Source organism: Streptomyces sp. NBC_00075, assembly GCF_045041225.1.
Lineage (GTDB): Bacteria > Actinomycetota > Actinomycetes > Streptomycetales > Streptomycetaceae > Streptomyces > Streptomyces adonidis.
Genome location: NZ_CP108243.1, coordinates 7,632,771 through 7,747,163 on the forward strand (window position 1 = coordinate 7,632,771; position 114,393 = coordinate 7,747,163).

At 69.4% G+C, this 114,393-nt stretch carries 108 protein-coding genes, 1 pseudogene and 1 riboswitch (1 of these 110 cut by a window edge); of the genes and pseudogenes, 65 read left to right on the top strand and 44 right to left on the bottom strand.

Annotated features, from left to right (window positions below):
* Both OG787_RS33420 and holA read left to right on the top strand, forming a co-directional pair.
* Positions 1-57, top strand: partial view of a hypothetical protein gene (locus tag OG787_RS33420; RefSeq protein ID WP_405537694.1) — the 3' end only. It extends 189 nt beyond the left edge of the window; only the last 57 of its 246 coding nucleotides appear in the window; its start codon lies off the left edge, out of view; it ends in the stop codon at positions 55-57.
* 59 nt (positions 58-116) lie between these two features.
* The gene (holA, locus tag OG787_RS33425) at positions 117-1,106 is read left to right on the top strand and encodes a DNA polymerase III subunit delta (protein ID WP_369035946.1); all 990 of its coding nucleotides are present in this window, start codon (positions 117-119) and stop codon (positions 1,104-1,106) included.
* Between the two features lie 441 nt (positions 1,107-1,547).
* Here the strand turns inward: holA and rpsT are convergent, their stop codons facing one another.
* Entirely contained in the window at positions 1,548-1,814 is a 267-nt protein-coding gene (gene rpsT / locus OG787_RS33430; RefSeq protein ID WP_105975817.1) for a 30S ribosomal protein S20, read from the bottom strand.
* 231 nt (positions 1,815-2,045) lie between these two features.
* On the opposite strand from rpsT, the gene lepA reads away from it, so the two are divergent.
* Complete coding sequence (gene lepA / locus OG787_RS33435) at positions 2,046-3,914, top strand: translation elongation factor 4 (protein ID WP_369037768.1); 1,869 nt, start codon at positions 2,046-2,048, stop codon at positions 3,912-3,914.
* A 249-nt stretch (positions 3,915-4,163) separates the two neighbouring features.
* Positions 4,164-6,038, top strand: coding sequence for an AMP-dependent synthetase/ligase (locus OG787_RS33440; protein WP_405537695.1), 1,875 nt, complete (start codon positions 4,164-4,166; stop codon positions 6,036-6,038).
* An 81-nt stretch (positions 6,039-6,119) separates the two neighbouring features.
* Here the strand turns inward: OG787_RS33440 and OG787_RS33445 are convergent, their stop codons facing one another.
* Positions 6,120-6,695, bottom strand: coding sequence for a two-component system response regulator (locus OG787_RS33445; RefSeq protein WP_369037770.1), 576 nt, complete (start codon positions 6,693-6,695; stop codon positions 6,120-6,122).
* A gap of 12 nt (positions 6,696-6,707) precedes the next feature.
* The gene (locus OG787_RS33450; RefSeq protein WP_369037771.1) at positions 6,708-10,823 is read right to left on the bottom strand and encodes a HAMP domain-containing protein; all 4,116 of its coding nucleotides are present in this window, start codon (positions 10,821-10,823) and stop codon (positions 6,708-6,710) included.
* Positions 10,824-10,924: 101 nt separating this feature from the next.
* On the opposite strand from OG787_RS33450, the gene OG787_RS33455 reads away from it, so the two are divergent.
* Together OG787_RS33455 and hemW are read left to right on the top strand one after the other, a co-directional pair.
* A complete protein-coding gene (locus OG787_RS33455) occupies positions 10,925-12,964 on the top strand; it encodes a SpoIIE family protein phosphatase (RefSeq protein ID WP_405537696.1) in 2,040 nt (679 codons plus the stop codon).
* A gap of 65 nt (positions 12,965-13,029) precedes the next feature.
* Positions 13,030-14,262, top strand: coding sequence for a radical SAM family heme chaperone HemW (gene hemW, locus OG787_RS33460; RefSeq protein ID WP_405537697.1), 1,233 nt, complete (start codon positions 13,030-13,032; stop codon positions 14,260-14,262).
* 300 nt (positions 14,263-14,562) lie between these two features.
* Here hemW and OG787_RS33465 read toward each other — a convergent pair whose 3' ends face one another.
* The gene (locus OG787_RS33465; RefSeq protein ID WP_405537698.1) at positions 14,563-15,366 is read right to left on the bottom strand and encodes a DUF3097 domain-containing protein; all 804 of its coding nucleotides are present in this window, start codon (positions 15,364-15,366) and stop codon (positions 14,563-14,565) included.
* Positions 15,367-15,397: 31 nt separating this feature from the next.
* Entirely contained in the window at positions 15,398-16,153 is a 756-nt protein-coding gene (locus tag OG787_RS33470) for an MBL fold metallo-hydrolase (protein ID WP_405537699.1), read from the bottom strand.
* A 227-nt stretch (positions 16,154-16,380) separates the two neighbouring features.
* Between OG787_RS33470 and hrcA the strand changes: the two genes are divergently transcribed.
* From hrcA to OG787_RS33515, 9 genes and pseudogenes are all read left to right on the top strand, one after another.
* Positions 16,381-17,397 (top strand): heat-inducible transcriptional repressor HrcA, encoded by a 1,017-nt coding sequence (gene hrcA, locus OG787_RS33475; protein WP_369037951.1) that lies wholly within the window; start codon positions 16,381-16,383, stop codon positions 17,395-17,397.
* Complete coding sequence (gene dnaJ, locus OG787_RS33480) at positions 17,398-18,534, top strand: molecular chaperone DnaJ (protein ID WP_369037952.1); 1,137 nt, start codon at positions 17,398-17,400, stop codon at positions 18,532-18,534.
* Positions 18,535-18,825: 291 nt separating this feature from the next.
* On the top strand, positions 18,826-19,902 hold the full coding sequence (locus OG787_RS33485; protein ID WP_405537700.1) for a nitronate monooxygenase: 1,077 nt from the start codon (positions 18,826-18,828) through the stop codon (positions 19,900-19,902).
* Entirely contained in the window at positions 19,899-20,642 is a 744-nt protein-coding gene (locus tag OG787_RS33490; protein WP_405537701.1) for a 16S rRNA (uracil(1498)-N(3))-methyltransferase, read from the top strand. The genes OG787_RS33485 and OG787_RS33490 overlap by 4 nt, the downstream gene beginning before the upstream one ends.
* A 66-nt stretch (positions 20,643-20,708) precedes the next feature.
* Complete coding sequence (locus OG787_RS33495) at positions 20,709-21,287, top strand: hypothetical protein (RefSeq protein WP_369037929.1); 579 nt, start codon at positions 20,709-20,711, stop codon at positions 21,285-21,287.
* A gap of 70 nt (positions 21,288-21,357) precedes the next feature.
* Entirely contained in the window at positions 21,358-24,576 is a 3,219-nt protein-coding gene (locus OG787_RS33500) for a S41 family peptidase (RefSeq protein WP_369037930.1), read from the top strand.
* Positions 24,577-24,881: 305 nt separating this feature from the next.
* Positions 24,882-25,226, top strand: a complete 345-nt coding sequence (locus OG787_RS33505; RefSeq protein ID WP_369037578.1) for a histidine triad nucleotide-binding protein — start codon at positions 24,882-24,884, stop codon at positions 25,224-25,226.
* Positions 25,227-25,240: 14 nt separating this feature from the next.
* Complete coding sequence (locus OG787_RS33510) at positions 25,241-26,149, top strand: ribonuclease Z (RefSeq protein ID WP_405537702.1); 909 nt, start codon at positions 25,241-25,243, stop codon at positions 26,147-26,149.
* Between the two features lie 20 nt (positions 26,150-26,169).
* A pseudogene (locus OG787_RS33515) lies at positions 26,170-27,164 on the top strand (adenosine deaminase).
* 110 nt (positions 27,165-27,274) lie between these two features.
* Here OG787_RS33515 and OG787_RS33520 read toward each other — a convergent pair.
* Positions 27,275-28,474: a sugar MFS transporter gene (locus OG787_RS33520; protein WP_369037575.1), complete on the bottom strand. Its 1,200-nt coding sequence runs from the start codon at positions 28,472-28,474 to the stop codon at positions 27,275-27,277.
* 282 nt (positions 28,475-28,756) lie between these two features.
* Between OG787_RS33520 and OG787_RS33525 the strand changes: the two genes are divergently transcribed.
* The 10 genes from OG787_RS33525 (at position 28,757) to OG787_RS33570 (ending at position 38,130) form a co-directional block, all read left to right on the top strand.
* Positions 28,757-29,884, top strand: coding sequence for a carbohydrate kinase family protein (locus tag OG787_RS33525; protein WP_369037582.1), 1,128 nt, complete (start codon positions 28,757-28,759; stop codon positions 29,882-29,884).
* 180 nt (positions 29,885-30,064) lie between these two features.
* Positions 30,065-31,123 (top strand): PhoH family protein, encoded by a 1,059-nt coding sequence (locus tag OG787_RS33530; protein ID WP_369037574.1) that lies wholly within the window; start codon positions 30,065-30,067, stop codon positions 31,121-31,123.
* 13 nt (positions 31,124-31,136) lie between these two features.
* Entirely contained in the window at positions 31,137-31,634 is a 498-nt protein-coding gene (gene ybeY / locus OG787_RS33535; protein ID WP_235479189.1) for an rRNA maturation RNase YbeY, read from the top strand.
* Positions 31,631-32,971: a hemolysin family protein gene (locus OG787_RS33540; RefSeq protein ID WP_369037573.1), complete on the top strand. Its 1,341-nt coding sequence runs from the start codon at positions 31,631-31,633 to the stop codon at positions 32,969-32,971. Before ybeY ends, OG787_RS33540 begins: the two co-directional genes overlap by 4 nt.
* A complete protein-coding gene (locus OG787_RS33545; protein ID WP_235479191.1) occupies positions 32,968-33,327 on the top strand; it encodes an MmcQ/YjbR family DNA-binding protein in 360 nt (119 codons plus the stop codon). The genes OG787_RS33540 and OG787_RS33545 overlap by 4 nt, the downstream gene beginning before the upstream one ends.
* Before the next feature lie 195 nt (positions 33,328-33,522).
* The gene (locus OG787_RS33550; protein WP_369037571.1) at positions 33,523-33,891 is read left to right on the top strand and encodes a hypothetical protein; all 369 of its coding nucleotides are present in this window, start codon (positions 33,523-33,525) and stop codon (positions 33,889-33,891) included.
* Positions 33,892-34,243: 352 nt separating this feature from the next.
* Positions 34,244-34,603 carry a cytidine deaminase gene (locus OG787_RS33555; RefSeq protein ID WP_405537703.1) on the top strand — a complete coding sequence of 120 codons (360 nt, stop codon included), beginning with the start codon at positions 34,244-34,246 and terminating at the stop codon, positions 34,601-34,603.
* Positions 34,604-34,883: 280 nt separating this feature from the next.
* The gene (locus tag OG787_RS33560; protein ID WP_369037569.1) at positions 34,884-35,381 is read left to right on the top strand and encodes a hypothetical protein; all 498 of its coding nucleotides are present in this window, start codon (positions 34,884-34,886) and stop codon (positions 35,379-35,381) included.
* Between the two features lie 259 nt (positions 35,382-35,640).
* On the top strand, positions 35,641-36,969 hold the full coding sequence (locus OG787_RS33565; RefSeq protein WP_405540662.1) for a beta-xylosidase: 1,329 nt from the start codon (positions 35,641-35,643) through the stop codon (positions 36,967-36,969).
* 93 nt (positions 36,970-37,062) lie between these two features.
* On the top strand, positions 37,063-38,130 hold the full coding sequence (locus OG787_RS33570; RefSeq protein WP_405537705.1) for a WxL protein peptidoglycan domain-containing protein: 1,068 nt from the start codon (positions 37,063-37,065) through the stop codon (positions 38,128-38,130).
* 9 nt (positions 38,131-38,139) lie between these two features.
* On the opposite strand, the gene OG787_RS33575 is transcribed toward OG787_RS33570, so the two are convergent.
* Positions 38,140-38,478: a P-II family nitrogen regulator gene (locus tag OG787_RS33575; RefSeq protein WP_369037568.1), complete on the bottom strand. Its 339-nt coding sequence runs from the start codon at positions 38,476-38,478 to the stop codon at positions 38,140-38,142.
* Between the two features lie 173 nt (positions 38,479-38,651).
* Here OG787_RS33575 and era point away from each other — a divergent pair, with 173 nt between their 5' ends.
* Entirely contained in the window at positions 38,652-39,635 is a 984-nt protein-coding gene (gene era, locus OG787_RS33580) for a GTPase Era (RefSeq protein WP_369037567.1), read from the top strand.
* 73 nt (positions 39,636-39,708) lie between these two features.
* Positions 39,709-40,128, top strand: a complete 420-nt coding sequence (locus OG787_RS33585; RefSeq protein ID WP_369037566.1) for a cupin domain-containing protein — start codon at positions 39,709-39,711, stop codon at positions 40,126-40,128.
* A gap of 109 nt (positions 40,129-40,237) precedes the next feature.
* Here the strand turns inward: OG787_RS33585 and OG787_RS33590 are convergent, their stop codons facing one another.
* A complete protein-coding gene (locus OG787_RS33590) occupies positions 40,238-41,086 on the bottom strand; it encodes a helix-turn-helix transcriptional regulator (protein WP_369037579.1) in 849 nt (282 codons plus the stop codon).
* A 173-nt stretch (positions 41,087-41,259) separates the two neighbouring features.
* Here OG787_RS33590 and OG787_RS33595 point away from each other — a divergent pair, with 173 nt between their 5' ends.
* Positions 41,260-42,120: an NAD-dependent epimerase/dehydratase family protein gene (locus OG787_RS33595; RefSeq protein ID WP_369037565.1), complete on the top strand. Its 861-nt coding sequence runs from the start codon at positions 41,260-41,262 to the stop codon at positions 42,118-42,120.
* A 64-nt stretch (positions 42,121-42,184) separates the two neighbouring features.
* On the opposite strand, the gene OG787_RS33600 is transcribed toward OG787_RS33595, so the two are convergent.
* The 4 genes from OG787_RS33600 to OG787_RS33615 all read right to left on the bottom strand — a co-directional run bounded on the left by OG787_RS33600 (position 42,185) and on the right by OG787_RS33615 (position 46,235).
* On the bottom strand, positions 42,185-43,417 hold the full coding sequence (locus OG787_RS33600) for an MFS transporter (protein ID WP_369037564.1): 1,233 nt from the start codon (positions 43,415-43,417) through the stop codon (positions 42,185-42,187).
* A gap of 84 nt (positions 43,418-43,501) precedes the next feature.
* The gene (locus tag OG787_RS33605) at positions 43,502-44,821 is read right to left on the bottom strand and encodes a GH1 family beta-glucosidase (RefSeq protein WP_405537707.1); all 1,320 of its coding nucleotides are present in this window, start codon (positions 44,819-44,821) and stop codon (positions 43,502-43,504) included.
* Positions 44,822-44,867: 46 nt separating this feature from the next.
* Positions 44,868-45,134: a protealysin inhibitor emfourin gene (locus tag OG787_RS33610; protein ID WP_369037562.1), complete on the bottom strand. Its 267-nt coding sequence runs from the start codon at positions 45,132-45,134 to the stop codon at positions 44,868-44,870.
* A gap of 33 nt (positions 45,135-45,167) precedes the next feature.
* Entirely contained in the window at positions 45,168-46,235 is a 1,068-nt protein-coding gene (locus OG787_RS33615; RefSeq protein ID WP_405537708.1) for a M4 family metallopeptidase, read from the bottom strand.
* A gap of 336 nt (positions 46,236-46,571) precedes the next feature.
* Here OG787_RS33615 and leuA point away from each other — a divergent pair, with 336 nt between their 5' ends.
* Positions 46,572-48,302, top strand: coding sequence for a 2-isopropylmalate synthase (gene leuA / locus OG787_RS33620; protein ID WP_369036618.1), 1,731 nt, complete (start codon positions 46,572-46,574; stop codon positions 48,300-48,302).
* A 223-nt stretch (positions 48,303-48,525) separates the two neighbouring features.
* Complete coding sequence (locus OG787_RS33625; protein WP_405537709.1) at positions 48,526-49,248, top strand: TerB family tellurite resistance protein; 723 nt, start codon at positions 48,526-48,528, stop codon at positions 49,246-49,248.
* A gap of 1 nt (position 49,249) precedes the next feature.
* Here the strand turns inward: OG787_RS33625 and OG787_RS33630 are convergent, their stop codons facing one another.
* Complete coding sequence (locus OG787_RS33630) at positions 49,250-49,420, bottom strand: hypothetical protein (protein WP_369036620.1); 171 nt, start codon at positions 49,418-49,420, stop codon at positions 49,250-49,252.
* A 192-nt stretch (positions 49,421-49,612) separates the two neighbouring features.
* Between OG787_RS33630 and OG787_RS33635 the strand changes: the two genes are divergently transcribed.
* From OG787_RS33635 to OG787_RS33650, 4 genes are all read left to right on the top strand, one after another.
* Positions 49,613-51,700 (top strand): MMPL family transporter, encoded by a 2,088-nt coding sequence (locus OG787_RS33635; protein ID WP_405540664.1) that lies wholly within the window; start codon positions 49,613-49,615, stop codon positions 51,698-51,700.
* A 68-nt stretch (positions 51,701-51,768) separates the two neighbouring features.
* Entirely contained in the window at positions 51,769-53,007 is a 1,239-nt protein-coding gene (locus OG787_RS33640; protein ID WP_405537710.1) for a sensor histidine kinase, read from the top strand.
* Entirely contained in the window at positions 53,004-53,675 is a 672-nt protein-coding gene (locus OG787_RS33645; protein ID WP_235479205.1) for a response regulator transcription factor, read from the top strand. Before OG787_RS33640 ends, OG787_RS33645 begins: the two co-directional genes overlap by 4 nt.
* Before the next feature lie 196 nt (positions 53,676-53,871).
* Positions 53,872-55,116: an exo-alpha-sialidase gene (locus OG787_RS33650; RefSeq protein WP_369036621.1), complete on the top strand. Its 1,245-nt coding sequence runs from the start codon at positions 53,872-53,874 to the stop codon at positions 55,114-55,116.
* On the opposite strand, the gene OG787_RS33655 is transcribed toward OG787_RS33650, so the two are convergent.
* Entirely contained in the window at positions 55,096-56,502 is a 1,407-nt protein-coding gene (locus OG787_RS33655; RefSeq protein WP_405537711.1) for a PQQ-binding-like beta-propeller repeat protein, read from the bottom strand. The genes OG787_RS33650 and OG787_RS33655 overlap by 21 nt on opposite strands.
* A 392-nt stretch (positions 56,503-56,894) precedes the next feature.
* On the opposite strand from OG787_RS33655, the gene OG787_RS33660 reads away from it, so the two are divergent.
* The 6 genes from OG787_RS33660 to OG787_RS33685 all read left to right on the top strand — a co-directional run bounded on the left by OG787_RS33660 (position 56,895) and on the right by OG787_RS33685 (position 61,541).
* Positions 56,895-58,361, top strand: a complete 1,467-nt coding sequence (locus tag OG787_RS33660) for a polymorphic toxin-type HINT domain-containing protein (RefSeq protein ID WP_405537712.1) — start codon at positions 56,895-56,897, stop codon at positions 58,359-58,361.
* 68 nt (positions 58,362-58,429) lie between these two features.
* Complete coding sequence (locus tag OG787_RS33665; protein WP_405537713.1) at positions 58,430-58,783, top strand: hypothetical protein; 354 nt, start codon at positions 58,430-58,432, stop codon at positions 58,781-58,783.
* 254 nt (positions 58,784-59,037) lie between these two features.
* The gene (locus tag OG787_RS33670) at positions 59,038-59,232 is read left to right on the top strand and encodes a hypothetical protein (protein WP_405537714.1); all 195 of its coding nucleotides are present in this window, start codon (positions 59,038-59,040) and stop codon (positions 59,230-59,232) included.
* A gap of 943 nt (positions 59,233-60,175) precedes the next feature.
* Positions 60,176-60,583 carry a DUF6896 domain-containing protein gene (locus OG787_RS33675; RefSeq protein ID WP_405537715.1) on the top strand — a complete coding sequence of 136 codons (408 nt, stop codon included), beginning with the start codon at positions 60,176-60,178 and terminating at the stop codon, positions 60,581-60,583.
* 320 nt (positions 60,584-60,903) lie between these two features.
* On the top strand, positions 60,904-61,320 hold the full coding sequence (locus OG787_RS33680; RefSeq protein WP_405537716.1) for a hypothetical protein: 417 nt from the start codon (positions 60,904-60,906) through the stop codon (positions 61,318-61,320).
* A gap of 50 nt (positions 61,321-61,370) precedes the next feature.
* Positions 61,371-61,541: a hypothetical protein gene (locus OG787_RS33685; protein ID WP_405537717.1), complete on the top strand. Its 171-nt coding sequence runs from the start codon at positions 61,371-61,373 to the stop codon at positions 61,539-61,541.
* Positions 61,542-61,645: 104 nt separating this feature from the next.
* On the opposite strand, the gene OG787_RS33690 is transcribed toward OG787_RS33685, so the two are convergent.
* The gene (locus OG787_RS33690) at positions 61,646-62,200 is read right to left on the bottom strand and encodes an ATP-binding protein (protein ID WP_405540665.1); all 555 of its coding nucleotides are present in this window, start codon (positions 62,198-62,200) and stop codon (positions 61,646-61,648) included.
* Between OG787_RS33690 and OG787_RS33695 the strand changes: the two genes are divergently transcribed.
* Positions 62,087-62,344, top strand: a complete 258-nt coding sequence (locus OG787_RS33695) for a hypothetical protein (RefSeq protein WP_405540831.1) — start codon at positions 62,087-62,089, stop codon at positions 62,342-62,344. The genes OG787_RS33690 and OG787_RS33695 overlap by 114 nt on opposite strands.
* A gap of 74 nt (positions 62,345-62,418) precedes the next feature.
* Here the strand turns inward: OG787_RS33695 and OG787_RS33700 are convergent, their stop codons facing one another.
* The gene (locus tag OG787_RS33700; protein WP_405537719.1) at positions 62,419-62,754 is read right to left on the bottom strand and encodes a hypothetical protein; all 336 of its coding nucleotides are present in this window, start codon (positions 62,752-62,754) and stop codon (positions 62,419-62,421) included.
* A 194-nt stretch (positions 62,755-62,948) separates the two neighbouring features.
* On the opposite strand from OG787_RS33700, the gene OG787_RS33705 reads away from it, so the two are divergent.
* From OG787_RS33705 to OG787_RS33725, 5 genes are all read left to right on the top strand, one after another.
* Entirely contained in the window at positions 62,949-64,325 is a 1,377-nt protein-coding gene (locus tag OG787_RS33705) for an IS1380 family transposase (RefSeq protein WP_405534056.1), read from the top strand.
* Positions 64,326-64,628: 303 nt separating this feature from the next.
* Positions 64,629-65,501: a helix-turn-helix domain-containing protein gene (locus tag OG787_RS33710; RefSeq protein WP_405537720.1), complete on the top strand. Its 873-nt coding sequence runs from the start codon at positions 64,629-64,631 to the stop codon at positions 65,499-65,501.
* A gap of 38 nt (positions 65,502-65,539) precedes the next feature.
* Positions 65,540-65,728, top strand: a complete 189-nt coding sequence (locus OG787_RS33715) for a DUF397 domain-containing protein (protein WP_405540666.1) — start codon at positions 65,540-65,542, stop codon at positions 65,726-65,728.
* An 80-nt stretch (positions 65,729-65,808) separates the two neighbouring features.
* On the top strand, positions 65,809-66,099 hold the full coding sequence (locus OG787_RS33720; RefSeq protein ID WP_405537721.1) for a hypothetical protein: 291 nt from the start codon (positions 65,809-65,811) through the stop codon (positions 66,097-66,099).
* Positions 66,096-66,410, top strand: coding sequence for a hypothetical protein (locus OG787_RS33725; protein WP_405537722.1), 315 nt, complete (start codon positions 66,096-66,098; stop codon positions 66,408-66,410). The genes OG787_RS33720 and OG787_RS33725 overlap by 4 nt, the downstream gene beginning before the upstream one ends.
* 48 nt (positions 66,411-66,458) lie before the next feature.
* On the opposite strand, the gene OG787_RS33730 is transcribed toward OG787_RS33725, so the two are convergent.
* Genes OG787_RS33730 through OG787_RS33750 form a run of 5 tightly spaced genes read right to left on the bottom strand, consistent with a single transcriptional unit; the run spans position 66,459 to position 73,215 of the window.
* The gene (locus tag OG787_RS33730; RefSeq protein WP_369036635.1) at positions 66,459-67,394 is read right to left on the bottom strand and encodes a dihydrodipicolinate synthase family protein; all 936 of its coding nucleotides are present in this window, start codon (positions 67,392-67,394) and stop codon (positions 66,459-66,461) included.
* Positions 67,394-68,494: an oligopeptide/dipeptide ABC transporter ATP-binding protein gene (locus OG787_RS33735; RefSeq protein ID WP_405537723.1), complete on the bottom strand. Its 1,101-nt coding sequence runs from the start codon at positions 68,492-68,494 to the stop codon at positions 67,394-67,396. The genes OG787_RS33730 and OG787_RS33735 overlap by 1 nt, the downstream gene beginning before the upstream one ends.
* A 29-nt stretch (positions 68,495-68,523) precedes the next feature.
* Positions 68,524-70,506: a dipeptide/oligopeptide/nickel ABC transporter permease/ATP-binding protein gene (locus tag OG787_RS33740; protein ID WP_405540667.1), complete on the bottom strand. Its 1,983-nt coding sequence runs from the start codon at positions 70,504-70,506 to the stop codon at positions 68,524-68,526.
* Positions 70,507-70,558: 52 nt separating this feature from the next.
* Positions 70,559-71,518 (bottom strand): ABC transporter permease, encoded by a 960-nt coding sequence (locus tag OG787_RS33745; protein WP_369036638.1) that lies wholly within the window; start codon positions 71,516-71,518, stop codon positions 70,559-70,561.
* Between the two features lie 50 nt (positions 71,519-71,568).
* Positions 71,569-73,215 carry an ABC transporter substrate-binding protein gene (locus OG787_RS33750; RefSeq protein WP_405537724.1) on the bottom strand — a complete coding sequence of 549 codons (1,647 nt, stop codon included), beginning with the start codon at positions 73,213-73,215 and terminating at the stop codon, positions 71,569-71,571.
* Between the two features lie 277 nt (positions 73,216-73,492).
* Between OG787_RS33750 and OG787_RS33755 the strand changes: the two genes are divergently transcribed.
* Positions 73,493-74,224, top strand: a complete 732-nt coding sequence (locus tag OG787_RS33755; RefSeq protein WP_369036640.1) for a FadR/GntR family transcriptional regulator — start codon at positions 73,493-73,495, stop codon at positions 74,222-74,224.
* 95 nt (positions 74,225-74,319) lie between these two features.
* Here OG787_RS33755 and OG787_RS33760 read toward each other — a convergent pair whose 3' ends face one another.
* Positions 74,320-75,273, bottom strand: a complete 954-nt coding sequence (locus OG787_RS33760; protein WP_369036641.1) for a hypothetical protein — start codon at positions 75,271-75,273, stop codon at positions 74,320-74,322.
* Entirely contained in the window at positions 75,270-75,818 is a 549-nt protein-coding gene (locus OG787_RS33765; protein ID WP_369036642.1) for a SigE family RNA polymerase sigma factor, read from the bottom strand. Before OG787_RS33765 ends, OG787_RS33760 begins: the two co-directional genes overlap by 4 nt.
* Positions 75,819-75,897: 79 nt before the next feature.
* Here OG787_RS33765 and OG787_RS33770 point away from each other — a divergent pair, with 79 nt between their 5' ends.
* Positions 75,898-76,365: a protein-tyrosine phosphatase family protein gene (locus OG787_RS33770; protein WP_405537725.1), complete on the top strand. Its 468-nt coding sequence runs from the start codon at positions 75,898-75,900 to the stop codon at positions 76,363-76,365.
* A 93-nt stretch (positions 76,366-76,458) separates the two neighbouring features.
* On the opposite strand, the gene bla is transcribed toward OG787_RS33770, so the two are convergent.
* Positions 76,459-77,379 (bottom strand): class A beta-lactamase, encoded by a 921-nt coding sequence (bla, locus tag OG787_RS33775; RefSeq protein ID WP_405537726.1) that lies wholly within the window; start codon positions 77,377-77,379, stop codon positions 76,459-76,461.
* A 180-nt stretch (positions 77,380-77,559) separates the two neighbouring features.
* Between bla and OG787_RS33780 the strand changes: the two genes are divergently transcribed.
* Both OG787_RS33780 and OG787_RS33785 read left to right on the top strand, forming a co-directional pair.
* Complete coding sequence (locus tag OG787_RS33780) at positions 77,560-77,787, top strand: hypothetical protein (protein ID WP_369036649.1); 228 nt, start codon at positions 77,560-77,562, stop codon at positions 77,785-77,787.
* Entirely contained in the window at positions 77,775-77,951 is a 177-nt protein-coding gene (locus OG787_RS33785) for a hypothetical protein (protein WP_405537727.1), read from the top strand. The genes OG787_RS33780 and OG787_RS33785 overlap by 13 nt, the downstream gene beginning before the upstream one ends.
* Positions 77,952-78,014: 63 nt before the next feature.
* On the opposite strand, the gene OG787_RS33790 is transcribed toward OG787_RS33785, so the two are convergent.
* On the bottom strand, positions 78,015-78,593 hold the full coding sequence (locus OG787_RS33790) for a class I SAM-dependent methyltransferase (RefSeq protein WP_369036644.1): 579 nt from the start codon (positions 78,591-78,593) through the stop codon (positions 78,015-78,017).
* Positions 78,594-78,647: 54 nt separating this feature from the next.
* Here OG787_RS33790 and OG787_RS33795 point away from each other — a divergent pair, with 54 nt between their 5' ends.
* Entirely contained in the window at positions 78,648-79,430 is a 783-nt protein-coding gene (locus OG787_RS33795; RefSeq protein WP_405537728.1) for an AraC family transcriptional regulator, read from the top strand.
* Positions 79,431-79,610: 180 nt separating this feature from the next.
* Here OG787_RS33795 and OG787_RS33800 read toward each other — a convergent pair whose 3' ends face one another.
* Entirely contained in the window at positions 79,611-80,438 is an 828-nt protein-coding gene (locus tag OG787_RS33800) for an ABC transporter permease (protein ID WP_405537729.1), read from the bottom strand.
* Positions 80,435-81,355, bottom strand: coding sequence for an ATP-binding cassette domain-containing protein (locus OG787_RS33805; protein WP_405537730.1), 921 nt, complete (start codon positions 81,353-81,355; stop codon positions 80,435-80,437). Before OG787_RS33805 ends, OG787_RS33800 begins: the two co-directional genes overlap by 4 nt.
* Positions 81,356-81,487: 132 nt before the next feature.
* Here OG787_RS33805 and OG787_RS33810 point away from each other — a divergent pair, with 132 nt between their 5' ends.
* Positions 81,488-82,696, top strand: a complete 1,209-nt coding sequence (locus OG787_RS33810; RefSeq protein WP_369037835.1) for a sensor histidine kinase — start codon at positions 81,488-81,490, stop codon at positions 82,694-82,696.
* Positions 82,693-83,391: a response regulator gene (locus OG787_RS33815; protein WP_369037834.1), complete on the top strand. Its 699-nt coding sequence runs from the start codon at positions 82,693-82,695 to the stop codon at positions 83,389-83,391. The genes OG787_RS33810 and OG787_RS33815 overlap by 4 nt, the downstream gene beginning before the upstream one ends.
* On the opposite strand, the gene OG787_RS33820 is transcribed toward OG787_RS33815, so the two are convergent.
* The 3 genes from OG787_RS33820 to OG787_RS33830 are packed head-to-tail and all read right to left on the bottom strand — an operon-like array spanning position 83,346 to position 86,202.
* Complete coding sequence (locus tag OG787_RS33820) at positions 83,346-84,362, bottom strand: ABC transporter substrate-binding protein (protein ID WP_369037833.1); 1,017 nt, start codon at positions 84,360-84,362, stop codon at positions 83,346-83,348. The two genes, OG787_RS33815 and OG787_RS33820, sit on opposite strands and share 46 nt — an antisense overlap.
* Before the next feature lie 27 nt (positions 84,363-84,389).
* Positions 84,390-85,157, bottom strand: coding sequence for an ABC transporter ATP-binding protein (locus OG787_RS33825; RefSeq protein ID WP_405537731.1), 768 nt, complete (start codon positions 85,155-85,157; stop codon positions 84,390-84,392).
* A 4-nt stretch (positions 85,158-85,161) separates the two neighbouring features.
* Positions 85,162-86,202 carry a FecCD family ABC transporter permease gene (locus OG787_RS33830; RefSeq protein WP_369037831.1) on the bottom strand — a complete coding sequence of 347 codons (1,041 nt, stop codon included), beginning with the start codon at positions 86,200-86,202 and terminating at the stop codon, positions 85,162-85,164.
* 63 nt (positions 86,203-86,265) lie between these two features.
* A riboswitch (cobalamin riboswitch) is annotated at positions 86,266-86,354 on the bottom strand.
* Between the two features lie 160 nt (positions 86,355-86,514).
* On the opposite strand from OG787_RS33830, the gene OG787_RS33835 reads away from it, so the two are divergent.
* A complete protein-coding gene (locus tag OG787_RS33835; protein ID WP_405537732.1) occupies positions 86,515-88,623 on the top strand; it encodes an acyltransferase family protein in 2,109 nt (702 codons plus the stop codon).
* A 173-nt stretch (positions 88,624-88,796) separates the two neighbouring features.
* On the opposite strand, the gene OG787_RS33840 is transcribed toward OG787_RS33835, so the two are convergent.
* Positions 88,797-89,717: an SDR family oxidoreductase gene (locus tag OG787_RS33840; protein ID WP_405537733.1), complete on the bottom strand. Its 921-nt coding sequence runs from the start codon at positions 89,715-89,717 to the stop codon at positions 88,797-88,799.
* A 178-nt stretch (positions 89,718-89,895) separates the two neighbouring features.
* Between OG787_RS33840 and OG787_RS33845 the strand changes: the two genes are divergently transcribed.
* The gene (locus OG787_RS33845) at positions 89,896-90,789 is read left to right on the top strand and encodes a LysR family transcriptional regulator (RefSeq protein ID WP_369034180.1); all 894 of its coding nucleotides are present in this window, start codon (positions 89,896-89,898) and stop codon (positions 90,787-90,789) included.
* 2 nt (positions 90,790-90,791) lie between these two features.
* Here the strand turns inward: OG787_RS33845 and OG787_RS33850 are convergent, their stop codons facing one another.
* Complete coding sequence (locus OG787_RS33850; RefSeq protein ID WP_405537734.1) at positions 90,792-91,517, bottom strand: DUF6215 domain-containing protein; 726 nt, start codon at positions 91,515-91,517, stop codon at positions 90,792-90,794.
* 346 nt (positions 91,518-91,863) lie between these two features.
* Between OG787_RS33850 and OG787_RS33855 the strand changes: the two genes are divergently transcribed.
* Entirely contained in the window at positions 91,864-94,140 is a 2,277-nt protein-coding gene (locus tag OG787_RS33855; protein ID WP_405537736.1) for a M4 family metallopeptidase, read from the top strand.
* Here the strand turns inward: OG787_RS33855 and OG787_RS33860 are convergent.
* Entirely contained in the window at positions 94,130-94,402 is a 273-nt protein-coding gene (locus OG787_RS33860; protein WP_405537738.1) for a DUF397 domain-containing protein, read from the bottom strand. The genes OG787_RS33855 and OG787_RS33860 overlap by 11 nt on opposite strands.
* The gene (locus OG787_RS33865; RefSeq protein ID WP_405537740.1) at positions 94,384-95,220 is read right to left on the bottom strand and encodes a helix-turn-helix domain-containing protein; all 837 of its coding nucleotides are present in this window, start codon (positions 95,218-95,220) and stop codon (positions 94,384-94,386) included. Before OG787_RS33865 ends, OG787_RS33860 begins: the two co-directional genes overlap by 19 nt.
* Before the next feature lie 120 nt (positions 95,221-95,340).
* Between OG787_RS33865 and OG787_RS33870 the strand changes: the two genes are divergently transcribed.
* The 4 genes from OG787_RS33870 to OG787_RS33885 are packed head-to-tail and all read left to right on the top strand — an operon-like array spanning position 95,341 to position 97,500.
* A complete protein-coding gene (locus tag OG787_RS33870; protein WP_405537741.1) occupies positions 95,341-95,556 on the top strand; it encodes a hypothetical protein in 216 nt (71 codons plus the stop codon).
* Entirely contained in the window at positions 95,553-95,804 is a 252-nt protein-coding gene (locus OG787_RS33875; RefSeq protein WP_405537742.1) for a hypothetical protein, read from the top strand. The genes OG787_RS33870 and OG787_RS33875 overlap by 4 nt, the downstream gene beginning before the upstream one ends.
* A gap of 54 nt (positions 95,805-95,858) precedes the next feature.
* The gene (recO, locus tag OG787_RS33880) at positions 95,859-96,608 is read left to right on the top strand and encodes a DNA repair protein RecO (protein WP_405537744.1); all 750 of its coding nucleotides are present in this window, start codon (positions 95,859-95,861) and stop codon (positions 96,606-96,608) included.
* A gap of 43 nt (positions 96,609-96,651) precedes the next feature.
* A complete protein-coding gene (locus OG787_RS33885; protein WP_405537746.1) occupies positions 96,652-97,500 on the top strand; it encodes an isoprenyl transferase in 849 nt (282 codons plus the stop codon).
* Positions 97,501-97,582: 82 nt separating this feature from the next.
* Here OG787_RS33885 and OG787_RS33890 read toward each other — a convergent pair whose 3' ends face one another.
* The 6 genes from OG787_RS33890 to OG787_RS33915 all read right to left on the bottom strand — a co-directional run bounded on the left by OG787_RS33890 (position 97,583) and on the right by OG787_RS33915 (position 104,685).
* A complete protein-coding gene (locus OG787_RS33890; RefSeq protein WP_405537748.1) occupies positions 97,583-100,012 on the bottom strand; it encodes a M4 family metallopeptidase in 2,430 nt (809 codons plus the stop codon).
* A gap of 214 nt (positions 100,013-100,226) precedes the next feature.
* Complete coding sequence (locus tag OG787_RS33895; protein ID WP_369034170.1) at positions 100,227-101,447, bottom strand: MFS transporter; 1,221 nt, start codon at positions 101,445-101,447, stop codon at positions 100,227-100,229.
* Between the two features lie 99 nt (positions 101,448-101,546).
* Positions 101,547-101,966: a Fur family transcriptional regulator gene (locus OG787_RS33900; RefSeq protein ID WP_369034169.1), complete on the bottom strand. Its 420-nt coding sequence runs from the start codon at positions 101,964-101,966 to the stop codon at positions 101,547-101,549.
* A gap of 58 nt (positions 101,967-102,024) precedes the next feature.
* On the bottom strand, positions 102,025-102,927 hold the full coding sequence (locus OG787_RS33905; RefSeq protein WP_405537750.1) for a metal ABC transporter permease: 903 nt from the start codon (positions 102,925-102,927) through the stop codon (positions 102,025-102,027).
* Entirely contained in the window at positions 102,927-103,697 is a 771-nt protein-coding gene (locus tag OG787_RS33910) for a metal ABC transporter ATP-binding protein (RefSeq protein WP_369034167.1), read from the bottom strand. The genes OG787_RS33905 and OG787_RS33910 overlap by 1 nt, the downstream gene beginning before the upstream one ends.
* A 28-nt stretch (positions 103,698-103,725) precedes the next feature.
* Positions 103,726-104,685, bottom strand: a complete 960-nt coding sequence (locus OG787_RS33915) for a metal ABC transporter solute-binding protein, Zn/Mn family (RefSeq protein ID WP_369034166.1) — start codon at positions 104,683-104,685, stop codon at positions 103,726-103,728.
* Positions 104,686-104,848: 163 nt separating this feature from the next.
* Between OG787_RS33915 and OG787_RS33920 the strand changes: the two genes are divergently transcribed.
* Together OG787_RS33920 and OG787_RS33925 are read left to right on the top strand one after the other, a co-directional pair.
* Positions 104,849-106,231, top strand: a complete 1,383-nt coding sequence (locus tag OG787_RS33920; RefSeq protein ID WP_369034165.1) for a glycine--tRNA ligase — start codon at positions 104,849-104,851, stop codon at positions 106,229-106,231.
* A 226-nt stretch (positions 106,232-106,457) separates the two neighbouring features.
* The gene (locus tag OG787_RS33925; RefSeq protein WP_369034164.1) at positions 106,458-107,375 is read left to right on the top strand and encodes a DUF4394 domain-containing protein; all 918 of its coding nucleotides are present in this window, start codon (positions 106,458-106,460) and stop codon (positions 107,373-107,375) included.
* A 22-nt stretch (positions 107,376-107,397) separates the two neighbouring features.
* Here the strand turns inward: OG787_RS33925 and OG787_RS33930 are convergent, their stop codons facing one another.
* Positions 107,398-107,814, bottom strand: coding sequence for an ester cyclase (locus tag OG787_RS33930; RefSeq protein WP_369034163.1), 417 nt, complete (start codon positions 107,812-107,814; stop codon positions 107,398-107,400).
* A gap of 87 nt (positions 107,815-107,901) precedes the next feature.
* Here OG787_RS33930 and OG787_RS33935 point away from each other — a divergent pair, with 87 nt between their 5' ends.
* Complete coding sequence (locus OG787_RS33935; protein WP_405537753.1) at positions 107,902-108,513, top strand: LysE family translocator; 612 nt, start codon at positions 107,902-107,904, stop codon at positions 108,511-108,513.
* Positions 108,514-108,532: 19 nt separating this feature from the next.
* Here the strand turns inward: OG787_RS33935 and OG787_RS33940 are convergent, their stop codons facing one another.
* The 3 genes from OG787_RS33940 to OG787_RS33950 all read right to left on the bottom strand — a co-directional run bounded on the left by OG787_RS33940 (position 108,533) and on the right by OG787_RS33950 (position 110,952).
* Complete coding sequence (locus OG787_RS33940; RefSeq protein ID WP_235479257.1) at positions 108,533-108,739, bottom strand: hypothetical protein; 207 nt, start codon at positions 108,737-108,739, stop codon at positions 108,533-108,535.
* 99 nt (positions 108,740-108,838) lie between these two features.
* Positions 108,839-109,543: a response regulator gene (locus OG787_RS33945; RefSeq protein ID WP_369034161.1), complete on the bottom strand. Its 705-nt coding sequence runs from the start codon at positions 109,541-109,543 to the stop codon at positions 108,839-108,841.
* Entirely contained in the window at positions 109,540-110,952 is a 1,413-nt protein-coding gene (locus OG787_RS33950) for a sensor histidine kinase (protein WP_405537754.1), read from the bottom strand. The genes OG787_RS33945 and OG787_RS33950 overlap by 4 nt, the downstream gene beginning before the upstream one ends.
* Positions 110,953-111,186: 234 nt before the next feature.
* Here OG787_RS33950 and OG787_RS33955 point away from each other — a divergent pair, with 234 nt between their 5' ends.
* Entirely contained in the window at positions 111,187-111,879 is a 693-nt protein-coding gene (locus OG787_RS33955; RefSeq protein WP_405537756.1) for an ABC transporter ATP-binding protein, read from the top strand.
* Positions 111,876-114,269 (top strand): ABC transporter permease, encoded by a 2,394-nt coding sequence (locus OG787_RS33960; RefSeq protein WP_369034158.1) that lies wholly within the window; start codon positions 111,876-111,878, stop codon positions 114,267-114,269. Before OG787_RS33955 ends, OG787_RS33960 begins: the two co-directional genes overlap by 4 nt.
* Positions 114,270-114,393 lie beyond the last annotated feature (124 nt).

Below are 114,393 nucleotides of genomic sequence, written 5' to 3' on the forward strand. Positions count from 1 at the left end.
CCGGCGGAGCTGGACGAGTTCGTGGGGGAGTGGGAGGGGTGGCGTGAGGAGCCGTAGCCGGTAGTCGTGGCTGAGGGCGGGCCGCGTTGTCAGTGGCTCGTGGGATGCTTTCGGGGATGGCCAAGAAGACCGCACATGACGACCCTCTCGCCCCCGTCACGCTTGCCGTGGGCCAGGAGGACCTCCTGCTCGACCGTGCCGTGCAGGAGGTGGTGGCCGCCGCTCGGGCCGCCGACGCCGACACGGACGTACGAGACCTGACCTCGGACCAGTTGCAGCCGGGCACGTTGGCCGAGCTGACCAGTCCGTCGCTGTTCGCCGAGCGCAAGGTCGTGGTCGTACGCAACGCGCAGGATCTTTCGGCCGACACGGTCAAGGACGTGAAGGCGTACTTCGGGGCGCCCGCGGAGGAGATCACCCTCGTGCTGCTGCATGCCGGGGGAGTCAAGGGCAAGGCGCTGCTCGACGCGGCCCGTAAGGCGGGGGCGCGGGAGGTGGCGTGCCCCAAGATGACGAAGCCGGCGGATCGGCTGGCGTTCGTGCGGTCGGAGTTCCGGGCGACCGGGAGATCGGCCACGCCCGAGGCGTGTCAGGCGCTTGTCGACTCGATCGGGAGTGATCTGCGGGAGCTGGCGTCCGCGGTGAGTCAGCTTGTCGCGGATGTCGAGGGGACGATCGACGGGGCGGTGGTCGGGCGGTACTACACGGGGCGGGCGGAGGCGTCGAGCTTCGAGGTCGCCGACCGGGCGGTCGAGGGGCGGGCGGCGGAGGCGCTGGAGGCGTTGCGGTGGTCGTTGTCCACGGGGGTGGCGCCGGTGATGATCACCAGTGCGTTGGCGCAGGGGGTGAGGGCGATCGGGAAGCTGTCGTCCGCTCGGGGTGGGCGGCCGGCGGATCTTGCTCGGGAGTTGGGGATGCCGCCGTGGAAGATCGATCGGGTGCGGCAGCAGATGCGGGGGTGGACTCCGGATGGGGTTGCTGTGGCTTTGCGGGCGGTGGCGGCGGCCGATGCGGGGGTGAAGGGTGGCGGGGATGACCCTGAGTACGCGTTGGAGAAGGCGGTTGTGGTGATTGCTCGGGCTGCTCGGGCTCGGGGTGGCAGGTAGGGGATTTTCGCCCCCGCCGCCCCTACCCGTCCCATCCCTGGGGGCTGCGCCCCCAGACCCCCCTTTCGGCCTGGACGGCCTCGTCCTCAAACGCCGGACGGGCTGGGTGGGGGTGCGGTGGGTGGGAAGCCGCGCTGGACGGCCTCGTCCTCAAACGCCGGACGGGCTGGGTGGGGGTGCGGTGGGTGGGAAGCCACGCTGGACGCGCTCGTCCTCAAACGCCGGACGGGCTGAAATGACCCGCACGAGCTTTGGGTGTGCCGAAGGCCCCGACGTCTGTCGGGGCCTTCGGGTGGAGCGTTCTGCTGGTGTTGCTGGTGGCTTCCACGCCCGCGTGGCGAACGCAGGTCGTGCGTGGAGGCCGGGGTGCCGGGTGGGAGCGGATGAGAGGGCCCGCTCTGGTCCCTCCGGCGGTTTGGATCAGATCAAAGAACTGGAGGTTCAGCCCTTGAGGGTGGCGACCTTGGAAGCAAGCGCCGACTTCTTGTTGGCGGCCTGGTTCTTGTGGATGACGCCCTTCGAGACGGCCTTGTCGAGCGCACGCGCGGCAGCGCGCTGAGTCTCGGTGGCCTTCTCGACGTCACCCGCGGCAGCGGCCTCGCGGGCCTTGCGGATCGCGGTCTTCAGGGAGGACTTGACGGCCTTGTTGCGCAGCCGGGCCTTCTCGTTGGTCTTGATCCGCTTGATCTGGGACTTGATGTTCGCCACGAATGAGCCTCTACAGATTCAGGCACGGGGCCGCTCGGGTCCCGTACCGATGATTTTCCAGAAGATGTGCCTCGCGCTGAGAGGGCATGAGACACAGCCACCCAGACTACCAGTGGGCCTCCGAGTGGCCCAAACCGGTCCCCGCTCCCCGCCCGTGGGACCATGGAGCCTACGTATCGATCCGACCCGAGACCGCAGACACTGCGGACGCCTCAAGAATCAGGACCCTGCGTGCCCGCGATCCCTAGCCACGTCCCCGCGCCGAGCCGTACCGCCCCGGCTCAGATCCGCAATTTCTGCATCATCGCGCACATCGACCACGGCAAGTCCACGCTCGCCGACCGGATGCTCCAGCTGACCGGTGTCGTCGACCAGCGGCAGATGCGTGCTCAGTACCTCGACCGGATGGACATCGAGCGCGAGCGTGGCATCACGATCAAGTCCCAGGCCGTACGGCTGCCCTGGGCGCCCTCGGACGACCCGGGCAACACGCACATCCTCAACATGATCGACACCCCGGGGCACGTCGACTTCACCTACGAGGTCTCCCGGTCCCTCGCGGCCTGTGAGGGGACCGTTCTTCTCGTCGACGCCGCTCAGGGCATCGAGGCCCAGACCCTCGCCAATCTGTATCTGGCGATGGAGAACGATCTGAAGATCATTCCGGTGCTCAACAAGATCGACCTGCCGGCCGCCCAGCCCGAGAAGTTCTCCGAGGAGCTTGCCAATCTCATTGGCTGCGACCCGTCGGACGTTCTCAAGGTCTCCGCCAAGACCGGGCTGGGTGTCGAGGCGCTGCTCGACAAGGTCGTCGCCGAGGTGCCCGCCCCGATCGGTGTCCAGGACGCTCCCGCGCGCGCCATGATCTTCGACTCGGTGTACGACTCGTACCGCGGTGTCGTGACGTACGTACGTGTCATCGACGGGCAGCTCAACAAGCGTGAGCGCATCCGGATGATGTCCACCAACGCGACCCACGAGCTGCTGGAGATCGGTGTCTCGTCCCCCGAGATGACGCCGGCCGACGGGCTGGGCGTCGGCGAGGTGGGCTACATCATCACCGGCGTGAAGGACGTGCGGCAGTCCAAGGTCGGTGACACCATCACCACCCTCAACAAGGGGGCGACCGAGGCGCTCGGGGGGTACAAGGACCCCAAGCCCATGGTCTTCTCGGGCCTGTATCCGCTGGACGGGTCCGACTACCCCGAGCTGCGCGACGCCCTCGACAAGCTCCAGCTCAACGACGCCGCCCTCGTCTACGAGCCGGAGACGTCGGCGGCGCTGGGCTTCGGGTTCCGGGTCGGGTTCCTGGGGCTTCTTCACCTCGACGTCATTCGTGAGCGGCTTGAGCGTGAGTTCGGGCTCGATCTCATCGCCACCGCGCCCAACGTGGTCTACCGCGTGGTGATGGAGGACCGTACCGAGCACACGGTCACCAACCCGAGCGAGTTCCCCGAGGGGAAGATCGACGACGTGTACGAGCCGGTCGTGCGCGCCACGATCCTCGCGCCGTCCGAGTTCATCGGGTCGATCATGGAGTTGTGCCAGACCCGGCGCGGCACCCTGCTCGGCATGGACTATCTGTCCGAGGACCGGGTCGAGATCCGGTACACCCTGCCGCTCGCGGAGATCGTTTTCGACTTCTTCGACCAGTTGAAGTCGAAGACCCGGGGGTATGCCTCCCTCGACTACGAGCCCACCGGGGAGCAGGCCTCCAGCCTCGTCAAGGTCGACATCCTGCTCCACGGTGACAAGGTCGACGCCTTCTCGGCGGTCACGCACAAGGACGCGGCGTACGCGTACGGGGTGCGGCTCGTCGCCAAGCTGCGCGAGCTGATTCCGCGGCAGGCCTTCGAGGTGCCCATCCAGGCGGCCATCGGGTCGCGGGTCATCGCCCGCGAGACCATCCGCGCCATCCGCAAGGACGTTCTCGCCAAGTGCTACGGCGGTGACATCTCGCGTAAGCGGAAGCTGCTGGAGAAGCAGAAGGAGGGCAAGAAGCGGATGAAGATGGTGGGCTCTGTGGAGGTTCCCCAGGAAGCTTTCATCGCCGTCTTGTCGAGCGACGACAACGCGGGGTCGGGCAAGGGCAAGAAGTAGCCAACGCCGACCCGTGGGAATCGGGAGAATGGGGGCTCGTCGCGTACGAACGCGGCGGGCCCCCTTCGTGTACGTGCCATCGGTCCTGTAGGAAGCGGACAGCCGCTCGCTGGAGAAAGTGACAGGCCGTCGCCCCTTACGCGCTGGCCGGTCGCGCTTTACTCTGATCTCTGCTCGGTAGTTACTCGCGAGTTAAACAAGACCGCAAATGAGCCAGCCGCCGCACTGCCGCGGGCCCCGGAGGATGTCGTGAGCGACACACAGACCTTGATCGAGAACCGTCCGCCGTCCGTGGCGGGTCTTTTCCTGGATCGCGTGGCCGCCACGCCGGAAGCCGAGGCCTACCGTTACCCGGTGCCCCCGGCCTCCGGTGAGGGCCCCGACGACTGGAAGTCGCTGACCTGGGCGCAGTCCGCCGAACGCGTGTACGCCATCGCCGCCGGGCTCATCGAACTGGGCGTACAGCCGGAGCAGCGCGTCGCGCTCGCCTCCGCCACCCGCGTCGAGTGGATCCTCGGCGACCTCGGCATCATGTGCGCCGGCGCCGCCACGACCACGGTGTATCCGCAGACCAACACCGACGAGTCGGCCTTCATCCTCGCCGACTCCGCCAGCAAGGTGCTGATCGCCGAGGACGCGACCCAGCTCGCCAAGGCGCAGGAGAAGCGCGCCGAGCTGCCCGAACTCACCCATGTCGTGGTCATCGACCCGGCCGGTGTCGAGACCGGCGACGGGGTGCTCACCCTCGCCGAGCTGGAACAGCGCGGTGCCGCGTATCTGGAGAAGAACCCGGACCTGATCAAGGAGCGGGTCGGGGCCATCGCGAAGGACCAGCTCGCCACCCTCATCTACACCTCCGGCACCACCGGCCGCCCCAAGGGGGTCCGGCTGCCGCACGACAACTGGTCGTACATGGCGAAGGCGATCGCCGCGACCGGGCTGATCAGCGCCGAGGACGTGCAGTACCTGTGGCTGCCGCTCGCGCACGTGTTCGGCAAGGTGCTGACCTCCGGCCAGATCGAGGTCGGACACGTCACCGCCGTCGACGGCCGCGTCGACAAGATCATCGAGAATCTGCCGGTCGTGCAGCCGACGTACATGGCCGCTGTGCCGCGCATTTTCGAGAAGGTCTACAACGGGGTCGCGGCCAAGGCGCGGGCCGGCGGCGGCGCCAAGTTCAAGATCTTCCAGTGGGCCTCCGGGGTCGCCCGTGAGTACGCCAAGGTCAGCCAGGACAACTTCCGGCGCACCGGCGCCTCCTCCGTACCCTTCGGTCTCGCCGCGAAGCACAAGGTCGCCGACGCGCTGGTCTTCGCGAAGATCCGCGAGGCTTTTGGTGGCAACCTGCGCGCCTGTGTCTCCGGGTCGGCCGCCCTCGCCCCCGACATCGGCTTCTTCTTCTCCGGCGCCGGCATCCACATCCTGGAGGGGTACGGCCTCACCGAGTCCTCCGCGGCCTCCTTCGTCAACCCCGGCGAGGCGTACCGGACCGGGACGGTCGGCAAGCCGCTGCCCGGTACGGAGGTGCGGATCGCGGACGACGGGGAGATCCTGCTGCGCGGTCCCGGCATCATGGAGGGCTACCACGGGCTGCCCGAGAAGACCGCCGAGGTGCTGGAGTCCGACGGGTGGTTCCACACCGGTGACATCGGGGAGCTGTCTCCGGACGGGTATCTGCGGATCACCGACCGGAAGAAGGACCTGATCAAAACGTCGGGCGGGAAGTACATCGCGCCTGCGGAGGTCGAGGGGCAGTTCAAGGCGGTCTGCCCGTACGTCTCCAACATCCTCGTCCACGGGGCCGACCGGAACTTCTGCACCGCCCTGATCGCGCTCGACGAGCCGTCCATTCTGGGCTGGGCGAAGGACAACGGGCTTGACGGGAAGTCGTACGCCGAGGTTGTGGGTTCGGCGGGGACGGTGGCGCTGATCGAGGGGTACGTCACGGAGCTGAATGCGGGGCTTCAGCGGTGGCAGACCATCAAGAAGTTCCGGTTGCTGCCTCGGGATCTTGATGTTGAGCATGGGGAGATCACGCCGAGTCTGAAGTTGAAGCGGCCGGTTGTTGAGCGGGAGTACAAGTATTTGATTGATGAGATGTATGCGGGCTCTCGCGAGGCGTAGCGCGGAAGGGGTGGGGTGGCGGGGACTGACGGCGGGTGCGGGTTCGTTGTGGCTTGTCGCGCAGTTCCCCGCGCCCCTGGGTCAGAATCCGCGCCCCCTGTTCATCAGTTGGCGTAGGTCTTGGATCCGGCTCAGCAACTCCTCGGTGGTCGGTGGGTTCTCGCTGGACAACTGGGCCTCCAGGTCCGCCAGTTGCGTGCCGATCTCGGCGTCGCCCGCCTGCTCCCTGCTGAGCATGCGTTCCAGTTGCTGGTTTTTTCTGTGGAGGTCCAGGAAGACCGTGACCTTTGCCCGTAGTACCCAGGGGTCGAACGGCTTCGTCAAGTAGTCGGCTGCTCCTGTGGCGTAGCCGCGGAAGGCGTAGCCCGCGTCGGAGTCCGTGCCGGTCAGGAAGATGATCGGGACGTCTTTCGTCTGGTCCAGGCGTTTGATGTTGGCGGCTGTTTCGAAGCCGTCCATGCCTGGCATGCGGATGTCCAGGAGGACCACCGCGAAGCGGCGGCGGAGGAGGGCCTTCATCGCCTCCTCGCCCGAACGGGCGCGCACCAGCGGCTCGTTGAGGGAGGCCAGGACCGCCTCCAGGGCGATCAGGTTGTCCTCCATGTCGTCGACCAGGAGGATGCCGGCACGGTCGTCCGTCGTCTTCTCAGGGCTCATCGTGACCGTGCCTCACTCGGTCGCCGTCTTGTCCAGCGCTTCCCCGTTCGGGCGCTCGGGGTCCAGGAGCGCGCAGACCACGGTCAGCAGCTGGTCGACATCGACGGGCTTGGGTACGTAGTCGTTGGCGCCGCGGGCGATCGACTTCTCGCGGTCGCCGGGCATCGCCTTGGCGGTGAGGGCGACGATGGGCAGGTCCGCCCAGCGTGGCGTGCGGCGGACGGCGGAGATCGTCTCGTAGCCGTCCATCTCCGGCATCATGATGTCCATCAGGACGAGTTCGACGTCCGGGTTGCGCTCCAGCGTCTCGATGCCTTCGCGGCCGTTCTCCGCGTACAGCACCGGCATCCCGATCCGCCCCAGCACATGGGTGAGCGCGAAGACGTTGCGGATGTCGTCGTCGACGATCAACACCCGGCGTCCGGGCAGGACTTGGCCCGCCCGGCCGTTCTTCCACGCCTCCAGCTTGGTCGGCGCGGGCCAGGAGTCGTCCGTGTCGTGGGCCGTGTAGGGCTCGGTGGACAGCTGCTCGGGCAGCGCCAGTTGGTGGTCCTTCGGGGTGGTGCCGGTCGGAGTGTGGCCCGGGCTGACGACAGGCACGTACAGGGTGAAGGTCGAGCCCTTGGTCGGCACGCTCTCGGCGATGATCCTGCCGCCCAGCAGGCCCGCGATCTCCCGGCTGATGGACAGACCGAGGCCCGTGCCGCCGTACTTGCGGTTGGTCGTGCCGTCGGCCTGCTGGAACGCCTCGAAGATCACCGGGAGTTTCTCGGGGGCGATGCCGATGCCCGTGTCGGAGACGGCGAAGGAGATCACGTCGTCGCTGTTCTCGCGGGTGTAGAGGTGATCGGGGTCGGTGATCCGGCTGACCCGGAGTTCCACCCGGCCGGTCGCCGTGAACTTGATCGCGTTGGAGAGGAGGTTGCGCAGGATCTGCTGGAGGCGCTGCTCGTCCGAGTACATCTCGCGCGGTACGTCCTCACCGACCGCCACCTCGAACGCGAGCCCCCGGTCCAGGGTGAGCGGGCGGAAGGTCGCGTGGACGTAGTCCAGGAGCTTGATCAGCGGCAGCTTCTTCGGGCGTACGTCCATCCGGCCGGCCTCGATCTTCGACAGGTCGAGGATGTCGTTGATGAGCTGGAGGAGGTCCGAGCCCGAGCGGTGGATCGTCGTCGCGAACTGGACCTCCTGGTCGGTGAGATGGCCGTCCGGGTTGTCCGAGAGCAGGCGGGCCAGGATGAGGAGCGAGTTGAGGGGGGTGCGGAGTTCGTGCGACATGTTCGCCAGGAATTCTGATTTGTACTGGGACGATGTCGCCAACAGGGCCGCTTTCTCCTCCAGTTCCGCGTTCGAGCGCTGCAACTCCGCCTGCTGCTTCTGGAGTTCGTCCGAGCGTTCCTGGAGCTGCATGGCGAGGCGCTGGGACTCGCCGAGCAGGGACTCCGTACGGGAGTTGGCGATGATCGTGTTGATCGCGACGCCGATCGTGTTCACGAACTGGTCGAAGAACGCCAGGTGGACGTCGGAGAAGCGGGAGAACGAGGCGAGTTCGATCACGCCGAGCAGCTTGTCCTCGAAGAGGATGGGGATGATGACGACGCTGGCCGGGGCCGCCTCTCCCAGCCCGCTGTTGATCTTGATGTAGTCCGGCGGGGCCTCCTCCACCAGGATCCGCTTCTTCTCGCGTGCCGCCTGGCGGACGAGGCCGTGCACCGGCATCCCGCCCGTGTCGACCGTCGCGCCCTGCGCCGAGCCGTATCCGGCGATGAACGCCAGGCCCTTGGCCGGGACCGGCGCGCTCAGGCTGGCGCTGTCCTCGTCCGGGTCGGCCAGGAAGAACGCGCCGTACTGGGCGTTCACCAGCGGGGTCAGCTCGCGCAGGATCAGGTCGGCGACCTCCATCAGGTCCCGGTGGCCCTGCATCAGGGCGGCCAGGCGGGCCAGGTTCGACTCCAGCCAGTCCTTCGCGCGGGTCGTCTCGCGGAGGTTGGCCACCATCAGGTTGATGTTGTCCTTCAGCTCGGCGACCTCGCCGCGCGTCTCCACCGAGATGGAACGGGACATGTCTCCCTGGGCCACCGCCGAGGCGACCTCGGCGATCGCGCGGACCTGGGTGGTGAGGTTGAGGGCGAGTTCGTTCACGTTGGTCGTGAGGCGCTTCCAGGTGCCGTACACGCCCTCGACCCTTGCCTGGCCGCCGAGTTGGCCGTCGATGCCCACCTCACGGGCCACGCGGGTGACCTCGGAGGAGAAGGAGGACAGCGTGTCCACCATCGTGTTGATCGTCGTCTTCAGTTCGAGGATCTCGCCCCGTGCGTCCACGTCGATCTTCTTCGAGAGGTCGCCCTGGGCCACCGCCGTCGCCACCTGGGCGATGTTCCTGACCTGCGAAGTCAGGTTGTCCGCCATGTAGTTGACGTTGTCGGTAAGGTCCCGCCAGACACCGGACACACCCAACACCTGGGCCCGGCCGCCCAGTCGGCCGTCGGTGCCGACCTCGCGGGCGACCCGCGTCACCTCGTCGGCGAAGGCGCGCAGTTGCTCCACCATCGTGTTGACGGTGTCCTTCAGTTCGAGGATCTCGCCTCGGGCGTCGACCGTGATCTTCTTCGACAGGTCGCCGTTCGCGACGGCTGTCGTCACCTGGGCGATGTTCCGTACCTGTGAAGTCAGGTTCAGGGCCATGAAGTTGACGTTGTCGGTGAGGTCTTTCCAGACGCCCGACACGCCTCGCACCTGTGCCTGGCCGCCGAGGTTTCCTTCGGTGCCGACCTCGCGGGCCACGCGGGTGACCTCGTCGGCGAAGGCGGAGAGCTGGTCGACCATGGTGTTGATCGTCGACTTGAGTTCGAGGATCTCGCCCTTCGCCTCCACCGTGATCTTCTTGCCGAGGTCGCCCTGAGCGACGGCCGTGGAGACGAGCGCGATGTTGCGGACCTGTGAAGTCAGGTTGTCCGCCATGAAGTTGACGTTGTCGGTGAGGTCTTTCCAGACGCCCGACACGCCTCGCACCTGGGCGCGTCCACCGAGGTTGCCCTCCGTGCCGACCTCGCGGGCCACGCGGGTGACCTCGTCGGCGAAGGCGGAGAGCTGGTCGACCATGGTGTTGATCGTCGACTTGAGTTCCAGGATCTCGCCCTGCGCGTCGACCGTGATCTTCTGGCTCAGGTCGCCGTTCGCGACAGCTGTCGTCACCTGGGCGATGTTCCGCACCTGTGAAGTCAGGTTCGAGGCCATGAAGTTGACGTTGTCCGTCAGGTCCTTCCAGACGCCCGACACGCCCCGGACCTGGGCCCGGCCGCCCAACTGGCCCTCCGTGCCCACCTCGCGGGCGACCCGCGTCACCTCGTCGGCGAACGCGGAGAGCTGGTCGACCATCGTGTTGACGGTCAGCTTCAGTTCGAGGAGTTCGCCGGTCGCCTCGACCGTCACCGTGCGGGTCAGATCGCCCCGGGCCACCGCCGTGGTCACCAGGGCGATGTCACGGACCTGGGCCGTCAGCCGGGACGCCATCGTGTTGACCGCCTCGGTCACATCCCGCCAACTGCCCGACAGACCCTGCACCTTGGCGCGTCCGCCGAGCCGCCCCTCCGTACCGACCTCGCGCGCGACCCGGGTCACCTCACCGGTGAACAACGACAACTGGTCGACCATCTTGTTCACGGCCCGGCCGAGCCTGCGCAGATCGCCGCGCAACTGCCGGTTCCCGTCGTGCAGATCGACCCGCTGGGTCAGATCGCCGCCGGCCACCGCGTCCAGGACACGCGTCGCGTTCGCCGCGGGAGCCACAAGGGCGTCCAGCAGACCGTTCACGTCGTTGACGCGGGACGTCCAGTGACCCTGGCCGGGGCTCGCGGAGAGCCGCTCGTCGAGCCGGCCGTGCCGGACCAGGTCCCGTCGTACGCGCTGAACCTCGGAGTTGAAGTGCAGATTGCGGTCCATGATCTGGTTGAACGCGGAGCTGAGTTCCGCCACCAGACCGTGGCCGGTCTCCGGCACCTTGGCGAAGTTCCCGTCACGGGCGGCCGTCATCGCGGCGAGCAGCGGACGCAGATCGGATGCCCGAATCTGATCGGATGCCGGAATCTGTCCGTCTTCGAGCACTTGCGTAGCACTGTTCTCACTCATGGCGGCCCACTTCGGTAACTCGGCGCTTATGGGCGGGGTCAGTCTGTCACTCTGTCCGCGTCCACCGAGGTGCATTCGTCCGAACTGCTCGGGAGCTGTAGATGGGGGCCATTCCGACGCAACGGGAGACCGTGTCCCGCGCGCCGTCCCGTGCGTCCGGCGCGCCCGCGCGCCGGGGTGCGGACCGGCGCACGGTCACCCACGCCACGCTCGGCGGCGGCCCCCTCGCGCCCGGCGCCGCCCGTGGCCTCGTACGCGCCGCCCTCGCCGAATGGGCCCGACTCGGCCTGCCCGGCGCCGAATCGCTGCCCGAGCGGCTCGTCGACGACGCGATGGTGGTCGTCAGCGAACTCGTCACCAACGCCGTCGTCCACGCGGGGACGGATGTGGAGCTGGCGTGCCGCCTGGAGGCACCGGAGGAGGGGGAAGAGGCGGGGGAAGAGGCCGAGGAGGGGGTGGGTGTCGCGCTCGTCGTCGAGGTGTCCGACCACCATCCCTCCCGCGCGCCCCGGGACGGCGGTGTGGAACTCCCGTACGACATACCGGAGTACGGGCGTGGCCTCCGGCTCGTCTCCGTACTCTCCGAGGCCTGGGGCGTCACCTACCGCACCGGCACCAAGACCGTCTGGGCGCGGCTCCCCGCCGAGGGCGTCATGCTCGACGACGACATCGAGGCGTACGCGGGCACGCACGCCCTCGGGCACGGGTTACGGGTCGCCGAGATCCTCGCCCCCGAGCCGCAGCGCGGCGCCCGCGACCAGGAGTGGCTGAACCACGGCGCCCTCTCCTTCCTCGCCGAGGCCTCCGACCTGCTCGCCGGACAGCTCGACGAGGATCTCGTCGCCGCGCTCACCGGACAGCTCCTCGTGCCGCGCCTCGCCGACTGGTGCGCGGTGTGGCTGGAGGACGAGTCGATGGGGCGCGGCAGCGGCGGCAGCGTGAGCTGGGGCGACGGGAGCGGCGGGGGAGGCGGGCCTCGGCTCGCCCGGGTCTGGCACAGCAGCGAGGACCGTATCGAGGAGCTGCGCCGCGCCCTGGAGAAGGACCCGCCGCGTACGCCCGACACCACCAGGACCGGACCGGTCCCCGTGCCCTGGCCCGGCGAGGCGCTCGGCGGGCGCGGGGAGACCGGCGCCGCGCTCGCCTACCGGCTGGTCGCGGGTGGCCGGCCGCTCGGCACGCTGGTCATCGGGCGGGCCGGGATGATCCGTTTCCCCGACGAGGTCACCGGCCTGGTCGAGGATCTCAGCCGCCGGGTCGCGCTCGCCATCGGCGCCGCCCGGCAGTACGCCCGCCAGGCCACCATCAGCCGTATCCTCCAGCGCGGGCTGCTGCCCGGCGCGGTCGCCGAGATCCCCGGTGTGAGCAGTGCTCTCGTCTACGAGCCCTGCGACAAGGGCGGCCCCAGCGGCGACTTCTACGACCTGTTCCCGGCCGGCGACGGCCGCTGGTGCTTCGCCGTCGGTGACGTCCAGGGGAAGGGGCCGGAGGCGGCTGTGGTGATCGGGCTGGCGCGGCCGTGGCTGCGGCTGCTGGCCCGCGAGGGGTATCGGGTCGCGGACGTGCTCGACCGGCTCAACCAGCTGCTGCTCGACGACGCGACGGAGACGGCGGACGCGGCGGCTCGGGCACTGGTCGCGGCGGAGGGGAGGCCGGCGGTGCCGGCGGTCGTCTCGGGGGGTTCGGCGGGTTGCGGTGTTTCGGCCGCGGTACGGCCCGGTGAGGGGCCGCAGACCCGTTTCCTCTCCCTTCTGTACGGCGAACTCGCACCCTTCGACGGAGGCGTGCACTGCACCCTCGCCTCGGCCGGGCATCCGCTGCCCCTGGTGCTCCGGGCGAGCGGTGAGGTCCTCACGGTCGCCGAACCGCAGACGCTGCTCGGGGTCGTCGAGGACGAGACGTACACGAGCGAGAGCTTCGAGCTGCGGCCCGGTGACAGTCTGCTGTGCGTCACCGACGGGGTCACCGAGCGGCGCTGCGGGCCCCGCCAGTTCGACGACGGCGACGGGCTGGCGAGCGCCCTCTCGGGCTGCGCCGGGCTGAGTGCGCAGCTGATCGCGGAGCGTATCCGGCGGCTCGTGCACGAGTTCGGGGAGAAGCCGCCCGAGGACGATCTGGCGTTGCTGGTGCTACAGACCTAGCGGGCCGGGTGGGTCGTGGGTGGGCGTCGGGCGGGTTGCCCCGCCGGTGCTGGACAATGGAAGGCATGCCCTCCGCACTTCCCGACGGTGATCCCGTCCCCGACGACGGCTCCCTGCCCGCCTCCGCGCTCGCCGGGGCCGCGGACCGTCCCCTCGGGTTCTATCTCCACGTCCCGTACTGCGCGACCCGCTGCGGCTACTGCGACTTCAACACCTACACGGCGACCGAGCTGCGGGGCACGGGCGGTGTCCTGGCGTCCCGCGACAACTACGCGGACACCCTGATCGACGAGGTGCGGCTGGCGCGGAAGGTGCTGGGCGACGATCCGCGGCCCGTTCGTACGGTGTTCGTCGGGGGCGGTACGCCCACGCTGCTGGCCGCCGACGATCTCGTACGGATGCTGGGGGCGATCCGTGACGAGTTCGGCCTCGCGGATGACGCCGAGGTGACGACGGAGGCGAATCCGGAGTCCGTGGACGAGCGGTATCTGGCCACCCTGCGTGAGGGGGGTTTCAACCGGATCTCGTTCGGGATGCAGAGCGCGAAGCAGCATGTGCTGAAGGTGCTGGACCGTACGCACACGCCGGGGCGTCCGGAGGCGTGTGTCGCGGAGGCGCGGGCGGTGGGGTTCGAGCACGTGAACCTCGATCTGATCTACGGCACGCCTGGTGAGAGTGACGATGACTGGCGGGCTTCGCTGGACGCGGTGCTGGGGGCTGGGCCGGATCACGTCAGCGCGTATGCCCTGATCGTGGAGGAGGGTACGCAGCTGGCTCGGCGTATTCGGCGGGGGGAGGTGCCGATGACCGACGACGACGTGCACGCGGATCGGTATCTGATCGCCGATGAGGTGCTGGGGGCGGCCGGTTTCGAGTGGTACGAGGTGTCGAACTGGGCGACTTCGGTGGCCGCCCGTTGCCTTCACAACGAGTTGTACTGGCGGGGGGCCGACTGGTGGGGGGCGGGGCCCGGGGCGCATTCGCATGTCGGCGGGGTTCGGTGGTGGAACGTGAAGCATCCGGGGGCGTATGCGGGGGCGTTGGGGGTGGGGCGGTCGCCGGGGGCGGGGCGGGAGGTGCTGTCGGAGGAGGACCGGCGGGTGGAGCGGGTGTTGCTGGAGCTGAGGTTGCGGGAGGGGGTTCCGCTGTCCCTCCTGCGAGAGGACGGGCTTGCGGCGGCTCGGCGGGCTCTGGGGGAGGGGCTGCTTGAGGCCGGTCCGTACGAAGGGGGGCGGGCTGTGCTTACGCTGCGCGGGCGGTTGCTGGCGGATGCGGTGGTGCGGGATCTGGTGGACTGAGGGTTTGTTTTCTTCGCCCCCGCCGCCCCTACCCGTCCCATCCTTCTGGGGGCTGCGCCCCCAGACCCCCCTTTCGGCCTGACCGGCCTCGTCCTCAAACGCCGGACAGGCTGAAATGCCCTGGGCCCGGGCTGAAAGATCAAGCCCCGATGGCCACTCTCCAGCCTCGGCCGGCACTATCCAGCCCGTCCGGCGTTTGAGGACGAGCGCGTTCAGCGCGAGAGGGGGGTCTGGGGGCGCAGCCCCCAGGGATGGGTATGGGTAGGGGCGGCGGGGGCGAAACAATCCGCCCCCCGGAGCTCACTCCGGTGCTGTCACGAAGTCGATCAGGTGTTCTACTCGGCCCAGTAGTTCCGGCTCCAGGTCGCGGTACGAACCCACCCGCTTCAGGATCGCCTGCCACACCGCCCCGGTGTTCTCCGGCCAGCCGAGGGCCCGGCACACGCCCGTCTTCCAGTCCTGGCCGTGGGGGATCCTCGGCCAGGCCGGGATGCCCAGGGACGACGGTTTCACCGCCTCCCAGATGTCGATGTATGGGTGGCCCACCACCAGCGCGTGCTCGCTGGTCACCGACGCCGCGATACGGGACTCCTTGCTGCCGGGGACCAGGTGGTCCACCAGGACGCCCAGGCGAGCGTCCGGGCCGGGGTCGAATTCGGCCACGATCGAGGGGAGGTCGTCCACGCCTTCCAGGTACTCCACGACGACGCCCTCGATGCGCAGATCGTCGCCCCACACCTTCTCGACCAGCTCCGCGTCGTGCCGGCCCTCGACGTAGATACGCCCGGCACGGGCCACACGCGCGCGTGCACCGGGGACCGCGACCGAACCGGAGGCCGTACGGGAGGGCGCGGCCGCCGAGGCGGACGGGCGTACCAGCGTCACCACCCTGCCCTCCAGCAGGAACCCCCGCGGCTCCAGCGGGAACACCCGGTGTTTGCCGAAGCGGTCCTCCAGGGTGACCGTGCCCGCCTCGCAGCGGATCACCGCGCCGCAGAAACCCGTACCCGGCTCCTCGACCACCAGGCCGGGCTCCGCCGGTACCTGCGGTACGGGCTTGGGCTTCTTCCACGGTGGGGTCAGGTCCGGAGAGTACTGGCGCATTCGGATGACGATAGGAGAAGCTCCCGCGTCGTCAGTCCACTCCCCGCCGCGACACGCCGAAACGGGTTGCCAGCGCGTCCCGTTGGGCCCGTACGAACGCCGCGTCCACCACCGCTCCGTGACCGGGGACGTACAGCGCGTCCTCACCGCCCAGGGTCAGGAGGCGGTCCAGGGTCGCGGGCCAGTGCGACGGTACGGCGTCGGGGCCCGCCTGGGGTTCGCCCGACTCCTCGACCAGGTCGCCGCAGAAGACCACGGTCGGGTCGCCCGGTACGACGGCCACCAGGTCGCCGCGGGTGTGGCCGGGGCCGGCGTTCACCAGGAGTACCTCCGGGCCGTTGCGCAGGGCAACTGTCAGGGTTTCCCCGACCTCCTCGTGCGGGACCACCAGGGTGTCCGCCGCCTCCTCCGCCGCGCGGGCGTCCAGACCGTTGCGTACGGCGTCCGCGCACAACGCCTCGCGCCCCACTTCCTCGAATTCGTCCCCCGCGCCCTCCGCCGCGATGACATGCGCACCCGCAAACACCGCCGCTCCGAAAACGTGGTCGAAATGGGCGTGCGTCAGTGCGAGAAAGTCCACACGGCGGCGGGCGAGTTTCTGGGCCTCCAGGCGGAGGATCGCGCCCTCCGCGAGGCTCGATCCCGCGTCGATCAGGAGTGCGCCGCCCGCCCCTGCGACCAGCCCCACCGTGCAGTCCCAGACCGGCAGCCGGCGTCTGCCCACCCCGGCCGCCAGCCGCTCCCAGCCCAGGTCGTGCCACCCCGGCTCTTCCCAAGTCACCTTCATGCGGCGACGCTAGCGGGACGGGGAGGAAGTGGTCGCCACGACCGGGTTGCCGCGGACACGACATCGCAGGACAGGTCGGTACACGTCGGCAGATCGGCGCAGGCCGCCCTTGCCGGGGGCGTACCCGACAGCCGTACACTGGGCCGGGGAACTCTGGCACTCGCACACGAAGAGTGCCAGGGACGGCCCAGGCACTCAGGGGACGACAGCAGTTGGAGGTGTGCGCGATGCTCAGTGAACGCAGGCTCGAAGTGTTGCGCGCCATCGTCCAGGACTATGTCGGCACCGAGGAACCGGTCGGGTCCAAGGCTCTCACCGAGCGGCACAACCTCGGGGTCTCCCCGGCGACCGTCCGCAACGACATGGCCGCCCTGGAGGACGAGGGTTTCATCGCCCAGCCGCACACCAGTGCCGGGCGCATCCCGACCGAGAAGGGCTACCGGCTCTTCGTCGACAAGCTCGCCGGCGTCAAGCCGATGAGCGCTCCCGAGCGGCGTGCCATCCAGAATTTCCTTGACGGGGCTGTCGATCTCGACGATGTCGTCGGGCGGACCGTTCGGTTGCTCGCCCAGCTCACGCGGCAGGTCGCCGTCGTGCAGTATCCGTCGCTCACCCGGTCGACCGTGCGGCACGTGGAGCTGCTCTCGCTCGCTCCCGCGCGCGTGATGCTCGTACTGATCACGGACACCGGCCGCGTGGAGCAGCGGATGATCGACTGCCCCGCGCCTTTCGGGGAGACGTCTCTGGCGGATCTACGCGCGCGGCTCAACAGCCGGGTCGCGGGCCGCCGCTTCGCGGACGTGCCGCAGCTCGTGCAGGACCTCCCGGACGCCTTCGAGGTGGAGGACCGGGGTACGGTCGCGACGGTGCTCTCCACTCTCCTGGAGACGCTCGTCGAGGAGGCCGAGGAGCGGCTGATGATCGGCGGAACCGCCAATCTGACCCGCTTCGGACATGACTTTCCCCTCACTATCCGGCCGGTCCTCGAAGCTCTGGAGGAACAGGTCGTACTTCTCAAACTCCTTGGTGAGGCCGGGGATTCGAGCATGACCGTACGAATCGGTCACGAGAACAAATACGAGGGACTCAACTCCACGTCCGTCGTGTCGGTCGGCTACGGTTCGGGCGGCGAGGCAGTCGCCAAGCTCGGCGTGGTCGGACCGACCCGCATGGACTACCCGGGAACGATGGGAGCGGTACGCGCAGTGGCACGGTACGTCGGACAGATCCTGGCGGAGTCGTAAGTGGCCACGGACTACTACGCCGTACTCGGCGTGCGCCGCGACGCGTCCCAGGACGAGATCAAGAAGGCGTTCAGGAGGCTCGCCCGCGAGCTGCACCCGGACGTCAACCCCGATCCGAAGACGCAGGAGCGGTTCAAGGAGATCAACGCCGCGTACGAGGTGTTGTCGGACCCGCAGAAGAAGCAGGTCTACGACCTCGGCGGCGATCCGCTGTCCCAGGCGGGCGGCGGGGGCGCGGGCGGCTTCGGCGCCGGTGGCTTCGGGAACTTCTCGGACATCATGGACGCGTTCTTCGGAACGGCGTCCCAGCGGGGGCCGAGGTCGCGTACGCGGCGCGGCCAGGACGCGATGATCCGGCTCGATATCGAGCTCGATGAAGCTGCTTTTGGTACTACTAAAGACATTCAGGTCGATACGGCCGTGGTGTGCGGTACCTGTAGCGGTGAGGGTGCTGCGCCTGGCACCTCTGCCCAGACCTGCGACATGTGTCGCGGGCGTGGTGAGGTGTCGCAGGTGACCCGGTCCTTCCTGGGCCAGGTCATGACCTCGCGGCCCTGTCCGCAGTGCCAGGGGTTCGGGACCGTCGTCCCGACGCCGTGCCCCGAGTGCGCGGGCGACGGCCGGGTGCGGTCGCGGCGGACGCTGACCGTGAAGATCCCCGCGGGTGTCGACAACGGTACGAGGATCCAGCTCGCCGGTGAGGGTGAGGTGGGGCCCGGTGGTGGTCCCGCCGGTGACCTGTACGTCGAGATCCATGAGCTGCCGCACTCGCAGTTCCAGCGGCGCGGGGACGATCTGCACTGCACGGTGACTCTGCCGATGACGGCGGCGTCTCTTGGCACCAAGGTGCCGCTGGAGACGCTCGACGGGCTTGAGGAGGTCGACATCCGTCCGGGCACGCAGTCCGGGCAGTCGATTCCGCTGCACGGGCGGGGGGTCACGCACCTCCGGGGCGGTGGCCGTGGTGACCTCATCGTGCATGTCGAGGTCATGACTCCTACGAAGCTTGATCCTGAGCAGGAGCGGTTGCTGCGGGAGCTGGCGAAGCTGCGGGGGGAGGAACGGCCCACTGGGCAGTTCCAGCCTGGGCAGCAGGGTTTGTTCTCGCGGTTGAAGGATGCGTTCAACGGGCGCTGAGGGATGGGTGCCGGGGGTTTTTGTTTCGCCCCCGCCGCCCCTACCCGTTCCCATCCCTGGGGGCTGCGCCCCCAGACCCCCCTTGTCCTCAAACGCCGGACGGGCTGAAATACCTGGGCCTGGGCTGAAAGATCAAGCCCCGGCCGGCACCATCCAGCCCCTCCGGCGTTTGAGGAGCGAGGGTTCGGGGGCGGAGCCCCCGAGGATGGGAACGGGTAGGGGCGGCGGGGGCGAAGGAGATGGCTCAGGGCTGATTCGGACCTTGTGCTGGGGACGTGACAACATGCCGTCATGTCCTCCGCGCTGACCGATCTCTTCGTTCACCCGATCGTGCAGGCCCCCATGGCGGGCGGCGTCTCCGTCCCCCAGCTCGCCGGCGCCGTCGCCGAAGCGGGCGGGCTCGGGTTCCTTGCCGCGGGGTACAAAACCGCCGACGGGATGTATCAGGAGATCAAGCAGCTCCGGGGGATCACCGGGCGCCCCTTCGGCGTGAACCTGTTCATGCCGCAGCCCGAGTACGCCGACCCCGCCGCCGTCGAGGTCTACGCCCATCAGCTCGCCGGCGAGGTCACCTGGTACGACACCGAGCTGGGCGACCCGGACAGCGGGCGCGACGACGGCTACGACGCGAAGCTCGCCGTACTGCTCGACAACCCCGTCCCGGTCGTCTCCTTCCACTTCGGGGTGCCCACCAGCGAAGTACTGGACTCCCTCCGCCGCGCCGGCACCTTCACCCTCGTCACCGCCACCACCGCCGACGAGGCCCTCGCCGTGCAGCGGGCCGGGGCCGACGCGGTGATCGTGCAGGGCGTCGAGGCCGGCGGGCACCAGGGCACCCACCGCGACAATCCCGAGGCGGACGGCTCCGCCGTCGGGCTGCTCTCCCTCCTCGCCCAGGTGCGCGAGACCGTCGACCTGCCGCTCGTCGCCGCCGGCGGGATCATGCGCGGCAGCCAGATCGCCGCCGTCCTCGCCGCGGGCGCCAGTGCCGCCCAGCTCGGCACCGCCTTCCTCGCCACCCCGGAATCCGGCGCCCACGCCCTGCACAAGCAGGCGCTGACCAACCCGCTCTTCGTCCGTACGGAGCTGACGCGCGCGTTCTCCGGCCGGCCCGCCCGGGGACTGGTGAACCGTTTCCTGCGCGAGCACGGCCCGTACGCCCCCGCCGCCTACCCCGAGGTCCACCACCTCACCTCGCCGCTGCGCAAGAAGGCCGCCGCTTCCGGCGACGCGCAGGGCATGGCGCTGTGGGCGGGACAGGGGCACCGGATGGCCCGTGAACTGCCCGCCGGGGAGCTGGTGGCTGTGCTGGCCGAGGAGATCGCCGCCGCTCGGGCCGTGCTGCTGGGCGGGGGCGAGGCGGCGTGACCGCGCCCGTTTTCGTCGTCGAGCAGGTGCCCGACGTACGGCAGTTCCTCCTCGACGGTCCCGAAGGTCGGCACGCGGTCTCCGTGAAGCGGCTGCGGGTCGGCGAGGCCGTCGTGCTCACCGACGGGGCCGGGCGCTGGGCCGAGGGCGAGGTCGTCGGTGTCGAGGGCAAGGACCAACTGACCCTGCGGCTGGGGGCGTTGGTCGAGGAAGCCCCGGAGTCCCCTCGTATCACCGTCGTTCAGGCTCTGCCCAAGGGCGACCGGGGCGAGTTGGCCGTCGAGACGATGACCGAGACCGGTGTCGACGCCATCGTTCCCTGGGCCGCCTCCCGGTGTATCACCCAGTGGCGCGGTGACCGTGGGCTGAAGGCGCTCGCCAAGTGGCGGGCCACCGCCCGGGAAGCCGGCAAGCAGTCCCGCCGGGTGCGTTTCCCCGAGGTCGCGGACGCGGCGACCAGCAAGCAGGTCGCCGCACTTCTCGCCGACGCAGACTTCGCCGCCGTACTCCACGAGGACCGGGACTACGGCAGTGCGGCGCTCGCCACCGCCGAACTGCCCTCCTCCGGTGAGATCGTGCTCGTCGTCGGGCCCGAAGGGGGCGTCTCCCCCGAGGAGTTGGCCCTCTTCGAGGAGGCGGGGGCGAAGGCGTACCGGCTGGGGGCCAGTGTGCTGCGTACCTCCACCGCCGGTACCGCCGCGACGGCGCTGCTCCTCGGCCGCACCGGACGCTGGTCTTGAGTCCCCTCCTGGTCCTGTCCGTTTACGCCCTTCCGCGTCGGGCGGGACGGTGGCAGGCTGCCCTCCATGGGGGCCTTGAGGCGGATTTGGCATCGGCCGCGCGGGAACCGCAGGGCGGTCGCGGTGGCCGGACTCGTGGTGGCCGCCGTGAGCGGTGTCGTCGCCTGTGATCCCGGTGGGCTCACTTCGGCCACCGTCTCCCTCACCACCGACCAGACCGCGACCAAGGAGCTGGAGCGGCGGAACGTGGACGTCCAGTGGCTCACCTGCACTGCCTCCGTCGACGGCGGCAACACGGCTTCCGGCTCCGGGAGTTCGCCCTCCGCGACGGTGAACACCGTCGCGAGCGTCGACTGTCAGGGCGAGACCGGGGACGGCAAGGACATCACCGTCACCGGGCGGGTCACGCGGGCCGTCGACGGCCGATGCGTACGCGGGGACCTCACCGCCAAGGTCGACGGCAAGCAGGTGTTCCGCGTCACCGGCCTCGGCGACTGTGACGCGCCCACCACACCGACGTACACCCCGCCCGTCACCTGGAACCCGCCGGACAACGGCGAGCCGGGGCCGACCGTGACGGTCACCGTGACGAAGACCATCTGGTGCCGGCAGGATCCGAACTGCCTGCCCGTCGAGGGCAAATAACGATCCGGCGAGGGTAAGGAACTGCCCGAAACCCCTGTCCAGTGGCGTGATCGCTGCTTAGGGTGATCGGGTGACTCAGCCCTCTTCGCCTGCGTATCTCCGGTTTCCGCATCTGCACGGCGACTCGGTCGCCTTCACCGCCGAGGACGACGTCTGGGTCGCCCCGCTCGACGGCGGCCGGGCCTGGCGCGTGAGCGCCGACAACGTGCCGGTGACCCATCCCCGTATCTCCCCGGACGGCACCCGTCTCGCCTGGACGTCCACCCGCGACGGCGCGCCCGAGGTGCATGTCGCCCCGATCGACGGCGGGTCGGCCAACCGGCTCACCTACTGGGGCAGTTCGAGGACACAGGTGCGCGGCTGGACCCCCGACGGGCAGGTCCTCGCCATCAGCACCCAGGGCCAGGCCAGCCTCCGCCGCTCCTGGGCCCGGGCGATCCCGCTCGACGGCGGCCCGGCAACTGTCCTGCCGTACGGGCCCGTTGGGGATGTCGCCCACGGGCCCGCGACCGTTCTGCTCTCCGCTCCCATGGGGCGCGAGGCCGCCTGGTGGAAGCGGTATCGGGGCGGTACGGCCGGGAAGTTGTGGATCGACCGGGAGGGGGACGGGGAGTTCGTACGGCTGCATTCCGAGCTGGACGGGAACCTTGAGTACCCGGTGTGGGTCGGGGAGCGGATCGCCTTTCTCTCCGATCACGAAGGGGTCGGGGCGCTGTACTCGTCCCTGGCGGACGGGTCCGATCTGCGGCGGCACACGGGCGTCGACGGGTTCTACGCCCGGCACGCGGCGAGCGACGGCAGCCGTGTCGTCTACTCCTCCGCCGGTGAACTGTGGCTGCTGGACGACCTGGACGGGGCCGAGCCCCGGCGGCTCGACATCCGGCTCGGCGGGCAGCGCGTCGATCTCCAGCCGCATCCCGTGAGTGCCTCGCGGTGGTTCAACTCCGGGGCGCCCGACCACACCGGGCGCGGCAGCGCCATCGGGGTGCGCGGATCCGTGCACTGGGTCACCCACCGGTCCGGTCCGGCTCGCGTCCTTGCCTCCGGGCATGGCGTACGGGCCCGGCTGCCCCGCGCCTTCCGCGTGGACGGCGAGGAGTGGGCCGTGTGGGTGACGGACGCGGAGGGCGACGACGCGTTGGAGTTCGCCCCGGCCACCGGGGTCGCGCCCGGCGCCACTCCGCGCCGGCTCGCCGCCGGACAGCTCGGGCGGGTCCTCGGGCTCGCCATGGCGCCCGACGGCAGCCGGGCCGCCGTCGCCTCCCACGACGGGCGCGTGCTGCTGGTCGAGCGGGAGTCGGGGGAGGTGCGGGAGGTCGACAGGAGTGGGGACGGGGATGTGTCCGGGCTGGTCTTCTCCCCGGATTCGGCCTGGCTGGCCTGGTCCCACCCCGGGCCGCGTCCGCTGCGTCAGCTCAAGCTCGCCAATACCACCGATCTGTCGGTGACCGAGGCGACTCCGCTTCGGTTCCGGGACTATTCGCCCGCGTTCACGGTCGACGGCAAGCATCTGGTCTTCCTGTCCGCACGCTCCTTCGACCCCGTCTACGACGAGCACGTGTTCGACCTCGCCTTCGTCGGCGGTTCGCGTCCGCACCTCATCCCCCTCGCCGCGACCACGCCCTCGCCCTTCGGGCCGCAGCGGCACGGGCGGCCCTTCGAGGCGCCGGACAAGGACGAGACCCCGGACAGCGAGGGCGCTCCGGCGACCCGGATCGACCTCGACGGGCTCGCCGACCGGATCGTGCCGTTCCCGGTCGAGGCCGCCCGCTACACCAACCTGCGGGCCGCCAAGGACGGGGTGCTGTGGCTGCGCCACCCGGTGCGGGGGGTGCTCGGCTCGTCCCGGGCCACGCCCGACGACCCCGACCCGAAGACCGAGCTGGAGCGGTACGACCTCGCCCAGCAGCGCATCGAACACCTCGCCGGGGACGCCGACCACTTCGCCGTCAGCGGCGACGGGAAGCGGGTGCTGCTGTGGACCGACGGCAAGCTGAAGGTCGTACCGAGTGACCGGCGTGCCTCGAACGACGACGAGAGCGACACGAACATCACCGTGGACCTGTCGCGTGTCCGGCAGTCGGTCGACCCGGCCGTCGAGTGGCGGCAGATGTACGACGAGAACGGTCGCATCATGCGCGACAACTTCTGGCGGCCTGACATGGGCGGGGTCGACTGGGACGGTGTCCTCGACCGCTACCGTCCCGTCCTCGACCGGGTCGCCACCCACGACGACCTCGTCGACCTTCTCTGGGAGGTCCAGGGCGAGTTGGGCACCTCGCACGCGTACGTCACCCCGCGTGGCGGCTACGGCAGTGGTGAGCGGCAGGGGCTCCTCGGCGCCGACATCACCCGGCACGAGGACGGTCCCCAGGGCACGCCCCTGTGGCGCATCGACCGCATCCTGCCCGCCGAGACGTCCGACCCCGACGGCGTCTCGCCGCTCGCCGCGCCCGGTGTCGCGGTGCGTCCGGGCGACGCCATCATCGCCGTCGCCGGGCAGCCCGTCGATCCGGTGGCCGGGCCCGGCCCGCTGCTCGTCGGTACGGCCGGCAAGCCCATCGAGCTGACGATCTCGCCGTCCGGTGGCGGTGACTCGCGGCATGTGGTCGTCGTGCCCATCTCGGACGAGGAGCCGTTGCGCTACCACGCGTGGGTGACGGACCGGCGGGCGTACGTCGCCGAGAAGTCGGGCGGGCGCCTCGGATATCTGCACGTCCCCGACATGCAGGCGCCCGGGTGGGCCCAGATCCACCGTGATCTGCGGATCGAGGTCGCGAAGGAGGGGCTGGTCGTCGACGTCCGGGAGAACCGGGGCGGGCATACGTCCCAGCTGGTCGTCGAGAAGCTGGCGCGGCGGATCGTGGGGTGGGATCTGCCGCGTGGGCTACGGCCGTACAGCTATCCGGAGGACGCGCCGCGGGGGCCTGTTGTCGCTGTCGCGAACGAGTTCTCGGGGTCTGACGGGGACATCGTGAACGCGGCGATCAAGGCGTTGGGGATCGGGCCTGTGGTGGGGACGCGGACGTGGGGTGGGGTGATCGGGATCGACAGTCGGTATCGGCTGGTCGACGGGACGTTGGTCACTCAGCCCAAGTACGCGTTCTGGCTCGAGGGTTACGGGTGGGGCGTGGAGAACCACGGGGTCGACCCGGACGTGGAGGTCGTGCAGGCTCCGCAGGATTACGCGGCCGGGCGGGATGTGCAGTTGGACGAGGCGATCCGGTTGGCGTTGGAGTCGTTGGAGGGGCGGCCGGCGAAGGTGGCGCCTGGGTTGCCGGAGTTGTAAGGGTGCCGGTGGGTGGGGGTGGGCGTCGGGTTTGTTTCGCCCCCGCCGCCCCTACCCATACCCATCCCTGGGGGCTGCGCCCCCAGACCCCCCTTTGTCCTCAAACGCCGGACGGGCTGAAAGATCAAGCTCCGGCCGGCACCATCCAGCCCCTTGGGGGTCCCCCCTCTGGGGGAGTTTGAGGAGCGGGGGTTCGGGGGCAGCGTCCCCGAGGATGGGAACGGGTAGGGGCGGCGGGGGCGAGTGAGGTCTGTCATCGGTACGATGCCGGGCGTAATGATCGGTGAGCGTGAGGAGGCACACGCATGGCGGACGAGAGCTGTCTGTTCTGCAAGATCGTCGAGGGGCACATCCCCGCGACGATCGTCCGGGAGACAGACACCACCGTCGCCTTCCGGGACATCAACCCCCAGGCGCCGACCCACATCCTGGTGATCCCCAAGGTCCACCACCCCGACGCCGCCTCCCTCGCCGCCGCCGAACCCGCCATCGCCGCCGACGTACTCCGCGAGGCCGGCGAGATCGCCGCCGAGGAGAAGCTCGAAAGCTACCGCCTCGTCTTCAACACCGGCAGCGGCGCCGGCCAGACCGTCTTCCACGCCCACGCCCACCTCCTCGGCGGACGCGGCATGCAGTGGCCGCCCGGCTGACGGGGTAACGCGCCTTGTCCGGACGTGAATTGGTGGTTCTCGGTACCGCCAGCCAGGTACCCACCCGGCACCGCAACCACAACGGCTACCTCCTCCGCTGGGACGGCGAGGGCCTCCTCTTCGATCCCGGCGAGGGCACCCAGCGCCAGATGCTGCGCGCCGGGGTCGCCGCCCACGACCTCAACCGGATCTGCGTCACCCACTTCCACGGGGACCACTCCCTCGGGCTGGCCGGCGTCATCCAGCGCATCAACCTCGACCGCGTCCCGCACGAGATCACCGCGCACTACCCCCGCTCCGGGCAGAAGTTCTTCGACCGGCTGCGCTACGCCACCGCCTATCGCGAGACCGTCCAGATCGGGCAGGTGCCGGTCGCGGGGGAGGGCGGGGTGCTCGCCACCACGGGCGGTTACCGGCTCGAAGCCCGGAAGCTGTCCCACCCCGTCGAGTCGTACGGCTACCTCCTCGTCGAGCCCGACGGGCGCCGCATACTGCCCGAACTGCTCGCCGAGCGCGGCATCAAGGGGCCGGATGTCGGACGCCTCCAGCGCGAGGGTTCTCTCGGGTCCGTCACCCTCGACGAGGTCAGCGAGCTGCGGCGCGGGCAACGGTTCGCCTTCGTCATGGACACCCGGTTGTGCGAGGGCGTCCACGCGCTCGCCGCTGACTGCGACATGCTTGTCATCGAGTCGACCTTCCTCGATGAGGATCAGCAACTCGCCGACGATCACGGGCACTTGACCGCCGGTCAGGCCGGAGCCGTCGCCCGGGACGCCGGCGTACGGCATCTCGTCCTCACCCACTTCAGCCAGCGCTACTCCGACCCCGACGAGTTCGAGCGGCAGGCGCGGGCGGCGGGGTACGAGGGTGAGCTGACCGTCGCGCATGACCTACTGCGGGTGCCGGTTCCGAAACGGCGGTAATCCGGCCGTACGATTCCTTGATGTCCATCCCCAAAGCCGAACTGCACCTCCACATCGAAGGCACCCTCGAACCCGAGCTGGCCTTCGCGCTCGCCGCGCGCAACGGCGTCGTGCTGCCGTACGCCGACACCGAGGAGCTGCGCAAGGCGTATCTCTTCGAGGACCTCCAGTCCTTTCTGAACCTGTACTACGAGCTGATGGCCGTTCTGCGCACGGAGCAGGACTTCGCGGATCTCGCCAACGCCTATCTCGCCCGGGCGGCAGCACAAGGCGTACGGCACGCGGAGATCTTCTTCGATCCGCAGGCCCACATCGCGCGGGGGTGGAGATGGGGACGGTCGTCGAGGGGCTTTGGCTCGCGCTCCGCGACAGCGAGTCGACACACGGCATCTCCACTCAGCTCATCATGTGCTTCCTGCGCGACCAGTCCGCCGCGTCCGCGATGGAGACCCTGGACGCCGCCCGCCCCTACCTCGACCGGATCTCCGGTGTCGGGCTCGACTCCGCCGAGGTCGGGCATCCGCCGGTGAAGTTCCGCGAGGTGTACGAGGCCGCCGCCGGGCTCGGGCTGCGGCGCGTGGCGCACGCCGGTGAGGAGGGGCCGCCCTCGTACATCACCGAGGCCCTCGACATCCTCGGCGTCGAGCGCGTCGACCACGGGCTGCGCTGTATGGAGGACCCGGAGCTGGTCGCGCGGCTCGTGCGGGAGCGGGTGCCGTTGACCCTCTGCCCGCTGTCCAACGTACGGCTGCGGGCCGTCGACGTCCTGGCCGAGCATCCGCTGCCCGCGATGCTCGACGCCGGTCTCCTCTGCACGGTCAACTCCGACGACCCCGCCTACTTCGGCGGGTACGTCGGCGACAACTTCGGGGCCGTACGGGAGGCCCTGGGCCTCGGCGAGGAGCGGCTCCGCGAGCTGGCGCGGAACTCGTTCCTGGCGTCGTTCCTGGACGGTGACGAGGAGCGGCGGGCGCGGTATCTCGCCGAGGTGGAGGCGTACGAGTTCACGCGGTGAGGGGTGCTCCGCGGGGCGTGTGGTTCGTTGGCCGCGGGCCGGTGGGGGCTGGTCGCGCAGTCCCCCGCGCCCCTGTCGGGGCGCTGTGCGCCCGACTTCACCCGCACCGCTCAGGCCACCGGGCGGTACTGCTCGGTGGCCTTCACCGTGGTGAGTCTCAGGGCTCGGGACGGGGACGGGGTGCGTAGTGCCACGGCGGTCATCGGGACCGCGATCAGCAGCAGGCCGGCGGCCAGGACCGCGCCCATCGCCGGATAGCCCGTGTGTGCGGAGAGCAGGCTGCCGGTGAGCGGGCCGCATGCCGTGCCCAGTGAGGACGCCGAGCCGACCAGGACGGCCCAACGGCCGCGCGGGTCCAGGGCGGCGGCCAGGCCGATCACGTACGACAGCACGATCGGGTACAGCGTGTTCCAGGCGATCTCGCCGGCCGCGAAGGACGTCAGGTCGGTCGCGGAGGCGCTCAGCACGATGCAGGCCGCGATGACGGCCGTGCCCGCGCCGATGGGCAGTGCGCGGCCCAGGCGGGTGCCGAGTGCTCCGGCTCCGACGACCCCGAGCAGCCCGGCGCCGAGTGCGATGGCGAACACCGCGCCGACCGTGGCCTCGGAGAGTCCGGCCTGGGTGAGCCCGATCCGGCCGCTGACACCCCAGAGGGAGTTCTGGGCGAGGGACCAGCAGGTCATCGTGACGGCGAGGACCATGCCGGCCCGGGGGCGGGGGAGCGGGCTGCGGGGAGTCGGGGTGGTGACGACAGCCGTCGTGACGTGCGCGTCGCGTCCGGGGAGGGTCGCCGTCAGCGGCCATACGGCGGCTGCCGTCAGGGCCAGTGCCGCGAGGGGGAGGCCGTGACCCGGGCCCAGGTGCGGGACCGTCAGATACACGGCGCCCGCGAGGGCGGAGACGCTCAGCAGGCCCAGGGTGGTCGTGCGGTGCGGGTCGGGGCGGCCGGCGATACCGGTGGCGGCGACCGTGGTGGCCGTACCGGAGCCGAAGCCGCCGAGGACCGCTCCGGCGATCACGGCGTACAGGCTGGTGGTGAGGGCGGCCGTGCCGTAGCCGAGGGCGGCGAGGGCGAGGCCGGTGCGGGCCAGGGCGCGTGCGCCGACGCGGTCGACCCGGGAGGCGAGCAGGAAGCCCGCCGCCGCCGAACTCAGCAGCAGCGCACTGCCGATGGCACCGGCCTGCGTGGGGCTCAGCGGGAGATACGCGTCGAGCCTGCCGACGGTGGTGGGCAGGAGGTACGGCGCCAGGTACCCGGCCGTGAAAAGGGCGACGAGGGGCCAGGGCATGGTGGAGCGGGGGGAGAACAACGGCGTTCCTGGGCGTGCGAAAGCGAGTGTGACGGCTCGACAGGTGAATGTGGCGGCTCAATGCGGGGTTGGGCGACGACCGTCGACGGACAGGAACGCGCGGGCAATTTGTATCAAGCGGGGGGTGGGGGACGGGAATCGGGTGGGTGTGATGTGGGGCACTTCGGTGTTTGGGGTGGGGGAGGTGGGGTATTCGCAAGCGCCCTCGGAGTGGAGTGACGGGCTGCTGTCAGTGGGGTGGTGCAGACTGGCCTGATCCGCACCGTCGTCAGGGAGCGCACCGTGATCGCGTCCACCGCGTCCACCGGAGAGGGATCTTCCTACCGTCAGGCCCAGGTCGATCCCCTGGCCGCCCTGCGCGCGCCCCACGATCCGCCGTGGGACGTGTATCTGACGGGCACGGTCTTCCTCGACATCATCTTCACCGGGCTCGACTCCGCCCCGGTGCGCGGCACCGAGTCCTGGGCGCGCGGGATGGGGTCCAGCCCCGGCGGGGTCGCCAACATGGCCACCGCGCTCGCCCGGCTCGGCCTGAAGACCTCCCTCGCCGCCGCCTTCGGGGACGACCACTACGGGGAGTACTGCTGGGACGCCCTCGAACAGGGCGAGCACATCGACCTCTCCACGTCACGCACGGTCCCCGGCTGGCACTCCCCGGTCACGGTTTCGATGGCGTACGAGGGCGAGCGCACGATGGTCTCCCACGGCCACGAACCGCCCCCGGAGGAGCCCTCCCCGGAGTGCCCGCCGCACGCCCGCGCCGCCGTCGCCTCCCTCACCCCGGGCGTCCGCGCCCCCTGGATCGCCGAGGCCGCCCGCAAGGGGGCGCGGATCTTCGGCGACGTCGGCTGGGACGACACCGGCCGCTGGGACCTCGCCGGTCTCGCCGACCTGGAGCACTGCGAGGCCTTCCTGCCCAACGCGGAGGAGGCGATGCGCTACACCGGCACCGACTGCCCCCGCAAGGCCGCCCGCGCGCTCACCGATCACGTACCGCTCGCCGTCGTCACCCTCGGTGCGGAGGGCGCGTACGCCGTGGACGGGCGGACCGGGGAGACGGCCGAGGTCCCGGCGATCGCCGTCGAGGCCCTCGACCCCACGGGCGCCGGCGACGTCTTCGTCGCGGGCTTCGTCACCGGCACCCTCGCCGACTGGCCGCTCGCCGACCGCCTCGCCTTCGCCGGCCTCACCGCCGCCCTCTCCGTCCAGGACTTCGGCGGCTCGCTCTCCGCGCCCGGCTGGTCCGAGGTCGGGGCCTGGTGGCGCGAGATCCAGTCGTACGAGCACCAGGACCCGGCGGCGCTGCGCCGGTACGCGTTCCTGGCCGACCTGGTGCCCAGGACCGCGAGACCCCGCCCCTGGCCGCTGCGCCGGGCCGTGCCGACGATCGGCTTCGGCAGATCGGCGTGAGTACCCGCTCCTGCCCCCGCTCCTGCCTCTGCCGGACGCCCCGGCCATGACCACGTCACCGGACCGTGAGCCAAAACCCCTACGGCGTTGTCAGTGCACCGTCGTAGGCTGGGAGCGGAAGGCTACCCACGTGGTAAGCGAGCCTCATTGAGGAGGTCGTGCAGGCCTACGAGCCGGCCCATGACTCAGACACCCACAGCTCAGCCCCCTGCGCGGGGGCAGGCACGAGCGCAGTTCACCGTCCCGGCCGCGCACCCCATGGTGACCGTCCTTGGTTCCGGCGACGCCCTCCTGCGCGTGATCGAGAAGGCCTTCCCGGCGGTCGACATCCATGTCCGGGGCAATGAAGTCAGCGCCGTTGGCGAAGCGGTCGAGGTCGCCCTCGTCCAGCGGCTGTTCGACGAGATGATGCTGGTGCTCCGCACCGGACAGCCGATGACGGAGGACGCCGTGGAACGCTCGATCGCCATGCTCAGAGCGAGCGGGAACGGGGAGGGTGACGGCCAGGAGACCCCGGCCGAGGTCCTCACCCAGAACATCCTGTCCTCGCGGGGCCGCACCATCCGGGCCAAGACCCTCAACCAGAAGCGCTATGTCGACGCCATCGACAAGCACACCATCGTCTTCGGCATCGGCCCGGCCGGTACCGGCAAGACGTATCTGGCGATGGCCAAGGCCGTACAGGCGCTTCAGGCCAAGCAGGTCAGCCGGATCATCCTGACCCGCCCGGCCGTGGAGGCGGGCGAGCGGCTCGGCTTCCTCCCGGGCACGCTGTACGACAAGATCGACCCGTATCTGCGCCCGCTGTACGACGCGCTGCACGACATGCTCGACCCGGACTCGATCCCGAAGCTGATGGCTTCGGGGACGATCGAGGTCGCGCCGCTGGCGTACATGCGGGGACGAACCTTGAATGATGCTTTCATCATTCTGGACGAGGCTCAGAACACCTCCGCCGAGCAGATGAAGATGTTCCTCACCCGCCTCGGCTTCGAGTCGAAGATCGTGATCACGGGTGATGTGACGCAGGTCGACCTTCCGACCGGGACGAAGTCCGGTCTGCGGCAGGTGCAGGAGATCCTCGAGGGCCTCGAGGACGTCCACTTCTCACGGCTCACCTCCCACGATGTCGTCCGGCACAAGCTGGTCGGCCGTATCGTCGACGCGTACGAGAAGTACGACAGCGAGAACGGTACGGAGAACGGCACCCACAAGGGCGTCCGGAACAAGCGGAAGTAGACAAGCCAGCACCATGTCGATCGACGTCAACAACGAGTCCGGAACCGAGGTCGACGAGCAGGCGATCCTCGACATCGCCCGCTACGCGCTCGCACGGATGCGCATCCACCCGCTCTCCGAACTCTCGGTGATCGTCGTGGACGCCGACGCCATGGAGCAGCTCCACATCCAGTGGATGGACCTGCCCGGTCCGACCGACGTCATGTCCTTCCCGATGGACGAGCTGCGTCCGCCGTCGAAGGACGACGACGAGCCGCCGCAGGGGCTTCTCGGTGACATCGTGCTCTGTCCCGAGGTCGCCGAGAAGCAGGGCAAGGAGGCCGAGACCCAGCACTCCATGGACGAGGAACTCCAACTCCTCACCGTCCACGGCGTGCTGCATCTCCTCGGGTACGACCACGAGGAGGCGGACGAGAAGGCCGAGATGTTCGGCCTCCAGGCCGCCATCGTCGACGGCTGGCGCGGCGAGAAGGGGATGACCGGTCCGTCGCCCGCCCCGACCGTGTCATGAACCCTCAACTCGTCACCGGTGCCATAGCGCTGGTCGTCGTCGCCTGGCTCGCCGCCTGCGCGGAGGCGGGCCTCGCACGCGTCTCCAGCTTCCGCGCCGAGGAAGCCGTACGCAGCGGTCGGCGCGGGAGTGCCAAGCTCGCGCAGATCGCCGCCGACCCGACCCGCTATCTCAACGTGGCGCTCCTGGTGCGCGTGGCCTGCGAGATGGCCGCCGCCGCGCTCGTCACGTACGCCTGCCTCAAGGAGTTCGACAAGACCTGGCAGGCCCTCGCCGTCGCCATCGGCGTCATGGTCCTCGTGTCGTATGTCGCGGTGGGGGTGTCGCCGCGGACCATCGGGCGTCAGCACCCCCTCAACACGGCCACCGCGGCAGCGTACGTCCTTCTCCCGCTCGCCCGCGTGATGGGGCCGATCCCGTCGCTCCTCATCCTCATCGGCAACGCGCTCACACCCGGCAAGGGCTTCCGGCGCGGGCCGTTCGCCTCCGAGGCGGAGCTGCGCGCGCTGGTCGACCTGGCCGAGAAGGAGTCCCTCATCGAGGACGACGAGCGCCGCATGGTGCACTCCGTCTTCGAACTGGGCGACACCCTCGTACGGGAGGTCATGGTCCCGCGTACGGACCTGATCGTCATCGAGCGGTACAAGACGATCCGGCAGGCCCTCACCCTCGCGCTGCGCTCCGGGTTCTCGCGCATTCCGGTCACCGGGGAGAGCGAGGACGACGTCGTCGGGATCGTGTACCTGAAGGACCTCGTCCGCAAGACGCACATCAGCCGGGACGCGGAGAGCGAACTGGTGTCGACCGCCATGCGGCCCGCCGCCTTCGTACCGGACACGAAGAACGCCGGTGATCTGCTCCGCGAGATGCAGCGCGACCGCAACCATGTCGCCGTCGTCATCGACGAGTACGGCGGCACGGCCGGCATCGTGACCATCGAGGACATCCTGGAGGAGATCGTCGGCGAGATCACCGACGAGTACGACCGTGAACTCCCGCCCGTGGAGGAACTGGGCGACGAACGCCACCGCGTGACGGCCCGCCTCGACATCACCGACCTCGGCGAGCTGTACGGCCTGGAGGAGTACGACGACGAGGACGTGGAGACGGTGGGCGGGCTGCTCGCGAAGGCGCTCGGCCGCGTACCGATCGCCGGCGCCTCGGCCGTCGTCGAACTGCCCGACGGGCGCGAGCTGCGGCTCACGGCGGAGGCGGCTGCCGGGCGGCGGAACAAGATCGTGACGGTGCTGGTGGAGCCGGTCGACGCCGCCGGGTCGCCGGAGGAGGAGAAAGAGGCGGAGGAGAAGAGCACGGCGGACAAGGGGGGTGCCGCGTGACTCCGCAGGAGCTGCGTGACTTCTGTCTGTCCTTCAACTCCGCTGTGGAGGACTTCCCGTTCAGCCCGGAGATCTCCGTCTTCAAGGTGCTGGGCAAGATGTTCGCCCTGTCCTGGACGGACAACCGGCCCCTGAAGGTCAACCTGAAGTGCGGCCCGGAGGACGCGATCCGGCTGCGCGCCGAGCATCCGGGGCTGATCATCCCCGGCTATCACATGAACAAGCGGCACTGGAACACGGTGACGGTGGACGGGGAGTTGCCCGATCAGCTCGTGCGCGAGCTGATCGAGGACTCGTACGACCTGGTGGTGGCCGGCCTGCCGCGCGCGGAGCGGTTGCGGCTCGACCGGCCATGACCAGCCGTGGCCAGCCATGACCGGCTCTGGCGTCAGCAGACCGGCACCCCGGGCACCTGGTTCTCCGGCACGCTGAGGTAGAGCGAGTTCTGACCGGAAAAATTTGCGAAGGCGGCCACCGCCACTGTCCTACGGACGCGCATCCCCTTCCGTCCTGGAGCCGAACAGGAAACATCCACGGCGAAGGGGAAAACAATGGCGAAGCGGTCCACCAGGCTGACGGCAATGGGGCTCGTGCTCGGCGCGGCCCTCTCCGTGCTCGGTACCGCCGGAACGGCCGAGGCGGCGCCCTCCGGTTCCTCCGGCTACGCGACGACCGTGCAGGCGAACAGCAACGTGCGCAGCGGCCCTTTCCTCGCCTCCCAGATCCATGGCACCACGACGAAGGTGACCGGGGCCGGCATCGACTGCCGGCTCGACGGCGACCCGGTCACCGTGGGCGGATACACCACCAATGTCTGGTACCGCGGCACCGTCAACGGCTACAACTACAGCAACGCGTGGGTGTGGGGCGGCAACGTCAACGTGGGCGCCGACCCGGCGCCCGGCATACCCGGCTGCTGACCGGCTGGCCCCGCCGATCCTCCTGGCACTCCTCGCCCCCGAAGCCTCCGTCCTGTACGGATGCTCGGGGGCGCGGTCGTGCCCGGGGCGAGATGGGGCATTGGCCCTGGTTCGGCGCTAGTACGGCAGGATGCGGCCCGAGGGCGTCCTGCGGTCGATGGGGAGGTCGCGGGGCGAAGGAGCGCTGGGCCGACGGGTGACGCGGATGCGGGTCTGGCGGTTCATAACGCCTCCTCATGGCTCGCGGTTCCTGGGTCATGCCCTGATCGCCCGTGCCTGATACCTCTTCTTGTGTGACTTCCTTGTTGCATGCACGCCCGGGTCGGGACAAACCCCTAAGTATGCTCGTGGCATGACCGACAGCAACGCGCCCGACCTCGACCCCGAGGACCGCAAGATCGTCACCCTCGCCCGCTCCGCCCGCGCCCGCAACGGCGTTCCCGAGGGGGCGGCCGTACGGGACGAGACCGGACGTACGTATGTCGCCGGGACGGTCGCCCTCGACTCGCTGAAGCTGAGCGCGCTGCGGACCGCGGTGGCCATGGCGGTGGCGTCGGGGGCGAAGTCGCTGGAGGCGGCGGCCGTTGTGAGCGCCGGCGACGGCGTTCCGGCGGAGGACCTGGCCGCTGTACGGGACTTGGGCGGGCCCGGGACCCCGGTGCACCTGGCCGCGCCGGACGGGGTGGTGCGGGTGACGGTGTCCGCGGGGTGAAGTGAGTCCGGGGTGAGGTGAGTCCGGGGTGCCCTCGGCGGAGCCTGCCGCCGAGGGTCTGTCTTCGGCCACTTTTACGGCCCCTTGGAAGAACCCGTAGAGCATCTCTTGCAATCGCGAGCAACCCACGCATCAATGGAACCCGCTCTTCCGACGGACCGTCAGATTCCACCGCGCGGCGCCCCGCACCCGCCCCGCGGCTGACCGCACCCGCCCGTCGACCCCCCACATCGCAATTCCCCACATGGCAATTCCCGTACCAGGGAAGGGAATCCGATCGATGACCAGCAAGACAGCACGTCCGTCTGCGCGCAGACGGCTCGGTATCGGTGCGGTACTCGCGGCGGGCTCGCTCGCCGCGGCAGGGCTGGCCTTCGCGCCGGCCGCCGCGGCAGTCGTCCCCACCTCCGCGACTGTCACCTTCAACTGCGGTCTCTACGGCGGCGGTGCGGCCACCCTCACCACCGTCCAGACCGGCACCTCCGCCACGATCACCGTCACCTCGGCGATCGCGGCCCCGCTCCCCCTCGCCGCCGACTCGATCAGCTCCACGCTGACCATGAGGAAGGGCACCAGCAGCACCACGGTCTTCACCGGGACCAAGAACCCGGCCATCGCCACCGGCGCCCCCGTCATCGTCGGCCCGCTGACCGGCACCGTCGCCCCCGGCGACAGCCTCGACGCGGGCGGCGGCAGCCTGGTCATGGTGATCTTCGGTATCAACGTGACCTGTACGCCGACCGGAAACCAGTCACCGGGACCGTTCGTCTACGAGTGACGGTCCGCCTCCCCGCACCGTTCCACACGGCGGCCGGCGTCGCGCGCTTCGCAGCGGCGCCGGCCGTTTCCGACTGGGAACGCACGGGCGCCCGACAGCGAACTGATGGTCCGTCAGTTCACTTTCCGCGGCGGCCCGTTATTTGGTGAGATTGCATTGACTTCTCACACAACCTGCACATCAATGGCCCCCGGTCGGCGCAGACGAGCCGCTGCGCCCGCATCCCTCAGAGGGGGCAACCATGGCCACCAAGGCAACCATGGGTTCGACCGGCCGAAGACGACGCTGGGCCGCGCTGCTCGGGGCGACCGCACTCGCGGTCACCACGGGCGGTGCGCTGGCCGTCCCGGCCGGCGCGCTCACCACGGCGTCCGCCGCCGTGGACTACGCCACACACTGTGTACCGCCGCCGATCGCGGGCATCCCGCCGATCGACGGCACCACCACCGGACAGATCACGGTGGACAACACCACGCCCAAGGTCGGCGACACCGTCACCGTGAAGTACACGGTGGTCAAGCCGGCCGCCAGCAACCCCACCGATCTCCCGCTGCCCGCCGACATCATGACGCCCAGCGGAAAGGTCACCCTGGGCGGGGCGCAGACCGGCGACGTCACTGTCGTGGGGCCCAAGAAGAACGATCCCGTGCCCGGCAGGGGAGCCTTCCCGTCCTTCGACATGACCGGCACCTTCACGGTCACCGCGCCCGGCGCGATCACCCTCTCGCCCGGCGACTACAACATCCACACCAGCTACATCCTTGAGCTGGACACTCCCTGCACGCTCATCACCCCGCCCGCGCCCGTCTCCGAGACGATCACGGCGACGGACGGGACCCAGACCAACACCCGTGCCATCACGCTGGGTTCGGCCTCCGGGGCACCGGGCGCCGGGGTCACCGTGAACGGCGCCAACTTCACCCCCGGTGCCACGGTCACGCTCGCCGGCCGGTCCGGGGCCACCCAGACCGCCGACACCGCGACGGTGACCGCCGACTCCGCGGGCGCCTTCAGCGGCACCCTCACCGTCAACGACAAGACGACGACCGGGGTCGTGGCGTACGAGGGCAGCGCGTGGAGCGACACCAAGGGCTCCCCGCCCGCCGCCTACGTCGTCATCGACGACACGCCCATCCCCGACGGCAGCCAGAAGATCACGACCACCGTCAAGGCGGGCACGCTCTCCATGGACCAGGACGGGGACGCCGTCCAGCTCTCGGCGGTCGACTTCGGCAAGGGCGGAGCCTCGAACGGGGCGCTGCGGACCGTGACCGTCCAGGACTTCCGCGGCGGTCCCGCGGGCTGGTCCCTGACGGGCAAGGTCACCGACTTCACCGGTCCCGGCGCCAAGATCGAGGCGAACAAGCTGAGTTGGACCCCGGCGTGTGCGACCAAGGCCGGAAGTCCCAGCACCTGCCAGGCCGGTTCCGCCGGTGCCGTGGGGAGTTCGGGAGCCACCCTGGCCTCCGCACCCGACGGCACGCTCACCGGCGGCGAGTTCACCGTCGACGCCGGACTGTCCCTGAACGTACCGGCGTTCACCCCGCCGGGCACGTACTCGGGCGTACTCACCCTCACCCTCTCCTGAACAACGTTCGCCTGAACGGCTGTTCGTCATCCGGTGGCCGGGCGCGCACCCGCCCGACCGCTCCGGCCGTCCCGTCCGTGGGGGTCCGCACCCATGTCGCTCCCGATACGCAGCAATTCGACACGCAGCAAGCCGTACGCCCTTCTCGCCCTCCTGATGGCGGTGCTCGGTACGTCATTCCTGACGCCCGCGCCCGCCCGCGCCGCCGACAACGGCAGCTGGTCGGTCTTTCCCACCGCGTCGGCCGTGGCGCAGCGCCCGTACTTCTATCTCTCCGCCGATCCCGGTACGTCCGTCGAGGACAAGGTCACCGTCGCCAACAAGACGGACAAGCCGCTCACCTTCCGGCTGTACGCGGCCGACGCCTACAACACCGCCCGCGACGGCGGGTTCGCGGTACGCACCTTCGACGAGAAGCAGCGCGGTGTCGGCGCCTGGGCGCGGCCCGCGAAGTCCCGGGTCACCGTGCCCCCGCACAAGTCGGTCACCGTGCCCTTCACCCTCCGGGTGCCCGAACGGGCCGAACCCGGCGACCACGTGGGCGCGTTGGTGGCCCTCGACGAACGGATCGACGCGGGCGACGGCTCGCTGGCCCTGGGGGTGCGGCGGGCGGTCGGGGCGCGGGTCTATCTGCGGGTGAGCGGTCCCGCCGTCTCGGCGCTCGCCGTGGAGAAGGTCCGCATCAGCCACGACCAGCCCCTCGTCCCGGGCCTGGGCGACAGCACGGCGACGATCTCGTACACCCTCCACAACACGGGAAACGTCACTCTCGACCCCCGGGTGGAACTACGGGCCCAGGGCCTCTTCGGCCGCACACTACTCACCCGCGACCTGACGAAGATCCCCTCCGAGCTACTGCCCGGCCAACGAGTCCACCTCACCGAGCCCTGGCACGACGCCCCCCAACTCGACTGGGGCGACATCACGTTGACGGCATCCGCCAAGAACACCCGCGAGTCGGCGAGCGTGTCCTTCTTCGCCCTGCCCTGGCTGATGGCGGTGGTGCTGGTGGTGTTCGGCGCGGTGGCGACGGTGCTGGTGATCAGGTCCCGCAGAAACAAGCCCCGAACGGGCCGCGCCCCAAAGGGGCGCGGGGAACTGCGCGACCAGCCCCAACGGCGCAGCACCGAACAGACAACACCGAGCGGCACTCCCAACTGAGCGCTCAGCTCAGAGCGCGTCCGGCCCACGCTCCCCCGTCCGCACCCGCACAACCGCATCGACCGGCAGCACCCACACCTTGCCGTCCCCGATCTTCCCCGTCCGCGCAGCCTTGACGATCGCGTCGACGGCCGCATCGGCGTCCCCGTCGTCGACGACGACCTCGATCCGCACCTTGGGCACCAGATCGACCTGGTACTCGGCGCCGCGGTACACCTCGGTGTGCCCGCGCTGACGCCCGTACCCACTGGCCTCGGTCACGGTCAGACCGTGCACCCCGAGTTCCTGGAGCGCGGTCTTGACCTCGTCGAGACGGTACGGCTTGACGATCGCGGTGATGAGCTTCATGCCTGGCTTTGACCTTCTGCGCGGGAGCGGGGACGACGGAGGACGGGACCGGGACGCCGTGATCGTATGCCGGTCCGGGCGTGTGCCGTAAGGCCGAGGCCGGTGTGTTCCCAGGCCGTCCCGGGGCCGGTGCGGGGGCTCGGCGTGCGGCGGGTCTCCGTGGATCAGGGACAATGGGCGCCATGAGCGTTCGTACCCCGTCATCCGAGCCGTCCGAGCCGTCCGTGCCTTCGAAGGCATCGGGCGCGCACCGCGCCGGTTTCGCCTGCTTCGTGGGCCGCCCGAATGCGGGCAAGTCCACCCTTACGAACGCTCTGGTCGGCCAGAAGGTGGCGATCACCGCCGACCAGCCGCAGACGACGCGGCACACGGTACGGGGCATCGTGCACCGCCCGGACGCGCAGCTGATCCTGGTGGACACCCCGGGGCTGCACAAGCCGCGCACGCTGCTGGGCGAACGCCTGAACGACGTGGTGCGCACGACGTGGGCCGAGGTCGACGTCATCGGGTTCTGCCTCCCGGCGAACGAGAAGCTCGGCCCCGGTGACCGTTTCATCGCGAAGGAACTGGCGGCGATCAAGAAGACGCCGAAGATCGCGATCGTGACGAAGACCGACCTGGTCGAGAGCAAGGCGCTGGCCGAGCAGCTCATCGCGATCGACCAGCTCGGGCGTGAGCTGGGCTTCGAGTGGGCGGAGATCGTGCCCGTGTCGGCGGTCGCCGACCAGCAGGTGGATCTGCTGGCCGACCTGCTCGTCCCGCTGCTCCCCGAGGGCCCGGCGCTCTACCCGGAGGGTGACCTCACGGACGAGCCCGAGCAGGTCATGATCGCCGAGCTGATCCGGGAGGCGGCGCTGGAGGGCGTACGGGACGAGCTGCCCCACTCGATCGCGGTCGTGGTCGAGGAGATGCTCCCGCGCGAGGACCGCCCCGCCGACAAGCCCCTCCTCGACATCCACGCGTTCGTCTACATCGAGCGGCCCAGCCAGAAGGGCATCATCATCGGCCCGAAGGGACAGCGGCTGAAGCAGGTCGGCATCAAGAGCCGCAAGCAGATCGAGGCGCTGCTGGGCACGCCGGTCTTCCTGGACCTCCACGTGAAGGTCGCGAAGGACTGGCAACGGGACCCGCGCCAGCTGCGCAAGCTGGGCTTCTGAGGGACCTGCCCGCTGTCACAAACAGCGGGGCAGCCCTGTCCTTACTCCGGACAGTCTCTGTTTGGAGGAACACATGAGCGCCGAGCACGCACACCTGCCCCCGGGTATCGACGTGATCACGACCCTGCCGGATGCGGCGACCCTGATCCCGGCCGGCTCCGAGGCCAGGTCCGTCCGGGTCACGCTGGCCCCCGGTGACCCCGGCGCGCCGCCCCACCGGCACCCCGGCCCGCTCTTCGGCTACGTGACGGAGGGCGAGGTCCTCTTCGAACTGGAGGGCCGGCCGCCCCGGGTCCTCAAGGCCGGCGACGCGGTGTTCGAGCCCGGCGGCGACGTCATCCACTACCAGGGCGCGAACAACCTCGCGGACGCACAGTCGCAGCTGGTGGTGACGATGTTCGCCCCGCCCGGAACCCCGCTGCTGACGGTGGTCAGCGCGGAGGAACTGGCAGAACGCAGCCACCTCCGTTATTTCAGCCCGTCCGGCGTTTGAGGACGAGCGCGTTCAGCGCGAAAAGGGGGGTCTGGGGGCGCAGCCCCCAGAAGGATGGGACGGGTAGGGGCGGCGGGGGCGAAAAACCCTTCGCCCGCCCCCTCGGTCCTCACCCCTCACTGGGCGAGAGATCCTGCACCCCCACCACCCGCAGCAACCGCAACCGCTCGTACGACTCAGTCCCCGGCCGAGCCGTATGCACGATCAGCAACTGCCGATGATCGTGCGCCAGCAGGATCTCGCAGTCCAGCTCCAGCAACCCCACCACCGGATGCACGAACCGCTTCGTGGCCGCCCGCCGCACCGCCACCTCGTGCGACTCCCACAGCCGCGCGAACTCCGCACTCCCCGCCCGCAGTTCGGCCACCAGCGCCGCCGGCACCGGATCGTCGGGCCGGGCCGCGGCGACCGCCCGCAGATTCGCCACATGACTGCGCGCGTGCTCGGCGAAGTCCTCCGGCGGCACCAGCGCCCGCCCGGCCGGATCCAGGAAGAACCGCCGTACGAGGTTCCGCTCCCGGGGCGGCCGGGCCAGCACGTCCCCCGACAACGCGCACGCCATCGCGTTCTGCGCCAGCACCTCACCACAGTCGGTGATCACCTGCGCCGGGGTGTCGTGCAGCCGGTCGAGGATCAGCAGCAGCCCCGGCCGTACATGCCCGGAGACGCTCTCGCGCCGGGGCGGTTCCTGGCCGGCCAGGTGGAACAGATGGTCCCGTTCGTCGTCGGTGAGGCGCAGGGCCCGGGCCAGGGCGGCCAGCATCTGGCGGGACGGGCGCGGGCCCCGGGACCGTTCCAGGCGGGTGTAGTAGTCCACCGACATGCCGGCCAGCGACGCCACCTCCTCGCGGCGCAGACCGGGCGTACGACGCCGGGCGCCGGGCGCGAGGCCCACCGCGGCGGGGTCCAGCCGGGCCCGCCCACGGCGCAGGAAGTCGGCGAGTTCGCCCCGGTTCACCACGTCGGTCACCACGCAGGTCGCTCCTCTCACGCCTCTGCTCCCCAGCGTGGCCGACCCCGCCCGACTTATCCAGGGCCCGCCGATCCCCTGAAAGACGGGTCTCTCCCGGCCGCCCCGACACCGTCCCAGAGTGATGTCACCGCAAGGAGAGCGAACGAGAGGTGCGGATCATGCTGACGTTGGTGACAGGCACGACGGGACAGGTCGGCCGGCGCTTCGTACCGAGGCTGCTGGCGCAGAGCCGGCCGGGGGAGCGGGTACGGATCCTGGTGCGCGACGAGGCGCGGGCGGAGCGGTTCGCGGAACTGGGCGCCGAGGTCGTCCTCGGTGATCTGCGCGACCCGGAGGCGCTCGGCAAGGCGGTGGCCGGTGTGGACGCGGTCGTGAACGTCGCCGCCTCCTTCCGCGGGGTCCCGGACGAGGAGGCATGGGCCGTCAACCGGGACGCGGCCGTGGCACTGGGCCGAGCGGCGCTGGCCTCCGGCGTACGACGCTTCGTGCAGGTCAGCACAGGGATGGTGTACGGCACCGGCAGGGGCCGCCCGTTGGTCGAGGAGGACGAGATCCGGCCCGGCGGCATGATGTGGGGGGCGTACAACGAGTCGAAGGCGGAAGCCGAACGGCAACTGCTCGCCTTGGACGGCGAGGGCATGGACGTACGCGTCGGCCGGCTCCCCTTCGTCTACGGCGAGGGCGATCCGCATCTCGCCCAGTCCCTGATGTGGGCCGCGAACTGGGCGGCGGCCCAGCGGCTCCAGATGGCCCACCACGCGGACGTCGCCCAGGGCCTGCTGCGGCTCCTGCACGCGCCCGGAGTCGCGGGCCGTATCTACAACATCGCCGACGACGCCCCCGTCACGACGGTCGAGCTGCACCAGCTCAACGGCGTCGAGACCCCCGCCGAGGCCCACGACCGCACGGACCCCGACCCGTGGTTCGGGATCATGTCCACCGAGCGCATCCGCCGGGACCTCGGCTACCGCCCGCTGTACCCGACCGTCTGGGCGGCCCGGGACGCGGGCGCGCTCTGAACCATCCGAACGCTCTTAACCCTCCGAACGCTCAGAGCCCTCCGAACCCTCAGAGCCCTCCGGACTAGTCGACCCCCCTGATCCGCCCCACCAGCACCGCCCCCGCCAGCCCGATCACCGCCGCCACCAGATACAGCACCCGGTATCCGCCCAGGTAGGTGACGATCGGCGCGGCGAGGGCGGGTGCCGCGACCTGGGGCAGGGCGTTGGCCACGTTGATGACGCCCAGGTCCTTGCCCCGGTCCAGCGCCTTCGGCAGTACGTCCGTCATCAGGGCGAAGTCGACCGACGTGAACACCCCGAAGCCGATCCCGAGGACCGCCGCCGCCACGATCGCCCCCGGCCAGGTCTGCCAGCCGGCCAGCGCGGCCGTCGCCACCGCCATCAGCACCCCCGACCAGATCACGAACGGCTTGCGACGGCCCACCCGGTCCGACCAGACCCCGCCGACGACGACCGTGGCGAGCAGCGTCACGCTGTTCACCGCGGTCAGGATGAGCACGCCCTGCTCGGGGTCGGAGTGGTCGAGGCGGTCGCGCAGGTAGTACAGGAGGTACAGCAGAACCAGCGCGTTGCTCAGATTGATCAGGAACCGGGTCAGCCAGGCCCAGCCCAGGTCCGGATAGCGACGCGGGCTCAGCCAGAACCCGGCGAGAAAGGTCCGCCAGGCCCACACCGGCCGGTCCTCGGCCGCGAGCCGCAGATCCCCGTGCCGGAGTACGTACGGCAGCACACCCAGCAGCGTGAACGCCGCGCACGCCGCGTATCCCGCGCCCACACCTCCGGCCGCCGTCGCCAGACCCGTACCGCCCACCACCCCCAGAATCTGCGCCGCGCCCAACCAGCCGCCCACAGAGCCCCGTTGGAGCCGGGGCACCCGGTCGGGGACGGCGGCCGTGACGGCGGCGAAGGCCGCGTTCAGGGTCAGCTGGACCAGACACCAGCCGGCCACCATCGTCCACAGCCCACCGGCCCCCGCGAGCAGCAGCAACGACACCGCCCCGCCCGCCGCGCCGCCCACGATCCACGGCGTACGGCGTCCCCACCGCGACGTCGTCCGGTCCGACAGCGCGCCGAAGAACGGGTTCGCCACCAGCGACACCAGGGCGCCCGCGCCCGCCACCCAGGCCAGCAGGGTCTCCTTCGACATCCCGGTGCCGGGCGCGAAGTCCTCGGCCTGGGAGGCGAGCAGGATCTGAAGCGGCCCGAACCAGCCCACCCAGATCGCCCCGTTGGCGAGCGACAGCGAGGCGGTCCACCCCCGCCCGACCCTCCCCCAGTTCTCGGCTTCGCTCAAACCGGGGGGACCCCCATGACGGGCTCGGCGAGCGCACCCACCGAGCGGGACACGTCAGTCATCCTCGGTCGTCCTCAATCGTCCTCAGTCTCTCTGCGCCCGGAGAAGGTCTCTGAACCAGCCGTACGAAGCCTTGGGCGTCCGTTCAAGCGTCTCGAAGTCCACGTGCACCAGCCCGAACCGCCGCGCATACCCCTCCGCCCACTCGAAGTTGTCCAGCAGCGACCACACGAAGTAGCCGCGCACATCCACGCCCGCCTCCACCGCCCGGTGCAGCGCCCGGACATGACCGTCCAGGTAGGCGATCCGCTCCTGGTCGTCGAGCCCCTCGTACGAGCAGCCGTTCTCGGTGATGACGACGGGCGGCAGCCGGTCGCCGTAGCGGTCACGGAAGGTCGTGAGCAGCTCGGTCAGGCCCTCCGGTACGACGGGCCAGCCGAAGTCCGTCACCGGCACGTCCTCGATCTCCTGGACGGAGAAGGGGAGTTCGGCCGGGATCGTCAGCCCGCCGAACTCGATGTCGGCGCCCTGAGGTGCGCCCACCTTCGTCGGCGAGTAGTAGTTGACGCCGTAGAAGTCGAGCGGCTCCCCGATGATCTTGAGGTCGGACTCCACGTCCCCGGGCATCAAGTCGCCGATCCCGTCCGGGTATTGGCCCAGCAGGACCGGGTCGGCGAACAGCCGGTTGAGCAGCAGGTCGTAGAACTCGGCCGCCTCCAGGTCCGGTTGGTCCTGTGACGCCGGCCAGGTCGGCCCGTGCGAGTTGGCGATCCCGATGTCCGTGGCACCGGCGGCGCGCAGTGCCCGTACCGCCAGGCCGTGGCCGAGGAGCTGGTGGTGGGCGGCCGGCAGCGCGTCGAACATCAGCTGCTTGCCCGGCGCGTGCGCGCCCAACGCGTGCCCGAACAAGGTGTGTTCGGCGGGCTCGTTGATCGTGATCCACTTCTTCACGCGGTCGCCGATCCGTTCCGCGACGACAGCCACGTACTCGGCGAACCGGGACGCCGTGTCCCGCTCCAGCCAGTCCAGGCTCGTCGGCAGGTCCCAGTGGAAGAGGGTCGGGACGGGACGTACGCCCGCCGCGCACAGCTCGTCCACCAGCCGGTCGTAGAAGTCCAGGCCGCCGGGGGAGTTCACCCGGGGCCAGGAGATCGAGAAGCGGTACGCGTCCACGCCGAGGCCGGCCAGCAGGGCCACGTCCTCGGGGTAGCGGTGGAAGTGGTCGCAGGCCACCGCGGCCGTCGACCCGTCCTTCACACGCCCGGGCTCGGCCGTGAAGGCGTCCCACACGGACGCTTCGCGCTGGTCCACCGCCCCCTCGATCTGATGCGCCGAGGTGGACACGCCCCACAGGAAGCCGGCCGGGAACTGGGGTATCGGGTTGGTCGCCATGCGCCGGATCATGGGTACCGGGGGTAACGGGTGTCAACGGCCCGGCGTGAACAACCAGTTACGCGCCTTCCTTGAGGACGCGCGAGATCAGTTTGCGCTGCTCCTCCGTGAGCCGGGGATCGGCGCAGTACACCGTCTTCCCGTCCACCGTGAGTTCGTAGCTGAAGCCGTCCGGTACCCCGATCGGACGGGTGCCCCGGCCGGCGGAGACCGCCCGCTCGGCCAGGGCATGCCACTCGTGGGCGTCGGACCGGCCCGAGGTGTCCACCTGGGCGTGCCGCTCGATGCCCGCGAATCCGCCTGTGCGCCGTACCTGAATACGCATAGCTCATTTCTAGTACGAAAGCGCCCGTGAGGCCTACTGTGCCGGCACCCCGACCTGTTCCCACGCCTTCAGTACGGCCTGGAGTTCCTCGCCGTCGTTGAAGCGATCCTTGGCGGCAGCGACCGTCAGCTTGGCGAAGTCGGCGAAACTGGCCTGCGCGTACAGCTCGCCGCCGGTCAGCACGTCGTACCAGATCTGTCCGGCCTTGTCCCAGGCGTTGCCGCCGAGGGTGGTGGCCGCGAGGTAGAAGGCGTGGTTGGGGATGCCGCTGTTGATGTGGACGCCGCCGTTGTCACGGCCGGTGCGGACGTAGTCGTCCATGGTCGCGGGCTGCGGGTCCTTGCCGAGCACGTCGTCGTCGTACGCCGTGCCCGGAGCCTTCATCGAGCGCAGGGCCACGCCGGTGACGCGCGGGGCGAGCAGGCCCGCGCCGATCAGCCAGTCGGCCTGGTCGGCGGTCTGGCCGAGCGAGTGCTGCTTGATGAGCGAGCCGAAGACGTCCGACATGGACTCGTTGAGCGCGCCCGGCTGGCCGAAGTACGTCAGGTTCGCGGTGTACTGCGTGACGCCGTGGGTCAGCTCGTGGCCGATGACGTCGATGGGGAGGGTGAAGTCGAGGAAGATCTCGCCGTCGCCGTCGCCGAACACCATCTGCTCGCCGTTCCAGAAGGCGTTGCCGTAGTCCTCGTCGAAGTGGACGGTGGCGTCCAGCGGCAGGCCCTCGCCGTTGATCGAGTTGCGGCCGTACACCTTCAGGAAGAGGTCGAAGGTGGCGCCGAGACCGGCGTAGGCACGGTTCACGGTGGCGTCCTGCCCCGGCTCTGAACCCTCGGAGCGGACGAGCGTGCCGGGCAGGTTCTGGCGGTGCTCGGCGTCGTAGATGGACCGCAGCGGCTTCTCGTCCGCCAGGGGCGCGGCGGCCACGGCGGGTGCGCCGAGGACCGTGGTCAGGCGGCGGTGGGTGCGCTGGTAGGCGTCGTACTCCAGGGTGCGGCGGGCGGGACCGGCGAGCACCGGGTCGTCGGCCTGGGCCACCTTGTCGAGGACGTGCGGCGGGATGATCGTGCAGAAGACGGGCTCGAAGCCCCCGTTGGTCGTCATGCCCGGCACCCTTGCACCGAGTCATTTCCCTGTCACTACCCGCAACCATGATTGGTGAAATACCGGGACAAGGAGCCCACGATTCGGTGACGGAGTGGTATGGCGCACTTTTTGCCCCTTTTGTTCTTCCGCTCCCGCATACTGGCAGTCCCGCATAGTGATACAGGCCCGCACCCCCGGCGCGGCTCGGCTACAGTGCGGAGCACCATGCGTATCGGGCTGCTCCTCCTTAGCTGCCGCGGCGAGGGCCTGTAAGTCGAGGCCGACCCCCTCCCCGCGGAGTCTGGCGTTGCGCCGTCGGCCGTCCTTCAGGACACCACGAGGAGCCCACGCATCATGGCCCACAGCGCCAATCGCCAGCAGCCCAGTTCCATGCCGATCCACAAGTACGGCGAGTACGAGCAGGTCGACATCCCCGACCGCACCTGGCCGAACAACCGGATCACCGTCGCTCCTCGCTGGCTCTCCACCGACCTGCGCGACGGCAACCAGTCCCTGATCGACCCGATGTCGCCCGAGCGCAAGCGCCGGATGTTCGACCAGCTGGTCAAGATGGGCTACAAGGAGATCGAGGTCGGCTTCCCGGCCTCGGGACAGACCGACTTCGACTTCGTCCGCTCCATCATCGAGGAGCCGGGGGTCATCCCCGACGACGTCACCATCTCCGTACTGACCCAGGCCCGCGAGGACCTGATCGAGCGGACCGTGGAGTCCCTGAAGGGCGCCAAGCGCGCCAACGTGCATCTGTACAACGCGACGGCGCCCGTCTTCCGTCGGGTCGTCTTCCGCGGCTCCAAGGACCAGATCAAGCAGATCGCCGTCGACGGCACGCGCCTGGTCATGGAGTACGCCGAGAAACTGCTGGGCCCCGAGACGGAGTTCGGCTACCAGTACAGCCCCGAGATCTTCACCGACACCGAGCTGGACTTCGCGCTGGAGGTCTGCGAGGCGGTCATGGACGTCTGGCAGCCCGGCCCGGGCCGCGAGATCATCCTCAACCTGCCCGCCACGGTGGAGCGTTCGACCCCGTCGACGCACGCGGACCGCTTCGAGTGGATGGGCCGCAACCTGACCCGCCGCGAGCACGTCGTCCTCTCCATCCACCCCCACAACGACCGCGGTACGGCCGTCGCCGCCGCCGAACTGGCCCTGATGGCCGGCGCCGACCGCGTCGAGGGCTGTCTGTTCGGCCAGGGCGAGCGCACCGGCAACGTGGACCTGGTCACCCTGGGCATGAACCTGTTCTCGCAGGGCGTCGACCCGCAGATCGACTTCTCCGACATCGACGAGATCCGTCGTACGTGGGAGTACTGCAACCAGATGGAGGTCCACCCGCGCCACCCGTACGTGGGCGACCTGGTCTACACGTCCTTCTCCGGCTCCCACCAGGACGCCATCAAGAAGGGCTTCGACGCCATGGAGGCCGACGCGAAGGCCAAGGGCGTCACCGTCGACGACATCGAGTGGGCGGTCCCGTACCTGCCGATCGACCCGAAGGACGTCGGCCGGTCCTACGAGGCCGTGATCCGGGTCAACTCCCAGTCGGGCAAGGGCGGCATCGCGTACGTCCTGAAGAACGACCACAAGCTGGACCTGCCGCGCCGGATGCAGATCGAGTTCTCGAAGATCATCCAGGCGAAGACGGACGCCGAGGGCGGCGAGGTCACCGGCGCCGACATCTGGACGGTCTTCCAGGACGAGTACCTGCCGAACCCGGAGAACCCCTGGGGCCGCATCCAGGTCAGCACCAACCAGTCGACCACCGACAAGGACGGCGTGGACACCCTCACCGTCGAGGCCGAGGTCGACGGCGTCGAGACCACCCTGGTGGGCACGGGCAACGGCCCGATCTCGGCGTTCTTCCACGCGCTCCAGGGCCTGGGCATCGACGCGCGGCTCCTGGACTACTCCGAGCACACGATGAGCGAGGGCGCCTCCGCGCAGGCCGCCTCCTACATCGAGGTCGCCATCGACGACAAGGTCCTGTGGGGCATCGGCATCGACGCCAACACGACCCGAGCCTCCCTGAAGGCGGTCGTCTCCGCCGTCAACCGCGCCGGCCGCTGACTCACCCGACCGGTTGGTTTCAGGCCCCGTCCGCCCTTCGTGGCGGGCGGGGCCGCCGTCGTATACCGGCCAAACCAAGGGTGGGTCATGGGCAGGTCTGGTCCTGGGTACTGACTCCGCATCAACAATGTGGCTAACATCACGCCTGCGCGGCAGTGTTGCCGGTGGGGGTACCTCCCGCGCCCTGCAACAGGCAGTGGGGGGTAGCTACCGGAGGTGCGACGTGCTCCCAGGACGGCGACGAGGCGGCCGAGACGGTCGAGGCGTACGCGTCGTGCGCAGAGGCCGGACAGCACGCGTCCTGGGCTCCCGAACGGTCTGGACGGGTGTCGGTGACGGCGAGTTCTTCTGCCCCGGCTGCGGCGGGGACCGCAACTACCAGCGCCTGACCGGCCGCCGCCGCTTCACCCTCCTCGGCGTACCGGTCCTCCCGCGCGGCGAGACCGGGCCGGTCGTCGAATGCGCGGCCTGCCAGCGGCACTTCGGCACGGACGTCCTCGACCACCCCACCACGACCCGCTTCTCCGCGATGCTCCGCGACGCGGTCCACACGGTCGCCCTCGCGGTCCTCGCCGCCGGCGGCACCCACGCCCGCCACACCCTGGAGACAGCGGTGACGGGCGTCCGCGCGGCCGGCTTCGACGACTGTACGGAGGACCAGCTCGCGGCCCTGGTGGAAGCCCTCGCCGCCGACACGGGCCGTCTCTTCGGCCCGCCGTGCGGTCCCGGCCTCGCCATAGAACTGCACGAGGCGCTGGACCCCCTGGCCCCGCACCTCGCCGCCCCCGGCCGCGAATCGATCCTGCTCCAGGGCGCCCGTATCGCCCTGGCCGACGGCCCGTACACCCCGGCGGAACGCGACGTCCTGACGACGGTCGGCGCGGCGCTGACGATCTGCGGGGACGATGTGACCCGGCTGCTGGCGGCGGCGCGCACCCCGTCCTGAGTCAGCGCCTGCGGGCGGACCAGCCGGTCCCGATCCCCGCGACGTGCAGGGCCAGGGCCATCAGACCGAGCAGCATGACGTTCGTGGAAGTGAAGACGTCGTTCGTCGAGATCTCGGCCGCGTTGATCAGGAACGCGACGAAGAACAGTACTGCTGCGCCTATACCAAGCATGGGACGGTTCCTCTCGAAGGGTGGGATCCGAGTGCCCCGTCGCCCGGTTCGTACTCCCTGGGGAGTAATCCGGCCCCCGTGTCACCCCCGGCAGTAGCCCCGAACTCGCCCTCCCGCGCGACGAATCCACCCCCGTGCGACGGAATTCTGGTGAACGTCAGCCAGAAGTCCGGACGAGGGGAGGGCCTCGACATGGAGGCCGCAAAGACAGTGACGAGGGCTCGGCGCCGACGAACCGTGCCCTGGCTCGTGCTCGGGCTGTGGATCGGGGTGCTCGCGATCGTGGGGCCGTTCGCGGCGAAGCTCTCCGAGGTGCAGCACGACCGGATCACCGACTATCTGCCGGCGAACGCCGACTCGACCCAGGTCGCCCGGATCCAGGACCAGTTGCCCGGCGGCGAGACCACCCAGCTGGTCCTCGTCTACCACCGCGACGGCGGACTCACCGCCGCCGACAAGGGGACGGCCGCCGCACAGGTCGACCGGATCGCCGGCGAACACGTCCTGACGGCGACCCCGCAGGGCGTACCGTCCGCCGACGGCGCCACCCTCATGTACCCGGTGAGCAGCAACGAGCCCGGCACCGACGAGGACAAGCGCGACGCCCTGGTCAACGACGTACGCGAAGTAGCGCACAGCGAGGGCGGGTTGACCGTCGAGGTCGGCGGACCGGGCGCGCTCTCCACCGACGCCGCCGAGGTCTACAACTCGCTCGGCGGACCGCTGCTCTACACCACCGTCGGCGTGGTCGCCGTCCTGCTGATCCTCATCTACCGCAGCCCGGTGCTGTGGCTGGTGCCGCTGGTCGTCGCGGGCATCGCCGACTTCCTGTCGATGGGCGTCGCCTACGGCCTCAACCAGGCCTTCGGCACCACGGTCTCGGGCCAGAGCTCGGGCATCATGACGATCCTCGTCTTCGGCGCGGGCACGGACTACGCCCTCCTCCTCGTCTCCCGCTACCGCGAGGAACTACGGCACATCGAGCGGCCGTACGACGCGATGCTCGCCGCCCTGCGCGGCTGCGGACCCGCCGTCCTCGCCTCCTCCGGGACGGTCGCCGCCGGGGTGCTGTGCCTGCTCGCCGCCGACCTCAACTCCAGCCGCAGCATGGGCCCGTTGGGCACGGTCGGCGTGCTCTGCGCACTGATCGCCATGCTCACGCTGCTCCCCGCGATCCTCGTCCTCCTCGGCCGCCGGGTGTTCTGGCCGCTGGTCCCCGCGTACGGCAGCACGCCCAAGGTGCGCCGCCGCTCGCTCTTCGCCGCGATGGGCAGCTCCGCCGGGCGCCGGCCCCTGGTGGTCCTCGCGAGCGGTGCCGTCCTGCTCGGCGCGCTCGCCCTGGGCGCGCTGAACCTGCCCGGACCGGTCAAGCAGGAGGACGCCTTCGTCGACAAGCCGGAGGCCGTCGCCGCGATGCAGACCCTGGCCAAGGCCTATCCCGACCGGGGCACCCAGCCCATCAGCGTCATCACCCCGGCCGGCCGGGCGGACGAGACGCTCACGACGATCAGGGCCGCCGACGGGATCAGCGACGCGCAGAAGGGACGTACGGGAGACGGCTGGACCGAGATCACCGTCTTCGCGAAGGACGCGCCCCAGTCGGCCGCCGAGACGACCACCATCAAGGAGCTGCGGGACGAGTTGCCGGGCTCGTACGTCGGCGGGGTGAGCGCCCAGCAGATCGACCTGGTCGACACCAACGCACGGGACCGGTGGGTCGTCGTACCGATCGTCCTCCTCTCCGTGCTGCTGATCCTGGTCGCGCTGTTGCGCTCGCTCGTTGCGCCGCTGATGCTGGTGGCCGCCGTGGTCGCGGTGTGGGGGGCCTCGCTCGGCATCGGCGGACTGGTGTTCGGGCCGCTGCTCGGCTTCGAGGGCACCGATCCCGGGCTCGGGCTGCTGTCCTTCGTGTTCCTGGTCGCGCTGGGCGTCGACTACGGCATCTTCCTGATGCACCGGATGCGCGAGGAGGCGCTGCGGGGCGCGGACCCGGTGGCGGCGGCGCTCACCGCGCTGCGGACGACGGGCGGGGTCATCGCCTCCGCCGGGCTGGTCCTCGCGGCGACCTTCGCGGTGCTGACGAACATGGGGCTCGTACAGCTCGTCGAACTGGGCTTCGTGATCGCGGTCGGTGTGCTCCTCGACACCTTCCTCGTCCGGACGTACCTGGTGACGAGCGCGAGCGTGGCGCTGGGCAGGCGGGTGTGGTGGCCGGGGGCACTGTCCCGGAAGCCGGACCCGGACACCGTACGACAGGAACGCCAGCCGGAACCCGTATGAGATCCGTCGTACGAGCGAGCGGGCGCCCCTCCCTGCCGGAGGGGCGCCCGTTGGCGGAGGATGAGCCCGTGCAGCCAACCACCGGAAGAGCGGCCCGCGTTGGATGGGGCGAGCGGATGATGGCCGCGATCATCCGCGACCCCCGCAGCGCCCCGCACGCGACCCGCAACGACGCGCTGCTGGCCCTGACGACCGCGGTCGCCGGTACGGCCATGGCCCTGCTCATCGACGACGGCCGCCGCCCCGACGTGATCGGCTGGGTCCTGCTGCTGGCCCTCCAGGTGCCGCTGGTGTGGCGCAGGCGCCGCCCGATGCTGGTCCTCGCGGTGGTGGTGGCGCTGGTGGTGCCGTACCACGCCATGGACAACAACCACTCGGCGCCGACCCCGGCGGCCTTCCTGGCCCTGTACACGGTCGCGGTCACCGGCCGCCCCCTGCGCACACTGCTGACCGGCATCACGGTCCTCGCCATCTCCATGTCGGTCATGCTGACCGTGGACACCAAACAGGCGATCGAACTCCTGCGCATCTTCGGCTGGATCATCGCCGTCCTGTTCGTCGGCATCGACCTCCGCTTCTACCGCGAGTACGTGTCCGCCATCGTCGAGCGCGCCGAGCGGGCCGAACGCACCCGCGAGGAGGAGGCGCGTCGCAGGGTCGCGGAGGAACGCCTCCGCGTGGCCCGTGACCTGCACGATCTGCTGGCCCACACCATCACCCTGGTGGGGGTCCAGACCTCGGTGGCGGCCCATGTCCTGGCCGCCGATCCGGACCGCCTGGACCGGACGGCGGTCGCGAAGGCCCTGGACGACATCGCCGAGACCTGCCGAACGGCACGCGGTGAGCTGCGTACGACGCTGGAGGTGCTGCGGGAGGGCCAGGGCGCGGGAGACACCCGCGGCCCGCTGCCGGGCCTGGCAGGACTGCCCGACCTCGCGGAGACCGCACGGGTGGCGGGCGCGAAGGTCGAACTGGCGGTACGGGCGGACGCCGTACCCCCGGCGGTGGGCGCGGCGGCCTACCGCATAGTCCAGGAGGCGCTCACGAACGCCGTACGGCACGGAGGGCGGGAGGATCTGACGGTACGGGTGCGGCTGTACGGGGGTGAGGGCGCCCTGCGGGTGGAGGTGACGGACGACGGGGTCGGGGGCGGGGAGCATACGTCTGAGGGTGGTTTTGGGCTGGTCGGGATGCGGGAACGGGCGCGGAGTGTGGGCGGCACGCTTGATGCCGGCCCGGGGGAGGACGGGGGGTTCAGGGTGAACGCGGTACTGCCGTTGCCGGTGAACAGGGAGGGGGTCAGGTGACCGCCATTCGCGTACTGCTCGCGGACGACCAGACCCTCGTACGGGCGGCGTTCGCGATGCTCGTCGAGTCGGCACCGGGGATGGAGGTCGTAGGACAGGCGGGTACGGGCCGGCAGGCCGTCGAACTGGCCCGCAGCGCCCGCGCCGATCTGGTCGTCATGGACATCCGGATGCCCGACCTGGACGGTATCGAGGCGACCCGGCTGATCGCCGCCGACGAGGATCTGGCGGGTGTGAAGGTGCTGGTCCTGACGACGTACGACACGGACGAGCATGTCGTGGAGGCGCTGCGCGCGGGCGCCTCGGGCTTCCTGGTCAAGGACACGAAACCGGCGGAACTCCTGGACGCGATCCGCACGGTGGCGGCGGGCGAGGCCCTGCTCTCCCCGGGCCCGACGGCGAGCCTGATCGCCCGTCTGCTGCGCAGCGCCGAGGCGCCGACGCCGACGGGCGGCCCCGAATGCCTGACGGAACGGGAACGCGGGGTGCTGAGGCTGGTCGCCCGGGGCCTCAACAACACGGAGATCGCGGAGACCCTGGGCCTGAGCCCGCTGACCGCGAAGACCCACGTCAGCCGGATCATGGGGAAGCTGGGCGCGCGGGACCGGGCGCAGCTGGTGATCGTGGCGTACGAGTCGGGGTTGGTGACGCCGGGGGGAGTGGCGTAGCGGGGAGTGGCGTAGCGGGGAGTGGCGCAAAGGGGTGTGGTGGGCGTGCGGGTACGTATGTTCCGTACGCGCTACGAGTGGTGACTGATCGTCAGCGGAGTTACTGTCACCTCCTGTTGTCGTAGTACCGGCAGCAGGTCACTTGGCACCGCACGCCCCGACTCCACTCCTTCACCTGACTCCGCAAGGGAGAGCGATGAGGCCCCTGAGCCGTACGCTGCTCGCCGCGACCACCGGCGCGGTCCTGATCACCGGCACCGGAATCGGCACCGGCCTCACCGCGACGAAGGCCCGGGCGGCGGCCACCCGTTCGTACTGCACGTCATCGGTCCCCTACACGGCGGGCAAGGGTGGCTACGACACCTACCGCATCCCGGCGACGGTCACGACCCGCAAGGGCACCCTCCTGGCCTTCGCCGAGGGGAGACACGACGGCGCGGGGGACAGCGGCGACATCGACGTGGTCCTGCGCCGCTCCACGGACGGCGGCTGCACCTGGGGCCCGCTGTCGGTGGTCGCGGCCGGGAACGGTGACACGCGGGGCAATCCGGCGCCGGTGGTGGACCAGCGGACGGGCCGGATCGTACTGGTGACGTCGTACAACTCCGGCGCGGTGACGGAGGCCCAGATCATGCGCGGCGAGGCGACGCCGGAGCAGAGCCGCAGGGTCTTCGTCCAGACGAGCACCGGCGTGAGCGACGGCCGCCGCTTCACGCGCCCGAGAGACATCACGGCCCAGACGAAGCTCCCGAACTGGCGCTGGTACGCGACGGGTCCGGGCCATGCGGTATATCTGACGCGCGGCCCGCACGCGGGCCGGATCGTGATCCCGTCGAACCACTCGGTGGCCCCGCCGACGGGTTCGACGGACACGGGCCAGGAGTCCAGGTACTACGGCGGCCACGCGATCTACAGCGACAACGCGGGCCGCACCTGGCGATTGGGCTTCGTGGACGACTCGTACGACGGCATCGAGAACGCCAACGAGACGAGCGCGGCCCAACTCCCGGACGGCAGGCTGTACTTCTCGTCGAGGGACCAGAACGGGGTGGCGCCCGGGAATCGCCTGGACTCCTATTCCAGTGACGGCGGGAAGACCTTGGACCGCCCGTACACGGTCCAGCCCACCCTGAACGACGTCCCGATCGTGCAGGGGAGTGTGCTTCAACTCCAGGGCGGTTCGGGCGCGTTGCTGTTCTCGGGGCCTTCGGAACCCACGGCGCGGCGGTCGATGGCGATCTGGCGGAGCGTGGACGGGGGAGAGACGTTCACCAAGGTACTGACGCTGTCGAACCGCCGGGCGGCCTACTCGGACCTGGTGCGGGTGGACCGGCGGTTGGTGGGGGTGCTGTACGAGACGGGGACCGACGGGACGTACGAGTCGATCGAGTTCCGGCGGGTGGGTGTGGGGACTGTGTCGTCAGGAGTCCCCGCGTCGTAACGCGTACAGCATGGGGACCTGGGGGTTTTCCAGCGTCTTCTCGGGGGGATCCGGGAACGGCATGGCCAGGACGTAGAGCGTGCGGCCGTCCGGGCACGTGATGGCGTCACCGTTGGCGGACAGGGAGTGGCGCCGGCGGGTGGTGCCGGATGCGGCGTCGAGGAAGTTGAGCGTGCCCCGGTCGGTGTACTCCTTGGCGCGGGTGGGGACACACACCGTGCCGCCGGCCAGGACGGGGCCCTCCGAGCTGACGTGGGTCCCCATGTCGCGGGTCCAGCGGCGGCGGCCGGTGCCGGCGTCGAAGACCTGGACGAGATAGGAACCGGTCGTCTCCGGGGGCTCGTTGCCCCCGGCCAGGACCGTGTCGCCGGAGACGCGGAAGGTTCGTACGATGTCGATGCCGGTGTCCGCCTGCCAGCGCAGGCGCCCGGTCGACACGTCGACGGCGGCGAGGGTGGTGCGGTACTCGTCCCCGTAACGGCGGACGGCCGCGGACACCGTGCCGCCCACCCGCTGGACCCTCAGCTCGGTGCCGACCGGCAGGTTCCCCGCCCGCCGCAGATCCTTCCCGGAAACGGCGTCGAGCGTGACGAACGCGTTGTGTCGTTGGTCGGCGCTGCCGCCGCTGGGGTTGGCGGTCAGGTGGAGTTCGCGTCCGGCCAGGACCGGGGCGCCCAGGAAGCCTTCCGAGGGGGACTTCCAGCGCAACGCGCCCGTGGCCAGGTCCAGCGCCCAGGCCATCGACCCCTCGCTGAACACCCCGGTGGTCAGATGCACCAGGCCGTTCCCGGACACCGGCGCCGACGGTCCCACGGTCTTCGCGGGCAGCTTGGTGCTCCACCTGACCTGGCCGGACCTGGCGTCGAACGCGTGGACGACGGTGTCCGAGGCGACGGAGGCCTTGCCGATGACGACGAGCATGATGTCGCCGGCCGCCGGTGTCGGGGCGTGCTCGGTCAGACCGTCGACCTCGCGTTCCCAGAGCACGCGGCCCGAGGACGCCTCGATACCGTTCACCACCGTCCGCCCGCCCGTGCGGACGCCGGTGACGCAGACGACGCCCGCGCCGAAGGCCGGGGTGGACTGGAGGTCGAACTCCGACAGCGCCTGCCACCGCTTGCCGCCACGGGACTGGTCCACGGCAGTCATCCCGCCGAATCCCGACAGATAGAGGACTCCGGCGTGCGCGTTCAGAGCCAACGGGGTCACCCCGTCCAGCGGTTGGGCCCGGACCTCCTCCCACGGCCACTGCTCCGCGTCGCCGCCGAGCAGCCGCCAGGCCCCCACCCCGCCGGCCACCGCCGCGAGTCCCCCGGCCCCCAGCACCATGAACCGCCGCCGCCCACCGAACCGTTCCGCCGCCGCCCCACCGTCGGTCGCCGTCATCCCGCCAGCGGGTCTGTACCGTACTTGGTGTAACGGCGGGATCTGAGGAGGTCCCTGATGTCCGAACAGCCAAGCGAGCCACGCGACTTAGCGGATGGTGTTGAGCCCACCGAGGTCGTGTTGCATGACGAGCTGGATGCCCAGCTGATCCGCCGTCTGACCGACCGGGCCCGTTCCTCGCGATCACGGCGCTCGACCCGAAGGGAGACGGCAGAGCCCGCTGGGCCCGCCGCTGGAAACCCGCCCTCAACGCCTTCGAGCTCACCTTCGAAGGCCGCCTGACCCGACACACCAACATCAACTAACCAACATCAACAAGCCAGTTACACCAGGAACTTGACAGTCCCGACCCGAGTGGTTTGACGTCGTCGGCGTCGAGCTTCGACGCGTCCATGGCGGCGTTGGACGCAAAGATCGCGGAGTACCAGCGCACCCTGTCCGTCTCGATAGGCGATGTGATCCTGTCGGTCGGCTGGGCGGTGTTCAAGGAGTTCGTCGGCTGGAACGACATCGTGGGCTGCTTCTCGCAGGGCGACCTGTGGGCGTGCGGCAGCCTGCTGATGGACGCGATTCCGTGGACGAGCGTCTTCTCCAAGGGCAAGAAGATGTGGAAGGCCTTCAAGGCGACGCTGGGCGCGGTGAAGGCGTGGCGGGCGGCGAAGGTGGTCGCCGAGGCGGGCCTGAAGGCGGCGAAGGCGGCGAAGGCCGCGCTGATCAAGGCGAAGAAGGCGGCGGAGGCTGCTGCGGCGGAGGCGAAACGCAAGGCTCGGGAGGCGGCCAAGGCTGCGGCTGAGGCTGCGAAGAAGAAGTCCCATACGGGGTCCAAGGGCGCGCGGGGTAATGCGCCGCAGGTCCAGGCGCGCAAGACGTCCCAGTCCAAGGGATCGGACGGCGGGGGCAAGGCGGAGTCCAAGTCGGGTGGGTCGCGCGGCGGTTCCGGCCGCGACGACTCGGGTGGTGACTCCGGCGGAGGCTCCGGTTCGGGTGGCAGTTGCACCACGGGGGGAGCCGATCCGAGCAACAGCTTCACCCCGGAGACCCGGGTCCTGATGGCCGACGATTCGGTGAAGGCGATCAAGGACGTCAAGAACGGTGACAGGGTTCTGGCCACCGACCCGGAAACGGGTGAGACCAAGGTGGAGACGGTCACCGCCGAGATCAAGGGCGAGGGCCTCAAGCACCTGGTCAACGTCACCATTGACACCGATGGCAAGAAGGGTTCGAAGACCGCCGAGGTCACCGCGACCGAAGGCCACCCCTTCTGGGTACCCGAGTTGCGGGAATGGATAAAGGCGACGGACCTCAAGCAGGGTGAGTGGCTCCGGACCGGAGCTGGCAGCCTCGTCCAGATCACCGTCGTCGAGCGCTGGACAGGCCAGGACGCCACGGTCCACAACCTCACCGTCAGCAACCTGCACACGTACTATGTGCTCGCCGGAGCCACGCCGGTCCTGGTGCACAACTGCGGCGAAATAGCGGTTGACGCGAATATTGTCTCGTATTCCATCAGCGGGGTGCGAACAGCGCAGGTGGAAACGGCGCTTGCGGGCAGAAGCCCCGTCCTGTCGCCGATGGCCCATTCCGAACTGCTCAATCGCTACTCGGCCGATGAAATCGAAGGCTGGCTGACGGCCAGGGGCGGTCGGATGGGCGTCGAGGCGTCGCAAGCTGGTGTCGAAGCCATCAAGACAGGTTTGGAAGCCATGTGGAAAAACAACTTCCAGCCGTCGATCAAGCTGAAGGACCGTACTGTTCTACAGTCGGCAGTCCAAGAGGGGCTCACGCTCCTCACGACAGACAAACAAATTTTGAGGAATGCGCCAAGGCTCGGATTCTCGGTGGAGAGATTCATCTTCTAGACGGTGTGATGGTGTATGCGAAGTGGTGAAGTTCTTGCCTTCGCCCGAGAGGTTGGTGTGACGACGAGATGGAAGAATCTAAGCCGTTTGGCGAGGAAGAGCTTCAACTGATTGAGGAGCGATCCGACTCCGCGACCCCGGGGCCGTGGTTTGTTCGTCAACTCGACGACAGGGAAGCCATGAGCCTTGTGGCGGTGAGTACGGTTCCGGATACCGGACTCGGCGAACGGTGGCCGGATTTCCCCAGCGCGCAGATGGTGGCCCTCACGCTCGTTCAGGATCCGCGATATGCCGACGTTTCCGACGAACTGTGGGATGAGAACGCAAGGTTCATCGCACACGCTCGCCAGGATGTTCCTCGCCTTGTCGCAGAGGTCAGGCGGCTTCGGGGCATCCTCGAGATGAGAGGCACCGCCTTCTAGCCTCGATCGTTCATGAGGGTCCGTCAGCTTGCTGACGGACCCTCATGAACGATCGAGGCTAATGTCGAATGCGGATCGTGTTCTCAGGCAAGGGAATGGAGGCAACCTGGCGCGCGTGTATCTGAGACGGGCCTCCGACGGAACACACGATGGGGCCATCCGAAGGTTCGCAGACGGTGGCCCGATCGCCAGCTTCCGAAATCTGACGGATTCATCGCTTCAGGGACGGCTGAACAGCGGAAGATGGTACGACCATGACTGAGATGATTTCTGACCCGACGTGCTGCTTCTGCTTCGGAATCATTCAGAACGCCAAAGATCCGTTCTCCATGAGAATCAGAGTCGGCTTCCTCGTCGGCGATCTCAACCAGACTCTCTATGCACACTCGATGTGCTTCAGGGAGCGGCTGCACGCCGACCTTGATTTCTGGTGGGAGTACTCGGAATGAACCCCTGCGGGGCAAGTGGATATTCGATGAGGTTGGAATCAATTCGGTGTCCCGGCCGACGGTGTTGTCCTGCATCCTGAGGAGTACGTGTTCACTGAATTCCATGTGGGTTCACCCGGCATGGCTGCTGACAGCCCCGCTGGGTGAGGCGTTAGTTTGCCGTTTCTCTAACGGGCTCACTACGTCAGTGATCAGCAGCTCGCGCCAGTACAATCCGTAGCTTACGGACATCGAGCGACCAGGCAGAGTGCTGCAATGGTGCGACGTGTGACGAAGGACTGGGCTGTGGCGTTCCCCGGGTTCGCCGTCTGGCGCCCCCTGCACCTCTTGCGCCGGATCGGTCCGGCCGTGCAGGGGATCTGCCTCGACCGGTCGACATCCGGGGACGGCTACCTCCCGACAGCGCACGTGCATGCGCTGACCAAGATCCGGATTTCACCACAGTCTTCGATGGCTCCCTCCTGCTGCCTGACGGCCGTATCGCAGTCGGCGATGTTGAGCAACTGACCCGCTTCGTGCATCGAGTGGGTGACCGTGGTGAGTTCCACGTGCGTGTCGCAGTGGACTCGCCGGGGCCAGATGCGGGTGCCATCGACATCACTATCGCTCGCCCCAGCAAGTGATCTGCGGGACGATCACCTCGGCGTGCCGATGAGGGCTCGGAGACCCAGCAGACCGAGTAGCTGTGCGGGCCGGAGTCCTGTGAGCTCCGGCCCCGTAGAATATTTCTTCAGCATCGGGCGTGAGGTTGCGGGCGGCGCGGTCACGAGTGAGATCGCGGGGGCTGTCCGACAGGTCCCGAAGTAGGGATCGACGTTCAGTATCGGGTTCTCACTATCAACGAGATCAAGGCTTACGGCTATAAAAACGCCGATCAGGTTGTCTGGGCCGCCGTCGAAATTGGTGGGGACTTTCCCGAGGAACGAAGAGGACGGAGGCGCCGGTGAGTCAGTCGAACGCAGCTGACTGTGTCCATTCCTTTCTGCGCCATCGCACTCTCATCATGACTGCGCTGGTGGGCAGCTACCCGCAGTTCGATTCGCTGGACCACGTGCTGAAGGCCGTCCGCGCAGGGGAGCTGGAACGAAGGGCTCATTCGGATGCCGGCTTCTCGTACTCGATCCATGGACGCGGGTGTCGGATGACCGGACCCGATGGGGCGGCGATCGACATGGACCTTCTCCTGGATGGGGCGGAGGCTTTTGACGCTTGGCGCCTGGAGGTTTTTGCGCGAAGCGTCGGCATGAGCCCAGTTCCGTCCAGAGACGACCTTGTTCAGGAGTGCCGTGGCATGGCACGAGCGGGAATCCTTGCTGAGCCGGAACCAGGATGGTTCGGCCCCATCGAATGACGCGTAAGCATGCCGCCCGGACCCAGCTGAAGGACCCCTCAACCGTCGCCCGGCACGGGATCGCGTCAGGACCCGACGTACCGGCTGATGCGCAGAGGCGGTTCGGGACTCACGTACACAGCACAAGCAGGGGCAAGTTCGTCCCCAGTGGGGTTCGGCGCTAAGCGGTCGGTTGTAATGCCGTGGTGGAGACATGGTGGTGGGATGCGTTGCCGGCATCGGTGCGTGAACATGTGGATGGTCTCGTGCTGCGGGACCGTCGGCTGGAGGCGATCCGGGTAACGATGGAAGCGGTTCGGGTCCTGCGGGAGGGAGCCAGGGTGCCGCATCCTGGTCTCCACGACTGCCAGGACGTGGTGATGGCCCGCTATCGGGCTCTGGCTGACCGAATCGTGCGGCAGCCCAATCCGCCCAGGGATGTAGAGGCGCTGGCCGCTCGCATCGGCGAGCTGCCCGGGCAACTGTCTGCGGTCGAGGCCATATGGGACGGGGACACGAACGGCTGGTTCGTGGTGCTCGTCGCTGTCCTGGACGCCCCGCAGAGCGAGGTCGAACTCACGGTGATCCGTCGTGGCTCGGATCTGCGTGTCTTCAACGGGCGGGTACCGCTCTGGCCAGAGGCGCAGGAAGCCGCGAGAACCGGCACCGCTCTGGCCGGACGCTTCAGCGTGCCCTTCCACTTCGCAAGCCCGGACGAGCCCGATGACGAGGCACCCCGCTGGCGGGCCAGCTGGTAGCTGCCGTTCCCTTAGGTTGATCAAAACGGGACGGTCTCGATCACAACAAGGTGTTCATCTCATTCGACGCCGATCCTGACGGAATGGAAAAGATCGCGGAGTCGCTGCGCAGGGCCCTTGCGGAAATCGATCCGTCCACCCTGCGCGAGGATCCGGGGTTCTGGCACTCGCTTCTCTTCGATGTGGCGATCGGTGACTACCGTGCGGATGAGGGGGAGTGAAACCGGTCGTCGGCGGTACGCGCCGTCGGCGTTCGGGTTCGCCCGTTATGGCCGCTGATGGCTCCGCCGGGTGAGACGGTGTCTGTACGGGATTGATGGCGGGATCATCGAGCAGGCCCCGGAAACGCCGTGGCGATCTCGGCCCAGACGGTGACGCCGGTGTCGGTTTGGCGTCTTCCCCAACGGGATGCCAGTACGTCAGTGATCAGCAGCCCCCGCCCGCGCTCTTCCTCCGGACTCGGTCCCGTCGGCGCGGGTACCACCGGACCGTATCCCTTACCTTCGTCCGTCACGCTGACCGTAGCTGTGTCAGCGGCCAGGGTCAGCGCGACCGTGATGGTTCGGCTGTCGCTGTGTTCCAAGGCGTTGGCCACCAACTCCCCGGTGATCGTTTCAAGGTCGTCCACCGCGACGGAAGGAAGGTCCCGCAACTGGGCCATGCTCCGTACGCAGCGCCGTGCGACGCGAGCCGAGGTGAGGTCGGTGCCCGGGAGCAAGAGCCTGGCGAAGGCTTGGGGGCCGGCCGAGGCGGGTGGGAGTACGGCATGGATGTCCTCGTCGAGCTGAAGAGCGCCGTACCCCGCTGCTCCGAGGCGAGCACCCCGGCACTCGGCAATGAGCAGTGCGTCTCTCAGCGCTTCGGTCAACTGGGCTGTCAACGCGCCGAGTCCGCTGATCGACAACTCTGGGGCTGCGATCAACTCCTGAGCACGGCCGAGGAGCCTGTCCGCGAGGCCGAGTTGTACGGCCTCGACTCGGTCGGCGATCCGACTGACAGGGCCGTCGCCGTCCGAGACGAGTAGGCAAGGCTGACCCTCGCTTCCTGTCCAGGGCAGAAGTCGCATCGGATGCTTCACTTCGCGGTCGCTCATGTTCATCACGCAGCCCCCAACCAGCGGTGAATGTCGCCCGTGTTGGGGCCGACACCGTAGGCGGCGAACCACGGGGTATCGGGGCGCAGCCGCTGAAGCCGTGCAGTCTCCTCGTGCTCGTGCGCGGTGAGGTAGGGGCGGACGAGCACGGCGGCGGCACCGTCGATGGGCTCGTACCAGCCTCGGACTGTAGGGGCGATCGGGATGCCCGGCGGCTTGAACGGCGTACATGCGGGGGTATGCGGGGCCAGTGCCATCCGGGAGTGGTCGAACTGATGGCGGTCGGGGACGCGCATGACTCTGAGTAGTCGGTGGGTGATGGCCGTGATGAATCCACTCATGTCGCGCACTCCTCGATGGTCGATCCGAGCTTCACGGGAAGCCTGTCATGGGATTCCCGTGAGAGGAGTTAGCCTCGCGCTTTCATGAAGCGGGCTGTCCGATAGGCGGTCAGGCAAGCAGAAAGTGCCTCTGACCAGCAAGAATGAGGATTGTCTAGGTCCTTGTTCCCGCTGAAACCAAAGGCACTTTCCAGGTGAAGAAGCCTATCGGGTCCTACCCCCGTGTCCGTATCCGGGAGGACGGCCGGGCCGTGGTCTCGCAGGCCGGTTCGGTCCTGCTGATCGAAACTGTCCGCAAGACCGGTCTTGACCAGGCCTTATCCGCAGCCCTGACCTTGTGGCGGAAGCCGCGGGCCGTCCACGACCCCGGCAAGATACTCGTGGACCTCGCACTGGCGGTCGCGCTGGGCGGGGACTGCCTCGCCGATATCACCCTGCTGCGGTCCGAGCCTGCCGTGTTCGGGCCGGTCGCCTCCGACCCTACGGTCTCCCGGCTGATCGACACCCTTGCCGCCTCGGGCGAGAAGGCGCTGACCGCCATCCGCGCCGCACGTTCCGAAGTCCGCCGACGCGTCTGGGAGTTGGCCGGCAACCGGGCTCCGGACACCGGCGGACAGGTGACCGTGGACCTGGACGGGGTCCTGGTCGTCGCGCACTCGGACAAGCAGGACGCGGCCCCGACCTGGAAGAAGTCCTACGGTCATCACCCGCTCATGGGGTTCGTCGACCACGGTCCGGGAGGGACCGGTGAACCCGTCGCCGCCCTGCTGAGACCCGGGAACGCGGGCTCGAACACGGCCGTCGACCACATCGCAGCCGCCCGCCTGGCCCTCGCTCAACTGCCCAAAAAGTACCGGCAAGGACGGCGGACGCTGATCCGCTGTGATTCTGCGGGCGGCACCCATGAGTTCGTGGCCTGGCTCGCCCAGCGCGGGCGTTGGCTGTCCTACTCGGTCGGCATGGTGATCACCGAGGCCATCCACCAGCACGTTCTTCAGATCCCCGCATCGGCCTGGACGCCCGCGGTCGAGCCGGACGGCGAGGTTCGTGACGGGGCCTGGGTCGCCGAACTCACCGGAGACCTGCTCGACGGCTGGCCGCAGGGCATTCGGTTGCTCGTCCGCAAGGAACGTCCCCACCCCGGAGCCCAGTTGCGGATCACGGATGCGGACGGCATGCGTCTCACGTGCTTCGCCACCAACACCGCCGACCGGCCGATCGCCGAACTCGAGCTCCGTCACCGGTTGCGGGCTCGCGCGGAGGACCGGATCCGAGCCGCCCGGGCCACCGGGCTCCGCAACCTTCCCCTGCACGACACCGCGCAGAATCAGGTCTGGCTGGAGACCGTCCAGATGGCGCTCGATCTGCTGGCCTGGATGCCCATGCTCGCCCTGACCGGCCAGGCGAGACTTTGGGAACCGCGTCGCTTGCGGTTCCGCCTGTTCTCCGCGGCCGGCCAGCTCGTCATCACCGGCCGGCGCCGCCTCCTCCGCCTTGCCCGCCACTGGCCCTGGACCCGCGAGATCACAGACGCCCTCGAACGGCTCGCACTCTTGCCGAACCCCGGCTGACCAGCAGCTTTCCCACCCCTACGAGCAGCATCACCCTCACCCGGAACAGTGGAAACCGGCGTCCACCCGAGACGACACCCGGGCCCCCGGCCTGCCCGGTCTCGGCCATCGACAACGAAATGGGCCGCCGACTTCGTCGACGGCCCATCAAGAAAGATCGAGGTTAGCGTGGAGGGAGTTCACTGATGTGGGTGACGGACGTCGGATTCATGTCCGACAGGCTCAAGTCGTTCGTAGAGTCAGCCCTGTTGATCGTGCGGATCGACGCAAGTCAGCCGCTACCTGACAGAGGGAATCTGGACCATGACCGCCACACAGACCGGCCCGGCCGGACGTATGCAGATCGCGCGCGGCCTGGTCTCCCTCCGGGAGCGGTGTGGGCTCACACAGATGCAGGTGGCCGAACGAGCAGGCGTCAGCACTACAACCGTGAGTCGCTACGAAACCTGGCAGGACCGGGCCCGCATCCGATGGGCCACGGTCAAAGCCCTGGCCGACGCCTGTGACGCCACGGCTCAGGAACGCGACGTACTCGTGGGCATCGCCAAGTCGCAGACCGATGGCTGGTGGGTCGGGAACAGCGCCGTGCCGGAGTGGCTGGACCCGCTGGTCTCCTTCGAGCATGAAGCGGCCTACGAACACGTCTACGCGAACAGCGTGGTTCCCGGCCTGCTCCAGACAAAGGCGTACGCCCTTGCTATCCATCATGCGCGTGAGGTTCGCAGCTCGAACGAGGAGATCGACCGGATGGTGGAGGCGCGCATCCAGCGCCAAGGCATCCTGCGACGGGACCCGGAACTGCATCTGTGGGTGATCCTGGACGAGGCCGTCCTGAGCAGGACGGTCGGAGATTCCGCAGTCATGGCCCAACAGCTTGAACACCTGCACGAGGCGGCCAAGAGCCCCAACATTGATCTTCAGGTCCTGCCGTTCAGCGCTGGGGCGCACGCTGCGGGAGCCGGCCACTTCGTGATCCTCGGGCGTGATGACGAGCGTGAACCGCTCAACTCCATGGCGGTCGTGTACATCGAGATGCGCCGTCGTGGGCTGTATCTCGATGACGCTGAGGACGTGGGTGCCTATAAGTTGACCTTCGACTACCTTCGTTCCCAGGCCGCCGACTCCACAGCCTCGTCGCGGCTGATCGCCAGGGCACGACAGGAGCTCTCTACATGACTGACATAGCAACTTCCACTGCGGACACGGCAGCTGCGATGTGGTTCAAGAGCACCTACAGCGGTGGTGAAGGCAATGAATGCGTCGAGATCGCCGACCTCCGCAACCGAGTAGCCGTACGGGACTCGAAGGTTCCCAATGGGTACATACTCACCCTGTCTAACGATGCCTTCTCCGCCTTTGTCGGAGGCATCGCTACAGAACGGCAGAGCACTGTGCCGTCATGAAGCGATCTTGGAGACCGCCTTTGTGGCAGTGATCTCCCGGTACTGTGAAATCGACATCGTGAAAGGGAGCCGTAAACGCAATGACCACACACGCGGCAGACTCCGGCTCGTCCCATCTCCCGCCCATGCGTACCATCGGCGAACTCCGGGCCGCCCTCACCATGGGTTATGGCTTCCCTGGTGATGCCGACGACTTCGAGGCCGACCTGGCCCGCGAGATCAACCACGCCGATCCTGCCGACCTCACCGGAGTCGTCCGCCTGGTCGAGGAGTTCCGCGGCCGGATCATCGCCCGCCAGGATCCTGAATTCGATACCGCTGTCGACTCGGCTGTCGCAGAGATCCGCGCGGCCCGAAGGACTGACCGTTGACCGACGAACAACAGCAGGTCATCGCCGAGATCACGCAAGAAGCTCGCATCCGCTGTGAGGCCATTGGTGGAGGAGTTCTCGAAGCCGTCGAGGAACTGCGCGCCGAACTGGAGAAGGCTCCGACGCTCGGTCGAAGGGCCCGCAGCGCCTCCGGCGGCATAAAGATCTATACGACACGCCTCGAAGGAACGGACGCGCGTCCAGCCCTCACTGTCACCTACGTCTACGACGCTCCGCCTCCCGAGCCCGGTCTGATCCGCATCGCCCTGGTGTCGCCCGTCCGCTTCGCCGGGGGCGGCAGCGGGTTCTGAACCGGCTGCCCCTTGTCCATAAACGCAGCGGAGCTGCCTCGCTGCCCCCTACAACAACCCCGCCCCCGCCAAGAACTTCCCCACCCGCTCCACCTCGTCCTCCGACAACGGAATCTGCGGATCAGCGGTAACCGGGCAGTCAATAACCCCCCGCAAATAAAGCGCCGCCTTGAACGCCCCCAGCCCCGCCGAGCTGCCCCCCATCCGCACCGGATCCCCCGCCCCCACCATCCCGAACAGCACGCACAACCGTTCCTGCTCGGCCCTGGCCCGGTCCCAGTCACCGGCCCGGCAGAACCGGTACAGGCGGACGTAACCATCCGGGTCGACGTTCGCGAGTCCCGGTACCGCTCCGTCCGCCCCCATCGCCAGCGCCGAGTCGACGAGTAGCTCGCTCCCTGTCAGCACGCTGAAGTCGCCGATCCCGGGATGGGTCCGCGCCCCCGTCACCACCGCCCTGAACGACGCCATGTCGCCGCTCGAATCCTTCAGGCCCGCCAGGACGCCATCCGCCGCCAGATCCAACACCAGGCCCGCGGGCAACTTGCTGTGCACGGACGCCGGGAGGTCGTACGCCACCACCGGGACCGGGCTGCCCGAGGCCACCAGGCGGAAGTGGCGGGCGATCTCCGAAGGGTGGGTGCGCGTGTAGAAGGGGGCCGTCACCACCACCGCGTCCGCGCCCGCCGCCGAGACCGACCGTACGTGGTCCAGTACCCGGGGTGTCGTCATGTCGATCGCGCCAGCCAGGACCGGTAGCTGGCCCGCCACATGGCCCACCACCGTCTCCACCACCAGCCTGCGCTGGTCGTCCGTCAGATACGCCGCCTCCGACGACGAACCGAGCACGAACAGGCCGTCCACGCCCGCCTCCACCAGGTGGTCGACCAGCCTGACGAGTGAGCGTACGTCCACCCCGCGGTCCGGTGTCAGGGGAGTGCAGACGGGAGGGACGACACCGGTCAGGGGGGTGGGGAAGGTCATCAGGGCTCCCTGGGATCTTTCGGGGTGTTCGGTGGTGCGGGGGTGGTTTCGGGGGCGTCGGCTACAGGGCTCTTCTGGACGTCGGGCACGGCTGCTACCGCCTGGGCGACCAGTTCCCTTGTCGCCCGGCCTTCCTCCACAGGGTGATGGCAACGGAAACGGTGTCCCGGGATTGACGCGGCCGTGAACTCCGGCATCCCCTCCGCGCACACCTCCGTCGCCCTCCAGCAGCGCGTACGGAACGGGCAGCCGGATGGGGGGTGCGTTGCCGACGGGACTGGACCCACCAGCGGGATCGGGTCGATCGGGTCCAGCAGGCCCGGTGTCGCCGAGAAGAGTGCTCTTGTGTACGGGTGACGCGCTCTGTCCGTCACCTCGTCCGCCGGGGACTCCTCCACGATCCTGCCCAGGTACATCGTGATCACCCGGTCGCTCATCCGGCGTACCGTCTGGATGTCGTGCGACACGAAGACGAGCGCCAGGCCCAGCCGCTCCTTCAGGTCCAGGAGGAGGTTCAGGATCTGGGCGCGTACCGATACGTCCAACGCGCTGGTCGGTTCGTCCGCCACCACCAGGTCGGGGGACAGGGCCAATGCCCGTGCAATCGCCACCCGTTGGCGCTGGCCGCCCGAGAGCTGGCCCGGCAAGCCGTCTGCCAACGCCCTCGGCAGGCCCACCAAACCCATCAACTCCCGTACCCTCTCCTCCCGTTCCTTCGCCGTGCCCCTCCTGTGTACGTCCAGCGGGTCCCTGAGGATCTGGCGGATCGTCAGGCGGCGGTTCAGGGCCGTCGACGGGTCCTGGAAGATCATGCCCGTTCCTGTGCCGATGGCTGATCTGCGCTCTGCCGGCTTCATCGTCCACAAGTCGGCTCCACGGAAGGACACTTGGCCGTACGTCGGCGGCTGTACGCCCACCAGCACCTTCGCCAGCGTCGACTTGCCGCAGCCCGACTCGCCCACCACGCCCACCGTTTCGCCGGGCGCGACCCTGAAGTCGGCGCCTGTCAGGGCGTACACGCGGTCCCGGGTGAACAGGCCGCCGCTGCGGGCCTTGTGGACCACGTGCGCGTCCGACAGTTCCACCAACGGAGTCGACACGGACGTAACAGAAGTAGCTGTCGTGGTGCTCACTTCACGCTCTCGCTTCCCGTCGGCTCCGGCGTCGTCAGGTCGATCGCCGGGTGGTGGCAGGCCGCCAAGTGCGTTGCCACGCCCAGGAGATCGGGGGCCGTCGTACGGCACGCCTCCGTCGCCATCGGGCAACGGTCCGCGAAACGGCAGCCTTTGGGGAAGTCGGCGGGGGAGGGGACCGTGCCCTTGATCTGGGTCATGCGGACCGCCGCCGACTCCAGTGACAGCACGCTGCCCAGCAGGCCCCGGGTGTAGTGGTGGGACGGGGAGCCGACCAGGTCCGCCGTCACGCCTGTTTCGACGATCTGGCCGCCGTACATCACGACCACCCGGTCCGTCACGTCCGCCACCAGGGCCAGGTCGTGCGAGACCAGGATCAGGGCGAAGTCCAACTCCGAGCGCAGGCGGAGCAACAACTCGATGATCTGCGCTTGGACCGTTACGTCCAATGCTGTCGTCGGCTCGTCCGCCACGATCAGTTTCGGGTCCCGGGACAGGGCCATCGCGATCAGGACCCGCTGGCGCTGGCCGCCCGACAGCTCGTGCGGGTAGCTGCGGAGGGTGCGGTCCGGGTCCAAGCCCACCAGGCCCAGGAGTTCTTCCGGGGTGCGGTGGCCTCCTCGCCGTACTACCTGCTTCAGTTGTGAGCGGATCGTCATCGCCGGGTTCAGGGACGACAACGCGTCCTGGTAGATCATCGCCATCTCGTGGCCCAGCAGCTTGCGGCGTACGCGCATCGGTTCCGCCAGCAGGTCCCGCTGGTTGAACCGGACTTGGCCGGTCACCCGCGCGCCCTTCGGCTCCAGGCCCATGACCGTCAGTGCCGTCAGCGACTTTCCGCAGCCCGACTCGCCCACCAGGCCCAGGACTTCGCCCGGGTGGACCTCGAAGCTGATGCCGTCGACGATGTTCACGCCCGAGTGGCGGGCCGCGAAGCCGATCGTCAGGTTCTCGACCGCCAGTATCGGCAGGCCGGTTGGGACCGGGCGGGCTCGCCCCCGAAGCCTCTGCGCCGCCTCCGTCAGGCCCGGCAGGGCCAGGACCTTGCCCGTGCCCGGCTCGGGGGCCTCCAGGGGGTCCTTCTCCTCACGGACCTCCACGTCCCTCGCCGCCGGTGCCGCCCACGCGTCCGACACGCCCTCCGAGAGGACGTTCAGCGACAGGACGGTCACAAGCATCAGCAACCCGGGAAATACCGTCGCCCACCAACCCCCCGTCAGGACCATGTTCTTGCCGTCCGCGATGACGCTTCCCCAGGACGGGTCCGGTGGACGTACACCCGCGCCGATGAACGACAGCGACGCCTCGAAGACGATCGCCTCCGCCACCTGCACCGTGCAGAACACCAGCACCGGAGCCGCGCAGTTGATCGCCACGTGCTTCAGGACGATGTGCGGCGTGCGGGCTCCTATCACTCGTTCCGCCGTCACGTAGTCCTCGCCGTACTGGTCCAGGACGTTCGCCCGCACCACCCGTGCCACCGGCGGGGTGAACAGGAACGCGATCGCGCAGATCAGGACCGTGATGCCGCCGCCGAAGACCGCGACGAGTACGGCGGCCAGGGCGATGCCCGGGAACGCCATCACCACGTCCAGGCAGCGCATCAGCGTCTCGTCGACCGCCTTGCGGGACGTCGCCGCGATGGCGCCGATCAGCGCGCCCACGGTCAGGGCAAGTGCCGTTGCGCCGAGGCCGATCGCCAGGGACCAGCGGGCGCCGTACATCAGCCGGCTCATGATGTCGCGGCCCAGGCTGTCCTGGCCCATCCAGTGCTCGGCGGAGGGGGCTCCCGTGCCGCCGACCAGGGGCTGTTGGTCCAGCGGGTCGTGGGGGGCGATGTACGGGGCGAAGACCGCCACGAACACCACCAGCGCCAGGAAGCAGACCGCGATCCGGGAGAGGACCGGGAGGCGGCGCCAGCCGCGCAGCCGGATGCCGGGGCGGGAGAGGAGGGCGGCCAGGCGCCCCCGCTCGAACATCATGAACATCCGGCCGCACCCTTCGTTCGCGTGGACGTGAAGAGGAGGAACATCAGGCCGCATCCCTCAGTCGCGGGTTGACCAGGAGATAGAGGATGTCGATGACCAGGTTCACGACCACGAAACCGGTGGCCGTCGTCAGGACCACGCCCTGGACGACCGCCGGGTCGCCGTTCTTCACGGCGTCGATCATCAGCTTGCCCATCCCGGGGAGCGAGAAGATCGTCTCGATGACGACCGCGCCGCCGAGGAGGTAACCGACGCGCAGGCCCAGCACCGTGAGCGGGTTGATGAGCGCGTTGCGGAGGACGTTGCGGCCCACCACCACCCTCGGTGGCAGGCCGCTGCCGATCGCCGTACGGACGTAGTCCTTGTCCAGCTCCTCGACCACCGCCGTACGGACGATGCGCGTGAGCTGCGCCGCGACCGGGAGGGAGAGCGCGAGGGCCGGGAGCGTCATCGTCTTCAGCCAGCCGGTGAAGGAGTCGGCCGGGTTGATGTAGCCACCCGTCGGGAACCAGCCCAGGTCGACGGCCAGGTACTGGATCATCAGCAGAGCCAGCCAGAAGCCGGGCGCCGCGACACCGGTGAGGGACACGACCCGGATGATCTGGTCGGGGAGACGGTCGCGGTAGATCGCCGCCGTGACACCGCCCAGCAGGGCCAGGACCACCGCGATGGTCAGGCCCAGGAAGGTGAGCTGGACGGTGAGCGGCAGAGCGGTGGCGACCTGGTCGAGCACCGCCGCGCGGGTCAGCGCGCTGGTGCCCATGTCGCCCTGGAGCAGGTCGCCGATGAAGTGGAAGTAGCGGACGGGGAACGGGTCCAACAGGCCGTTCTGCTCACGGAAGTCGTGCAGTTGCTGCGGGGTCGGGTTGGCGCCCTGGAAGAACGCGGAGGCCGGGTCGACGTCCGAGAACCGCATGACAAGGAACACGAACAGCACGATGCCGAGCATCAGCGGGACGAGCAGGAGGATCCTGCGAGCCAGGATTCTGGCGATGGCGACCACGTACGAACTCCCGTACAGCTAGCGGTGTTTGGCGGTAGCCCGAACAGGCTCTAGACCCACTTGGCCTGGAGGAGGTTGATGCCCGGATACGGCTGTGCCCTTATCCCTGCGAGCTTCTTCGGGTCCCAGGCCGTCATCAGCTCGTTGTGGACGACCGGATAGAGCACGGCCTCCTCCGCGACGACGTCGATGTAGTCCTGGATCATCTCCATCTTCTTCTCCGGGACCGACTCCCGCGTCGCCCGGTCCATGTCCTTGAAGAGTTGCTTGGCCACGGAGTTGTCGGCCCAACGGGCGTAGCCCATCCAGAGGTTCTGCGGGCCGTAGTTGTAGTGCATGATCAGGTCCGCGTCGAGGCCGAACTGGTTGGGGTTCGAGGCGGCCGACACGACCTGGTAGTCCTGCTTCTGGTCCATCTTCGTGAACACCGCGGTGGTTTCCTGCGGGTTGAGGGTCGTCTCGACGCCGATCGCGTCCCAGGACGCCTTGATGGTGGGCAGGCAGTCGACGATCCAGCTGACGTTCACGGACAGGATCTCGATCTTCAGCCCCTTGACCCCGGCGGCCTTGAGGAGTGCCTTCGCCTTCTCCGGGTCGTAGTCGTAGACCACCTTTGCTGCCCGGTAGCTGGGGTTGGCCTCGTTGAGGAAGGACGACGACGGCTTGCCGTGGCCCTTGAGTGCCACCTCCACCATCTTCCCCGTGTCGATGGCGTAGTGCAGCGCCTGGCGGACCCGTACGTCGTCGAAGGGCTTGCGCTTGGTGTTGAACATCAGGAACAGGTTGTTCATCCCCGCCCCGCCCTGGACGTCCATCCCCCCGCTCTTCAGCTGCTCGATGTTCGCGTACGGGATGTTGTCGGCGATCTGCGCGCCGGCACTGGACCCCGAGATCTTGGCGACGCGGGGCGCGGCATCCACTATCGTCATCCAGTTCATCTTCTTGAACGCCGCTTTGCGCGGACCGTTGTAGGCCGCGAACGCCTCGAACGTCGTGTTCGACTTCGGGTGGTGCGCGGTCTGCCGGTACGGCCCCGAGCCGATCGCCTTTCCCTTGATCGCATCGTCCCAGGCACCCGGCTGGGAGAAGACGTGCTTCGGCATGATCTTCGCGAGCGTCAGTCGGGAAACGCCTTCGGGGAAGGGGAACTTCAGCACCAGCTCGATATTCTGCGCGTCGACCTTTTTCACTTCTTTCAGCCAACTGGCGAAAAACCCTTTGGCGAGCGTCTGCGTGTTCGGATCGAGGATTCGATCGAATACGAAGACCACGTCGTCGGCGGTGACCGGCTTTCCGTCGTGGAAGGTCGCCCCGGCCCGCAACGTGAACTTCCAGGAGGTGCTGCTGAGATCGCCGGGGACCGCTGTGGCGAGCGCGGCGTACGGCTCGCGGGAGATGGGATCGGTGTCGAGCAGACCCTCGTAGATGTGGTTGTTCGCGGCCATGGAGAAGGCGGAGGCCGTCTGCGTGGGGTCCCAGCTGCCGTCGTTGCCGTAGCCGATCACGGCCGTGAGCGTGCTGTTCGCGCCCCCGGCGCCGCCCCCGGTGTCGTTGGTGGACTCCGGACCGGAGGAACAGGCCGACAGCGAGGAGGAAATGGCGGCGGCGGCACCCAGCGCGCCGGTGTACTTCAGGAACGACCGGCGGTGCGGGGCGGTCGATACGTCGCGGGCTGTTCCGCGGGTCACGTCGCGCACGATTCCTCCTGCGGGGTGGGGTCCGAAAAGGTGAGGAGATACGACGTCCTACGTCATAGGGGGCAGCGTGACCATAAGAGGGGCGGTGGGGCCGGTCAAGAGATCGCACACGAATGGCGTATCTGCCAGAGGTACGACCAATGACGATATGAAATTCGACCGCGATGTTCTCGACGGGGCGTCAAGAGATCGTCAGAGGCCGTGAATTTACGGTGGGCAGATTTTGATATGCCTGGAGGTGGGACGTGGGATGTCCGGCGAGCGTACGATGCGCCGCATGTCTCAGGAGTCCGGGAAGCGGCGCCGGCCCGAGCGGCGGGTGAGCGGCCAGGTCCAGCGCGAGGTCATGCAGTTGATTCTCGACCGCAAACTCCGGGCGGGCGCACCGCTGCCCACCGAGGTCGAGCTGATGGAGTCCCTGGGGGTCAGCCGCAACTCCGTCCGCGAGGCCCTCAAGGCGCTCCAGGCCCTCGACATCGTCGAGATCAGACACGGCTACGGGACGTACGTCGGACAGGCGTCGTTGACCCCGCTGGTTGACGGACTGACGTTCCGTACGCTCGCCAGGCACGACGGGGACGGCGCCGCGCTCGCCGAGATACTCCAGGTCAGGGAGGTGCTGGAGGACGGGATGATCCGCCGGGTCGCGGCCGTGCTGTCCGACGCGCAACTGGACCGGCTGGATTCGGTCGTCACCCGGATGGAGGAGGCGGGCCGCGCGGGCCGGCGCTTCCCCGAACTCGACCGCGAGTTCCACGAGGCGCTGTACGGCCCCCTCGGCAACGCCCTCGTACCGCAGCTGCTCGGCGCCTTCTGGACGGTGTTCCGCCGTGTCTCGGGCGCCCGGGGCTGGCACGACGACCCGGCACCCGAACTGACGGCCCGCCGGCACCGGGACATCGTCACGGCGTTGCGCGCCCATGACGTGGAAGGTGCTCAGCGGGCACTGGCGGTGCACTTCCGGGGGATCGAGGCGCGGGCGGCGCAGGAGTCCCGGGGGGTGGGCTGAGGGTGGGAACGGGTGTGGATGCCGGCACGGGCAGGCGAAAGGGGGCGCCGTCCCCTGTGCGGCGCCCCCTGTCACCTCCCCGTCGCGGCGCCGGCCTAGTACAGCTCGCGCGTGTAGCTCTTGTCGGCGTCGGAGTCGTAGACGACCTCGCCCGCGCTGTCGTACCCCTTGATGTGCGGGGCCAGCGTGACCTGCTGGTTCAGCACGCCGGAGGCCACGAACCAGCCGTGGTCCAGGGCGGCCTCGCTGGTGCTGCCGCCGTACGAGACGGTCACCTTGGTCACCGAGGGCTCGAACCGGCCGATGGCGCTCCAGCGGAACGGCAGCTTCCAGTTGCCGTTGTCGAGGACCGACTGCCTGTAGAGCTTGCCGCCGTTGTCGTCGGCCATCACCGGGCCGCCGTTGTCGAACGTCAGGCCGCCGACACTGGAGTTGAGGCCTGAGGCCTCGCCGTCCTTGATGTTGCAGATCAGCCGGGTCAGCTGCGGTTGCTGCGGCTGTTCCTTGACCGCGACGACGTAGATGCCGTCACCGGGCGCGTTGGAGTCGCCGGTGCTGTTCTGCGCCAGGATGATCCGGTAGTCGACGGCGTCACCCAGATCGATCCGCGTGGCGGGCTTCTGGTGCTTCTGCATCTCGCGGTCGTACGCGAGGCACTTCTCCAGCCCGTCCGAGGCCTGCGCCAGGGTGATCCCGTCGAGCAGCTGCCCCGGCGTCGCCGGACCGGCCGGTCCAACGGGCGTCGACTGCACGGGAGTTGGCGTCGCAGATGGCTGCGAGGCGCTGGCGGAGGGCAGCGGCGCCGCCAGTTTCGTGCCTCCCTGGCCGCCTCCGTTGCCGCTCACCGCGTACGCCCCCACGGGCGCCGCCGCCAGCGCGACCAGGACCGCGCCGGCCGCCGCCACCCGCCGTCGGCGTTCTGCGGCGCCCCGGCGGCGGATCGTCGGATACGGCACCGCCGAGGGCCGGATCGTGTAGGCGTCTTCAGCCATCAACTCGCGCAACTGCTCCTCAAATCCCTTCTCAGGTTCCCGCTGTTCCCCGGTCATCCGAGGCCTCCCCGAACGTGTGCCGTGTGACTGGGTTCGGGGCGGCCCACGACCTGCGCCAGCCCCGGATACGTACGCAACTTCGCCAGCCCCTTGGAGGCCTGGCTCTTGACCGTGCCCTGGGAGCAGCCGAGCGTGTCGGCGACCTCTCCCTCGGACAGGTCCTCCCAGTAGCGCAGGACGACCACCGCCCGCTGTTTGGGCGGTAGTTGGGCGAGCGCGCCGAGCAGCGCGCTGCGCTCGTCGGCCCAGGAGACCGCCTCGTCGCGGCCCGCCGTCTCGGGCGGCGCGTCGGTGAGCGACTCCCGGACGCGCCGCTTGCGGAACCGGTCGCTGTTGCAACTGACCAGCATCCGACGGACGTACGCCTCCGGGCTGTCGCTGCGCGAGACCCGCCGCCAGGAGCGGTACGCCTTCGCCAGCGCCGTCTGCGTCAGGTCCTCGGCGTGATGGGCGTCGCCGGTCAGCAGATACGCGGTGCGCACCAGGTGGGACCACCGCGCTCTGACGAAGTCATGGAACTGGGCCTCTAGTTCGGCCTGCATCAAGCACCCCCTCGCCCACCAGACCACCGTTTCCCCGGAATCGGTTGCCCGGGGTTCGAGGCCGGGTTCGAATGTACGGATGGGCGAGCAGGGGGACATGCGCATGGGCGAGCGGGCCGACGGCCGCTGGGACGAGGGGGACGCGGGTGTACTGCGGCTCCCCTCCGGGCGCCTGATCAGGGGACGCGGCCTGCGCCGACCCCTCGACCCGGCGACGCCTGTCCCCTCGTACGCCGTCTATCTCCTCGGCAGCCGGCCCCCGCAAGTTCCCTGGGAGTTCCGCTGGCTCCCCTGGCCCGACTTCCGCCTCCCCAAGGACCACGTGGAGGCGCGCGCGGTCCTGGGCGAGGTGTGGGAGCGGGCGGCAGGGGAGCGGGTGGAGGTCGCGTGCGGGGGTGGACGGGGGCGTACGGGGACGGCGCTCGCGTGTCTTGCGGTGCTGGACGGGGTGCCTGCCGGGGAGGCGGTGGCGTTCGTGCGGGCGGGGTATGACCGGCACGCGGTGGAAACGCCCTGGCAGCGGCGGTATGTGCGGCGGTTCGGGTGAGGCGGCGGGCCTGCCGAGCGGGTCGGTGGCCCGTCGCGTTTCACCGGCCGGTGGTGGTGACACCGAGGCCGAGGCAGTGCTTCCGGGTCAGTGTCAGTTGAGGGTTTCCGCGAGCAGTGCCGCCGTCTCCGCGATCAGTGCGTCGTCCCGTACCGCGTCCTGGTCGGGCATCGTCGAGAGCACGGACAGGACGACGGGATCGCCGGTGTCGGTCCAGGCGATGCCCACGTCGTTGGCGGTGGCGTAGGAGCCGGAGCCCGTCTTGTCGGCGAGGGTCCAGGTCGGCGGGAGACCCGCGCGGAAGCGTTTGGCGCTGGTGGTGTTGTTCAGCATCCAGTGGGTGAGGAGTTCGCGGTCGCGCCGGTTCAGCGCGTCGCCGAGGACGAGGCGGGCATAGGTGCGGCCGATCGCGCGCGGGCTCGTCGTGTCCGTCTTCCGCCACGGCTCGGCCGAGTTGAGGTCGGTCTCCCAGCGGTCGAGGCGGGTCACCCGGTCGCCGAGGGAACGGGCGAAGCGGGTGATCGCGGTGGGGCCGCCGAGTTCACGCAGGAGGAGGTTGCCCGCGCCGTTGTCGCTGTAGGTGATGGCCACCTCGGCGAGTTCGGCGACGGTCATGCCCTCGGCCAGGTGTTCCCTGGTCCGGTCGGAACCCGTCGCCGGGAGGTCGGCCTCCGTGTAGTGGATACGGCGGGCCAGGAACTCGCCGTTCCGGTCGAGATCGCGCAGGACGGCCGCGGACGCGAGCGTCTTGAACAGGGAGCACATCGGGAACAGTTCGTCGGCGCGGTGCCGAACCGTTCGCCGGGTGACGAGGTGGTGGGCGAACACACCTAAGCGCGCCCCGTACCGCTCCTCCAGTGCGAGCAGGCGCGCGGTGACGGTGGAGTCGTCGGAATCGGTGGAATCAGTGGAATGAGTTGAACGGGTCGAGTTGGCGGTGGCCGGGGTGGCCGTGGCGACGAGTGTGGCGGCGGCTGTCGCGAGCACCGTGCGGCGACGCGGCTCGAATCTCACGGTTCTGCTCTCTTTCGTTCGGTCTCCGTGGATGATCTCTGTCCGTTGACGTCCGTTGACGTCCGTAGACGATCTCTCCTGTGATCGACGCGGTGGGTCTTTCGTCGGTTGCCGGTTCGGCCAGCCTCGAAAGTCCCGGACGACAACGTTGTGGAGGCGAGCGTGTCGGTCAGTGCGGTGGTGATCGGTGCCGGAGTGTCAGGGCTCACCACGACGGTGTGCCTCGCGGAGTCCGGGATGGACGTCCGGGTGGACGCCGATCAGTTCCCCGGGGCGACGACCTCGGCGGCCGCCGGCGCGATGACAGACGCGCGTGCCCCGCTGACGGCATCTCCGCGGCGATGCAGCCCACCAACTCGCCCTCGGACTCGGCCACTCGGACCAGGTCGCGGTCGATGGCATCGGTGAGGAGCGCCGACGACGGAACGGCCGCCGCTTCGAACGAATCGGTCAGCAGGGAGCGGAGCCGGGGCAGATCGGCGGGGGAGGCCGCCCGGGTGGACCATGCAGCCATGTCCGTCCGTTTCGTTCAGGTCAAGGGCAAGGTCAAGGGCAAGGTCAGGGTGCTGTAGGCGGTCATGATGCATCACAACTGGCCGGTTTCGTCGGTAAGTTGTGGCTCGTCCTGCCGTGTGTCACGACGGCCTGCGCGCCCTGAATCGCAGCCCTCGCGCCTCCGGATGCCGGTCCACGGATACGTCCGTGAAGCCCGCCTTCGTCAGGCGGTCAGGGAGTGTCGTCGGGTCGAGGGTGTTCATCGTGTCCCTGAAGTGCAGGACCCGGAACATGAAACCGGGGAGGCTGTCGCTGCCCGCGAAGGTGCCGCCCGGGCGCAGTACCCGGAAGGCCTCCGCGAAGATGCGGTCCTGGTGGGCGTCGGTGGGCACGTGGTGCAGCATCGTGAAGCAGACGACGGAGTCGTACGAGGTGTCGGGGAGCGGCAGTTGGGCTCCGTCGCCGTGCAGGACGCGGGCCCGTTCGCCCCAGCCGGCGGCCTCCAGCAGCCGGACGGTGTCCGCGTCGATCTCCACGGCGGTCAGGCGCGGCACCTGTTCGACCAGGACGCGCAGATTCGCGCCGTATCCCGGCCCGATCTCCAGGACGTCGTCGCCCAGTTGGACGTCGTGGAGGGCCCAGGGGAGCAGACGGTCCCGTACGGCCAGGGCCCACTTCTCGGAGCTGCACAGGCGGCGGTGCATTCGGTTCATCGGCATACGTCGACGCTATGAAGGTGCCGGTGTGGCCGACAGGGCCTAGGCTGCCGTGCCATGTCGCGAGACGGACAGTGGGGGGACGGGCAGCGGTACGACATCGGCCCCGGTACCGCGATATTCGTGGGGCACTTCGCGATGCCGCGCGGTACGGCGTTCACCACGCACTGGCATGCCTTCCATCAACTCGCCTGGTCCGCGCGGGGGTTGCTGCGGATCCGGAGCGAGCACGGGACCTGGCTGTTGCCGCCCTCGCTCGCGCTGTGGATTCCGGCCGGGGTGCGGCATGCCACGGAGTCGGTGGGGGATGTGGTCATGCGCAGTGCGTATGTCGATCCTGGGCAGAGTCGGCGGGTGGAGTGGGTGGAGCCGACTGTTGTGTCGGCCGGGCCGCTGCTGCGTGCCCTCATCGACCATCTGGCCCTCAACGGGCTCTCTGCGGACGCTCGTTCGCGGGCGGAGGCGGTGTTGCTCGATGTGCTGCATCCGGTGGCGGTGACGAGTATCGCGGTGACCGAGCCCAGGGACGGGCGTGTGCTTGCTGTCGCTCGTGCGTTGGTTGCCGATCCTGCGGATGGTCGGCCCTTGGCCGAGTGGGGGGTCGAAGTCGGCGCTGGGGCGCGGACGTTGGCTCGGCTGTTCGTCGCGGAGACCGGGTTGGCGTTCGGGCAGTGGCGGGAGCGGGTGCGGATGCAGGCGGCGATGCCGTTGCTGGAGCGGGGGTTGACTGTGGAGGTGGTGGCGGGGCGGGTCGGGTACGGGTCGGCGAGTTCGTTCGTGGCGGCGTTCCGGAGGATTACGGGGATTACACCTCGGCAGTACTTTCCGGTGCGGGGGTGAGGGCGCGGGCCTGTTGTTCTCGCCCCCGCCGCCCTTACCCGTTCCCATCCCTGGGGGCTGCGCCCCCAGACCCCCTGGGCTGGGTATTCAGCCCTTCCGGCGTTTGAGGAGCGGGGGTTCGGGGGCAGCGCTCCCGAGGATGGGACGGGTAGGGGCGGCGGGGGCGAGGAAAGGCAACGTTCAGACATCCCGTCGGCTCACCGCAAGCACTCCGACCACGACCGCCACCCCCGCCCACGCGCCGTACACGCACCACGCCTCCGTGACCGTGACCGGGTACTTGCCCAGGCCGTAGTCCCGGCCCGGGTTGAGGACCAGCCGGGTCCAGGCCGTCAGCGGCATCGCGTTCTCGGTCTCCGCCACCCAGCGGTACCGCTCCCCGCTGAAGAACTGCGGCACCACGAGCAACAGCCCGATCACCGCCACGACCGCGCCCGCCGCATGCCGGATCAGCGCGCCCACCGCCATCCCGACGAGCGCACACAGCGGCACCAGCAGCGCGGACGCCGTCACCGCACGCAGCGCCCCCGGATCCGCGAGGGACATGCCGTGGTGATCGCGCAGGATCGCCTGCGTCACGCCGAAGGAGCCGCCCGAGACGGCCGCTCCGACGGCACACATCACCCCGGTGACGACAGCGACCTTCGCGGCGACCACCGCGCGGCGGTCCGGCACCGCCGCGAACGTCGTCCGGATCAGGCCACTCGTGTACTCGCCGAAGACCACACTCGCCCCGAACGCCGCCACCACGATCATCAGCAGGGCCCAGGCCGGAGACACATACGCCGCCCCCAGCGGGTCGTAGACCATCTGCGGCTCCGGCGGCAGCTCCGTCTGACGGGCGAGCCGGTCGGCGTTGACCCTGGCGGCGTTCACACAGATCCCGAACGTGGTCAGCGCACCCGCCGCCAGCACGAGGGCAGTTGAGCGCAGCGACCAGAGTTTTGTCCACTCGGCGGCCACCAGGTGCCTGAAGCGGGCCGCAGGAGCGGTCGTGGCGGTGTTCATCGAGAGGCCCCCGCCGCCGTCGTGAACTCGGCGCTCTCGGCCGTGAGTTCCATGAACGCCTCCTCCAGGGAAGCCGACCGCGGGCTCAGTTCGTGCAGCCGCACCCCGTGGGCGAACGCCAACTCCCCGATGCGCTCGGCGTGCAGACCGGTCACGGTGTACGAGCCGTCCGGTTCCGGCCGTACCGTCGCGCCCTCCGCCGTCAGGAGCGCGGGAAGGGCGCCGGTGTCGGGTGTGCGGAGGGACACTCGCCCTCCCGTCGCGCGGGCCGCGAAGTCCCTCAGGCCCTCCGCCGCGATCAGCTTGCCCCGGCCGATGACGATGAGGTCCTCGGCGGTCTGTTCCATCTCGCGCATGAGGTGGCTGGACACCAGCACGGTGCGGCCCTCGTCGGCCAGCCGTCGGAACAGTCCGCGCACCCACAACACCCCTTCCGGATCAAGGCCGTTGAGGGGTTCGTCGAAGAGCAGGACCGGTGGGTCGCCGAGCAGTGCCGCCGCGATGCCCAGGCGCTGTTTCATGCCCAGCGAGAATCCGCCGATCCGGCGGCCCGCCGCCTCCGACAGGCCCACCTCCGCCAACACCTCTGTCACCCGCCTCCGGGGCAGTCCGTTGCTCACCGCCAGCATCGACAAGTGGGCGCGGGCGGTACGGCCGTCGTGCACGTCGTGGGCGTCCAGCAGCGCGCCGATGTGCCGCAGGCCACGAGAGTGGCTCGCGAACGGCCGGCCGTCGACCGTGACGGCGCCGCTGGTGGGCGTGTTCAGGCCGAGCAGCAGCCTCAGAGTCGTCGATTTGCCTGCGCCGTTCGGGCCCAGGAAGCCCGTGACGTGCCCCGGACGGACGGTGAAGGAGAGATGGTCGACGGCTGTAATCGTCGTTCCGTAACGCTTCGTCAGTTCTATGGCTTCGATCACCACAACACCGTCCCGCCGTCCGGCACTTCCCGGAATCGGGCCGTGGACGACACTCCAACTCCGCTTCTGTCGACCCAGGTTGTACGTCCACGGGGCGATGCCCCACGCCAACAGCCGCCCTACGATCGGCACATGCCCGCCAACCCGCCGCCGCCCCTCCTCAAGCGCGTCCCGCCGGGTGCCTGGACGGCGTTCGCCTGGAGCGCGGGCACGGTGTTCACGTACCTCACGCGGGTCAGGCTGCCCGGCGAGATGGAACCCGATCACTGGCCCGCCATCCAGCTCTACCGCTGGGACGGTGTGGTGTTCCTCCTCGTGTCCACCGGCCTGGCGCTCACCGCCGCCCTCCTGCTGTCACGTCGTCCGCTGACAGCCATAGGTCTGCTGCTGACGGCCGCCGTCGTCGAGACGACCACCCTGGCCGCGGTCGAGATTCCGCTGGCCCAGTTCCTGGCCGTGCAGACCGCCGTGTACTTCATCGCCGCCGGCCGCCCCCGTCGTACCGGAGTCATCGCCGTCTCCCTCTCGCTCGCCCTGCTCGTGGGCTACATGGCCGTACGGATCCTGTACGGCTGGGTCGTCGGCACCTCGGCCGAACTCGCCGTCGCTCTCGTCACGTTGATCGCCTGGCTGCTCGGCGACGCCGCCCACCGCAGCCGTACGCACGCCGAACAGCTCGCCGCCCGTACCGCAGAACAGGCCGTCACCGCCGAACGCCTGCGCATAGCAAGGGAGATGCACGACACGGTCGCCCACAGCATCGGCATCATCGCCCTCCAGGCGGGCGCGGCGGCCCGCGTCGCCGCGACCCGGCCCGAGGCCGCGCGCGAGGCGATGTCGGCGGTCGAGCACGAGGGCCGGGAGACCCTGGCGGGCCTGCGCCGCATGCTCGTCGCGCTGCGGCACGCGGAGGACCACGGAACCGGCCAACGGGCGCCCACAGCAGCCGGGTTGGCGGACGTCGAGCGGCTCGCCGCCGTGACGAGCGCCGCCGGGGTGCGCGTACATCTGCACTGGGCGGGCGAACGGCGCGAACTGCCCCCGGACGTCGACCTGTCGGCGTTCCGCATCGTGCAGGAGTCGGTGACCAACGTCGTACGGCATGCCGGTGCCCGGTCCTGCCGGGTCACCCTCGACTACCGCGCCGCCGACGCCCTCGCCATCGAGGTCACCGACGACGGGCGGGGCCGGGGGAGCGCCACCGACACCGGGTTCGGGCTGGCCGGGATGCGGGAGCGAGTCGCCCTGCTGGACGGGGAGTTCACGGCCGGGCCGCGTCCCGAGGGCGGGTTCCGGGTCGCCGCCCGACTGCCCATCCCGGTCGCGGCGGTGGCCCGATGACGATGACGCCGGCCATCCGGGTTGTGCTCGTCGACGACCAGCAACTCATCCGTACGGCACTCAGCATGGTCATCGCCGACCTGCCGGACATCGAGGTCGTGGGCGAGGCCGCCGACGGGGCGGAAGCGGTCGCTCTCGTCGGCCAACTCGCCCCGGACGTCGTGGTGATGGACCTGCGCATGCCGGGCATGGACGGCATCGAGGCGACCCGCCGCATCACCAGGGGGACGGGGACACAAGGCACTCGCACCGGCACCCGGATCCTCGTCCTCACCACCTTCGACGACGACGATCACGTGTACGGGGCGCTGCGCGCGGGCGCGTCCGGGTTCCTGGTCAAGGACATGGCCCTGGACGACATCCTCGGGGCGATCCGGATCGTGGCCGCGGGGGATGCTTTGATCGCCCCCAGCGTGACCCGACGCCTGATCCAGGACTTCGCCGCCACCCCCCAACGGCACACCCACCAGGGGGAGTTGACGGCAATCACCGACCGGGAGCGCGAAGTGCTCACGCTCGTCGGCCGGGGCCTGTCCAATACGGAGATCGGCGCCGAACTGTGCATCAGCGTCGCCACGGCGAAGACGTACATCACCCGTCTGCTCGCCAAGCTGGACGCCCGTGACCGCGTCCAGCTCGTGATCATCGCCTATGAGGCGGGCTTGGTGTCCGTGTCCGCCACCGAGCGCAGATAGGCACCGAGCCGGGCGATCGCCGACGGATTGCGCGGGCTCTCGACGAGGTCCACGTAGTCCAGGACGAAGATGCGCTTGTTCTTGACGGCCGACACGTTCTTCAACGGGGCGTACGACAGCAGGAACTCGCGCTTCTGTTCCGCGCTGACGTCCCCGTAGTCGCAGATGACGATGACGTCGGGGTCGCGTTCGACCACCGTCTCCCAGCCGACCGTCGTCCAGGAGTCGTCGACGTCGTTCATGACGTTGACGCCGCCCGCCTTGCTGATGACCTCCTCGGGCGCCGCGTACCGCCCGGAGGTGAAGGGCGAGTCCGTGCCGCTGTCGTAGAGGAACACCTTCGGACGCGCGCTCCCGGTCGGCGCCTTCGCCGCCACCGCCGCGACCTGCTTCTTGAAGTCCGCGATCAGGGTGGCCGCGCGCTGCTCGACACCGAAGAGCTTTCCGAGGTTGGTGAGGTCGGTGTAGAGGGCGTCCAGCGGCGGCATGATGCCCCGTGAGGTCTTCGTACGGCCGTTGCGGCACGACTCGGTGAGGACGTACGAGGGGATGCCGAGCTTCTTCAGCGCGTCCGGGGTGAAGCCGTTGTCGTCGCGGAAACCGTAGTTCCAGCCGGCGAAGACCCAGTCGCCGCGCACGTCCAGGACGTTCTCCTTGGTGAGCTGGTCCTTGGACAGCCACTTCACCTTTGCATAGCCGTCCTTCCAGGGCACGTCGGTCAGATCACCCTTGTCGTCGGGCATGGCGAACCCGGCCATCCGGTCCTCCAGACCGAGCGCGAACATCAGCTCGGTGATCCCGACGTCGTTCGTGACGACCCGCTCGGGAACCTTGTCGTACGTCACCTTCTGGCCGCAGTTGGTGAGGGTGACGGCGGCGGACGACGCCTTCGCCGACGGCTTCTCGACGCTGGCGCCGCACCCGGTGACGAGCACGGACATGAGCACGGCGGAGACAACTGGCTTGCACATGGGGGAAGTTCCTCAGGTTCTCAGGACTCAGGACAGCTTGGGAAGCAGATCGAAGAGCAGCTGCACGGCACCGGTCTCCGGATGCCGTATGGGATGGGCGCGAACCCCGAACACCTCGGCCAGCAGCGCCGGTTGGAGCACCTCGTGTGGCGGGCCCGACGCGACGAGGCGGCCCCCGGCGACGACGTACAGCAGATCGCAGTGGGCGGCGGCGAGGTTGAGGTCGTGCAGGGCGGCCAGTACGGTCAGGCCGCTCGTGCGGACCAGCGACAGGACGTCCAACTGGTGGGCGATGTCCAGGTGGTTGGTGGGTTCGTCGAGAACGAGGACCCGGGGCTGCTGGGCCAACGCCCGGGCGATGAGCACGCGTTGCTTCTCGCCGCCGGACAGGGCGAGGAACCCGCGGTCGGCGAGATGTGCGATGCCGGTCCGCTCCAGGGCGGCGCCGCAGATCTCCCGGTCCCCGGCCGCCGTACGCCCCTGATGCGGCAGCCGCCCCATGGCGACCACCTCCGCGACGGTGAAGTCGAACTCGGAGGACGACTCCTGGGGCAGCGCGGCCAGCACCCGGGCGGCGCCCCGGGGATCCATGGCATGAACATCGTCCCCGTCGAGCCGAACCACACCCCCCGCCGGCCGCAGCGCCCGGTACACGCACCGCAACAGGGTCGACTTCCCGCTCCCGTTGGGCCCGACGAGCCCCACGAAGGCCCCGCTCTCGACCCGCATCGTGATGTCCTCGACGAGCCGTACGGCCCCCGCGTCGACCGACACACCCTCCACATCGAGCCGCATGCCGTCACCGCCCCCCGAACGCGTAGCCGCCGCGCCGCATCAGCAGCAGGAACGCCGGTACGCCGACCACGGCCGTGATCACCCCGACGGGCAGTTCGGCGGGCGCGAGCAGCAGCCGGGACAGTACGTCGGCCCACACCAGCAGGACGGCCCCGGCGAGCGGCGCGACCGCCAGCACCCGCCGGTGATCGGCGCCGACGAGCATCCGTACGACATGCGGGACCATGAGCCCGACGAAGCCGATGGCCCCGCTGACGGCGACGACGGTTCCGGTCACGGCGGCGGTCACGAGGAACAACTCCCGCCGGAGCCGCGTCGGTTGGACCCCGAGCGCGGCGGCGGTCTCGTCGCCCATGGCGAGCGCGTTGAGCGACTCGGCGCGCCGGGCCAGCCACGCCCACCCGGCGACGACGGTCACGGCGGCGATCGGTACCTGTGCCCAGGTCGCCCCGCCCAGACTCCCGAGCAGCCACATCATCGCGGACCTGGCCGCCTCACCCCGGGCGGCCCCGAACACCATCACGGTGGTGACGGCCTCGAAGCCGTACGCCAGTGCCGTACCGGTGAGGATCAGCCGCAGCGGCGTGAGCCCGTGCGTGGCGGAGTGAGCCACGGCGTAGACGAGGACCATGGCGGCGAGCGCGGAGACGAAGGCGGACACGGACAGGGCCCAGACGCCGAGCCCGGCGAAGGCCCCCAGCAGGATCACGGCGTTGGCGCCGACGGCCGCGCCGGACGAGATGCCCAGCACGAACGGATCGGCGAGCGCGTTGCGGACCATGGCCTGCACGGCCACCCCGACGGCCGCGAGCCCGGCGCCGACGACTGCGGCGAGCACCACGCGGGGCAGTCGCAGCTCCCAGACGATGGTGTACGAGGCGACATCCTCGGCGCGGATCGTGCCCCCGGTGAGCCCGTCGCCGAGGAACCGGAAGACCTGCCCCCAGCCGATGCCGGAAGCGCCAAGACCGACCCCGCACAGCAGGGAAAGAAACAGGAGCAGAACCAGCCCAACGGCCAACGGCACGACGGGTATTCGGCGCACGGGCGGCGTCCTTCGCCTCGGCTCGCAGTCCGCGGCGAGCAGTCACATGGGCACGCGCACCTTGGGTGATCGGGCTCGCACGCCGAAGCCTTGAAAGGCATGGGGCGTGCATACCGTTGCGGGTCAGCGCCGGAGTCTCACCGGACTTCCCCCACGGGACGCGTCGGCGAGCGTAGCAAACGCGCCGGACCGGCCAATTCTCGCGGGTCCCCCTATGTCATGTTCTCGCGGGCCAGGCTTGCGACCGGCCGGAAAATTTCTGGTGACCGAACGGAAACGGCCACAACCGTTCGAGTGGACCGACCGTCTCTGATGAGCGTGAAGACCCGACCAGCTACACGACCGACCACGCGACCGGCCACCCCGCAGCCGAGCGAGAACCCCGGCCTGCGGCTCGACATCCAAGGCCTGCGGGCCGTGGCCGTGTCGCTCGTCGTCCTCGGCCATGCCGGGGTGCGCGGGTTCGCCGGGGGCTATGTCGGTGTCGACGTCTTCTTCGTCATCTCGGGCTTCCTCATCACCTCGCTGCTGATACGCGAGTTGGCGGTGAGCAACGCCATATCGATCCGCCGTTTCTACGCCCGCCGCGCGCTCCGCCTCCTCCCCGCGTCGACGCTCGTCGTCCTCGTCACCCTCGCCGGTTCCTGGCTGTTCCTGTCGAGGGTCCGCTTCGAGGAGTACGCAGGGGACGCGCTGAGCAGCGCGCTCTACGCGGTGAACCTCCGGCTGGCGGCGGGCGGCACGGACTACCTGGCGGAGGGGAGCCCGCCGTCGCCCTTCCAACACTTCTGGTCGCTGGCGGTGGAGGAACAGTTCTACCTCCTCTGGCCGCTGCTCCTCCTGGTGAGTTGGCGGCTCGCGCGCCGACGGCGCGGACTGGTGGCGGTGCCGCTCGCGGTGCTCTGCCTGCTGTCGTTCGGGCTGAGCGTGACCGTGACGGAGAGCGCCCCGTCCTGGGCGTACTTCGGTTCGCACACCCGCTTCTGGGAACTGGGCGCGGGCGCGCTGCTGGCCCTGTCCGCCGACCAACTGCGCGGCCTGCCACTGAAGTTGGCGGCACCGATGGCCTGGACGGGCCTGGCCTGCATCCTCGCGGCGGCGACCCTCTACGGCAACTCGACCCCGTTCCCCGGCTATTACGCGCTCCTGCCGGTGCTGGGGTCGGTCCTGATCCTGGCGGGCGGCTGCGCCCCGTCGAGATGGAACGCCCAACTACTACTCTCCATACGACCGTTGGTGTGGCTGGGCGGCCTGTCGTATGGCTGGTACCTGTGGCACTGGCCGCTGCTGCTGATAGGCCCCGTGGCACTGGGCAGACTCCCGGAGACCACGAGCGTCTGGCTTGCGTTGCTGTTCTGCGCGATCGCCCTGCCGCTGGCCTGGGTGACCCTGCGCCTGGTGGAGAACCCGGTCCGATTCCACTCGGTGTTCCGGGGCCGACCGGGGCGGGCGTTGCGGCTCGGGGCGGTGCTGTCGGCCGGGGCGGCGGTGATCGCGATGACGGCGTACGCGTTCCCGCCGCCGATCGACTCGGGCAAACCGGCGCTTCAGTTGAGCCAGGAGTTGGCGAAGGCACCGGACCCCCGACTACGCCTGCGCCAACTCCTGGAGGCACGGTCGAGTCGCCTGCCCAGCAACCTCTCCCCGCCCCTCACCGAGATCAAGTCGGCGCGGTCGGCGGTCTATCGGGACGGCTGCCATGTGGCGTACGACAGCACGAGCATCCCGCCCTGCGAGTACGGCGATCCGGCCTCCGACAAGGTCGTGGTCCTGTTCGGCGACTCCCACGCGGCCCAGTGGTTCCCGGCGCTCGACCGGCTTGCCCGGGAGCGTGGTTGGAGGCTGGTGTCGTGGACGAAGTCGTCGTGCAAGGCGGCGAAGGTGACGCTGCGGCGGTTCGACGGGCCGTATGCGGAGTGTGATGTCTGGCGGGCGCGGGCGATCGAGAGGATCGCTGCGCTGCGCCCGGACCTGGTGATCGTGTCGTCCTCGGACGCCGGCGACCCGCTCCACCCGGAACCCGACCCGGTCCAGCAGTGGACGAACGGCCTCCGTACGACGTACGAGGCGCTCGGTGCGTCGGGGGCGGAGGTCGTGGCGCTGCTGGACACTCCGTGGCCGAAGACGGACGCGGTGGACTGCGCGGCGCTGTACCCCCTCCGGCTGGACCGCTGTACGAACCGTCTGCCCGGGGCGATCAGGGACAGCTCCCGGCGGACGGCGACGCTCGACGCGGCGAGGCTGTCCGACGTGATGGTGATCGACCCTGTTCCGTGGTTGTGCACGGAGGGGGGTGACTGCCCTGTTCTGGTGGGCGACACGGTGGTGTACCGCGACGACAGCCATATCGCGGACGCGTATGCGGAGGCGGTTGCACCGGCCCTGGGCACCCGACTGACCGAGGCGCTCGGCCCGCTCTGAGTTTCCTCGCCCCCGCCGCCCCCGAACCCCCGTGTCGCGCTGGACGCGCTCGTCCTCAAACGCCGGACGGGCTGGATAATCAGCCCGTCCGGCGTTTGAGGACAAAGGGGGGTCTGGGGGCGCAGCCCCCAGAAGGATGGGACGGGTAGGGGCGGCGGGGGCGAGGAAAACGGTCAGGGAGCCGTCGTGCCTCCGTCCCCCGCCGAAGCGAAGTAGTACCCCGCCTCCAAGTCCGCCAGCAGCCCCGTCTCCACCGGCTCCCACCCCAACCCCTCCCGCGTCACCGCGCTCGACGCCGGCAGGTCGAGGGCGAAGAAGTTGCCCAGCCAGCCGAAGTGGTCCTGGGTCTCCTCGGCCGGGACCGACCTCACCGGTACCCCCAGCCCCCGCCCGATCGCCTCGGCGATCTCGCGTGTCGCGACGCCCTCCTCGGCGACCGCGTGCAGGCGGGTTCCCGGCGGGGTCGACTCCAGGGCCAGTCGGAACAGGCGGGCCACGTCGAAGCGGTGGGCGGCGGCCCAGCGGTTGGTGCCGTCGCCCGGGTAGGCCGAGACGCCCTTGGCGCGGGCTATGTCGATGAGGCGGGGTACGAAGCCGTACTCCCCCTTGCCGTGCGTGGACGGCGGCAGCCGTACGACCGATGCCCGCACCCCGCGCTCCGCGAGCCGCATCACCGCCGTCTCCGAGGCGAGCCGGTACATGTGGGACCTCGACGGGTCGCCCGGGTCGTCCTCCGTCGCCAGCACGCCCGGCGAGAACGCCGTGCCGGAGCAGATGAGGAGGGGGTGGCCGGAGCCGACCAGCGCCTCGCCCATCGTCTCCACGGCCCGCAGGTCGGTCCGCGCCGCCTCCGCCATGTCGCGGAAGTCATGGACGTACGCGGTGTGGATCACGCCCTCCGAGGCCGCCGCCCCGGCGCGGAGGCTGTCGAGGTCGTCCAGGGTGCCTCGGTGTACCTCCGCCCCAGCTTCCTTCAGCGACGCTGCCGACTCGTCCGAGCGCGCCATCCCGACCACCTCGTGACCCGCGCCGAGCAACTCCCGTACGACGGCGGACCCGACGAACCCGCTCGCCCCGGTGACGAACACACGCATGATGAACTCCCTCTCACTACCGGCCTCCTGGTGTCGGCCGGTGTGCTTTCAGCGTGCGCGCGGAGTCCGCTCCCGGTCCAAGACCTGTTCCGGAATGGGCAATGCGTATCAGGCATCACCCCAGGTCAGTCCTGCCGCATACAGTTCAGGTGACCAACTTGCCCGATACGCTTGGCACATGACCGGACCCGATCTCGATCTGCGGCTCGTGCGGTACTTCGTCGTGGTCGCCGAGCAGCTGCACTTCGGGCGGGCCGCCGAGGCCCTGCGGATCGCCCAGCCCTCCCTCAGTCGGCAGATCCGGCGGCTGGAGAAGGAGTTGGGGGCCCGGCTGCTGGACAGGACTCCGCAGGGGAGTCGGCTCACCGAGGCCGGTGAGGTCTTTCTGCCGCATGCCAGGGCGCTGCTCCGGACAGCAACCCGGGCCGCCTCCCAGACCCGTGCCGCCGCCGAGCCCAGCCGGTTCGTCATCGGCTACACGTCGAATCTCATCGTCACTCCGGCCGTACGGGAGCTGCGCCACCGGTATCCCGACGCCGACGTACGGGCCGTGCACCTCGACTGGAACGAACCCCGCACCGCGCTCTTCGACCACCGGGTCGACGCCGTGATCGCCCGACTCCCGCTCCCCACCGACGAGTTGGAGGTGACCATCCTCTATGAGGAACCCCGGGTCCTGGTCGTTCCGCTCGATCACCGTCTCGTCGGCAAGGAGTCCGTCACCCTCGACGACATCGCCGACGAACCCTTGCCCCGGGTGAGCGAGGACGCGGCCTGGAACGCCTTCTGGCGTATCGATCCGCGTCCGGACGGCAGCCGGGCGCCGGAGGGGCCACTCGTCCGGGCGCTGGAGGACAAGTTCGAACTCATCGCCGCCGGGCAGGCCGTGGCCATCGTCCCGGGTGGCATGGGTGTGGACCGGCTCCGGCCCGACCTGACCACCGTCCCCCTGCACGGCATCGAACCGAGCCACGTCGTCCTCGCCACCCGCGTGGACGACCGCAGCCGCCTCCTCGCCGCCTTCCGGAAGGTGGCGCGGGCCCTGCTGACGGGCGGTACCGGTACCGCCTGAACTCAGCCGCCCGCCGTCCATCCCGGGACCGTCGGCAGTACCTGCTCCGCGACCCTGAGCAGTGCCGTCTCGTCGGGGGGCACGTCGTCCTGGCGCCAGATGGCGATCTCGTACGAACCGCCGCCGTCCTTCGGGTCCTTGGCGACCAGGAGGGTACGGGCGACACCGCCGGGGCCGGTGGAGGCCTTGCCGTCGTCGAAGACGATGCCGATCGTCCGGCCGGGGTACAGGTACGCCGGGTGGCCCAGGAGAGTCTTCCGCTCCGCCGCTGCGGGCAGGTACTCCGCTATCTCGGCGACGGTCAAGTCGTCGTAGGCCGCCGAGAGTTTCACGGAGTAACCCTCCAACTGGACGGTGGCCTCGGGGTCTTGTGTCGTGATGCCGAGCGACTCGCTGAACTGGGCCTCGTTGCTGTAGGCGCCGAGCGCGTAGTCCTTGGGCGTGCCGAGCAGCGTCGGCAGGTCCGAGCGGTTCAACGCCTCGCAGAGTCGCGTACCGGATATGGGCTTCGACAGCGGCGCGTCGTCGTCCGACCTGGAGCACGAGGCCGGCTTCCGGTCGTCGGCAGCGGAGTCGGGCTGGTACTTCGTCATCACCCAGAAGCCGACCGCCAGACAGCCGACCAGCAGCAGCGCCGACGCGACCTGGGCGCCCTCGCTCATACCCTTCTCGGCGCTCACACCCTTCTCGGCTTCGGCCGGTCTGGGTACGTCGATGTCCTCGGTCATGCCATGTCCCCCAACCCCGTGTGCACGCGCCCGTTACGCGCGCGCCGGGCAGCATAACCGCGCGATCTCCGCGTGACGACAGCCGCGGCGGCTGAAAACGTGCGCCCAGCCGGACGATCCCCAGTTAAGCATGCTCATTTCAAGCCGTTGTCCTGGTGTTCACATGACAAGGCGAGACACGCAGTGCCACGCTTCTGCCGGAGTTCACTCTTCCTTCACGTCTTTCACTCACCCCCCACCTCCTTCCACCCCCCTGCCGTGCAGCGCTCCGGACCGCCCACATCCATGTCGGTCCGCCCCCACCTCGGCCCCCACCACGGGCCGACCGCCGCAGAAGGAGAACACGTTGCCCCGGCGACTTCGCACCACCCTCCGGCGCAGACGCGCCACCGCCCTCGCGCTGACCACCATCGGGACCCTGCTCGCCATGGGAGCCCCCGTCGGCACCGCGACCGCGGCCCCGGCCGACCCGGGCCCCGCCCCGGCCAAGATCACCGCCGAGCCCCGCGCGGGTGCCGCCGCCGTGCCCCTGACGGCGACCCGGCGCGCCTCGCTGATCAAGAGCGCGCAGACCACGTCCGGCACCACGGCCCGTCAACTCGCCCTCGGCGCGCAGGAGAAGCTCGTCGTCAAGGACGTCGTCCAGGACGCCGACGGCACCGTCCACACCCGCTACGAGCGCACCTACGCCGGACTGCCCGTCCTGGGCGGCGACCTGGTCGTCCACCTCAAGAGCAACCGCACCACCGTCTCCAAGGCGAGCGGCGCGACCCTCACTCTGCCGACCCTGACCCCGAAGCTCTCCGCCGCCAACGCCACCGGCAAGGCCCTCGCCGCGGCGAAGGGTGCCGAGGTCACCGGCGCAGAGGCCGAGCGCGCGGCCCGCCTCGTCGTCTGGGCCGGTGCCACCAAGCCCGTCCTGGCCTGGGAGACGCTGGTCGAGGGCGTCCAGCCCGACGGCACGCCCAGCGAACTTCAGGTCGTCACCGACGCGAGCACCGGCAAGCAGCTCCTCGCCGCCGAGAAGGTGCACACCGGCGAAGGCACTGGCCAGTACGTCGGCACGGTCAGCGTCGGCAGCACGCTCTCGGGATCGACGTACCAGCTCAGCGACCCCGACCGCGCCGGGCAGAAGACGTACGACCTGAACCAGGGCACCTCCGGCACCGGCACCCTCTTCACGGACGACAACGATGTCTGGGGCGACGGTCTGCCGTCCAACCGCCAGACCGCCGGTGTCGACGTGGCCTTCGGCGCGGCAGCCACCTGGGACTACTACAAGGACGTGTACGGCCGTAACGGCATCCGCAACGACGGTGTCGCCGCCTACAGCCGGGCCCACTACGGGAACAACTACGTCAACGCCTTCTGGCAGGACAGCTGCTTCTGCATGACCTACGGCGACGGCTCGGGCAACACGCACCCGCTGACCGCCCTCGACGTGGCCGCCCACGAGATGAGCCACGGCGTCACCGCCGCCACCGCCAACCTGACCTACTCGGGCGAGTCCGGCGGTCTCAACGAGGCGACGTCCGACATCTTCGCCGCGGCCGTCGAGTTCCACTCGGACCTCGCCGCCGACCCCGGCGACTACCTCGTCGGCGAGAAGATCGACATCAACGGCAACGGCACGCCGCTGCGTTACATGGACAAGCCCTCCAAGGACGGCTCCTCGCGCGACAGTTGGAGCTCCACCCTGGGCAGCGTCGACGTCCACTACTCCTCGGGGCCGGCGAACCACTTCTTCTACCTGCTCTCCGAGGGCAGCGGTGCCAAGACCGTCAACGGCGTCGCCTACGACAGCGCGACCTACGACGGCCAGCCCGTCACCGGCATCGGCATCGAGAACGCCGCCGCGATCTGGTACCGGGCGCTGACGACGTACATGACGTCGTCGACCAACTACGCGGGCGCCCGCACCGCCACCCTCCAGGCGGCCGGTGACCTGTTCGGCGCCTACAGCCCCACCTACCTCGCCGTCGCCGACGCCTGGGCCGCCATCAACGTCGGCGGCCGGATAGCCCTCGGCGTCAACGTCGCCCCGGTCGCCGACCAGATCAGCGGCATCGGCCAGGCGGTCAGCCTCCAGGTGGACGCCTACACCACCAACTCCGGTTCGGGGCTGACCTACGAGGCCACGGGCCTGCCCGACGGCCTCACCCTCAGTGCGAGCGGTCTGATCTCCGGGACGCCGACCACCCTCGGCACCGGCGATGTCACCCTCACGGTCACCGATGACACGGGCTCGTCCGTCACGGACACCTTCAGCTGGCGGATCGCGTACATCTACGCCAGCACCACCCGCGTCGACATCCCCGACGTCGGTGCCGCCGTGGAGTCCCCGGTCACCATCGAGGGCCGCGACGGCAACGCCTCCGCGACCACCTCGGTCTACGTCAACATCGTCCACACCTACCGCGGTGACCTGACCGTCGACCTGGTCGGCCCCAACGGCACCGTCTACTCACTCCTCAACCGGAGCGGCGGCGGCGCCGACAACGTCGACCAGACGTTCACGGTCGACGCCTCGGCCCAGCCCATCAACGGCACGTGGAAGCTGCGCGTGCAGGACCGGGCGGCGATCGACGTCGGCTACATCCAGCGCTGGCAGCTCACTCCCTGACCCCACCGAGAAACTCGGTCCAGGCAAGCGCAGTAATGAGCAGTACGGGCCCGTCCGAGACCTTGCTGTCTCGGACGGGCACCACCCCGGGGACTCCGTCGGCTACTTCGACGCAGTCCCCGCCTTCGCCGTTGCTGTACGTGCTCTTACGCCAGTGGGCGGCGCCGATGAAGTCGTACGCGACCTCGACACAGCTGCCGCCCTCGCCGTTGCTGTAACTGCTCTTGTGCCAGCGGGCGTTGCTCAGGTCGTACTCGCGCATCGTCTGTGGTCCTCCGCCGCCGATTCGATCAGGGCGAGGGACGCCTCCGGCGACAGTGCGGCACCCCTGAGCAGATCGTATGCTCGCTGTGCCCGCTTCACCACCGCCGGGTCGTCGAGCAGGTGGCCCGAAAACGAGGTCTCTGTATAGAGGGTTGGCGGCGCGTCCTCGAACTCCATGAGCTGCATCATTCCGCCCATGGAAGCGAACGCTCCCGCCGAGCGCGGGACCACCAGCACCAGTACTTTCCGCGCCTGGGCCAGCGTCGCGATGTGCTCCAGCTGCTCGGCCATGGCCGCCGGCCCGCCGACAGGCGTACGCAGGGTGTTCTCGTGCAGGATCGCCCAATACTCGGGCCTTGTAGCGTCCCTGAGGATGCGTGCGCGTTCCAGCCGGGCGCCGACCTTCTCGGCCACGTAGTCGTCCGTGACGAACGGGTTGGCCGCCAGCGTGACCGCCTGCGCGTACGCGGCCGTCTGTAGCAGCCCCGGAATCACCGTGGGCGCGAACTCACAGATCTTCGTCGCCGTCCGCTCAAGCTCCACAACCTCCGCGAAGTAATCCGCGTAGCGTTTGTCGTCGATGAGCTTGCGCCAGGTACGCTCGAAAAAACCTGCGGTTTGTAGGACGTCGTCAATCCTCATCGCGACATCCAACTGCGGCTTACGAATGGCCTGCTCGAACTGCCCGATGTAGCCTCCGGAGACGAAGACCATCGCCCCCAACTCCACTTGGGTTAACCCCGCCTCCTCTCGCCGTCGCTTCAACTCGGCCCCGAAGAACTCCCAAGCGGCCTGCCGCTGTGAACCATTGGCCATAACCGAACCGAACCCCCTTCAACTGCACCGTCGTTGCTGCGCCCAGAGCCTTCCGAGTGTAGGCACAACACGTCACCGTAGAAGTGCGAAGAGTGAAAGTCGATTAGCAAGGGGAGCACGGTGACGGCACGACGGACGGCACGCTCGGCGGACTGCGTCGAAGAAGCGGAGGAAACTGTGAAGGAATTGCGGACGGCGTTGAAAAACGCCGGGATTACCTTGCCGACGCTCCGATTGGACGCCGCGAGTGTCGCCCGGGAAGTGCCCCGTCCGCTCATCGAATTGGGGCGCGTCAGCGTCGAGACGGCGGCCCGGATCGCGGCGGCCCTGCGATGAACGACGTACGACGGACGAAGTCGGGAAAGCCGGGGCGGCCGGAGATCGGCTCGTACGTCATGGACACCCGCACCGGAAAGGTGGGCCTCGTCATGGGGCACGAGGGACCCTACGTCCAGCTCAGATCGTACGGCGGCGGCCGGGAGTGGGACGCGGCCCCGGACGGCCTGCGCCCGGCGACCCCGGCGGAACGCCTGAGCGCGGCCACGGCGTACGCGAACGCCCGCAGCCGGGGTGAGGTCCCCTGAGGCCTCTATGGCCCCTAGGGGCTGGGCCACCGTTCCGTACGCGACAATGACCCCATGAGCCTGTTCCGTGACGACGGTGTCGTGCTGCGCACCCAGAAGCTGGGTGAGGCCGACCGGATCATCACGCTGCTCACACGCGGTCACGGGCGCGTACGGGCCGTGGCCCGTGGCGTACGCCGGACCAAGTCCAAGTTCGGGGCCCGGCTCGAACCGTTCTCCCATGTCGACGTGCAGTTCTTCTCGCGGGGGAGCGAGCTGGTCGGACGCGGGCTGCCGCTGTGCACGCAGAGCGAGACCATCGCTCCGTACGGTGGCGGCATCGTCACCGACTACGCCCGCTACACCGCAGGTACGGCCATGCTGGAGACGGCGGAGCGGTTCACGGACCACGAGGGCGAGCCCGCCGTACAGCAGTATCTGCTGCTCGTCGGCGCCCTGCGCACCCTCGCCCGCGCCGAGCACGAGCCCCATCTCATCCTCGACGCGTTCCTGCTGCGCTCCCTCGCCGTCAACGGCTACGCGCCGACCTTCACTGACTGCGCGCGGTGCGGCATGGCGGGCCCGAACCGGTTCTTCTCGGTGTCCGCCGGGGGCTCCGTCTGCGTCGACTGCCGGGTGGCCGGCAGCGTCGTACCCTCTCCCCAGGCCCTCGAACTGCTCGGCGCGCTGCTGACGGGCGACTGGGTGACCGCGGACGCGTGCGAGCCGCGCTATGTCCGGGAGGGCAGCGGACTCGTGTCCGCCTACCTGCACTGGCACCTGGAGCGCGGCCTGCGCTCCCTGCGCTACGTAGAGAAGAACTAGAAGCAAGCACCGCAAGCAAGAGCTAGAGGGAGACGAGAAGCACATGGCCGTACGCGGAATCCTGGGGGGACGGCGTCGCGAGTACAAGACGCCGGAACCGCACCCCTCCGGCGCCACCGCGCCGAAGCTCCCCGGCGAACTCGTACCGAACCATGTGGCGTGCGTCATGGACGGCAACGGACGGTGGGCCAAGGAGCGCGGTCTGCCGCGTACCGAGGGGCACAAGGTCGGCGAGGGCGTCGTCCTCGATGTCCTCAAGGGTTGCCTGGAACTCGGCGTCAAGAATCTCTCCCTCTACGCCTTCTCCACCGAGAACTGGAAGCGGTCCCCGGAAGAGGTCCGCTTCCTCATGAACTTCAACCGTGACGTCATCCGGCGGCGGCGGGACGAGATGGACGAACTCGGAATCCGGATTCGCTGGGTCGGGCGTATGCCCAGGATGTGGAAGTCCGTCGTACAGGAACTCCAGGTCGCCCAGGAGCAGACCAAGAAGAACGACGCCATGACGCTCTACTTCTGCGTCAATTACGGCGGCCGAGCCGAACTCGCCGACGCCGCCAAGGCGATGGCGCGTGATGTCGCGCTCGGCAAGCTCGACCCCGAGAAGGTCTCCGAGAAGACCATCCAGAAGTACCTCTACTACCCGGACATGCCGGACGTCGACCTTTTCCTTCGCCCGAGCGGTGAACAGCGCACCTCCAACTACCTGATCTGGCAGTCGAGTTACGCCGAGATGGTCTTCCAGGATGTCTTGTGGCCCGACTTCGACCGGCGCGACCTGTGGCGCGCGTGCGTCGAATTCGCCTCCAGGGACCGGCGGTTCGGCGGCGCCGTCCCGAATGAGCAACTCCTGGAAATGGAACGGGACATGAAGGGCAACCCGGAGATCTGAGCGTACGACTGTGGCACCCGGCGCCGGAAACGCGCCGGGTGCCACTGTCGTTACCCGTGGGGGGATGGTCGGAGACCGGTGATCAGCTGGTCGTGACCGCCGTGTCGTCGATCACGAAGCTCGTCTGGAGCGAGGAGTCCTCGACGCCCGTGAACTTCAGGGAGACCGTCGTGCCCGCGTAGGCCGACAGGCTCAGCGACTTCGCGACATAGCCGCTCGCCGCGTTGAGGTTGGAGTAGGTGGCCAGGGTCGTCGAACCGGCCGTCACCGTCAGCTTGTCGTACTGCGTGCTGGTGGTGGTCTCAGCCGTGTCGATGTGCAGGTAGAACGTGAACGTCGTGCCCGTGCAACCGCTCGGGATCGTCACCGACTGGGAGAGCGTGTCGGTGTGGGTCGAGCCGTAGCCGTCCAGCCAGGCCTTGTAGGAGCCGGTACGGGCCGCCTGGCTGCTGGAGCTGGTGATGACACCGCTGGTCGCGGTCCAGGTGGTGTTGCCGGACTCGAAGCCCTGGTTGCCCAGTAGTTGGGCCGAGGTGCAGGAGCCGCCGCCGGTCGCGCTGACCGTCCAGGTGAAGGACGCCGTACCGGTGGCACCTGTGCTGTCGGTCACCGTGACCGTCGAGCTGTAGGTACCCGCTGTCGTCGGGGTGCCGGAGATCGTGCCCGTGGAGCTGCTGATCGACAGGCCCGTCGGCAGACCGGTCGCCGCGTAGGTCAGCGAGCCGCTGTTGGTGCTGCTGGCCGTGATCGCCAGGCTCACCGCCGTACCGACCGTCGAGGACTGGCTGCCCGGGTTGGTGACCGTCACGCCCGTCGTCGGCACGGTGATGTGCGAGCCGACGTTGATGCCCGCGAAGGCGTTGCCGACGCCCGCGTACTGCGTGGAGCTGGTGCCGTAGAGCGACGCGGCGGCGTTCAGCGCGGCGGTGCGGGCCTGGGCGTACGTGGTGCTGGACGTCATGTACGTCGTCAGCGCCTTGTACCAGATCTGGAGCGCGGCGGCCCGGCCGATGCCCGCGACGGCGACACCGTCGGAGGTCGGGCTGTTGTACGTCACGCCGTTGATGGTCTTGCTGCCGCTGCCTTCCGACAGCAGGTAGAACATGTGGTTCGCCGGGCCCGAGGAGTAGTGGACGTCCAGGTTGCCCACGCCCGAGTACCAACTGTCCGCCGAGCCACCGTCCTTGTCGGGCTCGTCCATGTAACGCAGCGGCGTACCGTCGCCATTGATGTCGATCTTCTCGCCGATGAGGTAGTCACCGACGTCGGTGGAGTTCGCCGCGTAGAACTCCACACCGGTGCCGAAGATGTCGGACGTCGCCTCGTTCAGCCCGCCCGACTCACCGGAGTAGGTGAGGTTGGCGGTGTTGGAGGTGACACCGTGCGTCATCTCGTGCCCGGCCACGTCCAGCGAGGTCAGCGCGTGCGTGCTGCTCGTGCCGTCGCCGTACGTCATGCAGAAGCAGTCGTCGTCCCAGAACGCGTTCACGTACGCCGTGCTGTAGTGCACCCGCGAGTAGGCCGCCACACCGTCGTTCTTGATGCCGCTGCGCCCGAACGTGTTCTTGTAGAAGTCCCACGTCGTCTGCGCGCCGAAGTGGGCGTCGACGCCCGCGGTCTGGGTGTTGGACCCGGACCCGGTGCCCCACGTGTCGTCGGAGTCGGTCATCAAAGTGCCGGTGCCCGACGTGCCGTTGTTGAGGCTGTACGTCTTGTGGGTGCCGCGCGTGGTGTCGTTCAGCTGGTACGTCGAACCGGACAGCGTGGTCCCGATGGTCACCGTGCCGCTGTACTGGCTGTTGCCGGTGCCGGTCTTGATGGCCTGGAACTGGTACAGCTCCGCGCCGGTCAGCGCGTCCGTGATGACGTGCAGCTGGCTCGGCGTGCCGTCGTCCTGGAGACCGCCGATCACCGTCTCCCAGGCCAGCTTCGGCGTACCGCTGCCCGCCCAGATCACCTTGCGGGCGCTGTCGGTGGTGGCCTTCTCCGCGTCCAGCGCCTTGGCCGCGCCCAGCGCCTTCGTCTCGGCGGCCGACTTGGCGTACGTGGGGGTGGTGGACGCGACCGAGATGGCCCGCCGGGTGTTGAAGGTGGTGCTCACCGTGCCCGAGGCCTTGGCGGCGGGCGGGGTGTGCACGACGAGGTCGCCGCCGAGGACCGGCAGACCGGCGTACGTGCGCTCGTAACGCGTGTGGACGGTGCCGTCGGCGTCCTTGACGACGTCCTTGACGACCAGCTTCTCCTTGGCGCCGAGACCCAGGGAGCCTGCGGTCGTCGTCGTCCGCTGCGTCGCGCTCTTGATCAGCGCCGTGCGCTGGGCGGGGGTGAGCTTCGCCTGGAGCGAGCCGGCCCGGAGCGGGCTCGGGGCCGGGGGCGCGGGCTTGGCGGCGGCCGGGACCGTCTGGACACCGACGGCCAGCAGGGTCGCGGTGGCGAGCAGGGCACCGGCCGCGGTGGCCTTGCGGGAGCGGAGGGTGGATCTGTGGGGGGTGTTGCCGGACGTTCGTCTCACTCGTGACTCCTCCTGCGACGGCCGCGCCTTCAACGGCCGGAAACAGAACCGGGCGGACGGGGGTGTGCTGCCCGGGATGAGCTGAGCAGTGCGGGATGTGTGCCTGAGACGTGGGGGATGGCTGCCGGAAGAGTGGCACTCTTGAGGAGTGCATGTCAGCAAAAGATAAGAGGTCGAGGGTTATCCCTCTGCGAGCCGAGGGGCCTCTCCGGGGCTACGCGCGGGGCAGCAGCAGGGGAGTTGCGAGGATCAGGACGCCCGCGGCCCCGATGGCGGCGAGGGGCGTGGTGAGGGCCGCCAGCAGCCCCCACAGCGCGGTGAGCGCGGCGACGGTCAGCTTGCTGGAGACCGACCAGGCGGAGAGGGTACGGGCGACCCGGTCCGCCGGAGTGTGCTGGAGCCGGTAGGTGGCGTACACCGGGTTGAAGACGCCCATGCAGGCGATCAGCCCGAACTGCACGCCCATCACGAGGACGAGCCCGGTCGTACCGCTGTGCAGGAACACCATCCCGACCGGCCAGCACACGCGCAGTGTCCCGAAGGCGAGCATGATCCGGCGCTGCCCGTACCGCGCCACGAGCGGCCGGGACAGGCGTGACCCGAGGAGGCCGCCGGTGCAGGGCACGGCGAAGGCGAGGGCGTACTGCCAGGGCGCGAAGCCGAGGTCGCCGAGCATGAGGACGGCGACCAGGGGCGCGGTCGCCATGATCAGCCCGCTGACCAGCACGGTGTTGAGGAACAGGGGCCGCAGCACCGGATCGGCCAGAATGAACCGCCACCCGTCGAGCAGATCACCGACCCGCAGCCCCGCCTTCCGTGTCCCCTCGGGCCGGGGCTCGTCCCCACCCATCGCCCGGATACCGACCGCCGACAGCAGAAAACTCACGGCGTTCGCGACCACGGTCGTCACCGGCCCGAGCAGCCCGACGGCGGCTCCGCCGAGCGGCGGCCCGAGCACACTCGCCGTCCACATCGTGGACTCGAACCGCCCATTGGCGACAAGGAGTTGGGAGGGTGGCAACAGTCCCTTGAGGCAGGCCCCACTGGCAGCGGTGAAGGTGATGTCGGCAGCGGCGACCACGACGGCCACGACCACAAGCTGCCCGAAGGACAACACCCCGAGCGCATAGGCAAAGGGCACGGTGAGCAACGCCCCACACCGCACCAGATCCATCGCGACCATCACAGGCCGCTTCCGCCGAAACTCGATCCAGGGCCCGAGCGGCAAAGCGACCAGGGCCCCGACGGCCACCCCGGCAGCAGCCAACAACGAAACCTGAGCGGGCCCGACATGCAACACGAGCACAGCGATCAGGGGAAAGGCGTCAAAAGCCACCCAGGTCCCGAACAGACTGGTGGCATAGGCTCCCCAGAGCCACCGAAACGGCACTCCGAGAGAGACGGCGCTGAGCTGTTTTTCCCCGACACGACTCACGGCGCGAAGCTATCGGACGCGAGGTGACGCGCCCCTTTTAGGGGCGCGGGGAACTGCGCGACCAGCCACAACGCACCCGCACCCGACAACGCACCGAACCTACTTCTGCCCAACCGCAGCGCACTCCGCACAAGTGCCGAAAATCTCCACCGTATGAGCCACGTTCACATACCCGTGCTCAACAGCGATCGCCTCCGCCCACTTCTCCACAGCGGGCCCCTCCACCTCCACAGCCTTGCCGCACACACGACAGACCAGGTGGTGATGGTGATCGCCGGTCGAGCACCGGCGGTACACCGACTCCCCGTCCGACGTCCGCAGGACATCCACCTCACCCGCGTCCGCCAGGGACTGCAACGTGCGGTAGACGGTCGTCAGCCCGACCGAGTCTCCCTTGTGCTTGAGCATGTCGTGGAGTTCCTGCGCACTGCGGAACTCGTCGACCTCGTCCAGCGCCGCCGCCACAGCGGCACGCTGGCGGGTGGATCGTCCCTTAACGGGCGGGCCGGCCGTCGTCACCGTTGTCTCCTTACGTCTGCGCTTGCCGGGCCATTGTGCCAGCCCGGACTGTGCGCGGTCAGACGCCCGCCCTGTCGGCGGCCTCCCGGCTGGCCGGAATCACACACTCCGCCGGGTCCCCGGCCGACTGTGAGGCGGCCGCGGCACGGGCCCGGCGCCGGGCCAGGGGTGTCGCGAGCGCGGTCAGCGCGATGAACGCGCCGATGGTCAGCAGCACAATTGTCGCGCCGGGCGGCACGTCCTGGTAGTACGAGGTCACGGTCCCGCCGATCGTCACGGACACCCCGATCGCGACGGCGATGGCGAAGGTCGCCGCGAAGCTCCGGGTGAGCTGCTGGGCGGCGGCCACGGGGACCACCATCAGGGCGCTGACCAGCAGCAACCCGACGACGCGCATGGCGACGGTCACGGTGACGGCGGCCGTGATCGCGGTGAGGAGGTTGAGAGCCCTGACGGGCAGCCCGGTCACCCGGGCGAACTCCTCGTCCTGGCTGACCGCGAAGAGCTGTCGGCGCAGCCCGATGGTGACCAACACCACGAGGGCCGCGAGGACACAGATCGCGGTCACGTCGGACTCGCTGACCGTGGACAGGGACCCGAAGAGATACGAGGTCAGGTTGGCGTTGGAGCCCGTGGGCGCGAGGTTGATGAACATCACGCCGCCGGCCATTCCGCCGTAGAACAGCATCGCGAGGGCGATGTCGCCGCGTGTCTTGCCGTACCAGCGGATGAGTTCCATCATCACCGCGCCGACGACGGAGACGCCCGTCGCCATCCACACCGGTGAGGTGTTCAGCAGGAAGCCGAGGCCGACGCCGGTCATCGCGACATGGCCGATGCCGTCGCCCATGAGCGCCTGGCGGCGCTGGACGAGGTAGATGCCGATGGCGGGGGCCGTGACGCCGACGAGGACCGCGGCCAGCAGTGCCCGCTGCATGAAGGCGTAGTCGAGGAATTCCATCAGCTCAGCAGTCCCGTCCGGATCGGTTCGGCGTCGTGAGCCGCGTGCGGGTGTACGTGGTCGTGACCGGGCAGCGCGTGCTGTCCGACGGCCTGCGGGGGCGGCCCGTCGTGCATCACACAGCCGTCGCGCAGGACGACGGCCCGGTCGATCAGCGGCTCCAGCGGCCCGAGTTCGTGCAGCACGAGCAGCACCGTCGTACCTGCCGCGACCTGCTCCCTGAGCGTCCGCGCCAGCACCTCCTGGCTCGCCAGGTCGACGCCCGCCATCGGCTCGTCCATGATCAGCAGCTCGGGTTCGGCGGCGAGGGCACGGGCGATCAGTACGCGCTGGTGCTGGCCGCCGGAGAGCGCGTTCACCGAGTCCTTCGCGCGGTCCGCGAGGCCGACGAGCGCGATGGCCCGCTGGACGGCCGCGTGGTCGGCCTTGCGCAGCACCCCGAAGCGGGCACGGGAGAGCCGGCCCGAGGCGACGATCTCGGTGATCGTCGCGGGCACGCCACCGGCCGCGGTCGTCCGCTGCGGTACGTAACCCACGCGCCGCCAGTCGGTGAAGCGGCGGCGGGGGACGCCGAACAGCTCGATCTCGCCCTCGCTGACCGGCACTTGGCCGATGATCGTGCGGATCGCGGTCGACTTGCCGGAGCCGTTGGCGCCGAGCAGCGCGACGACCTCACCGCGGTCCACGGTGAGGTCGATGCCCCGCAGAACCGGGCGCGAGCCCAGCTCGGCGCGTACGCCGCGCAGGGAGATGACCGGCTCGCTGCTCATCCCTCGTACCTCCGTGATGTGGCTGGTGTCACTTGGCGCCCAGGGCTGTCTGGAGCGCCTTGAGGTTGGACCGCATGACCGCGATGTAGTCGTCGCCCCTGGACTTCTCCGTGATGCCCTCCAGCGGATCGAGGACGTCCGTCTTGAGGTTCGCGTCCTCGGCGAGGGTCTTCGCGGTCTTGTCGGAGACCAGTGTCTCGTAGAAGACGGTCGTCACTCCGTCCGCCTTCGCCTCCTGCTGGAGCTCCTTCATCCGCGCGGCACTCGGCTCGCTCTCCGGATCCACTCCGGCGATGGCCTCCTGGGTCAGGCCGTAGCGCTCGGCGAGGTAGCCGAAGGCCGCGTGGTTGGTGAAGAACACCTTCGACGCGGTGTTCTTCAGGCCGTCCTCGAACGAGGTGTCGAGCGAGGTCAGCTTGGCGGTCAACGCCTTGGTGTTCAGCTTGTATTCCGCCGCGTTGGTCGGATCGGCCTTCTGGAAGGCGGCGGACACCCCGTCGGCGATCTCGGCGTACTTCACCGGGTCGAGCCAGACGTGCGGGTCGAGAGCGGACGCGTCCTCGTCGGAGTGTGCTTCCTCACCCTCGTGGCTGTGCTCGGTGCTGCCGTGGTCCTCGAGGGTGGTGAGGGTCGCCGCGTCGATCTTCGTCTTCGCCTCGGACTGCGAGACCGCCTCGTCGACGGCGGGCTGGAGGCCCTTGAGATACAGGACCGCGTCGGCCTCCTGGAGCTGCGCGGTCTGCTTGGCGCTGATCTCCAGGTCGTGCGGCTCCTGGCCGGGCTCGGTCAGCGTGCTGATGGAGACATGCCTGCCGCCTATCTGCTCGGCGAGGTACTGCATCGGATAGAACGACGCCACGACGTCGAGCTGCCCGGTGATGTTCCGGTCGGAGGCGCTCGAATCCGAGGAACAGGCGGACAGGGCGCCGAGGCCGAGCGCGGTGGCCGCCGCGATCGCGGTGCCCGATATGAGTCGTCGTACGTTCATGACAGTCATTTTCAATGATTCTGGAAACGATTGTCAACAAGCGGGCAAAAGGGCAGGCCCGGAGTGCCCTCAAGGGCTCTGGCCGGAACCGATTTGATTGGGGGGCGGCCCCCGCCGGTAACCTGAAGCATTCGCGCCGTCCGTTCGTAATGAAGAGAGCATCGTGGCCGCCGACAAGATCGACACCATCGTCAGCCTGAGCAAGCGCCGTGGCTTCGTTTTCCCGTGCAGTGAGATCTACGGCGGCCAGCGCGCCGCCTGGGACTACGGACCACTGGGTGTCGAGCTGAAGGAGAACCTCAAGCGCCAGTGGTGGCGCTACATGGTGACGTCGCGCGAGGACGTCGTCGGCATCGACTCGTCCGTCATCCTGGCCCCCGAGGTCTGGGTGGCCTCCGGCCACGTCGCCACCTTCTCCGACCCGCTCACCGAGTGCACCTCCTGTCACAAGCGCTACCGCGCCGACCACCTGGAGGAGGCGTACGAGGCCAAGCACGGCCGTACGCCCGCCAATGGCCTCGCCGACATCAACTGCCCCAACTGCGGCAACAAGGGCCAGTTCACCGAGCCCAAGCAGTTCTCGGGCCTGCTGTCGACGCACCTGGGCCCGACCCAGGACTCCGGCTCGGTCGCCTACCTGCGCCCCGAGACCGCCCAGGGCATCTTCACCAACTTCTCCCAGGTGCAGACCACTTCGCGCCGCAAGCCGCCGTTCGGCATCGCCCAGATGGGCAAGTCGTTCCGCAACGAGATCACGCCCGGCAACTTCATCTTCCGCACCCGTGAGTTCGAGCAGATGGAGATGGAGTTCTTCGTCAAGCCGGGCGAGGACGAGAAGTGGCAGGAGTACTGGATGGCCGAGCGCTGGAACTGGTACACCGGCCTCGGTCTCCGCGAGGAGAACATGCGCTGGTACGACCACCCGGCGGAGAAGCTCTCGCACTACTCCAAGCGCACCGCGGACATCGAGTACCGCTTCCAGTTCGGCGGCAACGAGTGGGGTGAGCTGGAGGGCGTCGCCAACCGCACGGACTTCGACCTGTCGGCCCACGCGAAGGCCTCCGGCCAGGACCTGTCGTACTTCGACCAGGAGGCAGGCGAGCGCTATACGCCGTTCGTCATCGAGCCCGCGGCCGGTGTCGGCCGCGCGATGCTGGCGTTCCTCCTCGACGCGTACTTCGAGGACGAGGCGCCGAACGCCAAGGGCAAGATGGAGAAGCGGACGGTGCTGCGGCTCGACCCGCGCCTGGCGCCGGTCAAGGTCGCGGTGCTGCCCTTGTCCCGTAACCCGGAGCTGTCTCCGAAGGCGAAGGGTCTCGCCTCCGCCCTGCGCCAGAACTGGAACATCGAGTTCGACGACGCGGGGGCCATCGGCCGGCGTTACCGGCGTCAGGACGAGATCGGTACGCCGTTCTGTGTGACGGTGGACTTTGACACGCTGGACGACAACGCGGTGACTGTTCGTGAGCGGGACACCATGAAGCAGGAACGGGTTTCGTTGGACCAGATCGAGGGTTATCTGGCTCAGCGGCTTATCGGCTGCTAGGGGTTCGTTGTCGGCTGCGGGTCCGGTGGGGGATGGTCGCGCAGTTCCCCGCGCCCCTGAAGACGGGCGCGGCAGCCGGCCGGGATTTCCCGATGCCCCGGTTTCGTTACCGTCGTAACAGACGTAACGAAAGCGGGGTTTCGCCCATCCGGGACACTTGGGGCTCCGAAGGACAGGTCATACGCGGCTCGCAGGGTGCGGGCGGCGCTGACCTCTCGGGGGCACCATGCGCAAGCAAGCAGTGATCGGCGTTGCCACGATGGCTCTGGCGATCGGAGTGGTCGGGTGCGAGGCCGCGGACGAGGCGGCCTCGTCGTCCGACGTCGGTGTTCAGTCCGCCGGAGTGAGCGGGCAGGCAACGGGCGGGCGGCTCACCGCCGTCGGGCTCACCGCCGACCAGCGGCTCGTCACCTTCCGGGTCGACCGGCCCGGCCGGGCCGTGCCGCTCGGCAAGGTGAACGGGCTGCACGGTGACACCCGGCTCATCGGCATCGACTACCGCGTCCAGAACAACAAGCTGTACGGCGTCGGCGACCGGGGTGGCATCTACACCGTCCGGGAGATAGGCGCCAAGGCGACGAAGGTCTCCCAGCTGAGCGTGCCGTTGCAGGGGAGCAACTTCGGCGTCGACTTCAACCCCGCCGCCAACCGGCTCCGGGTCATCAGCGACACCGGCCAGAACCTCCGCCACAACATCGACGACCCGGCGGGCGCACCGGCCGCCGGTACGACGGCGACGGACGGCGTCCTGACCAACCCGCCGGTCCCGCCCGCGACTTCGGGTGCGACGGCGACGGGCGTCACGGCGGCCGCGTACACGAACAACGACCTGGACGCGACGACGGCCACCACCCTGTTCGACGTCGACACCGTCAACGACCAGGTGTCGATCCAGTCCCCGGCGAACGCCGGCAACCTCGCCCCCACGGGCAAACTGGGCGTCGACGCGGCTCCGGCGGGCGCCGGCTTCGACATCTACAGCTCCACCCGCTCCGGCACGAACACCGGCTACGCGGTCCTGCGCGTGGGCGGCGCCCAGCGCCTGTACCAGGTGAACCTGCTGGGCGGTGCGGTGCAGCGCCTCGGCACGTTCGACGCCGGCCGGCCGGTGGTGGACCTGGCGCTGCCGTTGCGACAGGGCTGAGGGGTAGAGGTGTAGAGGGGTACTAGAAGTCCGGGATCTGGTGGGGTACGAGACCGGCCTGGCGGAGCAGTCCGTACAGGTCGGTCTCGCCCCAGAACTCGACGATGACGCCGTCTTCGAGGCGGTAGGAGCGGATGCCCGTCATGGTGAGGTCCCGGCCCGTGCGGTCGTGGGTGTACGTGAGGGTGAAGGCGGTGGTGACCCGGTCCGCCGCCGCGAACAGGTCGTCCACCCGGACCCGGCAGTCGGAGAGACCGGGCGTCAGCACGGAGCCCTCCGGGTGGTGCCGGCCACGGACATGCTGTCCGGCGGCGTGGATCAGCACGTCCTCGGCGACGAGATGCCTGAGTTCGGCCACGTCCCGGGTCTCGAAGATTTGTAGGTAGCGCCGGACGACGTCCGTGTTGCGCCGGGCCGTTGCTCCCGTGGAGTCGGTCATGGTGGTGTCCTACCCGGTGAGTGGTCCTCCAGCCGGCTTTCGGATTGGACCTGTTCGCGCGATCGGGGCCGCCCCAGGGTGGTGCTCATGAGCCTCGCTTTTCTGCTGACCACCCTGGTCGTGGTCGCCACGCCCGGTACCGGTGTCGTCTACACGCTTGCCGCCGGGCTGTCGCGGGGGCGGCGGGCCAGTGTCGTCGCGGCCTTCGCCTGCACGCTCGGGTGTGTGCCGCACATGCTGGCCACGGTGACCGGGGTCGCCGCCCTGCTGCACACCAGCGCGACCGCGTTCCAGATCCTCAAGTACGCCGGTGTGGCCTACCTGTTGTACATGGCGTGGGCCACGCTCCGGGAGAAGGGGACGATCGCCGTCACGGCAGAGGCGGCACCCCGGTCCACCTGGCGGGTGATCGTCCGGGGCGTGCTGATCAACTTCCTCAACCCGAAGCTGACCGTCTTCTTCTTCGCGTTCCTGCCCCAGTTCGTGAACCCCGACGACCCCGACTCGGTCGTCACGATGCTCGTCCTGGGCGGGGTCTTCATGCTGGCCACGTTCGTGGTCTTCGCCGCGTACGGCATCCTCGCCGCGTCCGTACGCAGCCAGGTCATGGCACGGCCGCGCGTGATGACCTGGCTGCGGCGGGCGTTCGCGGGGTCGTTCCTCGCGCTGGGGGCGAAGCTGGCGACGACGAGTGCGTGAGCGGGGGCGCGAACGGCCTTCAGCCCGCCGTCGGGTCCACCGTCGCCTGGTGTTCCTCGGCGAGGTGTTCCTCCGCCTTCAGCCAGGGAAGGAACTGGACCTTCTTCCGCCAGCCGCAGGTGTCGCAGCTCATGACGCGATGTGCTCCGGTTCGCTGGACGTGGACGACGTGTTCCCGCCCGTGCTGGTCCCAGCGGCTCACCTTGCTCGTGTTGATCTGCAACATGACCTCTCCGGCGTCCAAGGTGCGTGCAGGTGTGAGTGTGCAGCAAGAGCAACATCAACGGGGGGCGACTGTGTGAAGAGTTGACAGGATCCGGATAGGTCAGGCTTCGGCCCCGGGCGCGATCAGGCCTGTCTCGTAGGCGAGTACGACCGCCTGGACCCGGTCGCGCAGCTCCAGTTTGGAGAGGATGCGGCCGACGTGCGTCTTGACCGTGGTCGGGCTCAGGAACAGCCGTTCCGCCAGCTCGGCGTTGCTCAGGCCCGTCGCCAGCAGCCGCAGGACCTCCAGTTCACGGGGTGTCAGCCCCGACAGGTCCGCGTGCCGGGTCGGGGTCTGCGAGGGCGCCTCGCGATGGGCGAAGCGTTCGATCAGGCGGCGGGTGATCGCCGGTGCGAGCAGGGCGTCGCCGGACTGCACCAGACGTACGGCGGCCACCAGATGCTCGGGCGTGACGTCCTTGAGGAGGAAGCCACAGGCACCGGCGGTGAGGGCCGCGTAGACGTAGTGGTCGAGGTCGTAGGTGGTGAGGATCACGACGCGGGTTCTCGCCGCCTCCGGGGCGTCGTCGGCGAGGATCCGCCGGGTCGCCTCGATACCGTCCATGCCCGGCATCCGGATGTCCATCAGGACGACATCGGGCCGGGTCCGGCGTACGGCGGCCACCGCCTCGGCGCCATCGGACGCCTCCGCCGTCACCTCGATGCCGTCGGCGGCCAGGATCATCCCGAACCCCGTACGGACCAGGGCCTGGTCGTCGGCGATGACCGCTCGGAGCGGTGGCAGCGGTGGTTGGCTGTGGGTCATGGTGTCCGCCACGGGACGGTGGCTCTGATGCGGTAGCCGCCGGTGAGGGTCGGGCCGGCGACCAGCTCGCCGCCGTAGACCGCCAGGCGTTCGCGCAGGCCGATCAGACCTCGACCGGTTCCCCCGGTTTCCCCGGTGCCGTTGTTCTCACCTTCCGGTGACGGGGAGTTGGGGCTCGTGTTGGCCACCTCTATCTGGAGGCAGTCGTCGGTCCAGCCGATCACGACGGAGGCCTCGGCGCCCGGCGCGTGCTTGATCGTGTTGGTCAGCGCCTCCTGCACCACGCGGTACGCCGTCAGGTCCACCCCGGGTGGCAACGGGTCCGGCGGCAGCGACACCGCGACGGACACCGGAGTCCCGGCGCCCCGCACCCGTTCCGTCAGCGCGTCGAGCCGGTCCAGGCCGGGCTGCGGCTCCAGACCGTCGGCCGGGGTGTCGTGGAGGCCGGTGTCCGGGGCGGCCAACAGGCCCATCACATGCCGGAGTTCGGCCATCGCGGCCCGGCCCCCGGCCTCGACCGCGAGCAACGCCTCCTTCGACCGTTCGGGCGCCGCGTCCATCACCTTGCGCGCCGCCCCGGCCTGGATCACCATCACGCTCACATTGTGGGTCACCACATCGTGCAACTCGGCGGCGATACGCGCCCGTTCCTCCGCGACGGCCTTCCGCATCGCCTCCTCCTGCGCCTGCTCCAACCGCGCGAACCGGTCCCGGCCCGCCGCCAGCCGCCGCTGCCCGAACCGGACGAGCCCGGCCAGCACCCCGGCGACCAGCAGCACGACCCCGGGACTCGACCAGCCCGGCAGAATCGGCTCCGCCCGCTGGAACGCGACCCCGGCCAGGATCGCGCCGACGACCAGCGCGGCCAGGGCGCCCGCCCGGTAACGGCTGTGCACGACCGCGCTGTAGGCGCCGATGACGCAGGTCAGCACGGTGATCCAGGAGGCGCGGTCGCCGGTGGCCAGCCCCGCGGCCAGCACCACCCCGAACACGGCCAGCGGATACCGGCGCCGGGCCAGCAGCGGCAGCGCCGACAGGACGACCAGGGGCCAGGGCGCGACGGAGCCCTCGTCGTCCTCCATGACCGGGGGGCGGGGTGGCGGTTGCGGGGGCTCCGGGGGCTGCGGGACCACCGGCGTGGTCTCGGCTCCGGTTCCGTAGTCGGCTCCGTACCCGTAGTCGGCCTTCGGGAGGAAGCGCACCGGGCCGTCGCCCGGATAGCGCGCCGCGACGATCAGTGCGACGACGGTCAGTACGACCGCCAGCGCCAGGTCGGCGCGTACCGCCCGCCGTGACAGCCGAGCGGGCTTCGGCTCCGGCCGGAGCGCGTCCCACAGGTGCTGACGCCAGTGCCGCCAACGACGCCAATGCCGGGCGCGCCGGTACCCCGTCTCCGTCGGCGTTTCCATCGGCTCATTGTGGGGGCGGGCCGCCCCGCCCCGCGTCCCTCCGTACCGAACAGATCAACAAGCCGTTCCTCAGGCGTACTTCGCAGGGATGACCCCACGGCCGGGTCCTCCGCGGGGAGGGCCGGACGTCGGTGTCGCGGCCGACGCGCGGTGACGGCGCCCGCCCCTACCTTCACCGAGTCCGGCAAGTTCTCCCTCAGACAGCTTCAACAAACCGTAGGGGCAGGCGAGTTCATGACCCAGGTGATCCAACTCGACGGCGTGGCCAAGCGCTACGACAGCGCGGGCAGGCCCGCGCTCGGGCCGCTCACGCTCTCCGTCGAACAGGGCGAGGCCCTCGCCGTGACCGGCCCCTCCGGCAGTGGCAAGTCCACCCTGCTGAACCTCGTCGCGGGCCTGGACCGGGCGACCGAGGGCAGTGTGTCCGTGGCCGGCCGACGGCTCGACGACCTGACCGAGCACGCGCTGGCCCGGTTCCGCCGCGAACACATCGGCATGGTCTTCCAGTTCTTCAACCTCCTCGACGACCTCACCGTCACCGACAACATCCAGCTCCCCGCCCAACTGCGGGGAACCGCACGGCGCGAGACGGCCGCCCGCGCCGGGGAACTCATGGAGGTGCTCGGCATCCAGAAGCACGCCCGCGCCTATCCGGGCCGGCTCTCCGGTGGTGAACGCCAGCGGGTCGCGGTCGCCCGCGCCCTGGTCAACCGCCCCGCGCTGCTGCTCGCCGACGAGCCGACCGGCGCCCTCGACACCGCGTCCGGCCAGGACGTACGGGAGCTGCTGGTCGAGCTGCACCGGGGCGGGCAGACCATCGTGCTGGTCACCCACGACCTCGCGCTCGCCGAGTCGTGCGCGAGCCGCACGATCCAGCTCGTCGACGGTCATCTCGCCCTGGACACGCGGGCGGAGGCCGTCCGATGATCCGCCGGCTCCGTTCGATCGGCTTCGGGGGCGGTGCGCTCGGCCGGGTCGTACGGTCGGGGGTGGGCCGACGCCGCGTACAGACCGTGGTGATCGCCGTGGCCACGATGATGGCCGTGGCCTCGGCGGTGGTCGCCGGGTCGCTGGTCGTCGCCGCGAACCGGCCCTTCGACCACGCCTTCGCGCAGCAGCACGGCGCGCATCTGACCGTCCAGTTCGATCCGGCCGAGGTGACCGAGGCGCAGATCGAGGCCACGGGGGAGCTGGAAGGCGTCACCGCGACCGCCGGGCCCTACCCGGCCACGACGATCCAGCCGGTGGACTCGGCGAACGGACACCTGCCGACGCTGAACCTCGTCGGACGGTCTGCGCCAGGGGCCGACGTGGACGAGCTGGACCTCAAGTCCGGCCGGTGGGCGGCGAAGCCGGGCGAGATCGTGCTGAACGCGGAGTTCAACGGCCCCAACCTCGGGCTCGGCTCCACGCTCAGGGCCACGGACGCCGCCGACAGCCCGACCCTGACGATCGTCGGCTTCGCCGTCTCGGTCAGCAGAACCGCCGACGTCTGGACGACCCCCGCCCAGGCCAGGGCACTGGCGTCCAAGGACACTCCCCTCACGAGTGAGGTGCTGTACCGCTTCGACGCGGCCGGTACGGACGAACAAGTGACCGCCGGCCGTCAGCGGATCGCCGCGGCCGTACCGTCCGGCGCGCTGCTGAGCAGCCGGTCGTACCTGGAGACCAAGCGGGACGCCGACCAGGGCGCGGCGCCGACCATCCCGTTCCTCGTCGCCTTCGGCATCCTCGGCATCGTCATGTCGGTGATCATCGTGTCCAGTGTGACCAGCGGCGCGGTCGGGTCGAGTCTGCGCAGGATCGGCATCCTCAAGGCGGTCGGCTTCACCCCGCGCGAGGTCGTACGCGCCTATGTGGCCCAGGCGTTGATCCCGGCGGCCGTCGGGATCGGGCTCGGCGTCGTCCTCGGCAACCTGCTCGCCGTACCGCTCCTCGACGACACCGAGCAGGCGTACGGCACCGCCACGCTGAGCGTCGCCTGGTGGGTGGACGTCGTGGTGGCGGGCGGTGCGCTGCTGGTCGTCGGGATCGCCGCGCTGATCCCCGCCCTGCGTGCCGGGCGGCTGCGTACGGTCGAGGCCATCGCGGTGGGCAGGGCGCCCCGTACCGGACGCGGCCAGTGGGCCCACCGGGCGGCGGGACGGCTGCCGCTGCCGCGCGCGGTGACGTACGGCCTCGCGAGTCCCTTCGCACACCCGGTCCGCACGATCGCGATGCTGCTCGCGGTGACCTTCGGTACGGTCGCGGCGACCTTCGCGGTGGGCCTGACCGCGTCCCTGACAGCGGTCAGCGCGGCGGCCGACCCCGAGGAACGCGCCGAGGTCACGGTGTTCGCGGGCGGACCGACGCCCGCCCCCGGCGGCACCCGCCGTACGGAGGCCGGACCGTCCGAGGCCCCGGCCGCCGACCCGGCCGCCATACGCGCGGCCGTCGAGGCCCAGACAGGCACCGCCTCCTACTACGCCATGACGAAGAACGACGCCTCGGTGGCCGGGATCACCGGCGCGGTCCCGGCCAGCCTCTACCAGGGGGACACCCGGACCGGCAGCTACGAGATGCTCTCCGGCCACTGGCTCGACGGCGCGGGTCAGGTGGTAGTGGGCTCCGGCTACCTGAAACGAACAGGCACCCGGATCGGCGACTCGCTCCGGATGACCTACGAGGGGCACACCCGCACCCTGCGGATCGTCGGCGAGGCCTTCGACACGTCGGACGGCGGGCTCCAACTCCACGCCAACATCGCCGACTTCCCCGGAACAGAGCCCCGGATGTTCCTCGTCGAGGTGAAACAGGGCGTCTCTCCCGGCGAGTACGCCCAGAAGCTGGCCGAGGCCGTCCGGCCCCTGGGCGGCGACGCGATGGCCAACGCCTCCTCCGGACAGGACAACTTCGTGATCATCCTGAAGTCCATGGCGGCCCTGCTCACCCTGATGCTGGTCTCCGTGGCCGGCATGGGCGTCCTCAACTCGGTGGTCCTGGACACCCGGGAACGAGTCCACGACCTGGGCGTCTGCAAGGCCATCGGCATGACCCCACGCCAGACGATCACCCTCGTACTGGCCTCGGTGACCGCCATAGGAATCCTGGGCGGCCTGATCGGCGTACCGACCGGCTTCGCCCTGCACGGCATAGTCCTCCCCTTGATGGGCCACGCGGCAGGCACCGAACTCCCCCCGTCGATCCTCGACGTGTACGACCTGTGGCAACTGGCCCTACTGGCCCTGGCAGGCATCACGATCGCCCTACTGGGCGCACTGCTCCCGGCGGGCTGGGCAGCGAGGGCACGAACGGCGACGGCGCTGCGGACGGAGTGAGGGGAGTGGAGTGACGGGGGGTGGAGTGACGGGGGGTGGAGTGACGGAGGTGGAGCGACGGGGGTGGAGATGCGGGAGCCGCCCCGAAGGGGCGCTCCCGCCAGGGGCGCGGGGCCGCTACATT

Bases quoted from the DNA above. Each gene is read 5' to 3' on its own strand.
- OG787_RS33550 (WP_369037571.1), top strand. From the start codon at position 33,523: ATGGCGAAGCGGTCCACCAGGCTGACGGCAATGGGGCTCGTGCTCGGC.
- OG787_RS33695 (WP_405540831.1), top strand. From the start codon at position 62,087: ATGGATGTCCTCGTCGAGCTGAAGAGCGCCGTACCCCGCTGCTCCGAG.
- OG787_RS33885 (WP_405537746.1), top strand. From the start codon at position 96,652: ATGGCCGTACGCGGAATCCTGGGGGGACGGCGTCGCGAGTACAAGACG.
- OG787_RS33450 (WP_369037771.1), bottom strand. From the start codon at position 10,823: ATGAGTGAGAACAGTGCTACGCAAGTGCTCGAAGACGGACAGATTCCG.
- OG787_RS33760 (WP_369036641.1), bottom strand. From the start codon at position 75,273: ATGACCGGGGAACAGCGGGAACCTGAGAAGGGATTTGAGGAGCAGTTG.
- OG787_RS33910 (WP_369034167.1), bottom strand. From the start codon at position 103,697: ATGAGCAGCGAGCCGGTCATCTCCCTGCGCGGCGTACGCGCCGAGCTG.
- OG787_RS33605 (WP_405537707.1), bottom strand. From the start codon at position 44,821: ATGATCCGGCGCATGGCGACCAACCCGATACCCCAGTTCCCGGCCGGC.
- OG787_RS33740 (WP_405540667.1), bottom strand. From the start codon at position 70,506: ATGTTCGAGCGGGGGCGCCTGGCCGCCCTCCTCTCCCGCCCCGGCATC.
- OG787_RS33710 (WP_405537720.1), top strand. From the start codon at position 64,629: ATGACCGCCACACAGACCGGCCCGGCCGGACGTATGCAGATCGCGCGC.
- hemW (WP_405537697.1), top strand. From the start codon at position 13,030: ATGCCCTCCGCACTTCCCGACGGTGATCCCGTCCCCGACGACGGCTCC.
- OG787_RS33785 (WP_405537727.1), top strand. From the start codon at position 77,775: ATGGCATCGGTGAGGAGCGCCGACGACGGAACGGCCGCCGCTTCGAAC.
- OG787_RS33700 (WP_405537719.1), bottom strand. From the start codon at position 62,754: ATGAGTGGATTCATCACGGCCATCACCCACCGACTACTCAGAGTCATG.
- OG787_RS33940 (WP_235479257.1), bottom strand. From the start codon at position 108,739: ATGTTGCAGATCAACACGAGCAAGGTGAGCCGCTGGGACCAGCACGGG.
- OG787_RS33790 (WP_369036644.1), bottom strand. From the start codon at position 78,593: ATGCCGATGAACCGAATGCACCGCCGCCTGTGCAGCTCCGAGAAGTGG.
- OG787_RS33770 (WP_405537725.1), top strand. From the start codon at position 75,898: ATGGGCGAGCAGGGGGACATGCGCATGGGCGAGCGGGCCGACGGCCGC.
- OG787_RS33840 (WP_405537733.1), bottom strand. From the start codon at position 89,717: ATGCGTGTGTTCGTCACCGGGGCGAGCGGGTTCGTCGGGTCCGCCGTC.
- OG787_RS33720 (WP_405537721.1), top strand. From the start codon at position 65,809: ATGACCACACACGCGGCAGACTCCGGCTCGTCCCATCTCCCGCCCATG.
- OG787_RS33615 (WP_405537708.1), bottom strand. From the start codon at position 46,235: ATGACGACCAACGGGGGCTTCGAGCCCGTCTTCTGCACGATCATCCCG.
- OG787_RS33505 (WP_369037578.1), top strand. From the start codon at position 24,882: ATGGCGGACGAGAGCTGTCTGTTCTGCAAGATCGTCGAGGGGCACATC.
- holA (WP_369035946.1), top strand. From the start codon at position 117: ATGGCCAAGAAGACCGCACATGACGACCCTCTCGCCCCCGTCACGCTT.
- OG787_RS33540 (WP_369037573.1), top strand. From the start codon at position 31,631: ATGAACCCTCAACTCGTCACCGGTGCCATAGCGCTGGTCGTCGTCGCC.
- OG787_RS33445 (WP_369037770.1), bottom strand. From the start codon at position 6,695: ATGAGCCCTGAGAAGACGACGGACGACCGTGCCGGCATCCTCCTGGTC.
- OG787_RS33845 (WP_369034180.1), top strand. From the start codon at position 89,896: ATGACCGGACCCGATCTCGATCTGCGGCTCGTGCGGTACTTCGTCGTG.
- OG787_RS33530 (WP_369037574.1), top strand. From the start codon at position 30,065: ATGACTCAGACACCCACAGCTCAGCCCCCTGCGCGGGGGCAGGCACGA.
- OG787_RS33655 (WP_405537711.1), bottom strand. From the start codon at position 56,502: ATGACGGCGACCGACGGTGGGGCGGCGGCGGAACGGTTCGGTGGGCGG.
- OG787_RS33610 (WP_369037562.1), bottom strand. From the start codon at position 45,134: ATGCGTATTCAGGTACGGCGCACAGGCGGATTCGCGGGCATCGAGCGG.
- OG787_RS33905 (WP_405537750.1), bottom strand. From the start codon at position 102,927: ATGGAATTCCTCGACTACGCCTTCATGCAGCGGGCACTGCTGGCCGCG.
- OG787_RS33825 (WP_405537731.1), bottom strand. From the start codon at position 85,157: ATGCGGCTCGATGTGGAGGGTGTGTCGGTCGACGCGGGGGCCGTACGG.
- OG787_RS33935 (WP_405537753.1), top strand. From the start codon at position 107,902: ATGAGCCTCGCTTTTCTGCTGACCACCCTGGTCGTGGTCGCCACGCCC.
- OG787_RS33495 (WP_369037929.1), top strand. From the start codon at position 20,709: ATGGGGGCCTTGAGGCGGATTTGGCATCGGCCGCGCGGGAACCGCAGG.
- OG787_RS33915 (WP_369034166.1), bottom strand. From the start codon at position 104,685: ATGAACGTACGACGACTCATATCGGGCACCGCGATCGCGGCGGCCACC.
- OG787_RS33850 (WP_405537734.1), bottom strand. From the start codon at position 91,517: ATGACCGAGGACATCGACGTACCCAGACCGGCCGAAGCCGAGAAGGGT.
- OG787_RS33945 (WP_369034161.1), bottom strand. From the start codon at position 109,543: ATGACCCACAGCCAACCACCGCTGCCACCGCTCCGAGCGGTCATCGCC.
- OG787_RS33570 (WP_405537705.1), top strand. From the start codon at position 37,063: ATGTCGCTCCCGATACGCAGCAATTCGACACGCAGCAAGCCGTACGCC.
- OG787_RS33650 (WP_369036621.1), top strand. From the start codon at position 53,872: ATGAGGCCCCTGAGCCGTACGCTGCTCGCCGCGACCACCGGCGCGGTC.
- OG787_RS33800 (WP_405537729.1), bottom strand. From the start codon at position 80,438: ATGAACACCGCCACGACCGCTCCTGCGGCCCGCTTCAGGCACCTGGTG.
- OG787_RS33470 (WP_405537699.1), bottom strand. From the start codon at position 16,153: ATGAAGGTGACTTGGGAAGAGCCGGGGTGGCACGACCTGGGCTGGGAG.
- OG787_RS33955 (WP_405537756.1), top strand. From the start codon at position 111,187: ATGACCCAGGTGATCCAACTCGACGGCGTGGCCAAGCGCTACGACAGC.
- OG787_RS33730 (WP_369036635.1), bottom strand. From the start codon at position 67,394: ATGACCTTCCCCACCCCCCTGACCGGTGTCGTCCCTCCCGTCTGCACT.
- OG787_RS33485 (WP_405537700.1), top strand. From the start codon at position 18,826: ATGTCCTCCGCGCTGACCGATCTCTTCGTTCACCCGATCGTGCAGGCC.
- OG787_RS33585 (WP_369037566.1), top strand. From the start codon at position 39,709: ATGAGCGCCGAGCACGCACACCTGCCCCCGGGTATCGACGTGATCACG.
- OG787_RS33575 (WP_369037568.1), bottom strand. From the start codon at position 38,478: ATGAAGCTCATCACCGCGATCGTCAAGCCGTACCGTCTCGACGAGGTC.
- OG787_RS33670 (WP_405537714.1), top strand. From the start codon at position 59,038: ATGACTGAGATGATTTCTGACCCGACGTGCTGCTTCTGCTTCGGAATC.
- OG787_RS33660 (WP_405537712.1), top strand. From the start codon at position 56,895: ATGGCGGCGTTGGACGCAAAGATCGCGGAGTACCAGCGCACCCTGTCC.
- OG787_RS33930 (WP_369034163.1), bottom strand. From the start codon at position 107,814: ATGACCGACTCCACGGGAGCAACGGCCCGGCGCAACACGGACGTCGTC.
- OG787_RS33595 (WP_369037565.1), top strand. From the start codon at position 41,260: ATGCTGACGTTGGTGACAGGCACGACGGGACAGGTCGGCCGGCGCTTC.
- OG787_RS33875 (WP_405537742.1), top strand. From the start codon at position 95,553: ATGAACGACGTACGACGGACGAAGTCGGGAAAGCCGGGGCGGCCGGAG.
- OG787_RS33565 (WP_405540662.1), top strand. From the start codon at position 35,641: ATGGGTTCGACCGGCCGAAGACGACGCTGGGCCGCGCTGCTCGGGGCG.
- OG787_RS33635 (WP_405540664.1), top strand. From the start codon at position 49,613: ATGGAGGCCGCAAAGACAGTGACGAGGGCTCGGCGCCGACGAACCGTG.
- OG787_RS33765 (WP_369036642.1), bottom strand. From the start codon at position 75,818: ATGCAGGCCGAACTAGAGGCCCAGTTCCATGACTTCGTCAGAGCGCGG.
- OG787_RS33455 (WP_405537696.1), top strand. From the start codon at position 10,925: ATGGGGGCCATTCCGACGCAACGGGAGACCGTGTCCCGCGCGCCGTCC.
- OG787_RS33925 (WP_369034164.1), top strand. From the start codon at position 106,458: ATGCGCAAGCAAGCAGTGATCGGCGTTGCCACGATGGCTCTGGCGATC.
- OG787_RS33465 (WP_405537698.1), bottom strand. From the start codon at position 15,366: ATGCGCCAGTACTCTCCGGACCTGACCCCACCGTGGAAGAAGCCCAAG.
- OG787_RS33835 (WP_405537732.1), top strand. From the start codon at position 86,515: ATGAGCGTGAAGACCCGACCAGCTACACGACCGACCACGCGACCGGCC.
- OG787_RS33560 (WP_369037569.1), top strand. From the start codon at position 34,884: ATGACCAGCAAGACAGCACGTCCGTCTGCGCGCAGACGGCTCGGTATC.
- OG787_RS33860 (WP_405537738.1), bottom strand. From the start codon at position 94,402: ATGCGCGAGTACGACCTGAGCAACGCCCGCTGGCACAAGAGCAGTTAC.
- recO (WP_405537744.1), top strand. From the start codon at position 95,859: ATGAGCCTGTTCCGTGACGACGGTGTCGTGCTGCGCACCCAGAAGCTG.
- OG787_RS33810 (WP_369037835.1), top strand. From the start codon at position 81,488: ATGCCCGCCAACCCGCCGCCGCCCCTCCTCAAGCGCGTCCCGCCGGGT.
- OG787_RS33815 (WP_369037834.1), top strand. From the start codon at position 82,693: ATGACGATGACGCCGGCCATCCGGGTTGTGCTCGTCGACGACCAGCAA.
- OG787_RS33755 (WP_369036640.1), top strand. From the start codon at position 73,493: ATGTCTCAGGAGTCCGGGAAGCGGCGCCGGCCCGAGCGGCGGGTGAGC.
- OG787_RS33950 (WP_405537754.1), bottom strand. From the start codon at position 110,952: ATGGAAACGCCGACGGAGACGGGGTACCGGCGCGCCCGGCATTGGCGT.
- leuA (WP_369036618.1), top strand. From the start codon at position 46,572: ATGGCCCACAGCGCCAATCGCCAGCAGCCCAGTTCCATGCCGATCCAC.
- OG787_RS33865 (WP_405537740.1), bottom strand. From the start codon at position 95,220: ATGGCCAATGGTTCACAGCGGCAGGCCGCTTGGGAGTTCTTCGGGGCC.
- OG787_RS33555 (WP_405537703.1), top strand. From the start codon at position 34,244: ATGACCGACAGCAACGCGCCCGACCTCGACCCCGAGGACCGCAAGATC.
- OG787_RS33960 (WP_369034158.1), top strand. From the start codon at position 111,876: ATGATCCGCCGGCTCCGTTCGATCGGCTTCGGGGGCGGTGCGCTCGGC.
- era (WP_369037567.1), top strand. From the start codon at position 38,652: ATGGGCGCCATGAGCGTTCGTACCCCGTCATCCGAGCCGTCCGAGCCG.
- OG787_RS33630 (WP_369036620.1), bottom strand. From the start codon at position 49,420: ATGCTTGGTATAGGCGCAGCAGTACTGTTCTTCGTCGCGTTCCTGATC.
- ybeY (WP_235479189.1), top strand. From the start codon at position 31,137: ATGTCGATCGACGTCAACAACGAGTCCGGAACCGAGGTCGACGAGCAG.
- OG787_RS33665 (WP_405537713.1), top strand. From the start codon at position 58,430: ATGGAAGAATCTAAGCCGTTTGGCGAGGAAGAGCTTCAACTGATTGAG.
- OG787_RS33820 (WP_369037833.1), bottom strand. From the start codon at position 84,362: ATGTGCAAGCCAGTTGTCTCCGCCGTGCTCATGTCCGTGCTCGTCACC.
- hrcA (WP_369037951.1), top strand. From the start codon at position 16,381: ATGCTCAGTGAACGCAGGCTCGAAGTGTTGCGCGCCATCGTCCAGGAC.
- OG787_RS33715 (WP_405540666.1), top strand. From the start codon at position 65,540: ATGTGGTTCAAGAGCACCTACAGCGGTGGTGAAGGCAATGAATGCGTC.
- OG787_RS33795 (WP_405537728.1), top strand. From the start codon at position 78,648: ATGTCGCGAGACGGACAGTGGGGGGACGGGCAGCGGTACGACATCGGC.